The following is a 111,943-nucleotide window of genomic DNA, read 5'->3' on the forward strand; positions in this document are numbered from 1 at the left end:
CGGCCAACTCGCCGCAGTACAACAACCCCAACGGGCTGGTCACCAAGGGCGTGGTGCAGGTCAGCGTCAACCACCGCCTCGGGCCATTCGGCTACATCGCCCATCCGCTGCTGAGCGCAGAGAGTGGGTACGGTGGCTCCGGCAATTATGGCCAGATGGATCTGGTCATGGCGCTGGAATGGATTCGCGACAATATCGCTGCGTTTGGCGGAGACCCAGGCAATGTCACCATCTTCGGCCAGTCCGGTGGTGGCGGTAAGGTCTACTCGCTGATGAACTCGCCGCAGGCGGTCGGGCTGTTCCATAAGGCGATTGTGCAGAGTGGCGTTGCGCCGCTGGAAACGGAAAGCTCGCCGGCCGATTCGCTGGGGGTGTCGGAGGCTATTGGTGAGGCACTGTTCGAGCGGGCCGGGGTCACCACTCTGGAACAGGCGCGGGCGCTGCCCTGGACGGCCTTTGCCCAGGCAGACCTGGACAACAACATCCGTCGGGAGACCTATCGGCCCAACTCGGACAATTACTACCTGCCCAACACCTATTACGGGAATGTGCAGCAGGGCATGCCCAGCGATGTGCCGCTGATGGCCGGGGTGACCAACGGCGACTACACCACGATTCGTGCCGCCTTGCCGATCTGGTTGCAGCAGCGCAGCGCCGAGTATCAGTCCAATCAGTACATCTATCGCTTCAGTCGGGTGCCGCCGGGTTGGGATGATCTGGGGCTGAGCAGTTGCCATGGCTGCGAGCTGCCGTACCTGTTCAATTATCCGGCCGGTATGGTGCAGAACTATCTGCTCGGGCTGGTACTGACCGACGCCTATACCCGGCCGCAGATTGGTGACCTGAACAACAACGGTGTGACCGGGACCCAGGGCGACACAGCGGATATCTATGCCTCCATGCGCTGGGGTATGCAGGACTCGGCAATGGCCGACTTGCTGATGACCCAGTGGAGCAACTTCGCCCGCACAGGCGATCCTAGCACCGAGTCGCTCGCGTGGACGCCCTACAGTCTGGAAAACGATGCCCTGATGGAGCATGGCAACAACGGTGTCGCGGCGATGACAACGGGGGTAGCCGAGGCACCCTGATCGACAGCTTTTTGGATCGTGCGTGGGCTGCGAGAGCAGCCCTTCTGGCCAGATGGCCTGAACCGGTACCCGCGTTGGTGGGTACCGGTTTTTTTTGTTCTGCCCATAAAATCGGGCAACGCTACAGAATATTCCGCCAATGCGGTCGGCCGAATGCTCCAGTGATTGAGTGTGCACTCGGGTTCGTCCCGTTTACGCGGGCGAGTAGCACAGGATTGGCAGGAAACAGAACGGCAGCCTGTTTGAGGCTCACAGAGCCGAGTTCTGCCGGCCCCTGCCAAGCCGAGCAACGCAGCGAACCCGCAGGGCCGCGTAGCCGGGTGCCCTTGGGGGGCCGGGCAAGCGGCCCCCTTTGGCTCGCCGTGAAGGCGAAATACTGACTCAACATCAGCGCAGGAAATGGTTCTGCCACCTGCGCCTGGCCAAGTCGGCGTTTTAACGCTGCCAGCCTTGGGGCAGCTCCCATGCTCACCCGAGATGAACCGTTTACCCAGCTGCCTTCAGTCGGTGCTCCCACAACCTGCGTGCCAGACGACGCATGTTGGGAATCTCGTCGGTTTCATCAAGGATCGGACGACCGATCAGCGTCTCGATGATGTCTTCCATGGTCACCAGACCGCACCAGCTGCCGAACTCGTCATAGACCAGACACAGGTGCTGTTGCTCCTTGAGCATCTGGGTCATCAGGGCCTCGATATTCTGGCTGTCCTGAACGACCTTGACCGGCTTCATCAGGCTGGACACCAGAGCCTCGCGGTTATCGGTTGCCAGCAGGTCTACGCGAAACAGCACACCCAGCGGGGTTTCGTTCTCGTCGAGCACCGGATAACGCGAGAACTGGCCGTGCTGGACGCGCTGGCGCGCCTGCGCAACCGTCAGCTCCGGACTCAGGGTTTCGCTTACCGTACGCGGGGTCATGACGTCGCGGGCGCGGATGGTATGCAGATCCAGCACGTTATGGATCATTCGCTGTTCTTCCTCGTCCAGCGACTCAAGCTCCTGGCCAAGGCTAGCCAGGGCCTTGATCTCGGCACGCAAGTCATGCTCCGGCGTCTTGCCACCGAGACTGCGAGTGACCAGATCGGATAGCAGAATGAACGGTTTCAGCAACAGGATCATGCTGTTCAGCACGCCGGGCATCAGCGGTGCCAGTGCCGGCCAGTAGCGGGCACCCAGCGTCTTGGGCAGGATTTCCGAGCCCAGCAGAATCAGCAGGGTCATGATCGCGGACGCGACGCCAAGGTAGCCATCACCGAACACGATTGTCACCTGTGCGCCAACGCCGGTGGCGCCAACGGTGTGAGCGACCGTGTTGAGGGTCAGAATGGCCGCCAGCGGCTGGTCGACGTTTTCTTTCAGCTGTTTCAGTCTGGGATAAAGTCTGGGGCGTTCGACCTTTTGCCGGGCAATGAAGCTGGGTGTCATGGACAGCAGTGCAGCTTCAAGGATGGAACAGATGAAGGAAACCAGAATGGAGAGGACAGCAAACGCTATCAGCAGGGACATGGGGATCTTGAGTGGCCAATGATGTGCCTAGTATACGATCGGTTGCTTGCGGCTCAATTGTCTGCCTGATTCAGGATGTTTCCAGTCTCTGGGTGCCGGTGCCATCGTCTGTGCCCGGTTCGGGAGATCAGGCCGGATGCTCATGGCCATCCGGCACCGGCGTTATGCTGCGTCGTTGTTGGCTGCGAACAAGGCTTCAAAGGTGTCCATGTCGAGCGCGGCGATGATGTTCTGTTGGTCATCGAGAATTTCGTACATCACACCTTCGGTACCGCGGATGCTGAACAGCACCAGGGTGCCGCCATCGCCGCCGCACTCGCGGTGGGGCGTGATGTCTGGCTGGCTGATGGTGTAGCTGCCGGTTGGGCGGCTTTCTTTCAGTTTGCCGTTGGCGTGGAACAGCTGATGCTCGCCGCGAATAACGAAGGTGTGGTTCACCGCGCAGTGGCGGTGCAGCACGATGGGATCGTGGGCGTGGAAGTGAAACAGTACGTCGACCAGTTGGTTGGGGCGGTCGATACTGAGAATGCAGTAGTCGAAGTTCTCGAAGCCCGGCAGCTGATTCCAGCGGATGTGGTTCAGATCAAGAGCGTGCATGGTTACGTCCTTTTGTTGTTGTGGTAGTGCAATAGCTCAGCGTTGGGGTGCCCAGTCGCTGACGATGATGTTGTTGTCGGCGCGCTGCGCACGTGCCGCCTGCTTGCGCGCGCTGATCTGCGCGACGCATTGATCTTCGTTGTTGAGTATCACGATGCATTCAAGGCACTGGATGCACTCATCGTAATCAATCGCGCCGCTGCGTTTGATCGCCCCGATCTCGCACTTGTTGTGGCAGTGCTGGCAAGGCTTGCCGCAGGCGTCGATGCGGGTGAGCCAGGAGAACAGCCGCAGCCGTCCGAGGATCGCCAACCCCGCGCCCAGCGGGCAGACGTAGCGGCAGTAGAACTTGTGCACGAACAGGCCGAGGCCGAGCAGCAGTACCGCGTAGAGCACAAATGGCCAGCTGCGCACGAAGAACAGGGTAATCGAGGTCTTGAACGGCTCGACTTCGGCCAGGCGCTCGGCCAGCGTCAGCGAGTAGAAAGCGGTCGGGATCAGCGCAACCAGAATGAGGTATTTCAGCCACTGCAGACGCAGGTGCCAGTGCTCGCTGATCTTCCACTGGCGAATGTGCAGTTTCTTCGCCAGCCAGCTGACCATCTCCTGTAGTGCACCAAAGGGGCAGAGCCAGCCGCAGAACAGGCCGCGCCCCCAAAGGAACAGGCTGATGAAGGTAAAGGTCCAGAGGATGAAAATCACCGGGTCCATCAGAAACACCGTGATCTCGAAGCCATGCCAGAGCGCGAGCAGCAGGGTGAAAATATTGACCACCGAGAGCTGGCCCTGGGCGTAGAACCCGATGAACAGCAGGGTGAACAGCAGGAAACCGGCGCGCAGCAAATGAAAGCCGCGGGCGTGCCGGCTGACCCGCTGCTGATAGATGAATAGCGCGGTGACCAGCGCCAGTGACAGCAGCAGAGCGCCGATTTGCCAGGCACGTTGCTGCCACATCTGCAGCCAGATCGGCGTGGGCGCTGCGGTTGCGCTGGCCTCTTGCAGCTCGAACAGTCCAGGCTCCAGCGTCAACGCCCTTTCGAAGTGACTTTGCTGCTCGCTCAGCGGGTTACGGCGCAGGGTAACGTTGAGTTGCAGCGCGGCAGGCTCTACCGGATTGAATGCCGCGTGGGTTTTGATGCGGAAGATATTGGCCTGCCAGTCGCCTGGCGGTGCTGCGAGCAACGGAAGCAGGATGCCGTTGTTGAAGTTCATGTCGTGCAGCTCGATCGCCTTGCCATGCTGCAGCAGGTTGATACGACTGGGCGCGGTGGCGGGAATAAAGTCTTCCGGCACGTGCGGGTACTGGCCGCGTGAGAGCACCAGCAACGCCTGCTCGCCCGGCAGCAGTTCGTCTTGCAAACGACTGAAGGCTGCCTCGCCGAGCAGATTGCGGCCGGTCATCGGGGTGTTCAGGTAGGCAAAGTACAGCTCGCTGAACGGCAGGTCGCTATCGTCTGAAAAGCCCGGGTACAGATTGAGGCTGTTGCCCAGTGCTGCTTCCACTGCGGGCGTATCCAGCTGCCACTGCTGCAACAATCCTCGAGTCAGCAACTGCTGCCAGTCCATTGGCTCGAACCGCTCGGGACGGGCGACGGCCTGTGGTCCCTGGGCAAACTCCGGCAGCAGCGCGCGAGCAACCGTCATCGCCGATTGCAGTACCGCTTCGTTGAGGATGACGACTGACACGGTGGCCTTGCTGACGCCGTCGATGTAACCCACCGCATCGCCATCGACACTGCCGCCGTGGGTACTGCCGACGACGATGGGCGTGGCGATATTGCGGCCGGTGTACTGGCCGGCGAAGTCGAACAGAGCCTGTTCTCCCAGACCATGCAGGAACACCGGTTCATGGTGCTCCAGCACGGTCACCCCGGTCAGATTGCCTTCTGGAGTCATGCCGATCAGCAGCCGAATCGGCTTACCGGAAAAGCCCTGCAGGCTGGAGTAGTCGGTTGACTCGAAGGCGTAGCCGAGCAGCTGATCCAGCTGGAATGCCTGATACACGGGCGGGCTGCCCTGCTTTTCGATCAACCGGGTGGCACTGGGAAACAGGTGCTGCACGGCCTGCTGCCAGCCGGGCGCCGGTGGGCTCTCGGCTCGCAGATTTGAGCTCAACAGGCAAAGCAGACAGCCCAGCAGAAGCTGACGGAGCGTTGGGTGACGCGCAGACATGGAGGCTCATCCTTGTTGTTGTGCTCCCATGCTGGCGAGCACAAGGGCAGGCGAGCCATCCAACTTAGGGGGCGAGCCGTTGCTACTTCAGTCTTAGTTCGCCGCCCTGGCGCTTATAAAAAACGCCTCGTTGGGGTAGTCTGCCGGGACCGCCTGCGGGGCCCCCTGGAGCACGCAGCATTACAACAACAACGCGGATGCCAGAGCATGTCCTACGATGTCAGCCAATTGCGCAAGTTTGTCACGCCCGAGATTATTTTTGGCGCAGGATCGCGCAAGACCGTCGCCAATTACGCCTCTACTTTCGGTGCCCGCAAGGTGCTGCTGGTATCTGACCCGGGAGTGCAGGCCGCCGGTTGGGTAGTCGATGTCGAGCAAAGCCTGATGGAGCAGGGTCTCGACTATGTCCTGTTCACCCAGGTCTCTGCCAATCCGCGCACCGAAGAGGTCATGCATGGTGCCGAGGTGTACCGGGCTGCAGGCTGCAACGTCATTGTCGCCATTGGTGGCGGCAGCCCGATCGACTGCGCCAAGGCCATCGGCATTGCCGTGGCGCATGATCGACATATTCTCGAATTTGAAGGCGTCGATACCATTCGTGCGCCGATTCCGCCGCTGATCTGCATTCCGACCACCGCCGGTACCTCGGCCGATGTGTCGCAGTTCGTGATCATTTCCGATCAGCAGGAGAAGGTGAAGTTCTCCATCATCAGCAAGGCGGTGGTGCCGGATGTGTCGCTGATCGACCCGGAAACCACGTCAACCATGGACACCTTCCTGTCTGCCTGTACCGGAATCGATGCCATGGTGCACGCCATTGAGGCCTTCGTCTCGACCGGCAGCGGGCCGATGACCGACGCTCATGCCCTGGAGGCGATGCGCCTGCTTAACGGTAATCTGGTACAGATGATCCAGAACCCGCAGGACATTGCCCTGCGCGAGCAGATCATGCTCGGCAGCCTGCAGGCGGGGCTGGCGTTTTCCAACGCCATTCTTGGCGCTGTACACGCCATGTCACACAGCCTCGGCGGCTTCCTTGATCTGCCGCACGGGCTGTGCAACGCGATCCTGGTCGAACATGTGGTGGCGTTCAATTTTGACGCCGCGCCGGAGCGCTTCAAGGTGATCGCCAATACTCTGGGCATTGATACCCGCGGAATGACTACTCCGCAGGTGCGCCAGCGGCTGGTTCAACATCTGATCGAGCTGAAACAGGCAATGGGCTTTCACCAGAGTCTGCGCATGCATGGCGTTGATACCAGCGACCTGCGCACCCTGTCGCTGCACGCGATGGATGACCCCTGCATCCTGACCAATCCGCGAGAATCCAGTCTGCAGGATGTCGAGGTGGTCTATGCCGAAGCCCTCTGATCCGCGCCGTGAGGTGCTGACGGGGCTGCTGGGGCTGGGGTCGCAGTCCTCGCGCAAGAGCTACTACCCGGAATTGCTGGCGCGGCTTGAGGAGCTGGAGGACGAGCGCAACCGCTACAAGTGGCTGTTCGAGAATGCGGTGCACGGGATTTTTCAGGCCAGCCTGACGGATGGCCTGCGGGCAGCCAACCAGTCGCTGGCGCGGATGCTTGGTTATGACTCGGTCGGTGCGCTGGTGCACGCCCGGCGCTCGCTGGCCGAGCAGTTTTTCATCGAGGGGGCAGAGGAATTCCAGCGCATTCGCAATCACCTGCTGCGCAAGGGCGAACTGACCGGCTATGAAACCCGGCTGCGTCGTGCCGACGGCAGCCTGATGGACGTACGCATGAACATTCTGCTGCGCCCTGACGCTTCCGACCATGTGATTGAAGCCTTTGTTGCCGACGTGACCGAGCGCAAGCAGGCGCAGCAGGCAATGCAGCAACTGAACGATGAACTGGAACAGCGGGTCCTGCAGCGCACCCGGGAGCTGGAGGCGCTGAACGAAAGCCTGCGTTTCGAGATTATCGAGCACGAGCGTACCCAGGGTGAGTTGCGCGAGGCGCGAGATGCTGCCGAGCAGGCCAATCGCAGCAAGGACCGCTATCTGGCAGCGGCCAGTCACGATCTGCTGCAGCCGCTCAATGCCGCGCGGTTGCTGATCTCTACCCTGCGTGAGACCCCCTTGGATGAAGCTGCGGGTCTGCTGGTCGAGCGTTCGCACACGGCGCTGGAAAGTGCTGAAGACATGCTCAGCGACTTGCTGGATATCTCGCGGCTGGACCAGCCGAATCTGCAGCCCGATTGCGGTGACTGCGCGGTAGCCGACATTCTGGAGCCGCTGTTGTGTGAGTTCGGCAGCGTGGCTGAGGCCGCCGGAGTGGGCCTGCGCGGGCGCTTTGGTGATCAGGTGGTGCGTACCGATTACCGCCTGCTCAGCCGGATCCTGCGCAACTTTATCAGCAACGCCATTCGCTACACCGAACGCGGTGGCGTGCTGGTTGGCTGCCGGACACGCGGCAGTGAGCTGTGTATTCAGGTTTGGGACACTGGTCGTGGTATCGCACGCAGCGACTTCAAGCGCATTTTTCAGGAGTTCAATCAACTGGACGTGGAGCGGTCCGGCCGGCGTCGCGGTGTCGGGCTGGGACTGGCGATTGTCGATCGTATTGCAAGGCTGCTGAATGCCCGCATCGAGGTGCAGTCACGCCTGGGTCGGGGCTCGATGTTCTCGGTCAGTATTCCGCTGGCGGTCGCTGCCCCTCAGCGAAGCAATGCTCAGGCCAGCCAACTGCTCAGTTCAATTGAGGTGCCGCTGCAGGGGCGCCGGTTGCTGGTATTGGATAACGAGCAGATCATTCTGCAGAGCATGCGCAGCCTGCTGGAGCAGTGGGGTGCCGAGGTGCTGACTGCCGTCGATCTGGAGCAGGCGCAGGCTCGGTTGGGGGCGCACCCGCCAGATGCGCTGCTGGTGGACTTTCATCTGGATGACAACCGCACCGGCGGTGAAGCGGTAGCGGCGCTCAGAGCGCGCTATGCCCGTGAACTGCCGGCCATCATGATTACCGCTGATCGCAGCGAAGCCTGTCGGCAGATTGCCCGAGAGATGGACATCATCGTGCTCAACAAGCCGCTGAAGGCCGGCAAACTCAGGGCTACTCTCGGCAAGCTGCTCAGTAAGGATGACTAGGCTATGCGCAGGTCCGGCAGTTGGGCAGGTTGTTGCCGCCCGGCAGGTATCACCCTGCCAGAGGGAGCCGGCACCAGCCGGTCGTGCGTACTTGCATACAGTCGCCGCATGCTGCCGGCAATGGAACTGTAATGGTTGTTTCTGCAGTGTTGCATTGTCATAAAAGAGACTTGGGCATGTCTTCGGAACGCCGCTGAAAGTTCATCGTTCATTGCCTGATCTGTCACGTTCGCTCGCCATCCTGTTCGGGTTTCCAAGCAAACCAAACCTGAGAGGAAGGAACCGATGTCCATCGAACAACGTGACCAGTTGGTTATCATCGATCACGGTGAGGGTGATGAACCCCTCAGCAACCGACAGATGAACCGTCTGTTCTCCAGCGTGCTGGAGGCCCGTCTTGCCCGCCGCCAGCTGCTCAAGGGTAGCGCCGGTGCGGCTGCCCTGGGCTTTTTCGGTCTGGGACTGGCTGGCTGCAAGAGCAGCTCCAGCGGCGACGACAATGGCGGCTCGCCATCACCCGCTCCGTTGCTGGGCTTTTCCGCCGTTGCTGTCAGCAGTGCCGACGAGATTGTCGTTCCGGAGGGCTACAGCTACCAGGTGATCATCCCCTGGGGTACGCCGATTCTGGGCAGCTTCCCGTCATTTTCGGTCAACAGCACCGGTGCCGATCAGGCCGAGCAGGTTGGCTCACACCACGACGGCATGCATTTTTACCCGATTGATGGCAGTTCCGATGACGGCCTGCTGGTGCTCAATCACGAGTATGTCGAACCCCGCCTGATGCACGCCGCAGCCCAAGGGCTTGCGCTCACCAGCAGTGCCTTGCCGCCGCTGGTTGATGGCGAGCGCCCGGCTGACCAGGTACGCAAGGAAGCCAACGCCCACGGCGTATCGGTGGTCCGCATCGTCAAGGGTGCCAACAACGAGTGGAGCGTTCAGCCGGATGCGCTGAACCGCCGTATCACCGCGCTGACGCCGATGGAGATCCATGGTCCGGTTCGCGGCAGTGATTTCGTCAAGACGCTCTACAGCCCGAACGGCACCATGACCCGCGGCACCCTGAACAACTGCGGTAATGGCTATACGCCCTGGGGCACCTACATGGCCGCCGAGGAGAACTGGGCCGGCTATTTCACCAACAAGGGTGATAACCCGCGCGAGCATTCCCGTTACGGTGTGCAGACCGGCGCGACCAGCCGTTATGCCTGGGAACTGGCTGACAACGGTCCGGACGAGTTTGTCCGCTTCGATGCCAGCATCAAGGGTGCAACCGCCGCGGATGACTATCGCAACGAGCCGGTCTGCTTCGGCTGGATGGTCGAGATCGATCCGTTCGACCCGACCAGCAACCCGAAGAAGCGCACCGCCATGGGCCGTTTCGGCCACGAGGGTGTGGTTTTTGCCCCGGCTGAAGAGGGCAAGCCGGTCGTCTGCTACTCGGGCGACGATTCCCGCTTCGAGTACATCTACAAGTTTGTGACTGCGGCGAACTACAACGCGGCGACCGCCAATGGCAGCCTGCTGGATGAAGGCACTCTGTATGTCGCCAGGTTCAATGATGACGGCACCGGCGAGTGGTTGCCGCTGGTCTACGGCCAGAACGGTCTGGACGAAGCCAACGGCTTCACCAGTCAGGCCGACGTGCTGGTCAACACCCGCCTGGCTGCCGACTTCATGGGCGCTACCCCGATGGATCGCCCGGAGTGGGGCGCGGTTGACCCGGCCAATGGCGATGTTTATTTCACCCTGACCAACAACACCAGCCGCAACGCCGGCAGCGTCAACGAAGCCAACCCGCGGGTTACCAACCGCCACGGTCATATCATCCGCTGGAAGGAAGACGGTGGTGAGCAGGCAGCGACGACCTTCAGCTGGGACATTTTCCTGTTTGGCGGCGACAGCGGCGAGAGCGGCGTCGACACCAATATCGGTTATGACCCGAACGGCGACGTGCTGACCGCAGACAATATCCTCAGCTCGCCGGATGGTCTGTGGATTGACCCCGACAGCCGCGTCTGGATTCAGATGGACAGCGGTTACACGGACCCCTTCGGCAACTGCGCCATGCTGGTTGCCGATCCGACTACCGGCGATCTCAAGCGCTTCCTGGTCGGACCGATTGATCAGGAGATCACCGGTATCACCATGACCCCGGACCAGCGGACGCTGTTCATCAATGTTCAGCATCCGGGTGAGGGCACCAGCGCCACCGACTTTGCTGCCGGCAACTACACCAGCAGCTGGCCGGACTTCATGCCGGCAACCCGTCCGCCGCGCTCGGCCACGGTCGTGGTGTGGAAGAACGATGGCGGTGTTGTCGGCAGCTGATACGTGATTCAGGCAGCGCTGCCGGCGCTGCCCGGATAGAAAAAATGCTGGATCATTGCGGGGTCGGCCGCTGCTGACCCCGGTTTTTATGGAGAAATTATCATGGGTGTAGGTGGAATCAGTATCGGCTCTCTGCTGATCGTGCTGGTAATTGTCATGCTGCTGTTTGGTACCAAGCGCCTGCGTAATATCGGCAGCGACCTGGGGGGCGCCTTGAGCGGCTTTCGCAAGGCGGTGCGCGATACCGACGAAGCTCGCGATGCACTGACCATGGATGTCCAGGAGCAGGTTGCCGAGCGCAGCGAAACGCGCTCGCGCGCCTGAGGCCGGTGCCGCATGTTCGGTAACGGCATGACGGAATGGCTGGTGGTCGGGGTAGTCGCGCTGATCGTACTCGGCCCCGAACGTCTGCCTTCGCTGGTGCGTATGGCGGGGCGGGCGACCGGCAAGGTACGCGGGCTGTGGGCTGACGTACAGCGGGAGCTGGACGGTAGCCTGCCAGCCGATGAGGTCAGGGAGTTGGCCGAAAACGTTCGTGAGCTGCGCGCTCAAACCAACGTCAAACAGTTTGTTCGGCGTCTGGCGGTAGATGAAGAACGCCGCCAGGGCTGAGCCCCGGCGGCGACAGGACTGTGTCGATCCGGTCAGTCAGGTGTGCAGGATGGCAGGAACGAGCGAGGGAAGTTGCCCGGAATCTCGCCGGTGTTGTTGGTATATGTGCATCCGAACAAGGGGTCAGCTACCGTTTCGGGGGTTAACCAGTCGTCCCCGCCCGGCTTAACGCTGGTTTGTTCCCAAGTCAGCAGCGCGTCAAGCGTCTCGGTCCATTCGGTCAATGTGAAGTCGCAGTGGCCTGGAGCGCGCATGGCGCGTTGAACCAACAGCTCGCCGTTGCCGTTATCCTCTGCGCGCTCGCGATAAATTTGCTCCATTGAAACCGGTACAAACAGGTCACCGATGGTGTGTGCCGTCAGCACCGGAACGTCGAACTCGCCATTGACCTTCGGCACCCAGCGCAGGCCATCCTTACGAAGGGCGTTCACAGCATCAACATTTGCATCTGCTTGCAGGATAGCGGCGTTGAAGTTGATTTCGTTGGTTGTCAGCGGCTCACCCAACTCACTCTCAAAGCGATACGTCAAACCGGTGGTGTTGATTACGCTCTTGAGGAAGATACCGTCAACGGTGCCGTCCGAGCCGGCAAAGCTTTGCAGCAAGTCCTGGAACAGGCCAAAGCTGAATTGGTAGGTTGGCCGCTCGCCGCCACTCAGGTTCTTGAGCGTTTGATAGACCGCAAGGCCCTCAGCGGTCAGGCCAGCTGCGCTTTTGTCGGCGTCGTAGTCATTCCAGAACAGCGCGCGGGCAGCCGCGAGCTTGGTGGCAGCGTCCGCTTCCGGAATCGGGAATTTTTCTGCACCGACGCCAGCCAGTTCAAACAGCGAGAGACTGTAGCCGGCAAAATAGTTGAACAGTTCGGTGTCCCCTAATACGCCGCAGAACGGTGCTGCTGCTGCGTAGTCGACTACGTTATTGGCGGTCTCTTTGGTTTCTCGCTCAACAGCTGCAGCGGTGATGTGGCCTCCCATTGACGCACCTGCGATGTAGTACTTCACAGGCGTTGCCAAGGTGCGGCCATTGTCAGCAGCAATGTCGGTAAAGGCCAAGGCCAGGGCGTTGGTGTCTTCCACGCCTGCCCGCACATCGTAGTAGTTGGTGCTGTAGCTGGATGCTGCCCAAGCGTAGCCGTTGTCAATCAGATACTGTCGCATCGGTGGGCTGTCTACCGTAAGCGAGCTGCCGGTGCCTCGATAGCCGTGGGCCCACATAACCAGCATGCCGTTCCAGTTCTCCGGTACTTCAATGCGATAGCCGGCGCCATCAAGGACTCCACTCCAGCGACTGGTCGTGTTGTAGGGGGCGATGTCAGCAAGTGCGTTAAAGGGTAGCTGCGCTTCGTCGACCACGAAGAAGTCATTATTGATACGTTTCTGCTGCTCACGTACCTGCTCGTCGCCACCGCCACCACCACTCAGACAACCTGTCAGCGTCAGGCTGCTGATCATCATGGTCAGCAACGCCGTCTTTTTCAGCCTTGTCATTCTTGTTGTTCTCCACGCGCAAGTTGATTGTTGTTTATTGGTTCTTGCGGTTTTGAGTAAAGGGTGACTGCTGGCAAAGGGCAAGTATCGGGTGTCTCTTTTTGAGACGTTCTCGCGCGTGTGGATACGCAGCTATCAGCGGATTGGATTGCTGTAACAGGGAGATCACCCATTGGGGTGATCTTTATCCCATGCTTTTTCGTGGATTAACCCAAATGGGTGATTTGGCTGGGTCGGGGGACTCGCTAGCGTCGTCGCTCCGGTGCGATCCGTCTGGATTAACCTGTTCAGGGGGGTTGCCGGGAGATTGCATTATCGTGACAATCGAAACGGCCTCGCAGACACATTGCAGGCGTATAACAATAATTTTGCAAAGAAAGGTCAGTACCTTATCCCCAACTGCCCCGTGCCCGATCAGAATCGGGTTTCTTTGCCATGGAGAGAGCATGCCCCAGGTTGCCCGTTTATCGCTGGAAAACCTTGTTACGCTGGTTTGCGGCGTGTTCGTACTGGTTGCGGCGTGGCTTCTCGGGCGTCTTGTCTGGGTTCTGATCGAGCCGCAAAGCGTGTTGCCGACCGTCGACCCTGTCCCTTACTCCGTCTCTGCTTCCGAACTCGCTGCCACCCGGCCCGGCTTCCGCGAGCTGGCCATGCTGTCCCCCTACGGTCAGGCCGACCGTGCGCCTGTTGTGGTAGACGCGCCCGACACCAAGCTCAGCTGGACGCTCAAGGGCGTGCTGGCCGACCCCGACCCGGCGCGCAGTGCCGCCATTCTGGTCACGCAGGGCCAACCCGAGAAACTCTATCGCGTCGGAGCGACGCTGCCCGGGCAGGTCCGTCTGGAGCAGGTGCTGGGCGACCGGGTGATGCTGATGCGAGATGGTCAGCTGGAGACCCTGCGACTCAAGCGCAATGAGCTGGCTGGTAACGGGCGTCCTTCCCGCAGTGCCGGTCGTGCCGCGGCGCTGCCCGAGGTTGATTCCAGCCAGACCCTGGCCCCCGATGGCGGTCTGGCCCGTATCGACCGCGAGGCGTGGCTCAATGATCCCCAGCGGTTTGCCGATGTCATCAGCGCCAATCCGGTGATGGTGGATGGTTCCCTGTACGGAATAGAAGTGTCCCCTGCACGCAACGCCCGCGAGTTTGAGGCGGCGGGTCTGCAGGCGGGTGATGTGATTACCGACGTCGATGGCACACCGGTTTCGCAGATCGAGGACTACCGCGAGATTCTCAGCCAGATGTCCGGCGCCAGCTCGGTGTCGGTCTCGCTTGAGCGCGATGGGCAGCCCATGAACATTACGATAACGATGGATTGATACTGATGCCGATGCAGTTTCGCAAACAACGGCTGGCGCTGGCGCTGGCGTTGAGTCTGGGAGTAGTGGGTAGTCCGGTGTTGGCACAGTCAGCGACGGAGACGGCGGAACGGGACCAGGACCTGGTGCTGAATCTGCGCGACGCGGACATCAATGGCCTGATCGAGATTGTCAGCCAGGAAACCGGCATCAACTTTATTGTCGATCCGCGGGTCCGTGGGCAGGTCAATGTCGTTTCCGGCCAGCCGATCCGGCGCGAGGAGCTGTACGACCTGTTTCTGGGGGTGCTCAAGTCGCAGGGCTTTGCGGCGGTGCGCGGCAGTGACGGCATGGTGCGCATCGTGCCGGAGGTGCAGGCCAAGGAGAACGAGGTCGCAGGCCTGACCGGGGACACGCCCGGCGACGAATACATCACCGAAGTGATTACGGTGAACAATATGGATGCCGGCCAGCTGGTGCGTATCCTCCGGCCGCTGGTACCCAAGGGCGGGCATCTGGCTGCCGCGGCTGCCTCCAACAGTCTGGTGATTGCCGATACGGCAGCCAATGTCCGCCGTATTCAGGCGTTAATTGCGCGCATGGACCGTGAGTCGACCGAAGACTTCGAAGTGCTGCCGCTGGAGTACGCCTCGGCACTGGACGTGGTGCGCATCGTTCAGGGGCTCGACAGCAACGCACCGGCGGAAGAGTTTACCCGCGGTCCCAAGCTGGTTGCGGATGAGCGCACCAACTCGGTGATTCTGCGTGGTGATCCCGAAGCACGGGCGACGCTGCGATCGGTCGTGCGCAGGCTGGACGTGGAAGGGGATCAGGGCAACACCCAGGTGCATTACCTGCGTTACGCCAAGGCCGAAGAAGTGGCCGAGGTGCTTCGCAGCATCGCCGAGGGGCGCGAGCGCAACCAGAGCGGCACCACCTCAACCAGCTCGGGCAATACCACTGCGAGCAACACGGCCGAGCAGAACCGTGTTCGCATCGAGGCCCATGAGAGTACCAATGCGGTCGTCATCTACGGGCCGGCGGAGCTGTCCCGCGAGTTGTCGTCCATCATTCGTCAGCTCGACATCCGTCGGGCCCAGGTTCTGGTGGAGGCAGTGATCGCCGAGGTGTCCTATGACCGCGCCAAGGAGCTGGGCGTGCAGTGGGGCTTCGGCAGTGAAGACTCCGGAGTCGGCATCATCAATTTCAATCGCAATGGCAACAGCATTGTGGATCTGGCGGCCGGTGTGAATGCCTTCCTCGAAGGGGACGTCAGCAGCCCGCCGTCGCTGGGTAGCGGCCTCAGTCTGGGCGGCATCGGCAGCATCGGCAGCACCCAGATTGCGCTGCTGGTCAATGCACTGCAGGGCGATACGGCCAGCAATATTCTCTCGACGCCAAGCCTGCTGACCCTCGACAACGAGGAAGCCGAAATCGTGGTCGGTCAGAACGTGCCTTTTATCGTCGGTCGCTCGGTTGAGGATTCGGGGCAGGCGTTCGATACCATCCAGCGTGAAGATGTGGGTATCAAACTGAAGATCCGCCCGCAGATCAACGAAGGCAACGCGGTGCGTCTGGAAATTGCCCAGGAGGTCTCGCAGATTGCACCGGGCACCAGCGGTGCGGCAGACATCATTACCAACAAGCGCAGCCTGACTACCCATGTCATGGTCGATGATAACCAGATGATCGTGCTCGGCGGCCTGATCGACGATCAAATGGTCGAGACCGCCGACAAGGTGCCGGGGCTGGGCGATATTCCGGGGCTTGGTCGGCTGTTCCGTTACGACACCGCCTCGCTGCAGAAGCGCAATCTGATGGTCTTCCTGCGCCCGGTGATCGTGCGTGACTCGGCGGTTGCCGAAAGCCTGACCCATGCCAAGTACAGCTATATTCGTGACCGCCAGGTGGCCGAGCAGAACCGCCATGGGCGGATGGATGTCGGCGAGGGTGTTCCGGTGTTGCCGGACTGGAACTACCTGCTGACGTTGCCGCCACCGTTCGAGAACGCCATGCAGGGTACCCCGGCGCCGGCGGCCATCAGTGCACCGCCCAGCGCTGGCCGGGAGTAGGCGATGAGTGAGCAGCAAAGCAGTGTCGCCGCGCCAACCGCCGAGACCGGTTATCGCTACGCCCGGCGGGTAGGGATACTGACAGGGGCCATGCGGGAGGACGGCCAGCTGGAAGTCTTTGTACGCGCCGATTGCGATCCGCAGGGTCTGCTTGAGTTGCGCCGCCGCCACGGTTGCCCGTTGTTGCCCATCGAGCTGGACGACGACGCTTTTGCAGCCCGGTTGCGTGACCGGTACGAACGCTCGGCCAATGATGCCATGCAGTTTGTCGAAGGGCTGGGTGAGGATGCCGACCTGCTGTCGGTGGCTCAGTCGCTGGCCGAGCCTGAGGATCTGCTCGAATCACAGGATGAAGCGCCGATCATCCGGTTGATCAACGCGCTGCTGTCCGAGGCGGTCAAGGAAAACGCGTCGGATATTCACATCGAACCCTTTGAAAATCGCCTGTCCATCCGTCTGCGGGTGGACGGTGTATTGCGCGAGGTGCTGGAGCCGCCGCGCGCACTGGCGCCAGTGATCGTCTCGCGAATCAAGGTCATGGCCAAGCTGGATATCGCTGAAAAACGCCTGCCCCAGGACGGTCGGATCGGCCTGCGGCTGGTCGGGCGGGCGGTGGACGTGCGGGTTTCGACCTTGCCGTCCGGCCACGGCGAGCGGGTGGTGCTGCGTCTGCTCGACAAGCAGGCCGGGCGCCTTGAGCTGCGTCAGCTGGGCATGTGCCCGGAGCATTATGCGGCCATGGAGCGGGTGATCAGCCGCCCGCATGGCATTGTGCTGGTGACCGGGCCGACCGGCTCGGGCAAGACCACCACGCTGTATTCGGCGCTGATGCGGCTCAATGATCGCAGCCGCAACATTCTTACCGTCGAAGATCCCATCGAGTATTACCTCGACGGTATCGGCCAGACCCAGATCAACAACAAGGTCGACATGACCTTTGCCCGTGGTTTGCGCGCAATCCTGCGTCAGGACCCTGACGTGGTGATGGTCGGTGAGATTCGCGATGTGGATACCGTTCAGATCGCCATTCAGGCCAGTCTGACCGGTCACCTGGTGTTTTCCACCCTGCACACCAATACGGCGATTGGTGCCATTACCCGTTTGCGTGACATGGGAATCGAGCCGTTTCTGCTGTCGTCCACGCTCAATGGTGTGCTCGCCCAGCGGCTGGTGCGCACCCTGTGCCCGGACTGCCGCGAGCCGCATCTGGCGAGCAGCAGCGAGTGCCGTCTGATGGGCGTGGATGAGCAGCAGCCTCCGACTTTGTATCGCGCCACCGGTTGCCCTGCCTGTAACGGCAGCGGTTATCGCGGCCGCACCGGGATATACGAATTGATCGAGGTCGACGACACCCTGCGTGGCATGATCCACGACGGTGCCAGTGAGCAGGCGATGGTACGCCATGCGCGGCTGTCGCAACCGGGTATCCGACAGGACGGAATGCGGCGAATACTGGCGGGTGATACCACGCTGGAAGAAGTTCTGCGCGTTACCCGGGAGGACTGACCGTGCCGGCCTTCGAATATACCGCGCTGGACGCCAGCGGCCGCACTCGCAAGGGCGTAGAGGAGGGGGATTCGCCCCGTCAGGTCCGCGGGCGGCTGCGTGAGCAGGGGCTGACGCCGATGAGTGTCAGCCAGGTGGCCGAGCGTGCAGCGGTCCTGCGCATGCCGGTGCTGCAGCAGCGCATCAAGCCGCTGGAGCTCGCCCTGGCAACCCGGCAGATGGCAACCCTGGCGCGCGCCGGTCTGCCGATTGAGGAAGTGCTGGCAACGGTGGCGCGCCAGAGTGAATCACCCAAGGTGCGCTCGGCGCTGACAGCGGTGCGTACGCGGGTGATGGAAGGTTTGCCACTGGCCCACGCGCTCGGCGAATTTCCCTCGGTGTTCCCGGTCATCTATCGCACCACGATCGCCGCCGGTGAACAGGCGGGGCGGCTGGATCTGGTGCTGGAGCGACTGGCTGATAACGTTGAAGCGCAGAACGCCATGCGCCAGAAAATCCAGCTGGCGATGTTCTATCCGGCCATCCTGACCTGCGTCGCGCTGCTGGTAACGGTGGCGTTGCTGACCTATGTAGTGCCGGAGGTGGTCAAGGTGTTTGACGGCATGAATCAGCAGTTACCGCTGCTGACCCGCATGCTGATCGCGGTCAGCGATACCCTGCGCGACTGGGGCCTGCTGATGCTGCTGATACTTGGAGGGTTGGGCTATGGCCTGCGCACCCTGTTGCAGCGGCCTGCCTATCAGCGGCGCTGGCATGATCTGCTGCTGCGGCTGCCGCTGATTGGCCGCCTGACCCGCGGTCTCAACACCGCGCGCTTTGCCCGCACCCTGAACATTTTGGCCGCCAGCGGTGTGCCGCTGCTTGATGCGTTGAACATGAGTGCCAGTGTGATCACCAACTTGCCGATGCGCGAGGCGGTCAGCGAGGCGGCCCAGCGTGTGCGCGAGGGGGCCGGAGTCGGGCTGGCGCTGGAGCGCAGTGGCTATTTCCCGGCGATGACACTGAGCCTGATCAAGAGCGGTGAAAGCAGCGGCACCCTCGACGACATGCTGGAGCGGGCGGCGGAAACCCAGGAGCGCGAGCTCGAGGCGCGTATCGCGATGGTGATGGGTGTTTTCGAGCCGCTGCTGATTCTGACCATGGGCGCGGTCGTGCTGGTGATTGTACTGGCGATTCTGCTGCCAATCTTTGAACTCAACCAACTGGTGAATTGATGATGAGCAATAACCACGTACGCCGTGCTGCGCAGCGCGGTTTTACCCTGATTGAAGTGATGGTTGTGGTGGTCATCCTCGGGATTTTGGCGGCGGTGGTGGTGCCGCGGGTCATGGACCGGCCGGACCAGGCACGTATCACCAAGGTGCAGAGTGACATTCGTGCCATCGAAAGTGCGCTGAATCTGTATCGACTGGATAACTTCAGCTATCCGACCACCGAACAGGGGCTGCGCGCCCTGGTGCAGGAGCCCACCGGCCAGAATGCGCCGCGCAACTGGCGCAAGGGCGGCTACCTGGATCGCCTGCAGCAGGATCCGTGGGGCAACGCCTACCAGTACCAGAACCCGGGTCGCGACGGTCGCCTGTTTGATCTCTACAGCTTCGGCTCCGACGGCCGCAGCGGTGGCACTGACAGCGCCGCCGATATCGGCAACTGGAATCTGGATCAAGAAAACGAGCGCTGACAGTCATGCGAGTTGGTCACCCATCTGCGCCTTCGCGCCAGACCGGCTTCACCCTGTTTGAGGTACTGATTGTTCTGGTGCTGATCGGGGTGATGGCGGGGCTGGCGACGCTGTCGCTGGGTGACGGGGCGGAGCGCGAACTGCGCCGCGAGGCTGATCGCCTGGCAACCGTGCTGCAGCTGGCCCGTGACGAGTTGCTGATCAGTGGCGGCAGCGAGCGGGCGCTGGGGATTCGGCGCGACAGCTACAGCATGCTTGATCTGGTCCTGCTTGATGACGCCACCCGTGAGTGGCAGCCGGTAAATGACGCGCAGCTGGGCCCGCATCGGGTGACCGAGGGCCTGATCGAGCTGGATTTTGAAGCCGCCGATCAGCCCCGCAGCCTGTCGTCCAGCCGGGTCTGGACCCCTCAGCTGCGGCTGAGCAACACCGGCGAGATGACGCCGGGCCTGATTGTCCTGCGGGCACGCGAGCATAGCCTGGAGCGCTTTATTCAGGTTGAGTTGACCGGCCATATCGAGGTGCTCAGTGAACGTCCATAGCAGTCGCGGTTTTACTCTGCTGGAAGTTCTGGTCGCGTTGACCGTGCTGGCGGTCGCGCTCGGGGCGCTGGTCAAGGCGGGCAGCGATCATGCCCGCAATACGGCGTATCTTCAGGAACGTACCCTGGCCCATTGGGCCGGCAGCAACCTGCTGGCCGAGTACGAATCAGGCATGCGTCCGGCGACCGACGGTGAGTTGAACGGGGAAACCGGGATGGGGCCTTACCGTTTTGGCTACCGTGCCAGGATCAGCGATTACACCGCGATCTCGCCGTTTCCGCTGCCGGCGGTCAAGCGAATTGATATTCGTCTATGGCTGTTGCCCGGCGATGAAAGCGATCAGCGTGCGCTGGTCAGCGGGTTTGTACTGCCATGAAGCCGGTCACCGCACAGCGCGGTTTTACCCTGCTTGAGCTGCTGGTGGCGATGCTGCTGTTTGCGGTCATGAGCGTGGTGGCCTATCAGGGCCTGCGTGCCGTGCTGGAGGCCAATGAGGTCAGTCGCGGGCATGCCGGTCAGCTGGCGGATCTGCAGGTCAGTCTGAGTGTGCTGGAGCGGGATCTGGCCCAGCTGGTAGACGTGCGTGTGCGTGACGAGTTCGGCGATCGCCTGCCGCCGCTGCGCCTGCTGGCCGGTAATGAGCAGCCGCTGCTGGAGCTCGTGCGGGCGGGCGCCGGCGGCGAGCAACGCCTGCGTCGCACCGCCTGGCGGTTGACCGAACGCGGGCTGGAGCGGGAGTTGTGGCCCGGTGTGGACGTAGCCGATGCCGACAGTGTGCGTCTGCAGCCCTTTGCCGATCTGGTGGCTGAAGACGAGCGTCTCGGGGTGGAAACCGGCTTCCGTTTCATCGTGCGGGGAGCCAGCGGATTGGAGCGGCTCGACAGCTGGCCGCCAGCGGATCTCGACCCCGAGTCCACCCAGTTGCCGCTGGCGGTCGAGGTCCAGCTGGACATCCCGCGCCTGGGAGTGATTCGTCGCCTGATTTCGGTGGGCCAATGAAACGCAGAGAGCAGGGTGTGGCGCTGATTACCGCGTTGCTGATTGTCGCCCTGGCGGTCACCGCGGCGGTCGGCATGGCAATGCGCGGTCAGGCGGATATTCGGCGCAGCAGCGCGGTGTTCGAGCGTGACCTGTCGCGGGAGATTGCGCTGGGTGCGGAGAAAATGGTGTTGCAGGTGCTGGAGCAGGTGGAAGATGCGGATGAGCTGATGTGGGATACCTGCCTGTCACCCGTGTTGCCGTTTGAGGTCGATCAGGTGCGCCTGCAGGCAACGCTGGACAACATGCGCTGCCGTTTCAATCTCAACGCGCTGGCGTCTGGTAATGAGGATATGCAGGCCGAGTTTGCCCGGCTGGTTGACCGGGTTGCTCAGGATTCAGGCGTTGTCATGCCCGCCGGCAGCCAGCTGGCGCTGGCCGTCACGGACTGGATGAATCCCGAAACCGATGATCCGATTTATCAATTGCAGGACCCGCCGCGCCTGTCGGCCAACCGCACCATGCTGGTCGCCTCCGAGCTGGCCTCGGTCAACGGTATGAGCGCCGAGGCCTGGCAGGCGCTGGCACCCTACGTTACCGCTTACCCGTCCGATCAGAGCCCGATTGACGTGGAGCGCAGCAGTGACCTGATCAAGGCGGTGTTCAGCGGCCGTGCGCAGCCCGGCGATGATGCGCCCTGGTTCATGCGGTTGCAGATTGTTGCGCACTTCGGTGAACGCAATTTCTATCAATGTACGCTGCTCGACGCGCCCAATGGCAAAGTCGTGTTGCGCGAACAGTCGGCTTGCGAGCCGTAATGACCACAGGAAGCGAGGCATGCTGATAGTGCTGTTGAGCAACCCCGACCAGCCGCTGCACTGGTGGCGTCTGGAACGGGATGGGCAGATTCGGGATCAGGGCTGCGATACGCTCGCCGTGCTGCAGGAGCGCTACCCGGGAGAGCGGGTCAGGGCGCTGCTGGCTGATGGCGTCAATCTGGTGCGCGCCAACCTGCCTGCGCAACGGGCGGCCGCACTCAGGGCGGCGTTGCCCTATGCCCTGGAAGACCAGCTAAGCCAGGATCTGGATGAACTGCACATTGTCATGGGGCCCCGCCGCAGCGACGGGCGTATCAGTGCGGCGGTGGTTGAACGGCAACTGCTCGATGACTGGCTGGTGCGCTTTGCCGACACCGGCCTGCGTCTGGAGGCCATTTCGCCGGTAACCGCTGTGCCGCCTGCTGCGGTGCCAGCCTCCGGGTTGCGGGTGCAGGCCTCCCCATTGCCGCAGGATACGCGCTGGCTGGTCAGTGACAGTGCCGCAGAGGCTGTGTTGCTGGAGACGGGCATGCTTGCCCTGTGGCTGCGCAAGCGCCTGCTTGAACTGCCCGAGGTCGAGCGCAGTGTCGAGCTGGCGGGTGCTCAGGCGACGGAGCTGGCATCGGTGTTGCCAACGGGGGTGATTGTTACCCGGAGCGAGACTACCTTGCCGCTGCGGTCGGTACTGATGACTGCCGACTTCAATCTGCTGTGCGGGCCCTATGCGGTCAGCATGGCTCCGCCCCCGTGGCGGGCCATGCGCCCGGCCCTGCTGGCGCTGGCGGCAGTGCTGGTGCTTGGTATCGGTGTGCTGGCAGCTGAGCGTATCGCGCTGGAGCAGCAGCGCACTCTGCTGCAGGCGCGTATCGATCGCAGTTTTTCCGACGCCTTGCCGGGCGAGCCCATGCTAGACCCGGTGATGCAGTTCCGTCAGCGGCTGGGGAATGTTGCGGGCGGCGACGATCAGTCCGGCGCTGGTCAGTTGCTGTATGCGCTTTACCATGCGGTGGCGCAGCAGCAGGGTGTTGAGGTGAAACAGGTGCGCGCGGGCAGTGATGAACTGGAGGTCGACCTGCAGGTCGCGACCTTTGCCGATCTCGAACAGTTGCGTGCGGCTCTGGCTGCGACCGAAGGCATGAGCGAAAGCCTGCTCGGAGCCGATTCGGACAGCGGCGCGGTGACCGCGCGGCTGCGTATTACCAGGAGCGGATCATGAAGGCATGGTGGGCAGGGCTGGCGCCGAGGGAGCGTCGTATTCTCGTGTTGGGCGCAGTGGCATTGGGCCTGATCCTCGCCTGGGTCGCGGTCTGGGAGCCGCTGCTGCAAGGTCGCAGTGCACTGCGCAGTGACGTCGCCAGATTGTCGGCAGAGGCGGTCTGGATGGAGCAGGTGGCGGATGACGTGCGTCGACGGGCACGTCTGGAGCAGCGTGCCCCGGCGCTGCCCGGAGCAGGTGGCTCGGTGCTGACACTGATCGAGGTCTCGGCCAATGCGGCGGGCCTGCGCTCCGCGCTCACCCGGGTACAACCCGAAGGCGATGGTGCCCGGCTGATCATGGACGCGGTCGGTTTTGATGCGCTCATGGGGTGGCTCGCGGAGCTGGAGCTGCGGCAGGGGCTGCGGGTCAGTGAACTGATGATCGAGGGCCAGCAGGCTGCCGGTCAGGTGTCTGCACGTCTATTGCTGGAGCGTCGCTGATGGGCTGGCTGAAAGGACGACGGCTCTGGTTGTTGGCAAGCCTGGTCCTGCTTGCGACGCTGATCAGCAATCTCCCGGCGCAGCTGGTCTGGCGGCAGGTACAACCCCACCTGCCGGTTAAGGTTGAGCTGGACGGGCTGACCGGTACGCTCTGGCGCGGCAGCCTGGCGCGCCTGCAGGTTGATGGCATTGATCAGGGTGCCCTGGAGTGGCGTTGGCAGCCTGCGGGGCTGTTGGCGGGTGAGCTTGAACTGGATCTGGATTGGCGGCCGCGTGACGGCAGGGTACAGGCGGTATTGCGTATGGCCGTCGACCGGCTGTCGCTGGAAGGCGTGCGTGGTCGCCTCAGCGCTGCCAGTATGGCGCAGGTGAACAAGGCGCCGTTTGTGTTGCAGGGAGACTGGCTGCTGGATATACCCCGGCTGACCTTGGCGGATCTGCGCAAGGTAACCGAGGCTAGCGGGCGGATCGCCTGGCAGGATGCCGGTGGCGGGCTACCAAGCCCCCTAGCGCTCGGGAACCTGGGTGCCGATCTGGCGGCGGAAAACGGCTGGCTGGTGATGAGTCTCGCAGATAATGGCGGCCCGCTGGGGCTGGCCGGTACCGCCCGCTGGCAACCGGCCAAACCGCTGAAGCTCGATACCCGGCTACTTGCCCGGGCCGATGCTGATCGGGATCTGGCTGCGGGTCTGCAGCTGCTGGGCCGGGCTGATCCCGACGGCTGGGTGCGCTGGCGCGTGCAACTGCAATGACAGAGATGAAAACGATGAAGACAACTCGAATGGGCTGCTGGATTGTTCTGGCACTGAGCCTGACGGGCTGCGCCGGCAATCAGGTGCGCTCACAGGGCCAGGAGGCGGCGCTGGCCGATGTCCGGGCGCGACTGGCGATGGGGCAATGTGATACCGCACTCACGCAGCAGGTGCAGTCTCTTGGGGAACCGGCGGTCCTGCTTGAGGCGGCCTACCAGTGCCTGACCCTTGCCCGGCTCGATGTGGCGCAGGTTCTCGTGGACAGCTACCGGCAGCAAGGCGAGGCCGTCAGCGAGGCTGATTATGCCGCGTACCTGGCAGCGTTGATTCCCTATGCCCGCTTCGAACTCGCGCGCGGTGACAGTCAGCTGCAGCTGCAACTCGGTCGGGAGGCCCATGCCGCACTGACCGGGTTTGTCAGGGCCCATCCCCAGTCGGGATACCGGGCCGAGATGGTGCCTCGGGTACAGGCTGTCCTTGAGGGTATGGCCCGGGCTGAATACGATCTTGCCGTACTGGATCAGGAACGGGGGGATCTGGCTCGCGCCAAGGCTCGGATGCGCTATGTGCAGAGAGGTTATCCGCGCAGCGCAGCAGCGGCCGACGCAACCGCCTGGCTGCTTGACAATCAAGGCTGACATCTCTGTCTGCAGACGATCATTTGCCGCGGTTCGGGGCAGGGCCGATGCGTTGAAATGGCGCATCGGAGCTGGTCTGGAGGCGGGCTCCTGCCCTTTGATTGTGCACAGCCGGCGAGACTCCTGTCATCTCTTTGTCAAAAGCCGCTGTAAGTCACTGAAATCTCATGCCATATCGTAAGCTATTGATTTTAAAGGTAAAAAAATAGGTTAAAAAATAACCATTTTAAGTGGTGGCCCCGTTCCATATACCCTGAGGCGACTTTTCGGCAGGCTGTCCACACTGTTATCCACAGGTTTTGTGGATAGATTGATGTACGCCCCAAGGGCTGGGGGTGTCGCCCCGCACAGGGGGGGGCGACAAAGGGAGGGAGAGGGTTCAGATACCCTGCGGGATGTCCTCGCCACCCAGCGCATTGGTGAGTGCCGGCAGCAGCTCGCTGAGGGTACTGGCCATGATGGTGAAGCTGGCATCCAGCTGACTGGCCATGTCATCGCCGGCGTTGTCGTCCGCTTCCTCGCGCAGCAGGTCTTCGAACTTGACGCGCTTGAGCGTCAGTTTGTCATCAAGCACAAAGCTGAGCTTTTCCTGCCACTGCAGCGCCAGCTGGCTGACCTGCTTGCCAGTACTCAGATGCAGCTGGATTTCGTCGCTGGCCAGATCCTGACGCTTGCAGCGAACTACGCCGCCGTCCTCAGAGGTGTCGCGCAGTTCACACTCGTCGCCGATCTGCAGTTGTTCCGGCGCCTGGTTGTCTTTCACCCACTGGGTCATGCAGCTGGCAGGTGCGATCTTGACGTTTAGCGGCCGCACCGGCAGTGAACCTGTGCATTCGCGCAGCAGGCTGAGCAGGTCTTCGGCGCGCTTGTGACTGGAGCTGTCTACCGCAATCCAGCCTTCAGCCGCACAGATGCAAGCGAAGGTGGTCTGGGTGCGGGTGAAGGCCCGAGGCAGCAGGGACATCACGATCTCGTCCTTCAGTGTGTCGCGCTCTTTCTTGTACACCTTGCGCGCATCACGATTCTCGATTTCCTCGACCTTCTCTGCCAGCGCCTCCTTGACGACGCTGCCCGGGAGAATGCGTTCTTCCTTGCGCATTGCGATCAGCCAGTAGCCGTTGCTGACTTCTACACGGTTTTCCGAGTGACGTCCCCAGGGCGTGGTCCAGCCGAGGGTGTGGGTTTCCTGACTGGCGCAGGGGCGCGAGGGCTTCTGCTCAAGGGCCTCAATCAGCTGGGATTCGCTGAAGGGGACGGGTTGGCTGAAACGGTAGATAAGCAGATTGCGAAACCACATGGGTGCTGTCCTTCTGTTGCCGTGGGCAGGGCTGCCCGAGAAAACGGCCAATATTGCCCCAGCAGACCGCCGGCAGCCAGTGTTTCCGCGGCCTCCAAATAAGATATTGAAATAACCTGAATTTTTTTTAAAAAAGGTGTTGCCAGAACCGAAAAAGCTCCCTAGAATGCGCACCACTTCGAGAGCAAACGGGTGATTAGCTCAGCTGGGAGAGCATCTGCCTTACAAGCAGAGGGTCGGCGGTTCGATCCCGTCATCACCCACCACTCGAGAAGAATAGCGCAGCGGTAGTTCAGTTGGTTAGAATACCGGCCTGTCACGCCGGGGGTCGCGGGTTCGAGTCCCGTCCGCTGCGCCATTTCCCCCTCCTGCAGTATCTTCCCTCAGGTTTTATCCGGTACGTTCCGTACCTGTTCACATTCCCGTTTCTTCCGGTAGCCGGACGTTTAAAGCCCTGCTAAGCTGGCGCTTCTTTTCGCCCGTAAAGGGCTTGTCTACTGAGGTAAGCATGAAGCGTAATCTGCTGGCAGTCAGCATTGCAGTCGGGGCTCTGGCTCTGGCCGGTTGTAACAAGGATGAACCGGAACTCACTACTCCCATTCAACAAGCGTCTTACGGCATCGGCCTGAACATGGGTCAGAGTCTGCTGCAGGACGGTTTGGGTGATATCGACCCGCAAGCGCTGGCGCTGGGCCTGCAGGATGCCCTGGGCAGTCAGGAGCAGCGTGTTGGCGATGAAGAACTGACTAACGCTTTCAACGAGTTGCAGCAGCGCTCCCAGGAGCGCGCCGAGGCGCTGGCCCAGGAAGCGCTGGATGCCAACAAGAAGTATCTTGAAGAGAATGCCGCCAAAGACGGCGTGACCGAAACCGACTCCGGCCTGCAGTACGAGGTGGTGACATCCGGTGATGCGGACGGTCCGCAGCCGCAGGCTGATGACGTGGTTGTCGTTCACTACGAAGGTCGCCTGCTTGATGGCACCGTGTTCGACAGCTCCGTTCAGCGTGGTGAACCGGCCGAGCTGCCGGTGGCTGGTGTGATTCCGGGTTGGGTTGAAGTGCTGCAGATGATGCACGTTGGTGACAAGTGGACTGTTACCGTGCCGGCCGAGCTGGCCTATGGTCCGCGTAGCCCGAGTCCGGTCATCCCGCCGAACTCCATTCTGGTGTTCGACATGGAACTGATGTCGATCAAGCCGCGCGGCGAGTAAGCGCGCGGTAACACGTTGGAATGCCCGGTGCAAGGCCTCCGGGTGTTCCCGTGTTACCTTTATGCACATTCTTCGGTAACGTCCGCTGTTTACTTTCCGCTGTTTTTCTGATCCCGCTTCTTCTCGCTAACTCGCTGAAAAAACTGCATTTTTTGCTTTGGTTAAAATGTGCGCGGTTTGTCTGCAGGCGCATGTAAACGGGCGTTTGAGCGACTTTTCCTGATTTTCTTCACAGACTTATCCACAGAAGCTGTGGGTAACCTCGAGGTTACTGGTAGCGGTCTACCAGGTCGGTGATCTGCCCCTCATCCAGCAGGCGATGAATGGCATCAATCAACCGTCGGTGGTCCTCCGGTTGTCTCGGCGTGGCGCAGCGCAGGGCGAAGCGTTCGATTTCCCAGTCACTGATGCGGATGCCGGCCGGCTTGCCAAGCAGATAGTGCTGCAACGGCCGACGCAGTTCTACGGTCGCGTCTAGACGGCGGCGTTCCAGCATCTTGATGCGGGTATTGAGATCGCGGACGTCGTGGCGAGTCAGTTGGCCGCTCTCGAACGCGTCCGTGAGCTTGCTGCTGTAGTGGTAGCCCAGTGTGGTACCCACCATAGCCCCCCTGAGGTCATTTATGCTGGAGGGGGGCTGGCTGGTGCTTCGCGTGGCGATGACGTCAGCGTCCTCATACAGCACCTCACTCCAGAGCATCTGCTCGGGGTGAGTGTGCCAGGAGGGTTGGGTATTGCAGATAATGTCGATTTGCCGTCGGTTGAAGGCGTCGTCGATCCGGTTGTTGGGTACCGGGATAAACTGCACTGAGCGGTCAGTAGCATTGGCTACCAGCTGACCAAGGTCTTTGGTCAGGCTGGATTGCAGGCTGGCGCCGTCCATCACCACATACGGAGGCGGATCTGAAGGCGAGAAGCCCCATTTGATGGGGGCGGCAAGGCTGGAAGCCGACCACGGCAGCAACAGCGCCCCCAGATAGATTGGTATCAGCCTCACGATATGACCTGTATCTTGGACTTACCTAAGCATAGATCAACGCCGGTATTCAGCTACACAGATTGAGGTGTCGCTCGCTGCCGTCGAGACCGTCAATCGGTAGATCCTGAATGACCAGGCTGAAGCCCCGCTGCCGTTTTGCCTCGTGCTTTGCCCTGGACGCCAGTTCGGCCAGACGTGCCGGGTCGAACTGGCGAGCGCGGCTTCCAATCAGGGGCAGAATGCCGATCGACAGATTCAGCAGATCATGGCTGCGCCAGCGGCCTTCCCGGTCGGGTGCGGTGAAGCTCCGGCTTTGCAGGTGCTCGGCCCGGTAAAGGGTGCGGCATAGCTGCTGGAAACGGTTATCCAGGCTATGCAGGCGCTCCCGCCAGTCGTCACTTTGCATTACCAGGATGAAGTCGTCGCCGCCGATGTGGCCGACGAAGTCGCAACGCGGATCACAGAGCTCGCGCAGTAGCTGCGCGAGGCCAAGCAGGATTTCGTCACCCTTGCCATAGCCATACAGGTCGTTGAAGGGCTTGAAGTTGTCCAGGTCGATATAGCACAGCTGCGCATCGACTCCGCGCTCCAGCAGGCGTTGCAGGCACTGCTGGATCGGTATATTGCCAGGCAGCAGGGTCAGCGGATTGGCGTGTCTTGCCTGCTGCAGTTTCAGCTCGGTGATCTGACGGAGCACGTCGATCCCGCGTCCCAGTCCCTTGTAAATACCCTGATCGACAATGATGAAGTCATCCTCAAGGCGCTGGCGCGCGCGGCTCGTCAGCAGTCGGCTGACACGTTGCAGGCTCTGACGGATATCGACGATCAGGCAGTCGGGGTCCATCAACTGTCGAATCGGCTTGCGGCTGTGGATTTCCTGGGCAAAGGGCTTGAGCATGATATGGCTCAGGGTATGCCGTTGCACTGCGCCGACGGGGTGACCCTGCTCATTGATGATCGCCAGGGTGTTGAGGGTTGGCTGCTGCTGAAAGCTGTCGAGGACGGTCTGTACTTTGGTGTCGTCCGGTACGCCCGGTATGGGTAGCAGCAGGCTGTGAATCGGTGCGTCATCCACCACGCTGGATGGACTCTGGCCGATGCGCTCGCCTAGCTGGATTTCGTCGACGCGCGGGTGGCTGTCTGGGCGTCCGAGCAGGTAGCCCTGAACCCAGTCGATGCCTATGTCCTCCAGTACTGCCAGCTCTTCGGGCTGCTCGATACCCTCTGCGATAACGCAGGCACGGGACGCTTTGGCCATATGCAGGATGGAGGCGACAAACTCCCGTTTTACCGGGTCTCGGTGAATGCCATCGATAAAATGGCGGTCGATCTTCACAAACTCCGGTTGCAGCTCTGACCACAGGCGCAGGCTGGAATAGCCAGCCCCAAGGTCATCCAGTGCGATGGAGAATCCCATGTCGCGATAGTGGTGCAATGCGCTGCGCAGCAGTGACAGGTCCTCGATAGGTGCCTGCTCCGTCAGCTCAATGACGACCTGGTCAGGCTTGAGTCCATTGCGCTGCAGAATCTCCAGTGTCCGCCCCGGGTAGTGCTGATGCTCAAGCAGACTCTCCGGCGAGACATTGAGAAATAGCTTGCCCGGCAGGTTCAGGTTGCAGAAGCGGCTGACGGCGCGATCCCGGCAGAGCATCTCCAATTCGGTCAGGATGCCGTGGTGGCGGGCTGCGGCGAACAGGGTGACCGGGGAGTGCAGCGGGCTGTCGGACGGACCGCGGCTGAGCGCCTCAAAACCGACAATACGCTCTTCCAGCGTCGAGACGATCGGCTGAAACAGGCTGGTGACCGCGCCGCGGTTGAGTATGGAGATGAGGGCCTGACGTTGTTCGGACACGGTCATAGAGGTTCCCAGGCAAATGAAAGTGGCCGTACCTGGCCGCCCGGGCTCGCGCTAGAGGCGTGCGCGGGATTCGTCCTGACCACGCAAGTGTGTCACTGGGGTGTGACAGAAGGATGACAGTATGATGGCCATCCGACGGCATGGGCCATCGGATGGCGGCTGGAGGGGGTCAGTCGACGGTCGCGACCTGATGCTCGAGTTGCAGCAGGTCGAGCAGGATGTGACTGGTCTCGACCAGGAAGGCATCGTCCTGTGCCGGGTTTTCCTCTTCCTCGCTGTGGTCGGGCTCCAGCAGCGGGTCGCGGTTCTCCAGCGTACTTAGCGGCTCTTCGCCCCGCGCAGTCAGTCGCTGGTTTTCCAGTGCGAGCAGGCGGGCCTCATAGTCGTCCTGGCGCTGCTTGCGCTTGGCTTCATTCAGCGGCACGGTCTGTTGTGCGCGAATCTCGGCATCCAGGTTGATGCGGGCCAGGGTGTAGATGAAGTCCGGGTCCTTCGCTGCACGCGCCTCGTGCTGTTTCTGCAGCTGCGAGATAAACGGCTGCAACTGGCTGCTGGCGCGGAAGCGCGCCGGCGCGATGGTATCCCATGGCATCGCGTGGGGCAGGGCGCTTTCGCCAATTTCCTTGCTGTCGAGCAGCGACGGGTAGCTGATGTCCGGTACCACACCCCGGTGCTGGGTGCTCTGACCGGACACCCGGTAGAACTTGGCCAGGGTCAGCTTTAGTTCACCGTGGTTGAGCGGCTGGATTGATTGCACGGTGCCCTTGCCGAAGGTGGACTCGCCGATGACCAGTGCGCGGCCGTAGTCCTGCATCGCGCCGGCGAAAATTTCCGAGGCCGAGGCAGACAGGCGGTTGACCAGTACCGCCAGCGGGCCGTTGTAGGCGATACCGGCTTCCGGGTCGTCCAGTTGCTGAACCTGACCCTGGCTGTCGCGCACCTGCACGGTGGGGCCCTGGTCAATGAACAGGCCGGTCAGCTCGGTTGCCTCCTGCAGTGAGCCGCCACCGTTATCACGCAGATCCAGCACGACGCCGTCCACATTTTGGGTGCTCAGTTCGCCAAGCAGGCGGCGCACGTCACGGGTGGTGCTGCGGTAGTCGGGGTCACCCTGGCGGTAGGCCTTGAAGTCGATGTAAAAACCGGGCACCTCGATCACGCCGATGCGGTAATCGTGGCCTTGCTGGTTGATCGTGATGATTGACGATTTGGCAGCCTGATCCTCCAGCTTGACCGCTTCGCGGGTCAGCTGGATTACCTTGCTGGTCAGATCGCCCGGCGGGTTGCTGGCCGGGATGACTTCCAGGCGCACGGGCGAGCCTTTGGGGCCGCGGATCAGCTTGACGACTTCGTCCAGGCGCCAGCCAACCACATCGACCATGTCGTCGTTACCCTGGGCTACGCCGATGATCTTGTCGCTGGTTGCCAGCTGCTGGCTGCGCTGTGCAGGCCCCGCCGGTACCAGGCGCACGATCCTGGTGTATTCGTTGTCGCTTTGCAGTACCGCACCGATACCCTCGAGCGACAGGCTCATGTTGATGTCGAAGTTCTCGGCGTTCTCCGGCGAGAGATACTGGGTATGCGGATCGTAGACCTGGGCCATGGCATTTATATAGCTCTGGAACAGATCCTCGGAGCGGGTCTGGTTGATCCGGATCTGCTGGCCACGGTAACGCTTGCCCAGCAGCTCCCTGATTCCGGCCATGTCCTTGCCAGCCAGCTTCAGGCGCAGTACCTCGTCCTTGGCCTGTGCGCGCCAGAGTTGTTCAAGACCCTGATCGTCAGCGACCCAGGGCGCGTCTTCGCGATCAACCAGAATCTCCTGGTCGCTGCTGAAGTCAAGCGTGTCCAGCTTGTTGTCGATCAGGTCCAGGGTGAAGGCCAGACGCTGCTGGACGCGCTGCAGCTGGCGTTTGTGCATGGCGAAGCCAACGCTCAGATCGCCAGCCTTCAGCAGGTCGTCGAAGCGCAGACGATTGCCGGCGAAGGCATCGATATCCTGCTGGGTAAACAGGCTGCGCTGGGGGTCGAGCTGCTTGATATAGGTGTCATAGATCTGGGCAGACAGATCGTCGTCCAGACGAATGCGGTTGTAGTGGTGGCGGCGCAGTAATTCGACGGTATTCAGGCTGGCAATGACCTGATCCCGGGTCGGCTGCAGTGAATCGAGGTCGAGGGCTTGATTCTGCTCGGCCGAGAGCACACTGCCGCTGAAGCTCAGCAGGGCAATGAGACAGGACTGGCGCAGGAGAGGGAAACCTTTCATCTGGGGTATCGTGTCCGGAGAGAGTATGCTTTTGGAGTTCCGACGGGAGCGCAGAGTTCCCGCGTATGGCCACTATTGAATGAACTATGGAGGTAGCGTGAGAGGATTGCAAGCTGAGGGCGGAGAGCTGTCCTGGCAGGTCCAGCCTGCTGCAGAGCTGAAATCTGGCGAAGTTCGCGTTCGTGTGATGGCCGCCGGTTTGAACCGCGCCGACCTGCTGCAGAAAGCGGGTATGTATCCACCGCCACCCGGGGTAACCAGTGTGCTGGGCCTGGAGTGCGCCGGCGAGGTGATTGAGGTAACCGAAGGGGCGCGCTGGAAGATCGGTGATCGCGTGTGTGCGTTGCTGGCCGGCGGCGGTATGGCTGAAGAAGTGGTGGTTGACCAGCGCCATCTGCTGGCGGTGCCGGACAACCTGAACTGGGCCGAGGCGGCAGCCATTCCGGAGGTGTTCAGCACCGCCTGGTTGAATGTGTTTGTGTTGGGCAATGCGCGCCCGGGCGAGAAGGTGCTGATTCACGCCGGTGCCAGTGGCGTGGGCACTGCGGCAATTCAGCTGTGCAAGGCGCAGGGCAACCCCTGCTGGGTCAGTGTCGGCAGTCAGGACAAGCTGGATGCCTGTGTTGAACTGGGTGCCGAGGGTGGCGTGCTGCGTCAGGGCGGGATTGCTGCGCTGAAGGATTTTGGTCCGTTCAATGTTGCGCTTGATCCGGTCGGCGCTACCTACGCTGCTGATCATCTGGATCTCTTGGCGCTGGATGCGCGCTGGGTACTGATTGGTCTGATGGGCGGCCGCGACGCGACGCTGGATCTGGCCAAGGTGCTGGCCAAGCGCATCAGTCTGATCGGCTCAACCCTGCGCACCCGTGATGCCGAGTTCAAGGCCACCCTGCTGGCCGACATGGAGCAGCGCCTGATGCCCCAGTTTGCATCCGGTGAGCTCAAGCCGATGGTGGCAAAGACCTTCGGTTTTGCCGATGCGACTGCTGCGTTTGAAGAGCTCGCGCGTGATCAGGTGATCGGCAAGGTGATTCTGGTGCGCGAAGACTGATTGTCCGCGCTCCGAGCCACAACAAGCCCCAGGCGTTGCTGACGCTTGGGGCTTTTTTGTGGTGCTGTGCGGGAGTCTGCCAGCGCTTGTTGTGATGGGGCTTTCGCGGACACGCTGCGCTTAGTCCGCCCTACAGCGCAGCGTGTCCGCGAAGGGGCAGCGCTCAGATCAGCTGTGCGCTGTTGCAGAAGGCGGTCAGTACGGTAATCAGATAGCCCGGGTCGCGGCTGCCGGCCAGTTCCCGGATCGAGTGCATGGCAAAGGTCGGTGCGCCGATGTCGACAGTGCGCACGCCCAGACGGCTCGCGGTGATTGGGCCGATGGTGCTGCCGCAGCCCATGTCACTGCGCACGACGAAGGCCTGGACCGGGACGTCTGCACTGGCGCAAAGGTGGCGGAAGAACGCAGCGGTTTCGCTGTTGGTGGCGTAGCGCTGGTTGCTGTTGATCTTGATGACCGGGCCGGCGTTGAGTTTGGGGCCATGGTTTTCGTCATGCTTCATGGCAAAGTTCGGGTGCACGGCGTGGGCGTTGTCGGCCGAGACCAGCAGTGAGTGCTGGATCAGCTGAATGCGCTCGGCATCGTCCGGCACCAGGCGGCGCAGGACGTCTTCAAGGAAGGGACCGTCGGCGCCGCAGCAGGAGGAGGAGCCGATTTCCTCGTGGTCGGTGCAGACCAGCAGGCACGGCTGCTCGCCATCGCTGTTCAGTAGTGCCTGCAGGCCGGCGTGACAGGACAGCAGGTTGTCCAGCCGGGCGGCGCTGAAAAAGTCACCCTCAAGGCCGATCTGTGCCGGTGGCTGGGTGTCGTAGAAGCTCAGTTCGTAGTCCAGCACGGCAACGTTGGTGCAATCGGGGTGCTGTTGTTGCAGCTGGGCCGCGAGCAGGGCGCGCAGATCGCGGCCGCCATCCAGACTGTGCGCGAGTATCGGCGGCATGTCGGTCTGCGGGTTGATCGGCTGACCGTCGTTGACGCCACGGTTGAGGTGGATCGCCAGGTTCGGAATGACCGCGACAGGGCGCTTGAAGTCGATCAGGCGGCTTGTCAGCCTGCCATCGGCGGTGCGGAAGGTCACGCGGCCGGCCAGCGACAGGTCGCGGTCGAACCAGGGGGCGAGCAGGGCGCCGCCGTAGATCTCCACGCCCAGTTGCCAGAGGCCTTGCTGGTCCTTTTCCGGCTGCGGCTTGACCCGCAGGCAGGGGCTGTCGGTGTGGGCGCCGATCAGGCGCAGGCCGCGGCTGCGAAGGGCGCCGTCTGCGCCGAGCTGAAAGGCGATGATCGAGGAGTCGTTGCGGGTGACCAGATAGCGTCCCCCCGCTTTCAACTGCCAGTCTTCACGCTCGTTCAGGGCTTTAAAGCCGGCGGCAACCAGGCGTTCGCGCAGGGTGGCCGTGGCGTGAAAGGGGGTGGGTGAACTGGCGATAAAGTCAGCCAGGTCCTGAAGCTGTTGGTCCTGCATGAGGTTCTCCTGCAAGGTTGAATTCAGGCCCGTGATCAGAACGGGCAGGGGCTCTCGAATGCCATGCGTTCACCGGTTTCCGGATGGCTGATGGTCAGCCTCGCAGCGTGCAGTGCCAGGCGCGGGCAGGCTTCCAGAGCGGCACCCTCGGCGTACAGGCGATCACCCAACAGTGGATGCCCGATCGCCAGCATGTGCACGCGCAGCTGGTGCGAGCGGCCGGTAATGGGGGTCAACTCCACCCGGCAGTAGTCCTGATGGCGCTCGAGCACGCGCCAGAACGTCTGTGCGTGCTTGCCGAGTTCGTGGTCAACGATGTGCCGCGGTTTATTGGGTGGATCATAGCGCAGCGGCAGGTCGATATGTCCCGCGTCACCCTCGGGCTGACCCCAGCACAGGGCGATGTACGCCTTCTCGGTCTCGCGGTCGTGGAACTGGCGTGACAGCTCGCGATGGGCGTCGGGGTTGCGGGCGATTACCAGCAGGCCGGAGGTTTCCCAGTCCAGTCGATGCACAATGCGGGCTTCGGGGTAGCCGTTTTCCTGCAGGCGGGTGATCAGGCAGTCTTTGTTGTCCTCGGCGCGGCCGGGGACAGACAGCAATAGGGTCGGCTTGTCGACGATCAGGAAGGTCGGATCCTGATGAATGATGCCGATATGGGTCAGGGGCATGGGAAATCCGCGGCGCCGCCCGGACGGGCGGCACCGACTTGCTCAAGGGCGTTCGGGCAGGGTGATGTTGAGTTCAAGAATCGAGCAATCATCCTGATTGTCCAGCGCGACGTGTACCTGTTCGCGATCGATAGGAACGTACTTGCTGATGACATCGATGATTTCTTGCTGCAGCTGCGGCAGGTAGTCCGGCTGATTACGCTGGCCACGCTCGTGGGCAACGATGATCTGCAGGCGCTCCTTGGCAATCGACGCGGGCGTCGATTTCTTGCGATCGCGGAAATAATCGAAAATGCTCATTAACGCCCTCCGAACAGGCGCTGCAGCAGGCCCTTCTTCTGTGCTTCCAGGAACCGGTGCGGAATATCCTTGCCCAGCAGGCGCTCGACGGCGTCACTGTAGGCCTGACCGGCATCGCTTTTCTCGTCCATGATCACCGGAATACCCTGGTTCGAGGCCTTGAGAACGGCCTGTGACTCGGGAATCACGCCCAGCAGCGGGATGGAGAGGATGTCTTCTACGTCTGACACCGACAGCATTTCGCCGTTTTCAACGCGCTCGGGGTTGTAGCGGGTCAGCAGCAGGTTTTCCTTGATCTTCTCACCGTTCTCGGCGCGGCGGGATTTGCTCGAGAGCAGACCCAGCATGCGGTCGGAGTCGCGCACGGAGGAGACTTCAGGGTTGGTGACCACAACCGCTTCATCGGCGAAATACATCGCCAGATGAGCACCTTTCTCGATGCCGGCCGGGGAGTCGCAGACGATGTAGTCGAAGGTTTCCTTCAGCTCGTTCAGAACACGCTCAACGCCTTCGACGGTCAGGGCGTCCTTGTCGCGGGTCTGGGACGCCGGCAGGATGAACAGGTTGTCGGAGCGCTTGTCCTTGATCAGGGTCTGATTCAGGTTGGAATCGCCGTTGATCAGATTGACGAAATCGTAGACCACGCGGCGTTCGCAGCCCATGATCAGATCCAGATTACGCAGGCCCACGTCGAAGTCGACGATAACGGTCTTGAAACCGCGCAGTGCCAGTCCGGTACCGATGGCGGCACTGGTGGTCGTTTTGCCCACCCCGCCTTTGCCTGATGTGACAACGATGACTTTTGCCAAAATGACCTTCCTGTCGAAATTGTCTGGATAGTGGAGCGCACCGGACTCAATTGGTTCCCGGTGCGGTGATAAGGAATATGGCTACGGCGGAACTCGGTCACAGACCAGAGAAAGAGGGCCCCCGATTGGCTCGACAGTATCGGTTAAAGCCCGCTGATCTTCAAGCTGTCACCCGCCAGGCTGATCTGCACGGCCTGCTTCCATTGTTGCTTGCGCAGATCTTCGGCCACCTTGTACTGCCCGGCAATGGAAACCAGCTCGGCTTCCAGGCTCTGACAGAAGATACGCGCCTCCTGGTTGCCCTGTACACCGGCAAGGGCGCGCCCGCGTAGCGGCCCGTAGACGTGGATATGGCCGTCGGCGAGCAGCTCGGCACCGGCACTGACCGGGGCCATGACGATCAGGTCGCCGCCGCGGGCGTAGACCTGCTGGCCGCCGCGAACCGGTTCGGTGATGATTTTGCCGGCGATGGCGGCGGGCGGCGCAGGTGGCGGGACTTCGACGGCGGGTGCCGGCGCCGGCTTGGGCGCCGGTTCCGGCAGATCCAGGCTGCGCTCACGCTGTCGACCGGGGGGCAGCAGCACCATATTGGCGCCCTGAGCCAGCTCGCGGAACGCCTCGCCGCCGCGCAGGGCAACCGGCTGCAGGCCGTGGTCACGGCAGAGGTTGAGCAGGTGGCGCAAGGTCAGGTCGGTGAGCGGTTCGTTCAGTTTGTCGAGGGCAATCACCACCGGGGTGTCGACGAAGAAATTGGGCGCCTGCTCGACCTTCTCGGCCAACTGCCGGGCGAACTGGTCCGGTGCCAGGCGAATCAGCTCGACCAGCGTCATCGTCAGCATGCCGCCCTTGAGGTGGAATACCGGGTCGTTGTCGAGCAGGTCGAGGGTAGTATCAGCAGTCATGATCAATCCAGTTTGCAAATTGGGGCGCGCCCCGGCGCTCGGAGCGGCCGCGGGCGTACCCGCTGTTCTGCGCTTCCTTATATAGATAGAGTGGGTTGATCGCAAGCCGGGTTCGGTCTGACTGGCGAGGCTTTGGCTTCGTTCGGGCATCGCGGCTGGCGATCAGGCGGCTACAAGCCATAGAATGTGCGTTTTCGCTGAATGGATCCGTTGATGGAAAGGCCGGGCTTCTCTGCAGCATTGCTGCATCCGCGTTACTGGTTACTCTGGCTTGGGCTGGGGCTGCTGTGGCTGGTGGTCCAGTTGCCGTACCGCTGGCTGCTGGCGCTGGGACGGGTTGTGGGGTGGGGCATGTTCCATCTGATGGGTGAGCGCCGTGAGGTTGCCCGCACCAATCTGGCGCTGTGCTTTCCCGAGATGTCGGAGATTGCGCGTGAGCGCCTGTTGCGCGAGAACTTTGCCTCCAACGGCATCGCCCTGTTTGAAATGGCCATGGCCTGGTGGTGGCCGCGCAAGCGGCTGGCTGGTCTGGCGCATATCGAGGGTCTTGAGCATTTGACCAATGCTGCAGCCCAGGGCAAGGGTGTGGTCCTGATGTCGCTGCACTTCACCACTCTGGAGATCGGTGCTGCCCTGCTGGGGCAGGCGGTAACCATCGATGGCATGTATCGTGAGCATCGCAACGCGGCCTTTGATTTCGTGCAGCGCCGGGGCCGCGAGCGTCACAATCTTGATGCCAAGGCGGTGGAGCGCGAGGACGTGCGCAGCATGATGCGTTCGCTGCGCACCGGCCGGGCAATCTGGTATGCGCCGGACCAGGACTACGGCCGTAAGGCCAGTGTCTTTGTGCCGTTATTCGGGGTTGAAGCGGCGACCGTTACCGCGACCAGTACCTTTGCCCGCTTGGGCAAGGCACTGGTGGTGCCCTTTACCCAGACCCGGCTGCCAAACGGACAGGGCTACCGGCTGACCGTGCATCCGCCGCTGACTGACTTTCCCGGCGAAAGCGAGACCGCGGACGCACTGCGCATCAATCAGTGGGTTGAACAGGCGGTGCGTGAGCAGCCTGAGCAATACATGTGGGTGCATCGCCGCTTCAAGACGCGGCCTGAAGGGCAAAGCCGGCCGTATGCCAAGCGGCGTCGGCGCAAGCGCCGGGCACGGCGCAGCTGATGAATCCGCGCATCGGCAGTGATTGCGCCGGGCTGATCCTGTCTGGAGGCGGTGCCCGTGCGGCCTATCAGGTCGGCGTACTGTCGGTCATCGCCGAGCTGTTGCCGGAGGGCGCGGCGAACCCCTTTCCGGTCATCTGCGGCACGTCTGCGGGCGCCATCAATGCGCTGGCGCTGGCGACCCATGCGCAGCACTTTGCCGAAGGGGTGAATCGTCTGGATGCGGTCTGGTCCGGTTTTCACTGTGACCAGGTGTACCGCACCGACTGGCCGGGGGTGACTGCTCAGGCCTGGCGCTGGACCAAGGCCAACCTGCTTGGTTTTCCGAGCAAGCAACCAACCGCCTTGTTGGACAATGCTCCGCTGCGCGCTCTGCTGCAGCAGACGCTGCATTTTGGACAGATAGATGAAGCGCTGCAGGCCGGCCTGCTGCAGGCCGTGTCGGTCAGCGCCTTTGGCTATCAGTCGGCCGAGTCGGTCAATTTCTATCAGGGGCGTGAGCGGATCGCGCCCTGGTCCCGGCACCGGCGTGTCGGGGTGCAGACGCGGCTGGGGCTGGAGCACCTGATGGCGTCGTCGGCCATTCCGCTGGTATTTCCCCCGGTTCTGCTCAACCGCGAGTGGTTCGGCGATGGGGCTGTGCGCCAGCAGGCGCCCATCAGCCCGGCGCTGCATCTGGGTGCCAACAAGGTTTTGGTGATCGGTGTGTCGGACAATCTGGCCGATCCTCCAGGGGGGCGACGCGGGCCGCGCCTGCGGGCTGCTGCGCCGCCAACGCTGGCGCAGATCGGCGGGCATCTGCTGAACAGTACCTTTGTCGATAATCTTGAAGCGGATGTCGAGCTGCTGGACCGGATGAATCGGCTTGCCGGTTACCTGCCAAGCGCTGCACGGCAGTCGGGCAGGGGGGTACGTCAGGTTGAGGTACAGATCATTTCGCCGAGCGAACCGCTGGATGTGATCGCGGCCAGGCATCGCAAGCTGCTGCCTCGCTCCCTGCGGGCCTTCCTGCGCGGCAGCGGTGCAACCCGGGCATCAGGCGGCAGCGTGGTCAGTTATCTGCTGTTTGAAGCGGATTACACCCGCGAGTTGATAGAGCTGGGCCGGCGTGATGCGATGGCCCAGCGCGATGCCCTGCAGCGCTTTTTGGGGCTGCTCTGTCTGGTGCCGAACGCCTCCTGAGCGGCTTCGGCGCCAGCCGGATCCGCCCTTAGCCAGCCACCAGAACGCGAATCGCATCGAGCCGCAGTTTGGCCTGTTGCAGCAGGTGGTCACCCTCACGCAGGCGTTGCTCCAGCGCCCCGATTTCTTCATCGCGGACCAGCGGGTTGACCTGTTGCAGGGCCTTCAGGCGCTCAATCTCTTCGCGCAGCTCGTTGCCCAGCTGCTGTCGTGCGGCTTCAACCAGCTGCTGGTGCTGCGCGGCCGCTGCCTGCTCCCCTTGGCCCAGCAGCTTCTCGATAGGCTCGCGCTGGGTTTTGGCGATCTTCACAGCCAGCTGCCGCGGCACCGATTCGACCTGCGAATCCAGCGTGTCAAAGCTGACCTTGGCTGCCAGGTTGTTACCGTTGATATCCAGCAGGCAGCGGATCGGCGTGGGTGGCAACACGCGCTGCAGTTGCAGTGCGCGCGGGGCGACCGCCTCGCACACGTAGATACACTCCAGCAGCATGGTGCCGGGTTTGAGGGCCTTGTTCTTCAGCAAGCCGACGGCACTGTTGCCCATGCTGCCGGACAGCACCAGATCCATGCCGCCCTGCAGCATCGGGTGTTCCCAGGTGAGGAACTGCATGTCTTCGCGTGACAGGGCCGTGTCGCGATCATAGGTGATGGTCACGCCTTCGTCGTTACCCAGCGGGAAGCCGGCATCGAGCATGCGTTCGCCCGGGCGCAGGATCAGTGCGTTGTCGGAATGATCCTCGCTGTCGACGCCGAATACATCGAACAGGCGTTCCATATAAATAGGCAGCTGGAAGTCACTGTCCTGACGGGCGATGGTCTCCAGCATCTGTTCGGAGTCCTTGTGACCGCGCGAATGCAGTTCCAGCAGCCGGTCACGGCCGTTGTGCATCTCCTCTTCCAGCGCCAGACGCTGCGTGCGGGCACGTTCGATCAGGCTTTCCCAGCCGTCCTGGTGCGGATGGTCCAGGTGCTGCAGCAGCTCGCTGCCAAACTGGTGCTGCAGGGCATTGCCGGTCGGGCAGGTGGCGCGGAAGGCGTTCAGCGCGCTGTCGTACCACTCGACCAGATGCGCCTGGGCGGTCCCTTCAAGATAGGGCACATGCAGCTGGATGGTGTGCTGCTGGCCGATACGGTCGAGACGGCCGATGCGCTGCTCGAGCAGGTCCGGATGGCTTGGCAGATCAAACATGACCAGGTGGTGGGCAAACTGGAAGTTGCGGCCCTCGCTGCCGATTTCCGAGCAGATCAGCACCTGTGCGCCAAACTCCTCGTCGGCGAAGAAGGCCGCCGCACGATCGCGCTCGATGATGCTCATGCCTTCATGGAAAACGGAGGCCGGAATCCCGCTGCGCACACGCAGGGCGTCCTCCAGATCGAGTGCTGTTTCAGCGTGGGCACAGATGACCAGAATCTTGGTGCGCTTGAGCAGCTTGAGGGTGTCGATCAGCCATTCGACCCGCGGGTCGGCCTGCCACCAGGGGGCGTCGGCGTCCCGATCGGCCTGCATCGTCTGCTCCGGATACAGGGCGGCCTGGCCCTCGAGATCCTGATATTGCTCGGGGCAGGGCAACGGGTAGGCGTGCAGCTGACGCTCCGGGAAACCGGAGATCGCAGCGCGGGTATTGCGATACAGCACGCGCCCGGTGCCATGGCGGTCCAGCAGCTGGCGGATCAGGCTCTCGCGGGCGGCGGTGGCGTCAGGGCCGCCCTTGCTCACGCTATCCAGCAGGCCGGTGGCGCTGTCGCCCAGCCAGCCGGAGATGGCGGCGTTGTCTTCGGCGCTCAGCTGGTCTTCCTCAAGCAGGTGCTGTACCGCCTCGGCAACGGGCTGGTACCGCTCGGTTTCCCTGATGAACTCTTCCAGGCTGTGGAAGCGGTCCGGGTCAAGCAGACGCAGACGGGCAAAGTGACTGGCCTGGCCCAGTTGTTCCGGGGTCGCTGTCAGCAACAGTACCGCCGGTGTGCGCCGGGCAAGGCCTTCAATCAGTGTGTACTCTTCGCTTGGCTGCTCTTCGTGCCAGACCAGGTGATGCGCTTCATCGACAATGAGCATGTCCCAGTCGGACTGGTCCAGGTAGTCCCGTGCCTTGTCGTTTTCCAGCAGGAACTCCAGCGCGACCAATGCCAGCTGGGCCTCCTCGAAGGGGTTGTTTTCGGCACCGTTGCAGCGGTCGGCATTGAATAGTGCGAACTCCAGATTGAAGCGACGGCGCATCTCGACCAGCCATTGATGCTGCAGGTTCTCCGGTACGACGATCAGCACGCGACGGATGCGGCCGGTCTGCAGCTGGCGATGCAGGATCAGGCCGGCTTCGATGGTTTTGCCCAGCCCCACTTCGTCAGCCAGCAGCACGCGTGGCGCCATGCGGTCGGCAACGTCGCGGGCGATATGCAGCTGATGGCCGATCGGTTGGGTGCGTACTCCAGCCAGGCCAAGCAGCGGCGAGCGCTGGATGCGGCAGAAATGGCGCAGGCTTTCAAAGCGCAGGCTGAACCAGGGCAGGGGGTCGATCTGGCTGGCGAAAAGACGATCGCTGGCCAGCCGGAACTGAATGAAATTGTCCAGCATGGTTTCGGCAAAGGCGGCCGGGGTGCCGTCGTCCCGCAGGCCGGCGTAGGCCAGCAGACCATCCTCTTCGACCACGTCGCTGACGATCATGCTCCAGCCTTCGTGGTGGGTAATGCTGTCGCCCGGACTGAAACGCACGCGGGTAAGCGGCGCATTGCGCAGCGCGTAGTGGCGGGTTTCGCCGCTGGCGGGGAAGAGCATGACTACCAGGCGGGCGTCCTGCGACAGTACCGTACCGAGACCCAGTTCCGATTCGCTGTCGCTGACCCAGCGTTGTCCGGGGGTAAAACCTGTCATGCCGCTCTCCTGGTGGTGCAAAAAAGGGCGCATATCTTACCCGATCGCCCGGGTACCCGAAACCGCGGTGTTGCGCCGATCCGGTCGGTCTGAATATCTTGCATTGATTAAAAATTGCTCAGTTTTGTGCGCAATGACACAGTACAGGGGTAAACCTATTGGTCTGACAGTCGATAACCATTGTAGACGTGGTGTGTGTTGACGCTGGAAATCCGGCGTCCGGGCGATGAGGTTCAACAATCATGCTGATTCCGGGTTTGCCGCCTGCAGGAGCGCAAAATGATGCGTTCAGGGCCAAAACAGAGGTCAAGCCGTCCGCGGCCACCGAGCCCGTGCACGACGCCACAACTGAGCAGGTTGAGCGTCGCCGTCAGGACAAGGGGCGCTGGCCGGACCGCCGCCGTCGTCGCCGTCGCGTGCATACCCTGCAGGAGCAGCCGCCGGAGGAACGCGAGCTGGATCTGCCAAAGAAGGGGTTGCTGGTTGACATCGAAGTCTGAGGCGATGCTAGTCTGATGGCTCTCAACATCGTCCGTGAAGGTCAAGCGATGACAGATAAACATGACACCCCTGCTGTAATCGACTTTGCCGAGGCGCGTCGTCAACGCATTCACGATATCCACGATGCTCGCCTGGAGGCTATGCGTGATGCGTTCTCTCGGGCGCTGCCGTTGCCGTCTGGCAAGGCCGGTGGCAAGAAGCGCAAGAAAGGAAAGAAGTCGCGTTAGTGTGGCAACACCTGCCATTGATCCGTGTCAATAACCCCGCATGTCGTAAGGCTTAACCTGCAGTCATTGAAAACGCAGGAGGTGCCTTATGTACGTTGATGAAGCGGTCATTGCTGGTGTGATTACTGTCGGTCTGATGGTTGCCTTTCTGGGCGGTGTTGGTCTGTTCATCTGGCGCGATGCGCACAAAAAGAAAAACCAGTGATCTGCCTGGTGTTGCTGACTGGGGCATAATGGCCTGCCGTGTAATGCTGGTAGCCCGTGATGCCCCAAGGTTCTCGTCCGCGCTGTAAGACCTGTGCGCGTCCGCTCAGCCACTGCCTGTGTCACCTGATTCCCAGGCTGTGGCCCGATACCCAGGTGCTGGTGATTCAGCATCCGGATGAAGCCTCCCACGCCCTCAATACCGCCCGCCTGCTGGTTGCAGGTCTGGTTAATGCGCACTTGCTGGTCACCGAGTCACTGGCGGATCATCCCGATTGGGTCAGGCGTCTGAGTGATTCCCGCTGGCGCAATGAGCTGCTGTTTCCCGGTCCGGATGCCCGTGAACTGAGTGTTGCTCGCGACACGCGCCCGCGGCGCCTGATCCTGCTCGACGGCACCTGGCGCAAGGCGCGCAAGTTGCTGTATCTCAATCCGATTCTGCAATCGCTGCCGCAGGTCCGGCTTGCTTCAGGTCTGAGCAGCCGATATCGCCTGCGCAAGGCACCCCGTGCCGATGCGCTGTCCACCATCGAGGCCGGCGCCGAGGCGTTGTCGCTGTTGCACACCGGATTTGAACGCGATCGGCTGCTCGCTCCGTTCGAGGCGCTGATCGACGGTCAGATCAGCGCAATGGGCGAACAACGCTACCAGCGCAATTACCGCGATCGCCAGTAAAGCCGGCGCGACGGATCAATGCTTCCCTAGAGCTGTCCATTCACGACTTTTATTATCCGTGTTATTTGCCGCGCTAGCCCCGTGCGCTCGCTAGACTGCGAACGACAGACTTACAGTCCGTAACAAAACAACAAGAACAGTCGTATCAGCACCGTCTGGTGACAGATAAGGGGAACACATGCAAACAACAGGACAGCGGGTCGTGATTACCGGTGCGGGCAGTGGCCTGGGTCGCGAACTGGCGCTGCGCTACGCGCGTGAGGGGGCTCGTCTGGCCCTCGCCGATATCAATGACGCCGGGCTGGAAGAAACGCGGCGAATGGCAACGGCTGCCGGCGGCTGGGCGTTCACCCAGCGCTGCGATGTGCGTGATTTCAGTCAGCTTGCTGCGCTGGAGCAAAGCTGCGAAGAGCGCATGCAGGGGGTTGATGTCCTGATCAACAACGCCGGCATTGCGTCCGGCGGCATGTTCTGGGACCTGTCGCTGGAGGACTGGGATTCGCAGATCTGCATCAATCTGATGGGCGTGGTCAAGGGCTGCAAGGCATTCATGCCGGTTTTCATGAAGCAGGGTCACGGTCGGATCATCAATATCGCCTCCATGGCAGCGCACATTCAGACCCCGGGTATGAGTAATTACAACGTCGCCAAGGCCGGCGTTGTGGCGCTGTCGGAGAGCCTGCTGGCCGAGTTGCACCCGCTGGGTATCAAGGTCAGCGTAGTGTGTCCGTCTTTCTTTCAGACCAATCTGCTGGAGTCCTATCACGGGCCTGACAGTAAAGCGCGCGACGATATGGCCAAGCTGCTGCAGAACTCGCCGATCAGCGCGGCCGAGGTGGCTGACATTACCTACCGTGAAAGTGAGGCTGATCAGTTCATGATCCTGCCGCATGAGCGTGGTCGTCTGGCGCTGGAGCAGAAACGCGCCAATCCGCAGGTGATCTACGACGAGATGTTCCGCCTCGCTGCCAAGCGCCTGCAAGCCGGCTGATTCGCGCCCTGCAATGCGGCATCTGTCAGCAGTATGGCGCCTGATCGCCGGCTGCTGACGGGTGTTCGCTGCCAAATAGCGTTTTATCACGCCTGCCTATTGTGTTTACCCTGCGTTGTGACGCCTTTATTCTTGTCGGCCTCCGGACGGCTGGGTCGTCCCAATCCATCGGCAAGAAATGAGGGTATCGCAATGCGTGAAGTCGTAATCGTCGACAGTGTACGAACTGGCCTGGCCAAGTCCTTCCGTGGCAAATTCAACATGACCCGCCCGGATGACATGGCTGCCCACTGCGTCAATGCCCTGCTGGAGCGCACTGGTGTTGATCCGAAGATGATCGACGACTGCATTGTTGGTGCAGGTTCCAACGAAGGTGCTCAGGGCCACAACATCGGTCGTAACGTTGCTGTTCTGTCCAAAATGGGTATCGACGTTGCCGGTATGACCCTGAACCGCTATTGCTCCTCCGGCCTGCAGGCTATCGCCATCGCGGCTAACCAGGTTGCATCCGGTTGTTCCGATGCCATCGTTGCCGGTGGTGTTGAGTCCATCACTCTGACCGCCAAGAGCCGCAATACCGATCACTTTGTGAACCCGATTCTGGAAAAAGACTTCCCGGGCATCTACTACCCGATGGGTCAGACCGCCGAAATCGTTGCGCGCCGCTACAACGTGACCCGCGAGCAGCAGGACGCCTACGCGCTGCAGAGCCAGCAGCGTACTGCCCGTGCCCAGGCTGAAGGTCTGTTCGATGACGAAATCGTACCTATGGCGGTCAAATATCAGGTTCAGGACAAGGCCACCGGTGAAATCAGCATCGTTGATGGCGTTGTTGATGCCGACGACTGCAATCGCCCGGACACGACCATCGAAGGCCTGAACAGCCTGAAGCCGGTCTTCGCCGAAGACGGTTCCGTGACTGCCGGTAATGCTTCGCAGCTGTCCGACGGTGCTTCCATGACGCTGGTCATGAGTCTGGACAAGGCGCTGGAACTGGGTCTGAAGCCGCTGGCTTACTTCCGTGGCTTCACCGTTGCCGGCTGCCAGCCTGACGAAATGGGCATCGGCCCGGTCTACTCGGTGCCGAAGCTGCTGAAAGCCCGTGGCCTGACTGTTGACGATATCGATCTGTGGGAGCTGAACGAAGCCTTTGCTTCCCAGTGCCTGTACGCCCGTGACTTCCTGAAGATCGATAACGAGAAGTACAACGTCAACGGCGGTTCCATCTCCATTGGTCACCCGTTCGGCATGACCGGCTCCCGTCAGGTCGGCCATCTGGTCCGCGAACTGCAGCGTCGCGGCAAGCGCTATGGCATCGTCACCATGTGTGTTGGCGGTGGCATGGGTGCAACCGGCCTGTTCGAAGCCTATCGCGGCTGATCTGCGGGGCCGCGCAAGCGGCCCTGCGGGGAAAGGCGCCTGCCCTTTGGGACAGGCGCCTTTTTTGTTGCAGATTTAACGCTACTGTTACGGTGTGCGGTACAAACCCTTGTGGCACAATACGGGTTTTAATGTTGAGACGGAATACGTCCGGTGACGCTTCTGAGCGAGCTGCTGCACGAGATGGGTAATCATGGCCACTGAGCTGCGCCGGGTTGTCTTCGTGCTCCTGCCCGGCACCCACCCCGGCTGTCTGATGCCGGCACTGTCGGTCCTGCTGTCGGCCAATCGTATGGCTGAGGAACTGTGCTACCAGATTGAATGCTGCACCCTGGATGAGCAGTCAATGCGCGCTGCAGATGGTCTGCTGCTCCAGCCCTCTCCCCTCGAGCAGTGTGCACCCGGCTTCGCCCAGCTGTGGCTGGTGGCTGAACATCTGTCGGCGTCCGATCAGTTGCCCGACTGGCTGGCGCCACGGCTGCAGCAATGGCAGTCCGAGGGTGTGCTGATCGGCGGTCTGGAGGGCGGTGTTGCGGCGCTGGCCGCCTCTGGATTGCTTGACGGTGGGCAATGCGCGGTTCATTGGCGAATGGTTGACGAGTTTCGTGAGCGTTTCCCCGCGGTTGAGGCAGTCACCCAGTTGTTTACGCGTGAAGCTCAGGTGTGCTCCAGCAGCGGCGGGCAGGCCGGCACCGATCTTCTGTTGGCCATTGTCGCGCAGGAGCAGGGGCAGGATCTGGCAGCGCTGGTTGCGGAGGACCTGGTAATCGAGCGGACGCGCGATGGCAGCGAGCGTCAGCGCATGCCGTTGCGCAATCGGCTGGGCAGCAGTCATCCGAAGCTGACGCAAGCCGTGATCCTCATGGAGTCGAATATTGAAGAGCCGCTGACGACTGACGAAATTGCGCGTCACGTCTGCGTATCACGGCGCCAGCTGGAGCGGATTTTCAAGCAGTATCTTAATAGCGTACCGTCGCAGTATTACCTTGAGCTGCGCCTGAAACGGGCGCGCCAGATGTTGCTGCAGACCAGCAAATCCATCATTCAGATAGGGTTGTCCTGCGGCTTTTCGTCCGGGCCGCATTTTTCCAGTGCCTATCGTAATTGTTTCGGCGTCACACCGCGGGAAGATCGTAACCAGCGGCGCGCGCAGCAGGCTGCCGAGGGGTCAGCCAAAGACAACTGAGTTCGCCGCCGGCGGATTCATATTTATGCGCACCCGGTTGGGGCGCCATTGAAGAGAAAGGAGATGACAGTGTCAGCAACGGTCGGTCGGTCCGATTTTGATCGGGTGATGGTTCCCAATTACGCACCGGTGAATATGGTTCCGGTTCGCGGCGCGGGCTCGCGCCTTTGGGATCAGCAGGACCGAGAATACGTCGACCTGGCCGGTGGCATCGCGGTCAACGCGCTGGGGCATGCGCATCCGGCGATGATCGAGGCTCTGACCGAGCAGGCGCACAAGCTGTGGCACGTCTCCAATATCATGACCAATGAGCCGGCGCTGCGCCTGGCTGACAAGCTGGTGCAGGCGACGTTTGCCGAGCGGGTGTTCTTCGCCAACTCCGGTGCCGAGGCCAACGAGGCCGCGTTCAAGCTGGCGCGTCGCTGGGGGCACAATACCGGCGGCGCGCAGAAGCATCAGATTATCGCCTGTACCAACAGCTTCCACGGGCGCTCGCTGTTTACCGTCAGCGTCGGTGGCCAGCCCAAGTACTCCGAAGGTTTCGGTCCGGCGATGGGTGGTATCAGCCATGTGCCGTACCAGGACATTGCGGCGCTGGAAGCCGCCATGTCTGATGCGACCTGCGCCGTGGTGCTTGAGCCGGTGCAGGGCGAGGGTGGTGTGATTCCGGCCAGTGCCGAGTATCTGCAGGCCGTGCGCGCGCTGTGTGACAAGCACAACGCGCTGCTGGTGTTTGACGAGGTGCAGAGCGGCATGGGGCGCACCGGCAAGCTGTTTGCCTACATGCACAGCGGCGTGGCGCCCGACATTCTGACCAGCGCCAAGAGTCTCGGCGGCGGCTTCCCGATTTCGGCGATGCTGACTACCTCGGCCATCGCCGAGCATTTTGCGGTCGGTACCCATGGCAGCACCTACGGCGGTAACCCGCTGGCCTGCGCGGTTGCTGAGCGGGTGCTCGATATCGTCAATACCCCTGAGGTGCTCGGTGGTGTCGAGCAGCGTCATGAGCGCCTGCGTGGCGAGCTTGAGGCAATGGGGCGTGAATTTGGCGTGTTTTCGTCGGTGCGCGGCAGCGGTCTGCTGCTGGGCGCGGTGATGAGCGACGGCTTCAAGGGCAGGGCCAAGGATGTTCAGGCGCTGGCGCAGGAAGAGGGTGTACTGGTGCTACAGGCTGGTCCGGATGTAGTGCGTCTGGCGCCGAGCCTGATTATCGACGAAGCGGATATGGCCGAAGGCATGGCACGCTTGCGTGCTGCTCTGCGGCGGATGGTCGGCTAGACCTCGGGAGGTAAGTGGATGCTGATGCTGCGCTTGGGCAGGGCTGCGGACCTGCCTCAGATTGAACGCCTGGCGGCGGCCAGCCCGGTTGGGGTGAGTGCGTTGCCCGCCAGTCGCGAGCGTCTGGCTGAAATCCTTGGCGCATCCGAAGCATCCATGGCTGAGGGCGTTGTTTTCAGCGGCGAGGAGCGCTACTTCTTCGTGCTTGAAGACACCGAAACCGGTGTGCTGGCCGGGTGCAGCGGCATTATCGCCGCGTCCGGCTTCCGCTCGCCGTTCTACACGTTCCGCAACGAAATGTTTGTGCATGCCTCGCGCGAGCTGGGGCTGCACAACCGCATCCATGTTTTGTCGCTCTGCCATGACCTGACCGGGCACAGTCTGCTGGTGGGGTATCACCTGTCTGACGAATACCATCAGCCCGACGTAATGGAACTCAATGCGCGCGGGCGCCTGCTGTTCATGGCCAGTCATCCGCAGCGGTTTGCCGAGTCGACCTCGGTAGAGGTGGTTGGCATCAGTGATGAGCAAGGTCACGCGCCGTTCTGGGACGCTGTCGGCCGCCACTTCTTTGCTGTCAGCTATGCCGAGGCCGAGCGCATCGGCAGCGAGCGCGGGCGGGGCTATCTGGCGGAGCTGATGCCGGGCTATCCGATCTATGTGCCCATGCTGTCGGACGAGGCGCAGGAAGTGATAGGGCAGGTGAATCCATCCGTTCAGGATGTGTTTGACATCCTCATGGACGAAGGTTTTGAGACCGACAACTACGTTGACATCTTCGATGGCGGCCCGGTCGTGCATGCAAAGACGGCGTTGCTCAAGACCGTGCGTCACAGCGAGTTGGCGGTCGTTGAGCTTGGTGAGCCGCAAGAGGGCGACACCTTGTGGCTGGTTGCCAATACCAGGGTAGGCGATTTTCGTGCCTGTGCCCTGCATATGGATTGGCAGCCGGGCGCGCCGGTTGTTCTGTCTGCATTGACGGCGCAGGCACTCAAGGTGGCCACTGGCGATCAGCTGCGCCTGGTCAGGGGAGGTTGAAATGCTGGTAAGAGCAGCCTGTCAGCAGGATCTTGAAGGGCTTGTGGCGCTGGCAACCAGTGCCGGAGGCGGCCTGACCTCTCTGCCTGCCAGCGAAGAAAGGCTGCATGAGCGGCTGCTTCAGATCGAGCGCAGTTTCGCCGGTGCCGCGATGCAGGCCGATGCCGATTATCTGCTGGTCATGGAAGGCCCGGACGGCCGTATTGTCGGGTCCAGTGGCATGCTGGGTGCGGCCGGTCTGCGCGAGCCCTGGTACAGCTACCGGATGGGGCTGACTGTCGCAGCCAGCAGCGAGTTGGGCGTGTATCGGCAGCATCCGACGCTGTTCCTGGTCAATGACCTGACCGGCGCGACGGCGCTGTGCTCCTACTTTCTGGTGCCGGAATTTCGCTGCGGTGACTTCCCGCGGCTGCTGTCCAAGGCGCGCTTCATGTTTATGGCAGATGCACCACAGGAGTTCTCCGAGCGCGTGGTAGTCGAGATGCGCGGCGTTTCCGACGCCGATGAGCGATCACCCTTCTGGGACAGCCTGGGGCAGCACTTCTTCCGGATGGATTTTGCCCGTGCCGACTACCTGACCGGTATCGGCAACAAGGCCTTTATTGCCGAAATGATGCCCAAATTTCCGCTCTACGCCTGCTTTCTCAGTCAGGCTGCCCGTGATGCGATTGGCCAGGTGCATCCTGATTCGGAGGCTGGTCGGCTGGTGCTGGAAGAAGAGGGCATGCGCTATCAGGGCTACATCGACATTTTTGACGGTGGCGCTACGCTGGAAGCGCAGCGCGGCCAGATTCGTGCGATACGCGACAGCCGCACTCTGCTGTTGGCGATCGGTACGCCGGGGGATGAGGCGCAACCCTATCTTGTTTCCAATCGGGGGCGGGAAAACTGCCGCATGATTTCCGCGCCAGCCAGGGTGGCAGCCGGAACGCTGGTGGTTGCTGCCGAGTCCGCCGAGCGACTCAAACTGCGTGCAGGCACGCTGGTCAGAGCGGTTTCGCTGACAGGCTGAGCTGGCGCCGGCTTGCCCATCACGCTCCGTTGTTGAACTGGCTGGCCCTGCGGCGGGTCGAAATCTATGGTTGCCATAGTGAATATCAACGGAGCAGTTAATGCATAGTGCGCTCTGATGCCTATATAATGCGGCTCTTTGCCAGATTGCGCGCTCTTTTCGGGGCAACCTCTCCACGCGGCGCAGATCGCGACATGCTCCCGACGTTCAGCTGGCCGACCCGTCTCTGGTAAGGGAATTATGAAAAGCGCAGACATCCGTGAATCCTTCCTCCGTTTCTTTGAAGAAAAGGGCCACACCCGCGTTGCCTCCAGCTCGCTGATCCCGGCAAACGATCCCACGCTGCTGTTCACTAACGCCGGCATGAACCAGTTCAAGGACTGCTTCCTCGGGCTTGAGAAGCGCGCCTACACCCGCGCCACGAGCAGCCAGAAGTGTGTGCGTGCAGGCGGCAAGCACAACGACCTGGAGAACGTCGGCTATACCGCGCGTCACCACACGTTCTTTGAGATGCTCGGTAACTTCAGCTTTGGCGATTACTTCAAGCGTGACGCCATACATTACGCCTGGGAGTTTCTGACCTCGGACAAGTGGCTGAACCTGCCGCAGGAAAAGCTCTGGGTCACGGTCTACGCCAGCGATGACGAAGCCTACGATATCTGGACAAAGGAAGTTGGTGTGCCGGCCGAGCGCATGGTGCGTATTGGCGACAACAAGGGCGCGCCCTACGCGTCCGACAACTTCTGGGCGATGGGGGATACCGGACCCTGCGGTCCCTGCACCGAGATTTTCTACGACCATGGCGCCGATATCTGGGGTGGCCCGCCGGGCTCGCCGGAAGAGGACGGTGATCGTTATATCGAAATCTGGAACAACGTCTTCATGCAGTTCAATCGCACCGCCGACGGTGAGTTGCACCCGCTACCGGCGCCGAGCGTTGACACCGGCATGGGGCTGGAGCGCATCAGCGCGGTCATGCAGCACGTGCATGCCAACTACGAGATTGATCTGTTCCAGAACCTGCTGGCTGCTGCGGCCGAAGCTATCGGCTGCCCGCAGGATAATGCCGCGTCACTGAAAGTAGTGGCAGACCATATTCGTTCCTGCAGCTTTTTGATTGCCGACGGCGTACTGCCGTCCAACGAAGGTCGTGGCTATGTGCTGCGCCGCATCATCCGTCGCGCCTGCCGTCACGGCAACAAGCTGGGCGCCAAGGGCGTGTTCTTCCACAAGATCGTTGCGGCGCTGGTTGCCGAGATGGGTGAGGCGTTCCCTGAACTCAAGACCCAGCAGGCGCATATCGAACGGGTGCTCAAGACCGAGGAGGAACAGTTCGCCAAGACTCTGGATCAGGGCCTGCGCATCCTCGAGCAGGATCTGGCCGAGCTGAAAGGCAGCGAGATCCCCGGCGATGTTGTGTTCAAGCTGTACGATACCTACGGCTTTCCGGTTGACCTGACCGGTGATATCGCCCGTGAGCGCGATCTGACCATCGATGAGGCCGGCTTTGAGGCAGCGATGGAAGCGCAGCGCGAGCGCGCGCGTTCCGCCAGTCAGTTCGGGCTGGATTACAACGCCCTGGTCAAGGTGGATATCGAAACCCGTTTCCAGGGCTACGAAGGTACCGAAGGGCAGGGCACTGTTGTGGCGCTGTTCCGCGACGGCGAGCCGGTCGAGGTGCTGAACGAAGGCGACAAGGGTGTGGTCGTGCTGAATCAGACCCCGTTCTACGCCGAATCCGGTGGCCAGGTTGGTGACACCGGTTATCTGTCGGCCCCCGGCCTGCGCGCCGAGGTGTCGGATACCACCAAGGCGGGTAATGCCCATCTGCACCATGTCATCGTTCAGCAAGGCACTCTGCGTGCCGGCGAAGAGGTGCAAGCCACGGTCGACGCCGGCGTGCGTCAGGCCACCGCGCTGAATCACTCGGCAACTCACCTGCTGCATGCTGCGCTGCGCGAGGTGCTGGGTGATCACGTTCAGCAGAAAGGGTCGCTGGTCGACAGTCAGCGCCTGCGCTTCGACTTCAGTCACTATGAAGCGATCAAGCCCGAGCAACTGCGTGCTCTGGAAGACCGGGTCAACGAGCAGATTCGCCTGAACTCCGTCGTTGGTGTGGAAGTCACTGATATCGAATCGGCCAAGAACAAGGGCGCGATGGCTCTGTTTGGCGAGAAGTATGGTGACCAGGTGCGCGTACTGACCATGGGCAACGGCTTCTCCGTCGAGCTGTGCGGTGGTACCCACGTATCGCGCACGGGTGATATCGGTCTGTTCAAGATCACCGCAGAAAGCGGTATTGCCTCTGGCGTGCGTCGCATCGAGGCGGTGACTGGCACCGGTGCGCTGGCCTGGATTGCCGATACCGAGGAGCGGTTGCGCGAAGCAGCTGCTACCGTGAAGGGCAGTCGCGACAATATGCTCGATAAGCTGGCGGCGCTGGTAGAGCGCAGTCGCCAGCTGGAAAAGGAAGTTGATCAGCTCAAGGCCAAGGCTGCCAGCGCAGCGGGCTCGGATCTGGCAGCAGCAGCGCAACAGATTGGCGGTCGCACGGTGCTGGTTCAGCGGGTTGACGGTCAGGACGGTAAGGGGCTTATGGCGCTGGTAGACCAGCTGAAGAACAAGCTCGGTTCGGCGGCGATCCTGCTGGGCGGCGAGAGCGACGGCAAGGTCGTACTGGTCGCCGGTGTAACCAAGGATCTGGCCAGCCAGCTCAAGGCGGGTGACTGGATTCGTACCACGGCGCAGGCAGTCGGCGGCAAGGGCGGTGGGCGCCCGGACATGGCGCAGGGCGGTGGCACTGATGTCGCGGCGCTGGATCAGGCCCTCGTCGACGCCGTCAGCTGGGTCGGGCAGCAATAAGGGCAGCGCTCGGCTGAGCGCTGGTGCAATGGTCGGGGAACCGGCCTCTGGGTGAGGATAGACGTAGCAAAATGGCGCTTATTGTCCAGAAGTTTGGTGGTACCTCGGTCGGCAGCGTGGAGCGAATCCAGCAGGTCGCCGAGAAAATCAAGGGCTTCAAGGAGCGTGGCGACGATCTGGTTGTGGTGGTATCCGCCATGAGTGGTGAAACCAATCGTTTGATCGATCTGGCCAAACAGATTCAGGCTGATCCGGATCCGCGCGAGATGGACGTGATCGTTTCCACCGGTGAGCAGGTCACCATTGGTCTGTTGGCCATGGCGCTGAAGGCGATCGGTGTGGAAGCGGTCTCAATGACTGGTCCGCAGGTGCGTATCCTGACAGACAGTGCACACGGCAAGGCGCGTATCCAGCAGATTGATGATGCACGCATGCGTGCCGAGCTGGCTGCAGGTCGCGTTGTCATCGTTGCCGGTTTCCAGGGTGCAGATGAGACCGGTGCGATTACCACATTGGGGCGTGGCGGGTCCGATACCACCGGGGTTGCCCTGGCGGCTGCGCTCAAGGCCGATGAGTGTCAGATCTATACTGATGTAGACGGTGTCTACACGACCGATCCGCGGGTCGTAGAGTGCGCCCGGCGTCTGGATCGCATTACCTTTGAAGAGATGCTGGAAATGGCCAGCCTCGGATCGAAGGTTTTGCAGATTCGTTCGGTCGAGTTCGCCGGCAAGTACGCAGTGCCGCTTCGAGTGCTGCACAGTTTTAAAGAAGGCCCTGGCACCCTTATTACCCTTGAGGACAACGTATCAATGGAACAACCCGTCATCTCCGGTATTGCGTTCAATCGTGACGAAGCCAAGCTGACCATTCGCGGCGTGCCGGACACCCCCGGCGTCGCCTTCAAGATCCTCGGTCCGGTTAGCGCAGCTAATATCGAAGTCGACATGATCGTGCAGAACGTGTCGATGGATAACACCACGGACTTTACTTTTACCGTACATCGCAATGAGTTCCGTAAGGCAGAAGCTATCCTTAAGCAGGTGGCGGCTGAGATCGGCGCACGCGAAGTGGCGGCGGATGACAAGATCGCCAAGGTTTCCATCGTGGGTGTCGGCATGCGCTCGCACGCAGGTGTCGCCAGCAGCATGTTTGAGGCGCTGGCCAGGGAAGGAATCAACATCCAGATGATTTCGACCTCCGAGATCAAGGTCTCGGTCGTTATTGATGAGAAGTATCTTGAGCTGGCAGTTCGTTCGCTGCATACCGCGTTCGGGCTGGATGCTCCTGCCTCCAGTGATGCCTGACAGGTATTGCCGAGGATAGGCGGGCTGCCTGATACGGCCCGCTGCAAGGGCACGGTCTCTGGCTGCCGTGTCCGCCTGCGTTGCCTGCTGTCCGGGTTGCGTCAGGCTTTTAGCCGGTTTTTTGCAGAGCTGTGTCCTGATCATTAGCAAGGAGAAATGGAATGCTGATTCTGACTCGACGGGTCGGTGAGACCCTGATGGTAGGGGATGAAGTGACCGTGACTGTTCTGGGTGTCAAAGGCAACCAGGTACGTATCGGCGTCAATGCGCCTAAAGAAGTCGCGGTTCACCGCGAGGAAATTTACCAGCGCATCCAGAAAGAAAAGGACGAAGAACCAAATAACTAATTTTATTGAGTTTTTCGTTGCAATAATAAAATCGCGCGGGTAATATTCCCCGCGTGTTCGGAGAGGTGGCCGAGAGGCCGAAGGCGCTCCCCTGCTAAGGGAGTATACCTCAAAAGGGTATCGCGGGTTCGAATCCCGCCCTCTCCGCCATTTTATGAATTGCAGGCTTTGTCAGACGTTAGCTTTTGAATTCAAAAGAAAATATTTGACGATGTAGGAAAAGAGCCTATAATTCGCCCCCACACGCACTCGTAGCTCAGCTGGATAGAGTACTCGGCTACGAACCGAGCGGTCGGAGGTTCGAATCCTCCCGAGTGCGCCATATAAAGAACCCGCTGATTTCAGTGGGTTTTTTTTCGTCTGTACATCGATGTTAGAGGTGACAAGGCGGAAAAAATGCGTATAATTCGCCCCCACAACGCACTCGTAGCTCAGCTGGATAGAGTACTCGGCTACGAACCGAGCGGTCGGAGGTTCGAATCCTCCCGAGTGCGCCATATAGAAGACCTGCTGCTTTCAGCGGGTTTTTTTATGTTAGCCGCCAACATGGCGGATGACATGCTAGAAAAAGCGCTTATAATGCGCCCCCTCAACGCACTCGTAGCTCAGCTGGATAGAGTACTCGGCTACGAACCGAGCGGTCGGAGGTTCGAATCCTCCCGAGTGCGCCATACAGAAAACCCACTGATTTCAGTGGGTTTTTTTTGCCGTCACGAAAGTAGGGCTGAGCTCGGGGACAAAGCCTGATAGGCTTTGTTTTCATATCGCTGTGGCCTCCTGCTGCCGGGAGGCGTCGATTGGTAAACGCCCGCTGCGGGCGGGTCAGGAAGCCTTGCCATGTCGGATATCAACAGAAAGTCGCCGGAAAGCCTGCAGGATCGCCTCGAGCAGGTGCAGGAGCTGTTGAGTCGTCATCGTCTGGTCGAGGATCTGGTGCACAAGCAGGAGGGGCAGCATCAGGAGTTGGTTGAGCATCTGGTTCACCAGCAGAACCTGGTCGAGCTGCAGCGCAAGCTTGATGAGCTGCACCCGGCAGACGTTGCCTATATTCTTGAGTCCTTGCCGCTGGATGAGCGTCTGGCCGTCTGGCAACTGGTCAAGGCCGAGCGCGATGGGGACATTCTGCTCGAGGTGTCCGACGCGGTTCGTGAAACCCTGATCGCCGACATGGATAGCCACGAGATCATCGCGGCTGCCAACACCCTTGATGCGGACGAATTGGCGGATCTGGCGCCTGACCTTCCGCGCGACGTTGTCCGTGAGCTGATGGACAGTCTGGATGCGCAGCAGCGCGATCGCCTGAAGTCGGCGCTGTCCTATGATGAGGATCAGGTCGGCGCGCTAATGGACTTCGACATGATCACCATCCGTGATGATGTCAGCCTGGAGGTGGTCAGCCGCTACCTGCGTCGGTTTGATGCGCTGCCAGACCATACCGACAAGTTGTTCGTAGTCGATACCGAAGGTCTGCTCAAGGGCGTGCTGCCGATCAAGAAGCTGCTGGTCAGTTCTCCGGATGCGCTGGTTGTCGACGTCATGTCTGATGATCCGGTGATCTTTGATCCGGCCGATGACGCCGGTGATGCGGCGCAGGCGTTCGAGCGCTATGATTTGGTCTCGGCGCCGGTGGTCGACAATCTCGGTCGGCTTTGTGGGCGTTTGACCATCGACGAGATGGTCGACTATATCCGGGAAGAGAGCGAAGCGGAGGTGCTCAATGCTGCCGGTCTGCGCGAAGAAGAAGATATCTTTGCATCGGTCTGGAAGTCGGTCCGTAACCGTTGGGCCTGGCTGGCGGTAAACCTCTGTACTGCGCTGATTGCCTCGCGTGTCATTGGTCTGTTCGAAAACGCCATTGAACAATTGGTTGCCCTCGCGGCGCTGATGCCTATTGTGGCGGGCATTGGCGGCAACTCGGGCAATCAGACCATCACCATGATTGTGCGCGGGATCGCCACCGGCCAGGTGCAGGTTGCGCATGGGCGTCGTCTTCTGCGCAAGGAGGCAGGCGTTGCCCTGATCAATGGCCTGTTCTGGGGTGTGGTGCTGGCTGCCATAGCTCTGCTGCTTTACGGCAGCGTGCCGCTGGCGGTTGTGCTGATGGCTGCGATGACGCTGAACATGCTGCTGGCGGCTTGTATGGGGGTATTCATTCCCCTTATAAGGCTGCGCCTGGGCGGAGATCCCGCGCTGGGCTCCAGCGTACTGATTACCGCAATTACAGACAGCGGCGGCTTCTTTATCTTCCTCGGCCTTGCCACGGTCTTTCTGCTTTAGTGCAATTGTCTTTCTCTCCAGGGTGTGTCGCTTTGATTGCCTAAAATGTCACATCAGGATACATTAGGCCGTTTTTTCGTGTGGGAGGACTGTCGTGAGACAGCCTGATCTGCCAAGCACCCACTGACGTTATGCCAGCTATATAAGCAGCATGGATTAACCATGCCCAGAGTTGCGGGAGAGAAAATGGATTCTAATAACCTGGTTCTTGAAGGCGTTGAGCTGATGCTCCTCGGGATGGGGGCCGTCTTCAGTTTCCTTATTCTGCTGGTTGCCTGTACCAGCATCATGTCGGTCATTCTGTCGCGTTATTTCCCTGAAGCCTTGCCCGCGCCGAAGCCGGTACGCAAGAAGGCGAGCGCTGCTCCAGCCAGTGTAGACCCCGATGTGGTTGCCGCCATTGGCGCTGCCATCAAGCAGCACCGTGCGCGTCAACGCTCCTGATTCATCCGTTTCGCGGTTTTCACCATTAAAAATCAAATAAAGGCCATGACACTATGACCGATACCAAAAAGCCTTTGGGCATTACTGATGTCATCCTGCGTGATGCACACCAATCCATCCTGGCGACCCGCATGCGCCTTGATGACATGCTGCCCATCGCTGGCAAGCTCGACCAGGTAGGCTTCTGGTCCGTTGAATCCTGGGGCGGCGCGACCTTCGATGCCTGTATCCGTTATCTGGGCGAAGATCCGTGGGAGCGTATTCGCGCCCTGAAAAAGGCTATGCCCAATACCCGTCAGCAAATGCTGCTGCGCGGTCAGAACCTGCTGGGCTACCGCCATTACGCTGACGACGTAGTCGAGAAGTTTGTTGAGCGCGCGGCCGTCAACGGCGTCGACGTGTTCCGTGTATTCGACGCGATGAACGATCCGCGTAACCTGGAGACGGCGCTCAAGGCCGTCAAGAAGCAGGGCAAGCACGCGCAAGGTACCATCTCCTACACCACCAGCCCGGTGCATACCCTGCAGATGTGGGTGGACCTGGCCAAGCAGATCGAAGATATGGGCGCCGACTCCATTGCCATCAAGGATATGGCCGGCATTCTGAACCCTTATGTTGCCTTTGACCTGGTCAGCCAGCTCAAGTCGACCCTGAGTATCCCGGTGCATATGCAGTGCCACGCCACTGCCGGTCTGTCGACTGCAGCGATCATGAAAGCAGCCGAGGCGGGTATTGATAACGTCGACTCTGCTATCTCCTCGATGTCCATGACCTACGGTCATTCGCCGACCGAGTCTGTGGTCGCAATTTTCCAGAATACCGAGCGTGATACCGGTCTGAACCTGGAGCTGCTGGAAGAAGTGGCCGCCTATTTCCGTGAAGTGCGGAAGAAGTACGCCAAGTTTGAAGGCAACCTGAAGGGCGTAGACTCCCGCATTCTGGTTGCTCAGGTGCCGGGCGGCATGCTGACCAACATGGAAAACCAGCTGAAGGAACAGGGCGCCAGCGACAAGTTTGACGCTGTTCTGGCCGAGATTCCGCGCGTGCGCGAAGACCTGGGCTTCATCCCGCTGGTAACACCGACCTCACAGATTGTTGGCACTCAGGCGGTCATCAACGTTCTGACCGGCGAGCGTTACAAGTCCATCACCAAGGAAACCGCAGGCGTGCTCAAGGGCGAGTACGGTGCAGCGCCGGCGCCGTTCAATGCCGAGCTGCAGGCTCGCGTTCTTGATGGTGCCGAAGCCATCACCTGCCGTCCGGCAGACCTGCTGGAAGCGGAAATGGACAAGCTGACTGCCGAGCTCAAGGGCCTGGCCAGCGAGAAGGGGATCAAGCTTGCCGAAAATGAAATCGACGACGTTCTGACCTACGCCCTGTTCCCGCAGATTGGTCTCAAGTTCCTGGAAAACCGCGGTAACCCGGATGCATTCGAGCCGGTACCGACCGGTAACGAGCTGCCGGCAGGCGCCAAGTCGGCGGGTCCTGAGGCCTACACCGTTAGCGTCAATGGCAAGGAATATGTTGTCCAGGTCACCGAGGGTGGCGATATTTCCGGTATCAAGCCGCTGGGCGATGCAGCTGCTCCTGCCGCTGCTACTGCACCCGCCGGCGACGGCGAGCCGCAGGGTGCGCCGCTGTCCGGAAACATCTTCAAGGTTCTGGTTGCTCCGGGCGATCAGATCGAAGAGGGTGACGTTGTGATGATCCTGGAAGCGATGAAGATGGAAACCGAAGTGCGCGCCGTTCGCGGCGGCAGTGTGGTCTCCGTTAACGTCAAGGTTGGCGACGCAGTAGCCGTCGGCGACACGCTGCTGACCATCGGTTAAGGGGGAGATTAATGGATAAGCTCCTCCAACTGTGGCAGACCACGGGTATCTATCACATGGCCTGGGGTCAGGCAGTGATGATCGTGGTGTGCTTTGGTCTGATCTATCTTGCCATCCGCAAGGGTTTTGAGCCGCTGCTGCTGATTCCGATCGGCTTTGGCGGCATCCTGGCCAACCTGCCGGTCGCCAACATGGCCGAAGGTTCGGGCATCTTGCACATGATCTATGAAGTCGGTCTGCCGACCAGCGTGTTCCCGCTGCTGATCTTCATGGGTGTAGGTGCAATGACCGACTTCGGTCCGATGCTGGCCAATCCGCGCACGCTGCTGCTCGGTGCCGCTGCGCAGTTCGGGATCTTCGGCACCTTGCTGGGTGCGCTGGCACTGACTGCTGCAGGGATTCCCGGCTTCGAGTTCACCATGAAGGAAGCCGCATCCATCGCTATCATCGGTGGTGCGGACGGTCCGACCTCGATCTTCGTGACCTCGAAGCTCGCGCCAGATCTCCTGGGCCCGATTGCGGTTGCTGCCTACTCTTACATGGCGCTGGTCCCGCTGCTGCAACCCCCGATCATGCGCGCGCTGACCAGCCAGAAAGAGCGTGGCATTGTGATGACCCAGCTGCGTGTGGTGAGCAAGGCCGAGAAGATCATCTTCCCGCTGTTGCTGCTGATGCTGGTTGCCCTGCTGCTGCCCGATGCAGCGCCGCTGGTAGGCATGCTGTGCTTTGGTAACCTGATGCGAGAGTGCGGTGTGGTCGAGCGCCTGGCGGATACCAGCCGTAATGCGCTGATCAACATCGTTACCATCGCCCTGGGTCTGGCCGTTGGCTCCAAGCTGTCTGCGGAGTCCTTCCTGCAGCTCAAGACCCTTGGCATTCTGGTGCTGGGTATGGTCGCGTTCTGTGCGGGCACTGCGGCTGGCGTGTTGATGGCCAAGCTGCTGAACCTGTTCAGCAAGAATCCGATCAACCCGCTGATCGGTTCTGCCGGTGTGTCTGCGGTGCCAATGGCTGCCCGTGTATCCAACAAGGTAGGTCTGGAGACCAATCCGCAGAACTTCCTGTTGATGCATGCGATGGGTCCGAACCTGGCGGGTGTAATCGGCTCTGCGGTTGCGGCAGGCATCCTGCTCAACTTTGTTGGCTGATCGCTGCTTTGGCTGGAAATAAAAAACCCGCTCATTGAGCGGGTTTTTTGTTGGCGCTTGCTGCGCTGAATCAGATGTGCGCAGAGGCCAGGACTGTAATCAGGCCTGTTCGTTGGCCAACAGCGCCAGCAAGGCGTTTTGCTGGCGTCGGCTCATGTCTCGGAAGTGCGTCAGCAGCTCGCGTTCGTGCTGGCTGAGGCCTTCCGTATCCTGTGCGTTGAGCATCTTGCGCGAGGGCTGGTTTTGTTCAGGGAGCGTCGGCAGATCCAGCAGGCTGTGTTCCAGTCGCGCAATGATCTCCGAGTTCATGCTGCGGTGATGTTGCTTGGCGACATCTGCAATGCGGTCACGCATTCCCTGGGGTAGACGAACCACGAACTTGTCGGCGGTTCGGCTGGTGTACTGTTGGGTAGCTGTTTTCATGGGGCAATGATAATCGCTTGGCTGAAAAAATCGATGCTGGCCAAGTGCCGCAGATCAATGCGGAAAAGCGCGGCCAGGGCCATGGGTTGTCCGAATACAATCGTTATAGACAACATTTTTTCTATTGGTGCCCTAGTAGACCTTTTTTTTGCGTTTCAGGCTATAGGGTGACAAAAAATGTCTATGAAATGTGACGGGTTTACGACGAATGGCACTATGCTATTGCTTCGGTTTTGCCAGCGTTGCGCTGGAAATGCCAGGTATGCTTCAGGTAATATCTCGAACTCTCGATTAAATTCAACAGGTTGTGACATCACCTGCGACGTATTTGCGCTTGTAGCTCAGCTGGATAGAGCAACCGCCTCCTAAGCGGTAGGTCCCCGGTTCGAATCCGGGCTCGCGCACCATCTTCCTTTCCCCTGATTGCTGCCTGGCCCGGTCCGCGATCCGGCGGCTCGGGAACCCTGCCTTTGCCGATGGGTCGACTATTCTGCGTTTAGCTGGCATTGTTGCCGGCTAGTTATCTTCAGGGATTGTAACGGGAGCCTGCATGCCTCGCGCACTGACCGCCTTTTCTTCACTGTATTTCGCCACCCTGCTGATGCTGCTTGGCAGCGGTTTGCTGAGCACTTACCTGGGCCTGACACTGGCAGCCAATGGCGTCAGCGAACTGTGGATCGGTTTGTTGATGACGGGCTATTACGGCGGCCTGGTGATGGGGGCTTCGGTTGGTCACCGTCTAATCGCCCGGGTTGGTCATATTCGCGCCTTTGTTGCCGGTGCCGGGCTGGTGACGGCGTCGGTACTGTGCCACGCGCTGTTTGACAATGTGATTGTGTGGCTTGGGCTGCGGGTGCTGGTGGGCATGGCCATGATGTGCCAGTTCATGGTGTTGGAAAGCTGGCTGAACGAGCAGTCCGAGTCGCATCAGCGGGGCATGGTATTCGCCAGCTATATGGTGGTGACTTACCTTGGTCTGGTGCTGGGGCAAGTGGTTTTCGCTATCAAGCCGGAGCTTTCGCTGGATCATCTGCTGTATGTCGCCATGTGCTTTTCGCTCTGCCTGGTGCCTGTCGCTACCACCCGGCAGATCCACCCTGCACCGCTGCGCCCTGCGCCGTTGAAGGCGAGGTTGTTTCTGCAGCGTATTCCTCAGGCGCTGACCACTATCGGTGTCGCGGGGCTGATGATGGGGGCGTTTTACGGTATGGCGCCTGTATACGCAAAGTCTATGGGGCTGCCGACATCGGAAATTGGTATGTTCATGGCGGTGACCATTTGTGCCGGGCTGGCGGCGCAATGGCCTGCCGGCTGGCTGTCCGATCGGATTGATCGCAGCCAGTTGATTCAGGTGAGTGCGATGGCGCTGACCGCAGTGTCGGTGGTCATGGCGATTGGTCTGATGCCGGCCGGCGGTCTGATTTTCATGACGGCGATATTCGGCCTGATGGTGTTTACCCTGTATCCCATGGCTGTGGCGCTGGCCAATGACCATGTTGAGCCGGATGATCGGGTGCCGCTGTCGGCGATGTTGCTGGTGACCTTTGGTCTGGGTGCGAGCGTGGGGCCGCTGGTCAGTTCAGGGCTTATGAAGTGGCTGGGCCCCGGTATGCTTTACGTATTTATGGCTGCCTGCAGTGCCATTCTGGTCTTCAGGGTGCGGTCTGCCGCAGTCACCGGCGATCATCTCGTGGAGGCCGCGCCGCTGCAGTTCATGCCGGCGGCCGGCAACCTGGCCAGCTCCCCATTGGCAGCCGCAATTGATCCCCGGGTGGAGGAGAGTGCGGTAATCGAGCAGATGCAGGACGAGGTGGTGGTCGAGGAGTCTGCGGCAGCAGACTCCGGGCTCGACGCTGATCAGGATGATCATCGACCTGGCTAGAACAGGTCTTCCTTCTCGAGACGGCGCGCTTCGCGCTGGAGATAGTTGACGAAGCGGTCGATGCTGCGCTGGGCCTGCGCGGATTGCAGCTTGAACATCAGGCCGGCGTGGGTTTCGTTGGCTTCCTCTCGGAATACGACGTGGCGAACTTCAACGGTGACACTGACACGGCCGACGTCAGGCAGATGGAGCACGCTGCTGCTGTACTCTTCTCCTGGCTTCAGTGATTTGCTCCGGTCGCCCTCCAGGCGCACCTTGCAGCCGGTGGCAGACAGGTCCATCAGGTAGCTTGTGAAGCGCCGATCCCGGTCGGGAGCGGCTATTTCAACGGCAATATCGGCAGTACGCCGCACGCTGGCACGGAAGGCGCCGCGTTTCTGGTGATAGATCAGCTCGTCCGGCAGCGCAAAGGCGTAAGCAGGAGCGTCGTCAAGCATGACCTTACTGGCGCCCGGGCAGCTCCAGCGCATGTGTATGCCTTCATGCCAGGCATCAATCCTGAAGGATTCGCCCTGACTGGCGTAGCGGTCGCCCTCGCGGGGGATCATTTCGTCAATCCACATCGTTCCCTTGTCGGCATCGACGTTGACGATAAAACTTTGAAATTTTTGTGCCCGGTCGGTGAAGCTGATGGTCAGCGCGTCTCGAGCCCGCATCAGGGTACGTAGCAGAGAAATTATCTCAACGGGGGCGCGCACCTCTCTGGGCGGCTGGGGGCCGGTTTCTTGTGAAAACAGGTTGGACACGTCGGCTTCTCGTTATGATTCGTAACAGCAGGCACAACTATACCGCGAGGTTGGCGGCAATGATATTCGTGATCAGGCCTTGCTCAGGTTTCGAGTAATGCCGGAGCGGCTGCGATTGCCGAGTTGATCATAGATGCCGCTACCCGGTTCGCCCTGATTGCGCAGCAGATCAAGCATGGTGCGAGTGCTGTGCTGGCTGTGGTGAACAAGGCGGGCGTTGCGATCATTGGCCTGCTTGCAATTGGCCAGCACCTCAAGGAACTGCTGGTAGCCCTGCTGGAGCTGGGGGTCGCCCGCCTGTTCGATGTGGGCGGCCAATTGATCTTGCGAAATGTTGTGGGTCTGACAGTAGTGCCTGATTGCCTGGTCGTGAACAACCAGCGCGTCTGCAAGGCTGCGCTTCTGGGCTAGCAGGGGCTCGAGCATGGCCATGTCCTGCCGGGTCAGGGCGTCGCGTTCCTGTTCAAGCAGGTCCAGATAGTGCTGGCAGTCCTGTTCCGCCGACTCGAAGCGTTCTTGCAGTGGGTGCATGGCTTATCTCCTGACCGAGGCTGCCCCTTGGCGGGGTTAGTCGAAGAGTACAGCCAGTGTCGATGTCTGACTACTGGCTATCAGCTTTCCAGATTCAGCAGTTTGTCTGCAATACGGCTGCTGTCAGCCTTGTAGCTGCCATCGGCAATGGCTTGCCGGATCTGGCTGACACGCTCGTTATCCACTTCGGGCAGCTCGCGCAGCTTCTCTTCGATGGCCTGCAGTTGCTGGGCCTGAGCGCTCAGGTTGACTGATGAAGTGCTCTCTGTCGACTTGGCCTGGCTAGCCGCAGCCTGAGTGCCAGACTCGCTGACCGAGCTTGCTTCACGCTTGCCTGCCGCACCGCCAGCCTGGCTGCTGCGACCGGCGCCATTCGGGCCGTTGGGCGAGTTGAAGTCGATGACCATGATGAATTCCTCAAACTGTAAAATCTTCTCTAGCCGCTGTAACGGCAGCCGGAAGGAAAACTTTAGGAAAAAATAGTGTGAAGACCGTCACGGCGTGAGAGGCAGCGCCCGGCAAGCGGAAAACGCTGTTGCCGTGCATGATCACATTCCTGCTTCTACCTGTCCAGGGCCGGTTACCCGGGCCCTTATGACCCGGTTGGAGCGCGTGTTACGCACGCGAATCTGGGCGCCGAGTGTACCATCTTCCAGCGCCTCTCCAGGCATCCGAACGTTGACACTGCTGTTGCCGGCGCTGATGACTACCTTGTCGCCACGCTGTATCAGCCGATTCTGCTCCAGCTGGGTATGACTCAGGACGGTATTGGCGCTGACGTTGCGCTTGAGCTGCATGCCTATAGCCTGGGCCGGGTCGAGCAGGTAATTGCTGTTCAGCAGGCCGGTATCACGCTCGGCCAGGCGAATGTCCTGCGCACCGATGACGCCGCCCCGTGATAACGGGCGGCTGCTTACCACTACCTGTTGGTAGAGGCTGACCTGGGCCTGCACAAACAGCCGCCAGGGGGAAGGACCGTCACAGGTTACCCTGACGGTGACCCGGCCGATCGGGATGTCCGGGCTCTCCAGGCGAGCCGAAAGGGCGTCCTCGGCGCATATCGGCAGGCGCAGGCGCTGATCGAGCCTGTTGATGCGAACCTCATGGCGCGGGTCGCCGCCCAGGGTCTGCGCATAATCGCTCACTTGCTGCTCAAGATATTGGCTGGTCACGCCGATAAGTTGGTCAATGAGCGGGTTTGCCTGTGTGGGGGCGGAAAAAAATATCGCCAATACCGCGCACCCGGTGATAAAACGCATACAATTACCTACAAACAGTTGGGTGATGTCCGTCAGATTAACGTCGTCTGCTGATGGACCTGCACGAAACATGCCGTTTCACCCGATGCAAACATGAGGAGCAGTCCATGGCTGGTGTGATGGATTCAGTCAATCAGCGAACCCAGCTGGTTGGCCAGAACCGACTCGAACTGCTGCTGTTCAGGCTGGCCGGCAATCAGCTGTATGGCATCAACGTTTTCAAGGTCAAGGAAGTGCTGCAATGCCCTCGGCTGACGGCGATGCCCAAGCTGCATCCAGTCGTTCGCGGCGTAGCTCACATCCGTGGCGGCACACTGCCGATCCTCGACCTCAATCGCGCCACCGGCGGCCCCGGGCTGGACAACCTTGATACAGCATTCGTGATCATTACCGAATACAACTACAAGGTGCAGGGCTTTCTGGTGCGTTCGGTCGAGCGCATCGTAAACATGAACTGGTCCGAGATTCATCCGCCGCCAAAGGGTACCGGTCGGGAGCACTATCTGACAGCAGTCACCCGGGTTGATAATCAGATGGTCGAGATTATCGATGTGGAGAAGGTGCTGGCAGAGGTAGTACCCACCAACGAGAAGATTTCCGATGGTGTCATTGATGCGGAGTCCCAGGCCGATGCAGTAGCCCGGACGGTTCTGATCGTGGACGACTCATCGATCGCGCGTAAACAGGTGGCGCGTTGCCTGCAGGAAATCGGTGTCGAGATCGTAGCGCTGAATGACGGTCGCCAGGCGCTGGATTGGCTGAAGGCGAGGGCTGATCAGGGTGAGGATGTCAGTCAGTCTCTGCTGATGATGATCTCCGATATCGAGATGCCGGAGATGGATGGCTACACTCTGACCGCTGAAGTGCGTAACGATTCGCGCATGAACAAGCTGCATATCATGCTGCATACGTCGTTGTCGGGGGTGTTTAACCAGGCAATGGTCAAAAAGGTCGGTGCGGACGATTTCCTTGCCAAATTCAAGCCGGATGATCTGGCGCAGCGGGTGATCGAGCGCTTGCGTTCGTTGCGCGGTGACGCTGATGGTCAGGCCTAGCAAGATGGTTTTAACTGAGACAAGGCAGGCTTCGTGACTTTGGCAAATCAGGATTTTCAGCTGTTCCGGGACTTTCTGGAGAAGGCCTGCGGTATTGTGCTGGGCGACAACAAGCAGTATCTGGTGTCCAGCAGGCTTAATCGGCTGCTTGAGCAGGAGGGTATTGCCAACCTCGGCGAGCTGATCAAGCGCATCCAGGCCCAGCCGCGTGGCGGCCTTCGTGAGGCGGTCATCGATGCCATGACCACCAACGAAACCCTCTGGTTTCGTGATGTCTATCCGTTCGAAGTGTTGAAAACCCGGTTGATTCCGGAGTTCATCAAGAGCTCTCCAGGCCAGCGTCTGCGTATCTGGTCCGCTGCCTGTTCCTCGGGTCAGGAGCCCTACTCGTTGAGCATGGCAATCGACGAGTTCGAGCGTAGTAATCTGGGCCAACTGCGTGGTGGTGCCCAGATCGTGGCAACCGATCTCTCCGGCGGCATTCTCAATGCCGCCAAAAAGGCCGAGTACGACAGCCTGTCTGTTGCGCGCGGCCTGTCGCAGGATCGCCTGGCCCGCTATTTCGACCAGCTCGGTCCGGGGCGCTGGGCGGTCAAGCCGGCTATCCGCAATCGTGTCGAGTTCCGAGCACTGAACCTGCTGGACAGCTACTCGATGCTGGGCAAGTTTGACCTTGTCTATTGCCGCAACGTGCTCATCTATTTCTCTGCCGACGTGAAGAAAGACATTCTGCGACGAATTCACGCCACACTTAAGCCGGGCGGATATCTCATGCTCGGGGCCTCCGAGGCGCTGAACGGACTGCCGGAGCTGTACCAGATGGTCCAGTGCAGCCCGGGGATTGTTTACAAGGCCCGTTGAGGGCGTTTCCTCCAGTTCGGCACCCGTGCGCACCATCCTCCCAAGCCGGCATATTTCTGCCGGCTTTTCTCTTGCCGCCAGCCTTCCGAAAACCGGTTTGTCTTGCCGTTTGCCGGTAAATCATTGCCGCTTTTCTGGCGCCCCATGCCTAAGTTACTGAAATAAAAAGAACTTAATATTTGGCACGCTGATTGCTTAGCTGTTTGCAGTGACGTTTTTTGGTCGACGGACCGAAACGAGGAAGGTAGCAATGAGCATCAGTTTCGATAATGCCCTCGGGCTACATGAGCAGGCACTGAAGTTTCGCTCCCAGCGTGCCGAGGTGCTGGCCAATAACATCGCCAACGCCGAGACCCCCAACTACAAGGCGCGGGACCTGGACTTCAATGCGGTCCTGGCTGCCCAGCAGGGCGCCGGTGTACCTGGCGACGGCCAAAGTGTGGCGGTTGAGCGGACCAATGCCGGGCACATGGCGCTGGAAAGCCTGGTTGATCAGGTGGCGGGTCTGCGCTATCGCAATCAGCTGCAGCCGTCGGTTGACGGCAATACCGTCGACTCCGAAGTCGAGAAGGCGGCCTATGCCCAGAATGCCATCGACTTTCAGGCCAGCTTTACCTTTCTCAACAGCAAGTTCAAGGGGCTGATGTCAGCCATCAGAGGAGACTGATCATGTCGCTCGATAAAGTGTTCGATATCGCCGGTTCCGGGATGAGCGCCCAGTCGCTGCGGCTGAACACGGTCGCAAGCAACATCGCCAACGCCGATACCGTCTCCAGCAGCATTGATCAAACCTACCGGGCCAGAAACCCGGTATTTGCCACCATTTTCAACAGTCAGCAGGCGACCGGTGGTTCGTTGTTCAGTCCGGATCAGCAGGCCGGTGACGGTGTGGCGGTGCTTGGCATCGTCGAATCCGATGCCAGTCTTGAGCCGCGTTATGAGCCGGATCATCCGATGGCCAATGAAGACGGCTATGTGTATTACCCGAATGTGAATGTAGTGGAGGAAATGGCCAACATGATGTCTGCCTCACGGTCCTACCAGACCAACGTGGAGGTCATGAATACCGCCAAGACCATGCTGCAGCGCGTTCTGACGCTGGGTCAGTGAACGGAGATAAGTAGACCATGAGCATCAGTAATGTTTCATCAGGTGCATCGGCGCTGGATCAGTACCAGCTCGATTCAGACCGCTTCGCGACCGGCAACGAGCTGGGCAAGGATCAGTTTCTTCAACTGCTGGTGGCGCAGATGAACAACCAGGATCCGCTTTCACCCCAGGAAAATGGCGAGTTTATTGCCCAGTTGGCGCAGTTCAGTACGGTCGAGGGGATCGATAACCTCAATGGCTCGATGGAGTCGCTGCTGAGTGGTTACCAGTCTTCGCAGGCGTTGCAGGCCTCGTCGATGGTCGGGCGGACGGTGATCGTGCCGACTGACCAGGCGGTAGTGGACACTTCTGCCGGTCTGGGAGGGCAGCTGGCGTTGAGCTCCAGCAGCAGCAACGTGTTCGTCAAGGTCTATGACGAATCCGGCAGCCTCGTGGATACCGTGAATCTGGGCGCACTGGAAGCCGGGATGCACGACTTTACCTGGGACGGCACCGACGGTGCCGGCAACCTGATGGAGCCGGGTGTTTACACCTTCGAGGCCATGGCCACCATCAACGGCACCAATACGCAGATGGCGACACTGCTGCCGGCCAATGTGGACAGCGTTTCTCTGGGGGCGGGTAGCGGTGGCGAGATGCTTCTTAATGTGGCCGGGCTGGGCAGTATCAGCCTGTCCAATGTGTACGCAATTCAATAAGTCGTCCGAACGAAAGTAGGCGAGGAGATAGAACCATGTCTTTCAACATTGGCTTGAGTGGTATCCGGGCGGCGGCCTCCGATCTGAACATTACCGGTAACAACATTGCCAACGCCGGTACCGTCGGTTTCAAGAGTTCGCGTGCCGAGTTCGCGGATGTCTATGCTGCATCGGTACTCGGTTCAGGCAGCTATGCCACCGGTAGTGGTGTAGCGCTGGCCAACGCGGCTCAGCTGTTCAACCAGGGCAACATCAGCTTCACCGAAAACAGTCTGGATCTGGCGATCAACGGCAACGGCTTCTTTGTGACCAGCAACAACGGTGCGCTCAGCTACACCCGTGCCGGCTACTTCGGTACCGATGCCAACGGCTTTATCGTCAACAACAACGGCGAGAACCTGCAGGGGTTCGGTGTCAACGCAGTGACGGGGCAGATCAACCAGGGCGTGCAGACCAATCTGCGGGTCGATACCCGCTCGGCAGATCCGAACGAGACCAGTGCTGTTGTCACTACGCTGAACCTGAATTCGACGCAAACCCGTCCTGAGGTCTACGTTCAGCAATACGATGCCGCCTACGCGGCGTCGATCGCGACCGCGGCTGATCCGGCCAACCCGACGCCGGCGGAGATCGCTACCGCTGAGGCAGCGGCCCTGGATGCTGCGCGCAGCACCTTTGATCCGACCAACTCGGCGACCTACAACAGCTCTACTTCGGTCAACATCTACGACAGCCTCGGCAATTCGCATGTGATGACCAAATACTTCGTCAAGAACGACGCCAACAGCTGGGATATGTACGTACTGATCGACGGGCGTGATATCCAGTCCGGTGTCGAGGCGTCCGATCCGGCATTCGACCCGCTGGCAACCACTCGATTTGACGTCGACTTCAACAGTGTCGGCGAATTGACTACCAATCAGCCCTATACCATCGCCGGCTGGGTTCCGCTTGACAGTGAGGGGCAACCCACTGGTGCTACTTCGCCGGTCGATGACCTGACCATTAACCTGACGGGCTCTACCCAGTACGCCTCCAGCTTTGCGGTAACCGCAGTGAGCCAGGACGGCTTCACCACCGGTGAACTGGCCGGGCTGGAAATTGACGACACCGGTCTGCTGGTCGCCCGTTATACCAACGGTCAGACTCGGGTGCAGGGGCAGGTGGTACTGGCTACCTTTGCCAACCAGCAAGGTCTGACGCCGCTTGGCAGCACCGCGTGGGCGCAGTCTTTCTCGTCGGGTGACCCGGTTGTGGGTGCGCCGACCACTGGCACCCTTGGCAGCATTCAGTCGGGCGCGTTGGAGGACTCCAATGTGGATATCTCCGAGCAACTGATCAACCTGATCGTTGCCCAGCGCAACTACCAGGCTAATGCCAAGACCATTCAGACCGAGGATGCGGTAACCCAGACGATCATCAACCTGCGTTAACGCTTCAGCCGCCAGTGGCGGCGTCGGAATGACAGCGGCAATACCGGCAAAAGGATCTGCCGGTATTGCCGCTTTTTTGTTTTATGTTTTTCTATATTTTTGAAAAATAACGATAAATCCTGATTTTTAAATCTTGGCATGATCCCTGCTTTATCCCTTGTAAGTGAGTAAAAGCGGCAATTACTTGTCGCCCACACGTAAGCGGAGAAGGGCATGGACAAATCGTTGTACATCTCCATGACAGGGGCAAGCCAGAACGCGATGGCGCAGCGTGCGCACGCGAACAATCTGGCCAACCTGACCACCACCGGCTTTCGCCGTGACTTTGAGCAGGCCCGGTCAATGCCGGTATTTGGCGATGGCTACGCCACGCGCGCCTATGCCATGACCGAACGCCCCGGTACCGACATGTCGGCAGGGGTGATGCAGGAAACCGGGCGCGAGCTTGATGTGGCCGTGCAGGGCGAAGGCTGGATTGCCGTGCAGGCAGCTGACGGCACCGAAGCCTATACCCGGGCGGGCAGCCTGAATATTGACGCCTTCGGTGTGCTGCGCACCAGCAGTGGTCTGCCGGTGCTGGGCAACGGCGGTCCGATTGCCATTCCCCCGGCGCAGAAGGTCGAGATCGGGTCGGACGGCACCATCAGTATCCGAGCTCTGGGTGAAGGCCCGGCGGTCATGGCGGAAGTGGATCGTCTGAAGCTGGTCAACCCCGATCCGGCGACGCTGGAGAAGGGCGCTGATGGTCTGATGCGAACCAAAGACGGCCAGCCTCAGGTGGCCGATGGCGTGGTTCAGGTGGCTACCGGCTTCCTGGAAGGCAGCAACGTCAATGCGGTCGAAGAGATGACCGCCATGCTGTCGCTGGCGCGCCAGTTTGAGCTGCACATCAAGATGATGCGGACAGCGGAAGAGAACGCGCAGGCGACCGATCGCATTCTGCAGATGAGTTAATGCAACGGCGTGTCAACTAACTGACACGCGAGGAGAAAGGTGATGCTCCACGCACTTTGGGTCAGCAAGACCGGTCTGTCCGCACAGGACACCATGTTGTCGACCATTTCCAACAACCTGGCCAACGTATCGACCACCGGCTTCAAGCGCGACCGGGCCGAGTTCGAGGATCTGCTTTATCAGATAAAGCGCCAGCCCGGTGGCCAGAGCACCCAGGATACCCAGCTGCCATCCGGCTTGCAGCTGGGTACCGGTGTGCGGGTGGTGGGCACCCAGAAGATCTTCACCGAGGGTACGCTGCAGACCACCGAGCAGCCGCTGGACATGGCTATCAACGGTCGCGGTTTCTTCCAGATTCTGATGCCCGACGGCAGCATCGGCTATACCCGTGACGGCAGCTTCCACCTGGATGCGGACGGTCAGATCGTGACTTCCAACGGCTTCCCGCTGGAGCCGGGGATCGTCCTGCCGGATGACGTGCAGACCTTTACCGTAGGTGAAGACGGCACGGTGAGCATCACGACCTTTGGTAACGCCGGATCACAGCAGATTGGCAATGTTCAGACCGCCGATTTCATCAATCCGGCCGGCCTGCAAGCCATTGGCAACAACCTGTTCCTGGAGACCGCCTCCAGTGGCGCTCCGCAGACCGGCAACCCCGGTCAGAACGGTCTGGGCACCGTGTTGCAGAACACCCTGGAGAACTCCAACGTCAGCGTGGTGGAGGAGTTGGTCAACATGATCACTACCCAGCGCGCTTACGAAATGAATTCCAAGGTCATTTCCACCGCAGACCAGATGCTGCAGTACATCAGTCAGAACCTCTGACGGGAGCTCGGAATCATGATCCGTTTGGCTAAGTTCTTGATGCTGTTGGTGCCGCTCAGCCTGATTGGTTGCATGCAGGCGCCGCCGATGCGTGACGATCCGGCCTATGCCCCGGTGCTGCCGCGCACGCCGTTGCCGCAGGAGCTCAACAACGGGGCGATCTATCAGCCCGGTTTCGAGATGAGTCTGTATAACGACCGCAAGGCGCACCGGGTCGGCGACATCATTACCATCACCCTGACCGAACGGACCGCGGCGCAGAAATCGGCTGAAAGCGAAATCGACAAGTCCAGTTCGACCACGATTGCCAACCCGACCCTGCTGGGCAATGCGGTCGGTTTCAAAGGCCTGGATCTGGGCGTGAACATGTCGGGTCAACGTGCCTTTGAAGGGAGCTCGGACGCCAACCAGAGCAACAGCCTGTCCGGCTCGATTACCGTTACCGTTGCCGAGGTGCTGCCCAATGGCATTTTGGCGGTTCGCGGCGAAAAGTGGATCACCCTCAATCAGGGCGACGAGCTGATCCGCATCAGCGGCCTGGTGCGCGCAGACGATGTGGGCCCCGACAACACCGTGCTCTCCACCCGCGTGGCGGATGCACGCATTACCTACTCCGGCAAGGGTGCCTTTGCCGATGCAAATCGCCCGGGCTGGCTGAGCCAGTTCTTCCTCAGCCCGCTGTGGCCGTTCTGACAGGAGCATTGTCATGCGCAGCCTGATTTTCGGTCTTGTTTTGCTGCTCGTCAGCCCGCTGTCGCTGGCCGATCGTCTCAAGGACATCGCCAGCATTGCCGGTGTGCGCAGCAACCAGTTGATCGGCTATGGTCTGGTGGTCGGTCTGGATGGCTCGGGTGACCAGACCAGCCAGACCCCGTTTACCGTGCAGACCTTCCAGAACATGCTCAGCCAGTTTGGTATTACCGTGCCGCCGGGCACGCGTATTCAAATGAAAAACGTCGCAGCCGTAGCGATTCATGCTGATCTGCCGCCGTTTTCTCGTCCGGGCCAGACCATTGACGTCACCGTCTCCTCGCTGGGCAACGCCAAGAGTCTGCGCGGCGGTTCCCTGCTGATGACTCCGCTGAAGGGGATCGACGGTCAGGTCTACGCCATTGCCCAGGGCAATCTGGTCGTCGGCGGCTTTGGTGCCGAGGGTGCAGACGGGTCGCGTATTACCGTCAATATTCCCAGCGCGGGCCGCATTCCCAACGGCGCAACCGTTGAGCGTGCTGTGGCCAGCCCGTTTACCTCCGGCGACCATCTGACGTTTAACCTGCACCGCCCAGACTTCACCACGGCCAAGCGCATTGTCGATCGCATCAATGAAACCTTTGGCCCCGATGTCGCGCAGGCGCTGGACGGCGGTTCAGTGCGGGTTCGCGCACCGATCGACCCCAATCAGCGCGTTGATTACATCTCCATGGTCGAGAACCTGACCGTGGAGCAGGGCAACGCGGCGGCCAAGGTCATCATCAACTCGCGCACCGGCACCATTGTTATCGGCCAGGATGTGCGGGTGCAGCCGGCTGCCGTCACCCATGGCGGCCTGACCGTGACCATCAGCGAGAACCCGCAGGTCAGTCAGCCGGACGGCATTCTGTCCGGCGGTCAGACCGTGGTCGCGCCCAGCTCGCAGATCAATATCGAGGAGGGCGACAGCCGCATGTTCGTCTTCCGCCCGGGTGTGTCGCTGGATGAAATCGTGCGTGCGGTCAATCAGGTCGGGGCTGCCCCCGGTGACCTGATGGCCATTCTCGAAGCCCTGAAGCAGGCCGGCGCGTTGAACGCCGATCTGGTCATCATCTGACGGGAGGCAGGCTCATGAACGTCAGCAGCAATATCAGCTACACCGACATCAATACCGTCAACCAGCTGAAATCCGGTGCCAATGCCAACAGCCCGGAGAATGTGCGCAAGGTGGCGCAGCAGTTTGAATCGCTGTTCACCAACATGATGATCAAGAGCATGCGTGACGCCAACGCGGCGTTTGCCGAGGGCAATCCGCTCAATACCCCTCAGACCAAGTTCTATCAGGAAATGTACGACAGCCAGCTATCGGTGCATCTGTCGGAAGGGCGCGGTCTGGGCCTCACCGATGCGCTGGTGCGCCAGCTGTCGCCACAGTCTGCTGCCGGCTCGGAGCGTGAGCAGGGCGCAGCACCCGGGGTCGACCAGTCCGCGATGCTGGCGCGTCGTCGCCTGCAGGTGTCGGCGGACTACAGCGCCTGGGCAGATCGTCTGGCCCAGGCCGAGCAGACGCAGCGCCCGACCAGCAGCGAGAGTGACAGCTGGCAACCGCTGCGCGGCATCGAGGCGCTGCGTAACGGCCGCTCGACGATGGCGGCAGTCAGCCCTGAAGCTGCCCAGCGCACTCGCTTCGCCAACAGTCAGGAATTTGTCGAGACCATGCTGCCGATGGCGGAGAAAGCCGCGGCGCGTCTTGGGGTCGATCCGCACTACCTGGTTGCCCAGGCGGCGCTGGAAACCGGCTGGGGAAAATCGGTCATTCGTCAGTCCGATGGCAGCTCCAGTCATAACCTGTTCGGCATCAAGGCCCATGGCGGCTGGCAGGGCGACAGCGCCAATGTGGCAACGACTGAATACCGTGATGGCGTGCGCACCCGGGAGCGGGCAGATTTTCGCAGCTACGCGTCCTGGGAGCAGAGCTTCGAGGACTATGTCAGCTTCCTCGAAAGTAATGGTCGCTACAGCAAGGCGCTGAGCAGCACTGCAAATCCCGACACCTTCTTCCGTGAGCTGCAGAATGCCGGATATGCCACCGACCCGCAGTACGCGCGCAAGGTGTCGCAGATTGCGCGCCAACTGATCAGCAACAGCGATGAGCGCGTTGCTGCCAGCACCCCATCCACTGACTCCGGCAGCAGGGCCTGATCATGGCAGATCTTTTCGGTATCGGACTGACGGGCCTCAGAGCCTCCCAGACCCAGCTGGCGGTGACCGGTCAAAACATTACCAACGTCAACACGCCCGGCTATTCCCGCCAGTCGGCGCTGCAGGCCACCCAGGTACCCAGTTATACCGGTGCCGGCTATATCGGCAACGGCACCAAGGTGGTCGATGTCTCGCGCATCTATAACCAGTTCCTGACCAATCAGGTGCGTACCTCCACCTCGACCAACTCCGAGGTACAGGCGTTCCAGTCCCAGCTTGAGCAGCTCAATACCCTGGTTTCAAGCAGCGCGACCGGTATTACCCCTGGTCTGCAAAGCTATTTCGATGCCCTGCAGACCGCGATTGAAGATCCGGCCAACCTGCCGGCGCGCCAGCTCGTTCTGTCCGAGGCAGAGGGCCTGGCGTCGCGCTTTAATACCGTCCACAGCAGCCTGAACAGCCAGAACCAGTTCATCAGCCAGCAGATGACCACGCTGGCGGATCAGACCAGTCGCCTGGCGACCTCCATCGCCCAGTACAACGACAGCATTGCCATAGCCTCGGCCAACGGTGCCCAGCCCAATGACCTGCTGGACGCCCGTGACGAGGCGGTGCGCCAGCTCAGCGAGCTGATCGGTATTTCCGTGGTGCAGCAGGACGACAATACCTTGAATATCTTTGTCGGGTCAGGTCAGCCGCTGGTTGTCGGCAAGGAAGCATCCACCCTGGCCGTGCGCAGCGGCAGTGCCGATCCCGGCAGGGTTGAGGTAGTACTCAAAAGTGGCAACTCGGTCCAGGACATTACCAGTCTGGTCAGCGGTGGCGAGCTGGGTGGCTTGCTCAAGTACCGCAACGATGTGCTGGACCCCGCGCTTAATGCCATCGGCCGGCTGGCGCTGTCGATCAGCAGTGAATTCAACAGTCAGCAGGGGCAGGGCCTGGATCTCAACGGCAATGCCGGTGCCGCCCTGTTCAATGACGTCAACAGCCCGGATTTAGTCGATGGGCGCAGCTATGCCCGTGCCACCAACAGCGACCCGGATGCCAAACTGAGCGTGCGCATCAGCGACACCTCGCAGCTGAGTACCTCCGAGTATGACGTTGTATTTACCAGTTCAACCCAGTTCACGGTACGCCGGACCTCTGACGACAGTGTGGTCGGCCCGTTTGATTTGACCAGTGTCCCGCCACCTGAGCTGGACGGCTTTACCATCGAGCTGGGTGGTGGCGGTATCGCCGCCGGCGACCGCTTCCTGCTGACACCCACCCGCTTCGCCGCCGCCGGCATGGAAGTGGTGATGGATCAGCCGCAGGAGCTGGCGTTTGCCGCGCCTGCCGTGGTGGACACCAATCTGGATAACCGCGGTACCGGCACCATGAGTCAGCCCACCCTGATCGACGGCCCGGCGCCGATTGATCCGGCTACGCTGCAGGGCTTGCTGCCGATCGAGCTCGGCTATGATGCGGCCAGCGGTGAGCTGCAGGTGAGCAGTGGTACGGCGACGCTCAATCCGTCGCCGCTGGTGATCACGCCCGGTCAGACCAACAGTGTTGAAGTGACGGTAGGCGCCTATACCTTCAGTATGAGCCTCACCGGTACGCCGAAGGATGGCGACAGCTTCAGCCTGAACTTCAATACCGGGGTGGCGGATAATCGCAATGCGCTGGTGATGTCCGAGTTGCAGAGCGCCAAGGTGCTCGGCCAGGCCAACGGCGCCGAGGGGTTTTCCTTTGTTGACGGCTATGGCGACCTGGTCCAGCGGGTGGCTACCTTCACCGCCCAGGCGCGTACGGATGCCGAATCCAGTCAGGCTGTGCTGGTGCAGGCCACCAACAACCGTGACTCGGTGTCGGCGGTCAACCTGGATGAGGAAGCGGCCAACCTGATCAAGTTCGAGCAGTACTACAATGCCTCGGCACAGGTCATTCAGGTTGCACGCACGATTTTTGACACCTTGATCAGCAGTATCAGATAACGGGTAGCCTCACATGCGCATCTCAACCATTCAGCAGTTCAACAGCGGCGTGCGTGGTATCTCTGACAATTACAGCAGCGTTACGCGCACCCAGGAACAGATCAGTTCCGGCAAGCGCCTGCTGACGCCGGCGGACGACCCGGTAGCGACCGTTCGGCTGCTGCAACTGAACCAGGAGTCCAACCGCCTGGAGCAATACAGCACCAACATGACGGCGGCGAACAACAGCCTGACCCAGGAGGAGAGCATCCTCAACTCGGTCAACAATGCCCTGCAGCGCGTGCGCGAGATTGCCATCGAAGCGGGCAACGGCTCGCGCAACGACGATGACCGCAAGGCGCTGGCAACCGAGCTGGAGCAGCGCGAGCAGGAACTGTTCAATCTGTTCAATACCCGCAATGCCCGTGGCGAGTACCTGTTTGGCGGCTTTCAGAGCAGCGAAGCACCGTTTGTCAAAAATCCCGACGGCACCTACACCTACCAGGGCGATGAGGGCCAGCGCTCGGTGCAGATCGCCGGGTCCAAGACCGTGCCAATCAACGACAACGGCAAGGATCTGTTCGTCAACATCGCCAACGTCAATCGGGTCAATACCGAGGCTGCGGCAACCAATACCGGCACCGCGCGCATCTCGCTGGGTACGGTAGAGAACAAGACCGAGTACGACAGCACCTTCTATCCGCAGGGCAGCGTCGGCATTGTGATTGGCGCGGCTGGCGACACCTACGAGATTGTCGACAGCGGTGGCCTGCCGCTGGTGCCGCCGGTGACCGGTGCGCTGGAGCTGGAAGACGACGGCAGTTACAACATCCGTTATGCGGGTGTCTCGGTGAAGCTCGACGGCGATCTGCAGCCCGGTGACAGCTTCACCATCAGCACCGGTGACAGCACTGCAACCAGCACCAATCGGGAGACCCGCGGTGTTCTGGAAACCGTCTCATTGCTGCGCCAGACCCTGGAGAACGGCACCGCGACCACCGACGACAAGTTGCAGCTGCGCGATGTGATTGCGGTCAGTCTGGATAACCTCGACAACGCGATGAACAACGTGCTGAGCGTGCAAACCACCATTGGTGCGCGCATGAACGTAATCGAATCGACCCAGACCGAAAACGAGGAAGTGGCACTGATCAACACCACGGTGACCTCGCAGCTGGAAGATCTGGATTATGCCGAGGCTCTGAGTCGTCTGAGTTTGCAATCGGTGGTGCTTGAGGCCTCACAGCAGAGCTTTGTGAAGGTCAGCAGCCTGAGCCTGTTCAATCTGCTGCGCTAGCCTTCAGCAGCTCGATAAAGGCGTCGGCCGCCGGTGACAGTGGCCCGTGGGCACGGGTCACCAGTCCGAAGCTGGTGCCTGGCATCAGGTCGGGCCAGTCCAGCAGGGTGAGGGTGCCGGCTGCCAGTTCATCCTGCAGGATGTCCAGGCTGCCTATACTCAGCGCATCGCAATGCTGCACCATGCGTTTGAGCACATCAAGGTTGTCGCATTCCAGGCTGATCTGCGGATCCTCACGGGGCAGGGTGCGGCGCAGGTCCTGCAGAATGATGTCGGGTACCCGGAAGCAGGCCAGCGGATACTGCGCAAGCAGTGCCGGGCTTAGGTCGCCGCGTCCAGCCAGTGGATGTCCGGCCCGGCAGAACAGGCGACTGGGCTGTTGCTGCAGCGGGGTTACCTGCAGTAGCGGGTCATCCTGCAGTTCGCGAATGTCGGCAACGAACAGCTCCAGCTCCTCGTCCAGCAACTGTTTGCGCAGTGCGACCCAGTGCTGAACCTCAAGGCGTACCTTGACGCCGGGATAGCGTCGATTGAACTCGCCCAGCACCCGCGGCAGCAGGCCTGCGGCAGGGAAGGGGCCACCGCCTACCAGCAGCTCGCCGGCTTCGAGATCGTTGAACTGACGCAGGGCATTGCGCATCGCGGTGCTGCCGGCGATCAGTCGACGGGCATGTTCCAGCACCAGCTCGCCCTGCGGGGTCAGCTCGACGCCCTTGCCAGAGCGGCTGACCAGCGTGCAGCCCAGGCGCAGTTCCAGGTTCTGAATGCTGCGGCTCAGCGCCGGCTGGCTCAGGCCGATGGCCTCACCGGCGCGGGCAAAACCCTGATATTCGACCAGGGCCACAAAGTGACGCAGCGATTTCAGCTCCATGGTGGCTCCTTGGTGTTCGGCTCAATCATCGGCCAGCGAGCGAATGATGGGGCAATCCGGGCGGTCATCGCCACTGCAGCAGTCTGCCAGCTCGGCCAAGGTATCATGCATGGCCTGCAGATCCCGTATCTTCTCTTCCAGCTCCCGCAGGTGTGCGGCGGTCAGTGCCTTGACCTCGGCGCTGGAGCGCGAACGGTCCTGCCACAGAGTAAGCAGATGGCCGATCTGCTCCATGCTGAAGCCCAGCCGGCGCGCGCGCTGAATAAAACCCAGCGTGTGCAGGTCGCGCTGGCTGTATTGGCGATAGCCGCCTTCGCTGCGCGGCGGTGCAGGCAGCAGTCCGATTTTCTCGTAATGCCGAATCATCCGCGGGCTGAGCCCGCAGGCCTCGGCGGCCTGGCTGATATTCATGCGTCCTCCGGCTTCCAGCGCTTCAGTAGCAGCGCATTGCTGACCACACAGACGCTGCTGGCGGCCATCATCGCACCGGCAATCATCGGATTCAGCAGACCCACCGCTGCCAGCGGAATGCCCAGGCAGTTGTAGACGAAGGCCCAGAACAGATTCTGGCGAATCTTGGCGCCGGTCCGGCGTGACAGCGCCAGCGCCATCGGTACCAGCGCCGGATCGCCGCGCATCAGGGTAATGCCGGCGCTGTGCATGGCCACGTCGGTGCCAGTGGACATGGCCATACCCACATCGGCACGGGTCAGTGCAGGGGCATCATTGATGCCGTCACCGATCATGGCGACGATCTTGCCCTGCTGTTGCAGGCGCTCGATTTCACCGACCTTGTCGGCCGGCAGCACATTGCCGCGGGTCTGATCAATGCCCAGCTGACGGCCGATGTGCTCGGCAGCATTCTGGCTGTCGCCACTGATCAGCAGGGTCTCGATGCCCTGGCGCTGGAGCCGGGCGACGGTCTCTGCGGCGTTGTCCTTGAGGCTGTCGGCGAAAGTCAGCATGCCCAGCACTCGGTCCCCCTGAGCCAGCCAGGACAGGCTGGCACCGTCTGCCTGCAGAGCCTGCGCCTTATCCATGTAGGCAGACAGATCCAGTCCCTGTTCCTCCATCAGGCGCGCATTACCCAGCCAGGTGGTCAGGCCATTAACCTCGCCGCGGGCACCGCGTCCGGCCAGCACCTGCAGGTCCTGTGCGGCCTCGGTGCTCACGCCATGTTCGGTGGCGTAGTCACAGACCGCTCGGGCCAGCGGATGTTCAGCCTGTTGCTGAATCGCCAGTGCTGCGCGCAGTACCTGATCGGCACTGGCTCGGTCCACAGCTTCAATGTGGGTCAGGCTGGGTTTGCCGCGGGTCAGGGTGCCGGTCTTGTCGAATACCACGGCAGTAACCTGGCGAGCCCGTTCGAGCGCTTCGGCGTCGCGGATCAGGATGCCGTGCCGCGCGGCTACCCCGGTACCGACCATGATCGCCGTGGGCGTAGCCAGGCCCAGTGCACAGGGGCAGGCAATGACCAGTACGGCGATGGCATTGAGCAGCGCGGCTTGCGGGCCGATCAGCAGGCTGCCGATGCCCCAGGTCAGCAGGGCAATGATGATCACGACTGGTACAAATACGGCGGCGACCCGGTCTACCAGGCGCTGGATCGGGGCCTTGGAGCTTTGCGCGCTTTCAACCATGCGCACGATCTGCGCGAGCAGGGTGTCCTTGCCGACTGCTTTAGTACGAATCACCAGCAGCCCGTCCTGATTCAGGCTGCCGGCGCGTACCGCATCGCCGGGGCTGCGGTCGACGGGCAGGCTTTCACCGGTCAGCATGGATTCGTCAACGTGGCTGCTGCCCTCGATTACCTCTGCATCGACAGGGATGCGCTCACCGGCCCGGACGACCAGTTGGTCACCCGGAATGATCTGGCTCAACGGCACTTCACGCTCGCCATCGGCATCGCGCAGCCGCGCCACATCGGGACGCAGTGAGGTCAGGGCGCGGATCGCCTCCAGCGTCTGCCCCTTTGCGCGGGTTTCCAGATAGCGCCCGAGCAGGATGAAGGTGACGATGGTCGCCGAGGCTTCGTAGTAGAGGTGAGGCGAGTGGCCGCCGCTGGCGAACAGGTTCCAGCTGCTGAGCAGCCAGCCGGCGCTGGTGCCGAGCACGACCAGCAGGTCCATATTGGCCGTGCGATTGCGCAGCGCATGCCAGGCGCCCTGATAGAAGCGGGCGCCAAAGACAAACTGCACCAGGCTGGCAAGAATCAGCTGCAACCAGCCGGGCAGCATCCAGTGACCGGCGCCAAGCAGGGCTGGGATCATGGCCAGCAGCATGGGCGCGGTCAGCAGCGCAGCGCCAATCAGCCAGCGGCGCTCGCTGGGCAGATTCGGGCCGCTGTCGGCGGCGGGTCGCGCGTCATCCAGCCACTGCCCGGGATAGCCTGCCTTGCGCAAGACGCGCAGGATCTCGTCGCTGTCGGTGCCGTCCAGCAGGGTTACTCGGGCCTGCTGACTGGCAAGATTGACCTGGGCCGAGAGCACGCCTTCAACCGCCTGAAGGGCCTGCTCGGCGCGGCGCACGCAGCCGGCACAGGTCAGTCCCTCCAGTTGCAGCTGGGCTTCCTGGGTCCGCGCCGGGTATCCGGCCTGACTCAGCGCCTTCTCGGCGTCGGTCAGGGTGGCAGGCGCATCCAGGCTGATGCGCGCCGTTTCGGCGGCAAGGTTGACGGCGACCTGATCAATGCCGTCAACATTGGCAAGAGCGGCCTCGACCTTGCCCACGCAGCTTGCGCAATGCATGCCGCTGATGTGGAGCGTGAATTCAGTCATGGGGTGACTCCATTACGGTTTGTATGCGGTCAGCTTGAACCCTGACATCATGTCAGAGTCAAGTGCCCTAACCGACTTCCGTCAAAAGCCGAATGGCGGGCTGCCACCGTCGCCCAGCTTCAGACCCACCTTGAGGATCCAGTCGTTGTCCATGGCGGCAACCACCCAGGTGTGACCCTCCCACTCGATCTGATCGCCCACCACCGGATGACCGCCGAACTGGCGGCTGAAAAACGCCGCCAGGCTGAGCTGGCGCATATCCTCCGGGACGGCGAAGCCATAGAACTTGCCAACGTCGCCCAGTGTGGCCTCGCCCTCGAGGATGAAGTCGCCGAAGAAGCTGCGGTTTTCCAGATAGCGAGGCGGTTGCGCCTTGCTGAACAGTTTTGACAGCGCCGGCAGATCGCGCGGCCGCCCCACAACGCAGAGCACATCGCCCAGAGCGAGCTGAGTACTGCCGGTCGGGTGCATCAGATGATTGCCGCGGAACAGTGCGGCAATGCGTGTCTCTCCGGGCATCTTCAGGTCCCGAAGGGCAACGCCCACGCACCAGTTGGCGTTGTCCAGCTGGTAGATCAGCAGTTCAAAGTCGCCGTCGATGGCGGTATCCAGACTCGTGCGCTGCAGCGGCTCGGGCTGCGGCGGAATCTCTACCTTGCACAGGCGTGCAGCCAGCGGCAGTGAAGACCCCTGCAGCAGCAATGAGACCAGCACCACCACAAAGGCCAGGTTGAACAGCAGCTGCGCCTGCTCGAGCCCCGCCAGCAGGGGGAAGATTGCGAGGATGATCGGCACCGCGCCGCGCAGGCCGACCCAGGCGATAAACAACCGCTCGCGCCAGGAAAACACAAACGGGATCAGGCAGATCATGACCGCAATCGGCCGGGCGATGAAAATCAGGAATAGCGCAATCAACACCGCCGGCAGGGCGATGATGACCATTTCACTGGGCGTTACCAGCAGACCCAGCATCAGGAACATGCCGATCTGGCTGAGCCAGGCCATACCGTCCTGCACCTGCAGGATATTCTGCAGGTTGCGTACCCGGTTGTTGCCCAGGATCAGCCCGGTCAGATAGATGGCGAGAAAGCCGCTGCCGCCAATCTTGTTGGTCGCGGCAAACACCATGATGGCGCCACTGGTGATCAGCAGCGGATACAGGCCGGCTGGCAGCGTCACCTTGTTGACCAGCCAGACCAGGCCGAAGCCGCCGGCCAGCCCGCAGAGTGCGCCGATGCCGAACTGTTCAATCAGCAGCAGGGCGAAGGACCAGCTGAAGCTGGTCTGGCCGCTGGCAAGCATTTCGACCAGGGTAATGGTCAGGAAAATCGCCATCGGATCGTTGGAACCCGACTCGATCTCCAGCGTTGCGCCAACCCGTTGTTTCAGGTTCAGCCCCTTGCCCTGCAGCAGCGAGAACACCGCAGCGGCGTCGGTGGAGCCGACGATGGCACCAAGCAGCAGGCCCTGCAGCCAGTGCAGCTCCAGCAGCCAGGCGGTAAGCGCACCCGTCAGCGCGGCGCTGATCAGCACCCCGAGGCTGGCCAGGGACACGGCGGGCCACAGCCCCACCCGGAAGTTTTCCACCCGTGTGCGCATGCCGCCATCAAGCAGAATGATCGCCAATGCCAGGCTGCCGATCAGAAAGGCGGTGTTGGCATCCTCGAACTGAATACGGCCAATACCGTCCACCCCGGCCAGCATGCCGATGATCAGGAAGATCAGCAGTAGCGGGATGCCCAGACGCGACGACAGCGAACTGGCGAGCACGCTGAAGCAGAGCAGCACGGCACCGATCAGAAAGAGGGTGTTGATATAGTCCATGGGAGCAGCTCGGAGCGGGTGGATGGAACGCGTTCACTATATCGTTTATGGCCCGGAGCGGTAAAAAAATTGCTGTATAGTCAACGCATTGCAACGTAGGGAGAAAGCAGGATGGATGCGGCATTCTGGCATGAGCGCTGGCAGCGCGGGGAAATCGGGTTTCACAAGGCGTCAACCAATCCGCTGCTGCAGCGCTGGTGGCCGCAGCTCGGAGTCGATGCAGAGGCTCCGGTTTGGGTACCTTTATGCGGTAAATCGCTTGATCTGATCTGGTTGCGCAGCCAGGGGCACCCGGTTCGGGGCGTTGAGTTGGCGCGCAGCGCGTTGGAGAGTTTCTCCGACGAGCATGGGCTGGATTTGCAATGGCAAACGGAGGGGGAGTTTGAGGTAGCCGAGGGCGCCGGTTTTACGCTGTATTGCGGCGATGTCTTCGCACTCCGGCCCGAGCATCTGCAGGGAATCGGTGCAATTTATGATCGCGCCGCGCTGATCGCGCTGCCGCCGGAAATGCGTGCGCGTTACGTTGCCCATCAACGCGCACTGCTGCCCGCGGGCTGGCGTCTGCTGCTGGTGACCCTGGATTATCCGCAGGAGCAGCGCCCCGGGCCGCCTTTCAGCGTGTCCGATACCGAAGTACGGCAACTGTACGCGGGCTGCAGTATCGAGGTGCTCGAAGAGAAGGATGTATTGGCCGATCACGCCGTGTTTGCCAGCCAGGGCATGCGTTCGCTGACCGAGCGGGTGTATCTGATCGCCGACTAAGCCGTGTCGGGGCTGCTAGACTGCGGCACCGACTGTTCGCTGCGGAGCCCTCATGCTGGCCGCCCTTGCCTTACTCTATAAACTGTTGCCGCTCTATGTGACGGTTGGTCTTGGCTGGCTAGCCGGCCGCTATCTGGATGCCAGCGGCAGGCACATTGCGGGCATCATGATGTATATCGTGACGCCGTCGGTGGTGTTTTCCGGGGTGATGCACGCGCCGCTGTCTGCTGAAGTCATCCTGCTGCCGTTTCTGACCTTCGCGCTGTGCAGTCTGACCGGCTGGGCGCATTTGCAGATTGCCAAACGCTGGTTTCCAGGGGCCGGCGCCAACATGATTCCGCTTGCGGTCGGAACCGGTAATACCGGTTACTTCGGTATTCCGGTTGCGCTGTTGCTGTTCGGTGAGCAGGGGCTGGCGATTTATATCGTCTGCATGCTCGGCACCACCCTGTTCGAAAATTCCGTCGGGTTTTATCTGGCCGCGCGCGGGCGCTACGGCATTCGGGACTGTCTGCTCAAGGTAGTGCGGCTGCCGTCGTTATACGCCTTCTTTCTGGCGGTTGGCCTCAACAGTGCCGGCCTGCAGATTCCGGATGCATTCGAGCCGCTGTTCGATAACCTGCGCGGTGCCTACAGCGTATTCGGCATGATGATTATCGGTATGAGCATTCTGAGTTTCCGCGGTCTGGCCGGAGACTTGCGCTTTACCGGGCTGGCGCTGCTGGGCAAGTTCGTCAGTTGGCCGTTGCTGGCGCTGGCATTCTGCGCGCTGGATGCCCGTCTGTTTCAGGTCTACGACGTCGCCGTCTATCAGGCGATCATGCTGATCTCCATCACCCCCATTGCCGCCAATACGGTTGTCATAGCCACGCTGCTCGACACCCATCCCGCGCAGGTTGCCGGCACCGCGCTGCTCAGCACGCTTGTCGCGCTGCTGTACATTCCGCTGATGAGCGCCTGGCTGTTTACAGGTGCCAACTGAGACCAGTCTAAGACTTCTTTGTAAGCGCCCTGTTTTTTATGAGAAAAACAACTAAAAAGCACTCATGCTTTAGCGCTCATGGTCGATACTCATTTCAGGAAGCAAAAAATTGACGTGTGCGTGACGGCGCGCGTTGGCTGTTGTCGGTGTGATGTTTAATGATCCAAGCCGAGCCTGCCTCCAGGGCGTTATCGCGGACTCGTCCTTTCGAGTCCTGCCTGCCGTGCTGACAAGAGTGAAAAAGAGCCATGCTTAGTGTCTTCCGTGATTTGAGTTTCCGCTGGAAATTGACCCTTCCCATTCTGATTCTGGCCGCATTGTTCGTCCTCCTTGGACTGTCCGCATTCTGGGCTGTCTCCAAGGTTGAGTCGCGCCTGGTACGTCTCTCGACCGACCTGCTGCCGCGCAGCTCGGTGGTGCTCGAAGCCGATCGAGACATGTATCAGGCGTTGGCGGCCGAGCGGGCCATTATTGAAGGCGTGGTCTCAAGCGGGCTGGATGCAGAGCACACTGACAACATGCAGCAGGCCAGTGATCGCATTGCGCGTTACGCGGCTGCTACCAAAACGCCGGAAGGGCGTGCGCTGGCGGATGAATTCGCCAGGGCGTTTGCTGTCTGGAAAGCCACCTCAATCGAGAACGTCCGGCTGGCACGTTCCGGCGACGCAGCCAGGGCGAGTGATAGCAGCTACGGTCAGGGTTATGAGCAGTTTTCGCGGGCGCGTGAGCTGATCAACAAGATGACCGAGCTGATCAACCAGCAGGCTGAAGCGGAAGCGGCTGAAGCTGAAGCGGATGTCGCTGCAAGCCATGCTCGGGTGACGGTGGTGCTGGCCATCGGTGCAGTTGTATGCTTTCTGATGATCGTATTTTTCCCCGGCCTGATTACCAACCCGTTGCGTGAGCTGCTGCAGCGCATTCGCGACATTGCAGACGGCGAGGGCGACCTGACCCGCCGTGTGGTGGTGCACTCCAACGACGAGTTGGGCCAGCTGAGCAAGGCATTCAACGCCTTTCTGGAGCAATTGCAGGGACTGATTCGCGACGTTGCCGAATCTACCTTGCAGGTCGCCTCGGCCGCAGAGCAGATGAGTGCAATTGCCGAGGGGCAGGAGAAACTGGTCAACGAGCAGTACATGGCGGTAGATCAGGTCAGTACCGCAGCGACGGAAATGAGCGCTGCCATCCACGAGGTTGCCGACAACGCGCATAGTACTGCTGATGCCGCCCGTGAGGCAGACCGTCAGGGGCACTCTGCGTCCGATGTGGTGTCAGCCACCATGAACGATCTGCGACGCCTGGCCGCCGATGTTGAAGAGGCTGCTGGTGTGATCAACAATCTGGAGCAGGACACCGACAAGATTGGCGGCGTGCTCAGTGTGATCGAGGGTATTGCCGAGCAGACCAACCTGCTGGCGCTCAACGCAGCCATCGAGGCCGCCCGCGCCGGAGAGCAGGGCCGCGGCTTTGCGGTGGTGGCCGACGAGGTCCGTGCACTGGCGGCGCGTACCCAGGACTCCACCCGTGATATCCAGCAAATGATCCAGAAGCTGCAGAGCGGCACCGGACAGGCTGTTGCCGTCATGCAGCGTGGTGCCCAGCTCGCAGCACAGAGCGTCGAGAAGGCCGGTACCACCGAATCTTCGCTGAACGAGACTTCCGCCTCCGTCATGCGCATCAACGACATGGCGGCGCAGATCGCCGCTGCGTGCGAGGAGCAGAGTCAGACCACCGAAGATATCGCCCGCAACATCAGTGGCATTCGTGATCTGTCCAACCAGTCTGCGCAGTCGTCTCGGGAGAGTCGTGATGCCAGTAACGTGCTCGCACGCCTGGCTGCCAACCTGCAGCAACAGGTTGGTCGCTTCAAAACCTGATATTCGGGTTGTAACTTGAGCATAAGCCGTTACAATAGCGCGGCCTGAGCAAGCTCAGGTCGCTATGGTGGCCCCACCGGTCCCCTCGCAATGATCAGCCGTGAACCCGGTCAGGCCCGGAAGGGAGCAGCCGCAGCGGTCATATCGTGTGCCGGGGTGTGGCTGGTGGGGTTGCCTCCAAATATTTGATTTATAAGGCTTTTCTGCTGTTTCTTGTGCAGGTGGTACAAGAGGTGGTACATGCAGGCCTTACCCTCATATCTCCAGCTTTCCCGTCACTCTGTCTTCTACTGCCGTGTTGCGGTGCCGCAATCGTTGCGTCCGGTCATTGGCAGACGCGAGATTCGTCGTTCGCTCAATACCCGCTGTCGTCATTAAGCCTTAGACGCAGTCATGCCCGTTATCCGTCAAGCGAAGGGTGTCGGCGGTTCTATGCTGAGGTTGCTCATTCAGGTGGGTTGCACAGGACAGCGCCGGACCTTGAGCGTCCGGCGTTGTCCTGATGCGGTAGATCAGACGCGGAAGCGTCCGATCAGCTGTTGCAGGTCGCTGGCCAGGCGTGCGAGCTCTTCGCTGGTAGCTGCGCTCTGCTCCGACGCCGTGCTGGTTTGCTGTGCAATATCGCTGACGTTGTTGATATTGCGATTGATCTCTTCTGCCACCGATGACTGCTCTTCCGCGGCCGACGCGATCTGCACGTTGAGATCATTGATGCGGGTCACGGCGTCGGTGATCGCCAGCAGGCGATCGCTTGCCAGGCCAACAGCGTCTACCCCTTGTTTGGCTTTGTCGCGGCTGATCTGCATCACGCTGACCGCTTCGCCAGTGCCTTCCTGCAGGCGGGTGATCATTTGCTGGATTTCGGATGCGGACTGCTGGGTACGCGAGGCCAGCGCTCGGACCTCGTCGGCCACCACCGCAAAGCCGCGCCCCTGTTCGCCGGCGCGAGCGGCCTCGATGGCCGCGTTGAGCGCCAGCAGATTGGTCTGCTCTGCGACGCCCTGAATCACCGTCAGCACCGAGCTGATGCTGTCGCTTTCCTGTTCCAGCCGCTGGATAACCTGGGCGGCGCGCTCCACTTCCTCTGCCAGGGATTGAATGGCATCGATGGTGCGGGTGGCCAGCTGGCGGCCCTGCTGGGCTTCCTGTTCGGCCTGATGTGACGCATCGGCGGCCTCGGCAGCATTGCGCGCCACGTCCTGCACTGTGGTGGTCATCTCGTGCATCGCGGCCGCTACCTGCTCGACTTCATGCTGCTGCTGGCGCACGCCGCTGCCGGTTTGCACGCTGATTGCCGAGGTTTCCTCGGCCGCAGCGGCAAGTTGGCCACTGGAGCCGGCCACCTGGTTGATGGTGTTCTGGAAGCGTTCTGCCATGCGGTCGAAGGCCTGGCTGATGCGTCCCAGCTCATCGGTTCTGCGGTCGTTGGCGCGGCTGGTCAGGTCGCCGTCGGCGAGCCGGGTGCTGGCCAGCTCCAGTCGGGTGACGGAAGCGCTGATACCGTGAATGATGCTCCAGGACATCAGCAGCAGTGCGGTGAGGGCGACCAGGGTAGTAATAGCCGCGATTATCAGCGTGTTCTGATAGCTGGTTTCGGCGTTCTGGTACTCCTGCTCGGCGATGGCGCTCTGCAGCTCGAGCAACTGCTCGAGTGTGCCGGTCAATGTGTTGGCCTCCGGCCGCAGCGTGGTCAGCAATATTTGGTTGGCTGCGGCAAAGTCCGCTTGCCGCAAGGCCGTAAGTGCAGGCATTACACCCTGGGTCAGCATGCGCCCAAGCTGCGCATCGACGGTGTCACTGAGCTGCTTTTCCTCTGCCGTGAGCTCGGTTGCGAGGTAGGCTCTCCAGTCGTTCTTGATCAGGCCTACCGCCCCGTCGACTTCATCCAAATGCTGGTCCAGCGGATGCTGGTGGCTGCTGCGCAGGGGATGGCTGGGGTTATGCTGAGCTGACAGCAGCAGTTCTACCTGAATGGTCTGTACGGCCAGTTCAATGCGCCCCAACTGGCCGGTGGGAATCAGTCGATCGTGGTAGACCGTTTTGAGGGATTTGGCGGCATTGCTGAGTGCGTTTACCGAAACGATGCTCAGTATGATCAGTAGAGTCAGGGCAAATGCGCTGAGGATGGTCAGGCGTAGCTTGATGGACAGATTACTCAGGGCCGACATGAGTTGGCTGGATCCTTTAAGTGGAATATTGAAGGAGCTCGCTGCAGCTGGCGAGACAGAATGGGCAGGCCCTCGCCCCGGCCGGATGCGCCCGGTCGTGATGCCTGATGCGGACTGTCATGGGTAACAATCGCCGGCATTGGCGTCTTGCGCTCGCATTGTAGCCGCTGCTTGGGTACATTACTCGCTCGCTTTAGATCAACGGATACCAACAGAGCCAATGAGTTATCAGGTACTAGCCCGCAAGTGGCGGCCCCGCCTGTTCCGCGAGATGGTCGGCCAGACCCATGTGCTGCAGGCCATGATCAATGCGCTTGATAACAACCGGCTGCACCACGCCTATCTGTTTACCGGTACCCGCGGGGTCGGCAAGACCACCATCGCCCGGATTCTTGCCAAGTGTCTTAACTGCGAAAGGGGCATCAGCTCTGAACCCTGCGGTCAGTGCTCGGCCTGTCTGGAGATCGATCAGGGCCGGTTTGTCGACCTGATCGAGGTGGATGCGGCGAGTCGCACCAAGGTCGAGGACACCCGCGAGCTGCTTGAGAATGTGCAGTACGCGCCGTCGCGCGGGCGCTTCAAGGTCTACCTGATCGACGAAGTGCACATGCTCTCCAGCCACAGCTTCAATGCGCTGCTGAAAACGCTGGAAGAGCCGCCGGAGCATGTCAAGTTTCTGCTGGCAACAACCGACCCGCAGAAGTTGCCTGTCACCATCCTGTCCCGTTGCCTGCAGTTCGCGCTGAAGAACATGCCACCGGAAAAAGTGGTGGAGCATCTTCGTCACGTGCTGGGTGAGGAACAGATCGGCTTTGACGAGGAGTCGCTCTGGCTGCTCGGGCGTGCGGCTGATGGCTCAATGCGCGATGCGCTCAGTCTGACCGACCAGGCGATTGCCTTTGGCAATGGCCAGCTGCGGGTTGAGCAGGTGCGCAGCATGCTGGGTACCATCGACCATGCTCAGGTATTTGGCGTGCTGGACGCGCTGGTTGCCGGTGATGCCCGTGGCCTGATGGCCGCCGCGGCGCAGTTGGCAGAGCAGGGCGTGGATTTTGCCGGTGTGCTGGCCGAGCTGATTTCAACCCTGCAGCGCGTAGCCATGGCGCAGGTGGTGCCCGAGGCAACGGACAACAGCCTGGGTGATCAGCAGCGTGTGCTGGCGTTGGCCGGCAAGGTCAGCGCCGAGGATGTGCAGCTGTTCTACCAGCTCGCCCTGCATGGCCGCCGTGATCTGCCTCTGGCACCGGAGCCGCGTGGCGGTTTCGAAATGGCGCTGCTGAGAATGCTGGCGTTTCGCCCGGGTACGCTTGCTGATGCCGCCTCCGGTGGTATTACGGTGACGCCCGGCGCGCTACCGGATCAGTCAGCGCCGCCAGAGCCGGAAAAGTCGATAGGACCCAGTTCAGCCAGCACTGAGTCCGCACACACCAAGGCGCCAACCGCTGAGTCGGTTGCCGCTCCTGCAGCTGTCGCTCAGACTCCTGCTGCACCTGCACCTGCACCTGCACCTGCACCTGCACCTGCACCTGCACCTGCACCTGCACCCGTGGTGTCGCCTGAAACAGTTGCTCCGGTGTCGCAGACAGAACCCGCGCCCGCGCCGGCAGCCCCGTCAGCCGAGGTGCCCGAGCATCCTGCGCCAGAAACACCACGTCCGCTGAACCCGAAGGCGCCGTATCGGCCACCGCAGGACGAGCCGCCAGCAGACTGGCTGGATGGCCCGCCGCCTGACGACAGCGGTGTGGATCGTGATGACGAGGACGATCTGGACGCCAGTCAGTACATCGCCGATTGGCAGCCTGAATCGACGGATGAGGCTGCTGTTGACGAACCCGGCGATGAACTCAGTGATTTGCCCCCGGCCAGCGGTTTGGCGGCCGAGTGGTTGGGGCTGTTTGATCAGCTGGGCCTGTCCGGTCTGACCCAGAGTATCGCCGCGCATTGCCAGTTGGTCGCGCGCGACGGGGGGCGCTGGACACTCCATCTGGACCCGGGCCATAGTGCGCTTTACAACGAAAACCACCGCAAGCGTCTTGAGCAGGCAATCGCTGCCGTTACGCAGGCGGATGTGGCGCTGACAGTTGATGTGTCTGCGCCCACCCAGGAAACGCCAGCGGTTGCCGCCGCCCGCCGCAAGGCGGCGCGTCAGAAGGCGGCCGAACTGAGCATTCATAATGACCCGATGGTCCAACGACTGTGCGCGGAGTTTTCCGCGGAAATTTGTGCGGATACGATTCGTCCGATTGACGAGCCCGCAAGCTGATACTGGAGGATAGCGTCATGATGAAAGGTGGCATGGCAGGCCTGATGAAGCAGGCCCAGCAAATGCAGGAAAAAATGGCCAAAATGCAGGAAGAGCTGGCCAATATGGAAGTCACCGGTCAGTCCGGTGCCGGTCTGGTCTCGGTTGTCATGACCGGTCGCCACGATGTGCGCCGCGTCAATCTGGATGACAGTCTGATGCAGGAAGACAAGGAAGTGCTGGAAGACCTGATCGCGGCCGCGGTGAACGATGCTGTGCGCAAGCTGGAGCAGGCAAACAAGGACAAAATGTCCGGCTTTACCGCGGGTATGAATCTGCCCGACGGCTTCAAGATGCCGTTCTGATCGATGAGCTTCAGTCCGCTGATTCGTCAGATGGTCGACGCCCTGCGTGGTTTGCCGGGCGTAGGGCCGAAAACTGCCCAGCGCATGGCCTTGCATCTGCTGGAACGTGATCGTGCTGCAGCGGCTCACCTTGCACATGCCCTGCAGGCGGCGGTTGAGGGTGTGGGATATTGCCAGCGCTGCCGCACCCTGAGCGAGACCGAGATTTGCTCGCTGTGCAGTGATCCCCGCCGGGACGACCGCCTGCTCTGTGTGCTGCAAAGCCCGGCTGATGTCTGGGCGGTCGAGCAGGCTGGCGGATTCAACGGACGCTACTTTGTGCTCAAGGGCCACCTGTCGCCGATTGACGGCATGGGCCCTGAGGAAATCGGCGTGCCGGCGCTGCTCGATTGTATCGAGGGGCGGCCGGTAGACGAGATCATTCTGGCGACCAACCCGACCGTGGAAGGCGAAGCCACCGCCCATTACATCGCGGAGTTGCTGCGCCCGCGCGGTATTCGGGTATCGCGTATTGCCCACGGCGTGCCGCTCGGCGGCGAGCTGGAGTATATCGACGGCGGCACCCTGGCCCACGCGCTGGCCGGTCGAACGCCGATCCTCTGAGGTCGGCGCCGGTGCCTAGTCGGTCAGTCGTCCGAGCTGGTAGTCACGTATGGCCTGATGGATTTCGGCCTCGCTGTTCATCACGAAGGGGCCGTATTGAACGATCGGCTCCCCCAGCGGACGACCTGCCAGCAGCAACAGCCGGGCCCCGGATGGGCCCGCCTGCAAACTGACCCTGTCGCCTTCACCGAAACGCCCAAGGCGGCCCTTTTCCAGCACGGCGGTGCGCTGCTCGCCTTGCACTGCGACACTTCCTTCATAGATGTAGGCAAGCAGCCGGTGGGTGGTCGGAATCGGCAAGCTGGCATGCTCGTTCGCGTTCAATTGCACATCGATGTACAAGGGGTCGGTCTTGCCGCCGCTGATCGGTGCTGTCACTGATTGACCGTTGTGCTCTATACGGCCGGCGATCAGCTTGAGTTGTCCGCCGCCAGCGAGTGCCTGCTCTGGCAGTGCCGACGCTGGCAGGTCGCGATAGTGCGCCGGTTGCATCTTGTCGGCTGCGGGCAGGTTCAGCCAGAGCTGAAAACCCCGCATGGTGCCCCGGTCCTGTTGCGGCATTTCAGAGTGAATGATGCCTCGGCCTGCGGTCATCCATTGCACGTCCCCGGGGCCGAGGAGCCCGCGGTTGCCGAGGTGGTCCTCGTGCAGCATGCGGCCTTCAAGCATATAGGTGACGGTTTCAAAGCCGCGGTGGGGGTGGGAAGGGAAGCCGCCGATGTAGTCGTCTGCGCTGTCGGAGTTGAATTCGTCGAGCATCAGGAAGGGGTCGAAACGCGCAGCATCGCGGCCGCCGAATACGCGGGTCAGGCGCACGCCGTCGCCGTCCGAGGCCGGTTGCCCGACAACGGCTTCGATCAGATCACGGTGCTGAGTCATGGCGCATCTCCCAAGGATAGGTTTTGCGCCATTGTATGACTGGTAAATTCGATTTGATAACGCAAAAAATACGTTAATCGTATCGAATTTACTGATTGCTTTCGGCGGGCGCCTCGGCAGGTGTGTCGGCTGGGGCGCGGCCTTCCAGCTCGTCGATGATACGCTGGTAGCCCTGGCAGGAGTCGTAGCGGCCGTTGGCCGGATCCTGCTCTTGCAGCGCCTTGAGGCGTGCATTGAGCTCATCTGCCATGCCCGGCTGGTCCTTGGTGCGATCGTAGATCATCTGGGCCAGGAGCTCGCCTTTGGCAATCGCCTCTTCCGGGGTACATGCCTGAGCAGTAAGGCTGCCCAGACCAAGCAGGCCGCTGAGGCCCAGCACAACTAACTGTTTCATCTCTACCTCGCATGCCTGCATGGGGAAGCCTATATGGTAGCCGCTCACCGGCCTGTCTCCAAGCGCTTGCGCATGCATCCGGGTATCGTCATCAGCTCGCCGCTTGGACCTGAAGGCCGCGAAATAGCTGGCTCGACGTGGTTTTGCCGATGCTTTCCGGCGGTTGCTCTGCGCTGATATGTCACACACTGCTCAACGCAGGTGTCCTGCTGCGGTTACTCGAGAAACGCCTCCAGCAGTTCGGGCGGCACGCTGTGGCGGTGGGCCAGGCTGGTATCACCGGTATCGGGGTGGAATACGATGACTACCTCCTTGCGTTCCAGCAGGCGTCTTACCTGGGCAACCCGCACCTCAAGGCTGCTGTCGTCGCCATTGTCGGTGCCATCGCGGGTGACAAAGTCTTCCAGCAGTGCATCAAGGGTTTCTGGTTCCAACAACTGATAGGGAATCAACATGCGCCGGTTTCTCTGCTGACGGTGGGGGCAATGTTACACTCGCGCCCTTTAAGAGGGTATTGACCGGACGATGATCGACGACCCGCTGTTCTATCTTTGTGCCGTGCCCGCGGTGCTGCTGTATGGCATCGCCAAGGGCGGTTTTGGCGGAAATATTGCCATTCTCTCTGTGCCCTTGATGGCCATGGTGGTGTCGCCACAGAAGGCGGCAGCGATCCTGCTGCCGATTCTCTGTGCAATGGATCTGGTTGCCATTCGTACGTTTCGCGGGCGCTGGGACAAGACCAACCTGCGTATCATTCTGCCTGCAGCAATGGTCGGCGTTGCGCTTGGTGCGCTCTCGTTCCGGGTGCTCAACGAGCAGCATATCCGCCTGCTTATTGGCACCATCGCCGTCCTTTTTGTGCTAAACGCCTGGTTGCGCCGTGATCAGACGCTGGCGCGTCCTGCCAGTGTCTGGCGGGGCCGGTTCTGGGGGCTTGTTTCCGGTTTTACCAGCTTTGGCATCCATGCCGGCGGGCCGCCGATCAATGTGTACATGCTGCCTCAGCGGCTGGAGAAAACGGTGTTGATGGGCACGCTGGCCGTGTTCTTTACCCTGGTCAACTGGGTAAAGGTTCCTGCCTATGTCTATCTCGGGCAGTTTTCCACTGAGAACCTTCTGACCTCACTGGCGCTGATGCCGTTGGCTCCGATCGGCGTCAAACTCGGGTTCTGGATGCTGCAACGCAGCAATGAGCAGCTGATCTATCGGTTGTGTTACCTGTTTCTGCTGTTGACCGGCGGCAAGCTGCTAGTCGAAGGCGTCATTGGATTGCTCGGCTCCTGATCAGCCGCTGCAGACTGGCATACAGCTGTTCGCTGTCGACGGGTTTGGGCAGGTAGTCGTCCATGCCGGCGGTCATGCCCTCCAGGCGATGAGTGTCGAGTACATGGGCGGTCAGGGCGACAATCGGCGTGCGTGGCAGATGTTCCCGCTGCTCATGGGCGCGTATCCGCCGGGTAGCCTCAAATCCGTCCATCTGGGGCATTTCGCAGTCCATCAGGATGAGATCGTAGCGTTCCGGGTCCTCCCGGTAGAGGCGCAGGGCATCTGCGCCATTTTCGGTCAGTTCCAGGCTGTAACCCGCTTTCTCCAGCAGCGTCTTTACCACCAGTTGATTGACCTGGTTGTCTTCGGCAATCAGCAGATGCCCGCGTCCACGCCACTGCTCGCTGACCGGGCGCTCGGTCAGTTGATCCTGCGGCGGGTTGCTATTGAGCAGCAGCGCCAGCGCCTTCTGCAATTGCCCCGGAAGCAGCGGCAGGCTCTGCTCCAGCACCTGGCCGTGCCAGGCTAGCTGACGATGATCGTCGGCTGCCCGCAGCAGCAGGATCGGAGTGTTCTCCTGTTCGTAGTGATGCAGCAGTTGCTGGAGGCGGTCGGTCGGTATGTCCTGGGCGTCGAGCAGCACCAGTGCAGTCTGTTGGCCGCAAGCCTCACCTTCGGGGGGCTCGACCTGGTAGCCCAGTCGTGCAAGCTGGGTCTGATAATGCGGGCGGGCTGCCGCATGACGGGTCACGATGGTGGCGATACCTGCGAGCGGCTTGTCCGGTGCTGCGCCAGTGCTCTGCATCGGCAGTGAAAGCGACATGCAGGTTCCCTGATCCTTGTCACTCTCCAGCGTGATGGTGCCCCCCATCAGGCGCACCAGCTCCTGGCTGATTGCCAGACCGAGGCCGGTTCCGCCATAGCGCCTTGTGGTACTGCTGTCGGCCTGGGTGAAGGAATCGAACAGGCCTGCCTGCGCGTCACGTGCTATGCCGATGCCGGTATCCCTGATGTCGAAGCGGATATCCCACTGCCCGTTCCCCCGATCGCTCGGTGCGCCGCTGACCTCGACGCTGACATGCCCCTTGCTGGTGAACTTGAATGCATTGCTGAGCAGGTTCATCAATACCTGCTTGAGTCGGGTGGGGTCGCCAATCAACTGCTCGGGCAGTGCCGGTGATACGCTGCAATACAGCCCAATGTGTTTCTCCAGTGTCTGTGCGGTGAACAGGCCTGCCGTTTCCGACACCAGGGCTTCCGGGTCGAAGGCGAGGGTTTCCAGTTTGACCTGCCCGGATTCCAGGCGCGCGAAGTCCAGGATGTCGTTGATGACCGTCAGCAGGGTTTGGCCGGACTTGCTGATGGTGTCCAGATAGAATCGCTGCTGGTTATCCAGACGGGTTTCCATCAATAGCTGCAGCATGCCGAGAACCCCATTCATCGGGGTGCGGATTTCATGGCTCATGCGCGCCAGAAAGCGGCTCTGCGCCAGGGTTTCCAGACGCGCCTGTCTGGCTTCCTCGTCTGCCCGGTAGCGTGCCTCTTTGAGGGCGTTGATGCGGTCGGCCAGTCCCAGCGAGAGAATGATCATCTCGGCGCACATGCCGAACTTCACCCAGTGTGTGCCGTAGCTGGCACCAAACAGCTCAAATCCCAGCGAGCCCGCAGTCGAGAGGATCAGCGAGCAGAGCAGAAAGCCCCAGGCCAACGTGTAGTGGGCACCGTAACGGAAGCCCTTGCGCCAGACATAAATGCCGGTGCCGAGCAGAATTATTGAGCTGACCAGTACAAACAGGCTGGCCATGTTGTTGTACAAAGTGGTGCTGAATACGGGTATCACGACCATCGCGGCCAGCACGATCAGAATCTTTACGCGCAGTATCCGATCCAGACGCGGGAATTGCTCGCGGGTGTGCAGATAGTGCCGGCTGAACTGGGTCGACACGGCGCAATGAATGAACATCAGCGTGTAGATGGCCAGAGTCTGTAACGTAATGCTGGCGTCAATCCATTTCCACAGCAGGCCATCAAAGGTGGCCATGAACAGCCAAATGCTCAGGATATGGGCCAGATACCAGGTGTAGGTTGCCTCGCGCAGCGACAGCTGCAGGAACAGGTTGTAGGCAAACAGCCCCAGCAGAATGCCGTAGAACAGCCCTGCACCCAGCATGCTGGTCTCCAGCTGCGCGCTGCTGGCTGGCCAACTGGAGAAGTAGAGCGGGACGAACACGGTACTGGCGGTATCAACGCGCAGGTAGAAGCGCGTTTCTCCCGGCGGCAGGGTGACCGGAAGCCAGTGGTTGCTGACGGCAACCGCGCGCGCACTGGGTGGCAGATGGTCGCCGCCCTGCTGTATCAGTGGGGCTGCCCCGGGGCGCAGTTGGTAGAGCGTCAGGTTGTCCAGTAGTGGATACTCGATTTCCACTACTCCTTCGATGGGGGTAGTCAGGGTGTTGCGCAGGGCAAATTGAACCCACCAGACTGATGAGTCCTTGCCTTCATTGATATGTTGGCTGCTGATCGGGCGCCAGGGCTGAACGCTGCCGCGCTGCAGTTGCTCGATAGTCAGGCTGCCCTGTGGGTCCTCCAGGAGCAGCAACTGCCGGCCGAGTGACAGGCGAGCATGCAAGTTGCTGATATCGACGCTTTCAGCCAGTTGGTGACTAACCTGGGCGAACGCCAAGCAGGACGAGAAGGCCATGCCCAGCGCAACCCAGCACAGTATAAGAACGCGGCACAAACGCATACAGAGTGCACTCGGCTAGACCACCAGCGTGTGATCTTTTGTTATTTGTTTTGATCTATCCGAATGCTAGCACAGGGTCATTATCGCCGCCGCTACAGCTTCGATTTCTGGCTGCTGGAGGCGTTGCCCCTGACCAACTGACGCAGCAGAAAACGGGAGGGGTGCACGGCTTCACTGAGGTCCCGCGGCAGCGGCAGCGGCTCGTCACCAAGCCAGGCAGCCAGCAACTCTCCGCTGAGTGGGGCACTGATCAGACCGCGTGATCCGTGTGCGGTGTTGACGTACAGACCAGGCTGCCAGGGCGCGGGGGCCGTTGGTTGCTGCGAAGCGTCCTTGCCCAGAACCGCGTACTGATCAAGGAATGCGTCGGGGTCCAGCACTGGCCCCAGCAGCGGCAGGTAGTCCGGGGCAGTGCAGCGCAAGCCGACACGTGCGCCCTGCGGCGCTGTCGCGCTGAAATGGCGGTGCAGTTCAGGCGACAGGCTTTGCAGTTGCTGCAGATTATGGCGGTTTTCCTCTTCGCTGGGCGTCAGGTCGAGGCGGTCAAAGCGAAAGCTTGCCCCGAGGTGATGCTCGCCTTGCCTTGCCGGCGATACATAGCCATCAGCGCAGAGAACCGTCTTCAGTCGGCTGCTGTGTGCGTCGGCCGGCAGATGGGTGATCTGGCCGCGGATCGGTTTCAGCGACAGATGGCGGGTCTGGGAGAAACGCGCTGTCTCGTGGGCGCCGCAGATGATCACGGTGCTGCTGGCAGCGAGGCAATCGCCCTGTTCGTTCAGTAACTGCCACTGACTGCCGTCATAGCGCAGATCGGCGACGGCAGTGGTGGTTCTGACCTCGATATTGGGGTGCTCAAGCAACTGCCGGCACAGGGTTGGCGGGCTGACCCAGCCGCCTGCGGGGAAGAACAGGCCGGGACTGCTGATCTCCACGCCGGCGAGCGCGCTGGCCTGGCGGGCATCGACTGCCTGCAGGAAACTGGCGGGATAGCCCTGGCTTGCCAGTCCCTGTTGTCGGCGCTGTTCCTTGTCGTCCGTGCCCAGCTGCAGGACACCGCAGGCATGCCAGAGCCCTTCGCCCTGTTTCAGTTCGCGCTGCAGCAGGCGCAGGCTGTACTGATAGGCGCTTTGAATAAACCGCGACAGCGGCGGATGGTGGGGTGATAGCTTGCAGTAGAGAATGCCTTGCGGATTGCCGGAGGCGGCACCTGCGACGTCGGGTAAACGCTCGATAACCTGTACCTGCCAGCCGCGGCGAGCGAGGGCGTGGGCCGTGCTGCAGCCAGCCAGACCAGCGCCGATGATGATCGCCGAGCGCTTGTCCGATCTTTCCGGTCGAGCATACCAGGGGGCTCGCCAGGGTTGCGCTGGCGGCTGCTGCAGCTGACCGCAGAGCATATCGCGTTTGCGACCAAAACCCTTGACCTTGCGCATCTCGAAGCCGGCAGCGATCAGTCCCCGGCGCACATCACCGACGCTGGTAAAGGTCGCGACCGTGGTGCCCGGCCGTGACAGTTCCGCCATGCGCTGATACAGCGCCGGCTGCCACATGTCCGGATTGCGTGCCGGGGCAAACCCGTCGAGAAACCAGGCGTCAACGGGAGCGTCCAACTCCGGCAGGGTATCGAACAGATCGCCAATCAGCAGGGTCAGAGTGACGCGTCCACCGGCAAAGGAAAAGTGCTGCCAGCCGGGCGTCAGATCCTGATATTGATCCAGCAGCTCGGTACTCAGTCTGGTCAGCTCTGACCAGATGGCCAGGGCGCGTTGCAGGTCCGTGCGCGCGAGCGGGTATTTTTCCGTGCTGACGAAGTGTAGATAGGTATCGTCGGGCGCGCTGGCCTGCCACAGCTGCCAGGCGGCGAGAAAGTTAAGTCCGGTGCCGAACCCGGTTTCCGCGATACAGAAATGCTCGCCAGCGGCCATCGCGCGCCAGCGCTCTGCCAGGCGGTTGTGGGTCAAAAAGACGTGCCGGGTCTCTTCCAGGCCGCTGTCGCGGGAAAAATAGACATCATCAAAGCGACTGGAGAAGGGCTGGTCGCCTTCCATCCAGACCAGGTCGGCAGACTTGACAGTAGGTGCGCTCACGCAGGCTCCGGGGATACGGGATTCCCGGTTATTGTACCGTGCTGACCGCCGTTACCCCATATTGGGCAGAATCAGCAGCAGCCAGGTAGCCAGGACAACCAGCGCAACGGTGGACCATTTGGGTTTGAGCAGCGATTTCATGGCATATGCCTTCTTGTTTTTATTAGCATGAATACCTTGTGGGTATCAGGCGGCGCATGGTCTGGTTGGACGTGAGGCCGCAAAACGGATCGCGGTAGCGATAAATAGTGCCTGTTTTTTTGTTATAGCACGCGATGCCCGGGTGTTCCGGCCCGGCGTGGAATTGTGTTAGACAAAATGGCTACAAGCGCACGCGCTGATGTCGCCAATCGCCCTCAGCGGGACTCACCGCTCTGGAATAGCCGCTCGGTGCGGGCAGCCATGATCAGGTCATTCATATGCACCCCGCCCAGCGAGTGACTCCACCAACTGGTGGTGACCCGCCCCCACTCGAGCAGCAGCGCCGGGTGATGATCCTGTTCCTCTGCCAGAGCGCCGATCCGGTTGGCGAACGCCAGGGCACTGGCGAAGTCGGCAAAGGGGTAGACCCGTTCAATGCGGTGAATGCCCTCGACACAATTCAGCTCCCAGTCGGGGAGGGCGGTCAGCAGGGCCAGAATCTGCTCCTGCACCAGTACGCTGGCGTTATCCGCCGATGTCAATTCTCGTTCGGCCAGGTCGTGCATGTTCGTGCTCCAGCAGAGGGTTTCTCAGGCAGCTTAGCAGTTCGCGGATGGGCGGAACGCGCTATCATCTTGCGCATGGTGACAAAATTGGGGGATTCGGACAGGTGATTCGTGTGCGGTGGTTGCGCCGGTGGCTCAGATTCCTCGGTTGGCGCCCGGACAGTACCACCCATCAGGAAAAGCTGATCTCGGCGCTGGGCACGACGCTGGCGCTGATTCTGCTGTACTGGATTACCCATCTGGTGATGAGCGCAGAGAGTGCGCTGTGGGTGACCGGCTCGATGGGCGCCAGCGCGGTGCTGGTGTTCGCCATGCCCCACGGCACCCTGTCGCAACCCTGGTCGGTCATTGGCGGCCATGTGCTGTCTGCGCTGTTCGGAGTGGCCTGTGTGCAGTGGTTGCCTTCCGGGTTCTGGCTCGCCGCCCTGGCTGTGGGGGGGAGCGTCATCATCATGATGTATGCCCGCTGCCTGCATCCGCCGGGCAGCGCAACCGCCATGATTGTGGTGCTGGGCGGGCCGCAGATTGTCGATGCGGGCTTCAGTTTCGTGCTCTATCCGATCTTGCTTGATGTACTGGTTATTGTGCTGTTTGCCGTGCTGTTCAACAGCCTGTTCACCAGCCGGCGCTACCCGTTGCCGTTGACTCGGCATGCCATAGGCCGGGCGCCGGGTATCGCGCCGGAAGATTTCGAGCATGCGCTCAAGCAAATGAACGCCTACATGGATATCGACTTCAACGATCTGCTGCGACTTGTCGAACTGGCCAACGCCAACGCGCAGAGCAAGGGCGTGACTGCGGCCGACCTGGAGCCGGGTGGCTTCTACAGCAACGGCTTGCCGGGTCGGAACTGGTCGGTGCGCGAGGTGCTGCAGGTCGTCAGCCGGCCGGGGCGCGCTGGCCGCGTGCGTTACCGCATCATCAAGGGTGCGGGCGAGGGTGGCAATGGCATCTGCCGGGTCAGCGAGTTTGTCCGCTGGGCGCGCTACAGGGTGGCGCCGGATGAGCAGGGGCGGCAGTGGCACCGGGTCACCGACGCGCAGCCTGCAACCGAGGCCTGACCGGTACAGTTAGGGGTGCAAGCCAGCTGAAACTGTCTCTGTTGCGATGCGAGGCGGCTTTCTAGAATAGCGTTCCCTCCCTTTGCTTTCCGAGTTTGCAGCATGCATGTTTCATCCGGCCGTTGGCTGTACGGATTCCTGTTGGCGTTAACCACCACTCTGCTCTGGGGTGTGCTGCCGATCATGCTCAAGGAAGTGCTCAAGGTCATGGACCCCTATACCGTGACCTGGTATCGCCTGCTGAGCGCCGGTCTGGTGCTTCTGATCTGGCTGGCCGCCAAACGCAAGCTGCCCTCGATTCGTGCGCTGTCGACGCGCAATCGGGGCTTGCTGGTTATCGCCGTGCTGGGTCTGGCGTTCAACTACGTGCTCTATCTGATGGCGCTCAACCGGCTGTCGGCCGGTACCATGCAGCTGATTATTCAGACCGCGCCGATCATGCTGATGATTGGCAGCATGTTGCTTTTCCGCGAGCGTTTCGGGGTCGGCCAGGTACTCGGGCTGGTCGTCCTGTTGCCGGGATTTGCGCTGTTCTTCAATCAGCGACTGGTTGAGTTGATGACGCAAATGAGCAGCTACACCCTGGGTATCCTGATCGCCATTGCCTCGGCTTTCAGTTGGGCGCTTTACGGCCTGGCCCAGAAGCAGCTGCTGACGGTCTGGTCGTCGGTATCGGTGATGATGGTCATCTACCTCTCGTGCGCTGCGCTGATCACCCCGCTTGCTACACCAACCCAGGTGCTCAGCCTCACTCCTCTGCAAGGCTGGCTGCTGCTGGGCTGCTGCCTCAATACGCTGGTTGCCTACGGTGCCTTTGCCGAAGCGCTGGCGCATTGGGAGGCGTCCCGGGTGAGCGCGACCGTGACTACTACGCCGCTGTTTACCTTCTCGCTGGTGGCCCTTGGCGCCATGCTCTGGCCGGGGGTGATCGAGCCGGAGATTCTCAACAGCCTCGCCTATCTGGGCGCACTGATGGTGGTTGCAGGCTCGGCATTGATTGCGCTGGCACCAAGCCTGATGAACAGCATTCGGCAGCGGCGTCTGCGCCGCCTTGCCGTTACACCACCGCCAGCCGGGTCCTGAGGCAATCGTCGGTCGATTGTTGCGTTAGAATGGTTGCCAAGCATCGATGGCGGACACGCTACGCTTAGTCCGCCCTACGCATTATCCCCGCCGTGGCCCGGCATCGTCATCGGCTGCTTTGCCAGGCCCTGCGACATATCGCCTGTAGGGTGGTCAACGCATAGCGTTGGCCACCGGGGCTGAAAATGTGGGAGCACTGCGGATACGCTGCGCTTAGTCCGCCCTGCGAATGCCAAGGCCGCCGCTATTACGAGAAAACTTTTTTCAGGAGATGACTATGGCTGTCGTCCAACAAGCACTTGAACAGGCCCTGCAGGCTCTGAATCCTGCGCATCTGGAGTTGATCAACGAAAGCCATATGCACAGCGTGCCGCCCGGCTCGGAGTCGCATTTCAAGGCGGTGGTGGTCAGTGAGCGCTTCAGCGCGCTCAATTCGGTCAAGCGGCACCAGCTGGTATATGCCACCTTGGGCGAGCTGATGCAGCGTATTCACGCGCTGGCCTTGCACACCTACACACCGGCCGAGTGGCAGCGGCGTCAGCAGGCGCCGGCTTCGCCCAACTGCCTGGGTGGCAGCAAGGCAGACCAGCACTGACCCTCCGTCTGCCGGTGGTTTGTCGCCGGCGGTCACTTTGCTAGAATGCGCCGCTTCAAAACGTACGCCCTTTACGCGGGCGCTCACTGAATACCGAGGTAAGCATGTCTGCAATCGTTGTTGTGGCACTCTACAAGTTCGTCCAGCTGGACGATTACGAAGCTCTTCGCCAACCCCTGCTTGATACCCTTGTCGCCAACGGCGTCAAAGGTACCCTGCTGCTGGCGCGAGAGGGCATCAATGGCACCATCGCCGGCCCCCGTGACGGCATGGACCGGGTGCTGGACTGGCTGCGTTCCGATACCCGTCTGGCAGACCTGGACTACAAGGAGTCCTACTGCGACGAGATGCCGTTCTACCGCACCAAGGTCAAGCTCAAGAAAGAAATCGTCACCCTCGGCGTGCCCGGCATTTCGCCGACCAGCAAGGTCGGCACCTATGTCGAGGCAAAGGACTGGAACGCACTGATCAGCGATCCCGAGGTGCTGCTGATCGACACCCGCAACGACTACGAAGTCTCGATCGGCACCTTCCAGGGGGCGATCGATCCGAAAACCAAGACCTTTCGCGAGTTTCCGGAATACGTGCGCGCGCACTTCGATCCAAAACGTCACAAAAAGGTGGCAATGTTCTGTACCGGGGGCATCCGCTGCGAAAAGGCCTCCAGCTATATGCTGGAGGAAGGCTTTGATGAGGTATTTCACCTCAAGGGCGGTATTCTCAAGTACTTTGAAGATGTGCCGGCCGAAGAGTCGATGTGGAACGGTGAGTGCTTCGTGTTCGACAACCGGGTAACCGTGCGCCATGATCTGGCCCCGGGGTCATTCGATCAGTGTCACGCCTGTCGTCACCCGGTCTCGGCCGAGGATATGGCATCGCCGCAATACGAAGAGGGCATCAGTTGCCCGCATTGCTACGACAGCCTGCCGGAGAAAACCCGGCAACGCGCCGAAGAGCGTCAGCGCCAGATTCAGCTGGCCAAGGCGCGCAACCTTCCGCATCCGATTGGCATGCCCCCGCAACTGGCCTCGCCCAACGCCAAGGCCGATAGCTGACCGACCCGGAGTACGCCATGCAGCAGCGCCTGATCTACGTGATGGACCCGATGTGTTCATGGTGCTGGGGTCTGGCGCCGCTGATTGATGCGATATTCCAGGCACATCCTGATGTGCCGGTCCACCTGGTGGCCGGCAGTTTGCGGCCGCACCTGCAGGCGCCGCTTGATAATGCCTCCCGCCAGGCGCTGGCCGCCCACTGGCAATCAGTCGCTGCGCTCAGTGGTCAGCCGTTTTCCGACCCGCAGGCATTGCCCGAACCCTTGATCTACAACGTGCGTCCCGCCAGTCAGGCACTGATTGTTGCGCGGGCCCTCGACGTCGAGCGGCTGTGGCCCTTTGTTCGGGCCATGCAGCAGGCGTTTTTCGCCGAATGCATGGATATTACCCGGCCAGCGGTCTTGCTTGAGATTGCCGCTGCCAACGGCTATGACCCGGTCGAATTTGCAGCACGCTTCGATCAGGCCGATACGCAGCAACTGCTCGATGAGGATTGGGGCTGGGCGGCTGATCGGGGGCTGGCCGAGCTGCCGATTCTGTTCGCCGAGCGCGACGGGCAGCTGGCGCTGCTGGGCAATGGCTATCGCTCGCCAAATGAGGTGCTGTCGCTGCTGCAGCGCTGGGTCGGCGCTGCAGCCTGAGCGCAATCAGCGCTCGCGCAGCGCCTCGGCCTGGGCGCGTAGTACCGGCTTGAGCAGGTAGCTGAGGATGCTCTTGCGGCCGGTAATGATGTCGACACTGGCGACCATCCCGGGGATGATCAGCAACGGATTCTCCTCGCTGCCCAGGTGGTTCTTGTCGGTACGCAGGCGGATCAGATAGAAGCTGTCGCCATTCTCGTCAGTGACCGTGTCGGCGCTGATATGCTCCAGTTCCCCCTTGAGCCCGCCATAAATGGTGTAGTCATAGGCGGTAATCTTGATCATGGCTTCCTGTCCTGGATGCAGGAAGGCAATGTCCTGCGGGCGGATGCGCGCCTCGAACAACAGGGTATCTTCCAGCGGAATGATTTCCACCAGATCACTGCCCGGCTGAATAACGCCGCCAATAGTGTTGACCAGTAGCTGCTGCACGATACCGTGCACGGGCGAGGTTACCAGCGTCCGACGCACCCGGTCTTCAAGTGCCAGCCCTGACGCAGACGATTTTTGCAGGTCAATGCGGGTCTGATTTAGCTCTTCAAAGGCTTCGCTGCGGAAGCGGTTACGTGCTTCCTCGGCTTTGCGTTCGACCTCGCGTAACGCCGACTCGGCGCGCGGTATGGCCAGGGTGGTGCCGTCCAGATTGCCGCGTGTTTCCACCTCGGCCCGGCGCAAGCGCAGCACTTCTACCTCGGAGATGGCACCGTCTTTCACCAGCGGTGCAGACATGCTGATCTCGCGCTGCAGCAGCCCCAGACTATTGCGGAACTGACGCTGCTTTGAGCGGAGCTCGTTCAACTCCTGTTCGCGTTGACGGCGCTGCTCATCGAGAATCGCCAGCTCATCCGCCAGCCGCCGTTGCCGCGACTGGTACAGGGCCACTTCCGCTTCGGCAAGCTCCGGAGCATCTCGCAGAACCTCGTCCGGCATCACCAGCTCGCCACCTTCGGCTTCGGCAGTCAGACGGGCCAGTGCAGCCTGTTTGCCCAGCTGTTCAGCACGGGTTTCCTGGACGTTGGAGGCGAACCGGGTGTCGTCCAGGCGCAATAGCGGGGCGCCTTTCTCGACGATCTGACCTTCGCGGACCAGGATCTCGGCAACGATGCCGCCTTCCAGGTTCTGCACCCGCTGCAACTTGCCGGGCGGAATGGCCTTGCCCAGCCCGCGCGTCAGCTCCTCCACCTTGGCAAAGTGCGCCCACAGCAGACCGGTCAGCAAAAACGCCACCAGCGCCCAGAGCATCAGGCGAGCTGATCGGGGGGAGTCTTCCAGTATCGCGTGGGCCAGATCCGGCAGTGGCGTATCTTTGGCAGAGTTGTCCCTGGGGGCAGGTTTATCACCCGGCGGCGGGGTGGGTTTAGCTCCGTGCGACATTCACGTGTCCTTTGCGCAAGGCTTCCAGTACCTGTTCCTTGGGGCCGTCGGCGACAATCTTGCCGCCGTCAATCACAATCAGCCGGTTCACCAGCGACAGCATTGAAGCCCGGTGGGTCACCAGCAACAGCGTACGGTTGTGCAAAATGGGTTGCAGCTGACGCTTGAGGCGTTCCTCACTGCTGTTGTCCATGGCGCTGGTGGGTTCATCCAGCACCAGTACCGGCGGGTCAAGCAGCAGCGCGCGGGCCACTGCCACGGCCTGCCGCTGGCCGCCCGAGAGGTTCATGCCGCGCTCGCCAACCTGCAGATTCAGCCCAAGTGGGTGCAGGCGGGCGAACTCGCTAACCCCGGCCATGTCGGCTACTTGCTGCAGGCGCTCGTCGTCTACGTAGCGCGCGCCCAGGGTCAGGTTGTCGCGCAGGGTGCCGTTGAACAGTTGAATATCCTGCGGTACGTAACCGATGTTGTGGCGCAGGTCGGCTACCTCCAGTTGCTGGATATCAACGCCATCAACCAGCAGATGTCCGCTGTCGGGCTGATACAGATTCAGCAGCAGCTTCTCCAGTGTGCTTTTGCCCGAACCACTGCGTCCGATGATGCCGATGTGCTCGCCGGGCAGGATGCGCAGGTTCAGGTGGTCGAGCGCGGGATACTGCTGACCGGGATAGGTAAAGCAGAGGTCTCGCGCCTCGATGGCCCCATGCAGCTGGCGGCGTTGAGTCGCAATGGCCTGAGGCTGGCGCTCCTGCGGCATGCTCATCATTTCGTCGGTAGTGCCGATGGTCAGGCGCGCCTGCTGGTAGCGCGTGAGCAGACTGGATACCTGTGACAGCGGTGCCAGGGCGCGGCTGTTGAGCAGGTAGCAGGCGATCAAACCGCCCATGCTGATGGCGCCATCGCCGATTAGATAGACCCCGCTGACAATCATCGCGATGCCGGCCAGCTGCTGTATGAACAGGGTGCCGTTGACCGCGAGGGTTGAGAGTTTTCGCGCTTTCATCTCCAGGCGCCCGAGCGCGCCCACGGTGGTTTCCCACTGGCGCTGCTTTTCGCTTTCGGCGCAGTTGACCTTCAGCAGGTCGATGCCGCCCAAGGTCTCGATCAGCATCGCCTGGCGTTCACTCGACAGGTGCAGGGTCTGATCTATGCAGCGCGACAGCGGCCCCTGAATAAGCCAGCCCAGCAATAACGTCAGAGGAAAGGCCAGCAGCGGAATGGCGACCAGTGGTCCGCCGATTATTCCGATTACCAGCAGGATCAGCAGTGAGAACGGCACATCAATCAGGCTGGTCAGGGTCAGCGAGGTCAAAAAGTCGCGCAGGCTCTGAAACTCGTGAATATTCTGCGCAAAACTGCCGACCCGCGTCGGGCGGGCCTTGAGGTTCATGCCGAGAATTCGCTCAAATAGCGTCGCCGACAGGATGATGTCGGTCTTTTTCCCGGCAAGATCGAGGAAGTAGCTGCGCAGTGTGCGCAGGATCAAATCAAACAACAGTGCCAGCGATATGCCGATAGCCAGTACCCACAGCGTGGTCGTGGCCTGGTTGGGTACCACCCGATCGTAGACGTTCATGACAAACAGCGGCGTCATCAACGCAATCAGGTTGATCAGAAAGCTGGCCACCATCGCATCGGAATACAGGCGACGCGAAAGCCGAAGGGTATCCTTGAACCAGTGTTTCGTGCGAGGCAGCGGGGAATCGAACTGCACCTCGAAGCGGTGTCTGGGCTGGGCAAAAAAGGCTTTGCCGCTATACAGCTCAGCCAGTGCCGACTTGTCCATCAGCTTGGCGCCGCCGGCGGATTCACTGGTCAGCAGGCGTGCCTTGCCGTCCTGCCAGGACTCAAGCACAACGTTGCGGCCATCCTTGAGAAACAGCAGTGCGGGCAGGGCAATGGCGTCAATCTGGTCCAGCGGACGATTGAGGATTCGACCTTGCAGATTGGCCCTTGCCGCCGCGCGAGGCAGCAACTCCGGCGTCAGGCGCTGGTCGCGCAGGGGTAAGCCTGCGGCAAGCACGCCACGACTGGTCCGCACCTGCAGGCAGGTGCAGAGAATCAGCAGCGCATCAAGCAGTGGATCGTCGAAGCGGCTGCGGGGGTCGTCCCCCGCGTTGCTGCTCGCCCCCTGTTCGGGGCCCAGGGGCCCCGTCAGTACATCAGGCGTTGTCAAAACGTTATTGACCTGTCGGCAAATCGGAGTTGGAAGAGCCGGAATCGCTCAGAGCCATGGATTCAGCCGGCGGGACCACCGACTGGCTGCGCAGCAGTTCACCGGCAACCGCCAGCAGGCGGTACTGCGCCAGGTACTCGGAGAACCGGGTTTCGGTCAGCCGGCGCTGGGCAGTAAACAGCTCGTTTTCGCTGTCCAGCAGGTCGAGCAGGGTGCGCTCGCCGATGTTGAACTGTGAGCGATAGGCTTCGCGAACGCGAACGGTGTGGTCCACGTACTGCTGGGCGATAGGCACCTGTTTGCGGGCGCTGTCCATCGCGTTCCACGCCAGCCGCAACTCTTCGCTCAACTGACGGTAGGCGTTATTGCGAATCTCGATTGCTTCGTTGATCTGATGCGCGCTGGACGCCATGCGAGCCTTGTCACGGCCGCCGCTGAACAGGTTGTAGCGCATGCGCACCATAGCCTGCCATTCGTTGTAGTGGCCGTCGGTGCCGTCCAGATCGTTGTCGAAGTTGCGTGACAGCTCCAGGTCAAAACGCGGGTAGAAGGGCGACTTGGCGGCCTCGTACTGGCGTTCGGCGGCGGTGCGATCGGCCTCGGCGGTCTTGATGTACGGGTTATTGGGGATGTCCTGCAGCGCGGCTTCCACCGACTCGGGCAGCATGCCGGTAATGGGCGCGGGCAGTGTCAGATCGCCCGGTGGCTGGCTGACGATGCTGTAATAGACTGCTTCGGCATCGGCCAGGTTGGCCTGTTCGGTAACCAGATTGTTGCGGGCCAGGGCCAGACGGGCTTCGGCCTGATCCAGGTCGGCATTGCGGCCGACGCCGCGCTCGCTGCGCAGGCGGATCTGATCATGAACACGTTCGTGGCTGCGCATGTTTTCCTCAGCCAGGCGTACCATCTCGCGGCGCATCAGTACCTGATGGTAGGCGTCGGCAGTGGCCAGGCCGATCTGCTCGGCGGTGCTCAGTACGCGGTAGGCGCGGGAGTTGACAGTCGCGACGTTGCGACCAACCTCGTTGGCGGTGGCAAAGCCGTCGAACAGCATTTGCCCGAGACGCAGTGCGCCCTCGCCGCGGTTCAGTTTTTCCCAGTGCTCACCCGCAGCGCGAGTGGCCGGACTGTCGGTGCCTTCCCTGCCGTAGCCGCCGGTCAGATCAACCGTCGGGTAATATCCTGCCCGTGCTCCCCTGAGGTCTTCTTCCGCTGAAAGTCGGCTGCTGGCAGAAGCGCGCAGCTCCGGGTGGTTGTCGATAGCGGTCTGGATGGCTTCGGGCAGCGACTGCGCCGAAACCGCCAGAGAGACGGACAGGGTCAGCGGCAGTACAAGAAACTGCCACGGGGTTAAGGATTTCATAGATCCTCCTTGATGGTGCGCCGGTAGTATTTGTGCGGTGGATGACAGGCTCCACGCATGCTCTCAAGTCTAGTCAGGCTTTTCGACGGGAGAGCTGTCTCTGTAATACTGTTTTGATACTAAATTGGAGCAGCTTCCTGCGGCTATATTGCCAAAGCATCTAAAACAGTAAGAGCGTGTTCCCTGAAGGTTTAGTATATTTACACATAGTCATCAAATTGACGAATGAATATTTATGTTATTTCATCGTCAATTGGTTGGCTTTGAATCTCGCGCGTCGTAGGGTGGCTGTCTCGTCAGGGGAAGTCTAGCGGAGCCGGCGTTGAGGGTAGTGAAGGGAAGCCGAGGGTTCCCGGGTGATGTCAGGAATTGACAGTCCCGGGGCTGTTGTCCACATGAAATGAAAGGAGTCATGAAAATGGCTACCAGCGCAAAAGTTACTCAGGTTGTCGGTCAGGTCTTTGCAGTCGCGCCCAGCGGGGAGAAGCGCCTGCTGGTTGAAGGCGACCGCTTGATGGCC

The 111,943-nt window shown here is 61.0% G+C and carries 101 protein-coding genes, 7 tRNA genes and 1 other RNA gene (2 of these 109 only partly in view); 76 read left to right on the forward strand and 33 right to left on the reverse strand.

Annotation, left to right across the window (positions count from 1 at the left end):
• Positions 1–1,091, forward strand: the 3' portion of a protein-coding gene (locus tag ACZ5WQ_RS01080; RefSeq protein WP_464382952.1) for a carboxylesterase/lipase family protein. It extends 799 nt beyond the left edge of the window; 1,091 of the gene's 1,890 nt are visible here — the last part of the coding sequence; its start codon lies beyond the left edge, outside the window; its stop codon occupies positions 1,089–1,091.
• A 486-nt stretch (positions 1,092–1,577) separates the two neighbouring features.
• Here ACZ5WQ_RS01080 and ACZ5WQ_RS01085 read toward each other — a convergent pair whose 3' ends face one another.
• The 3 genes from ACZ5WQ_RS01085 to ACZ5WQ_RS01095 form a co-directional block, all read right to left on the reverse strand.
• Complete coding sequence (locus ACZ5WQ_RS01085) at positions 1,578–2,597, reverse strand: CNNM domain-containing protein (protein WP_285677864.1); 1,020 nt, start codon at positions 2,595–2,597, stop codon at positions 1,578–1,580.
• A 162-nt stretch (positions 2,598–2,759) separates the two neighbouring features.
• Positions 2,760–3,194: a hypothetical protein gene (locus ACZ5WQ_RS01090; protein WP_464382953.1), complete on the reverse strand. Its 435-nt coding sequence runs from the start codon at positions 3,192–3,194 to the stop codon at positions 2,760–2,762.
• 36 nt (positions 3,195–3,230) lie between these two features.
• The gene (locus ACZ5WQ_RS01095; RefSeq protein ID WP_464382954.1) at positions 3,231–5,366 is read right to left on the reverse strand and encodes a 4Fe-4S binding protein; all 2,136 of its coding nucleotides are present in this window, start codon (positions 5,364–5,366) and stop codon (positions 3,231–3,233) included.
• Between the two features lie 207 nt (positions 5,367–5,573).
• Here ACZ5WQ_RS01095 and ercA point away from each other — a divergent pair, with 207 nt between their 5' ends.
• From ercA to tatB, 5 genes are all read left to right on the forward strand, one after another.
• Positions 5,574–6,737, forward strand: a complete 1,164-nt coding sequence (ercA, locus tag ACZ5WQ_RS01100) for an alcohol dehydrogenase-like regulatory protein ErcA (protein ID WP_088276808.1) — start codon at positions 5,574–5,576, stop codon at positions 6,735–6,737.
• A complete protein-coding gene (locus ACZ5WQ_RS01105; protein WP_464382955.1) occupies positions 6,721–8,466 on the forward strand; it encodes a PAS domain-containing hybrid sensor histidine kinase/response regulator in 1,746 nt (581 codons plus the stop codon). The genes ercA and ACZ5WQ_RS01105 overlap by 17 nt, the downstream gene beginning before the upstream one ends.
• A gap of 285 nt (positions 8,467–8,751) precedes the next feature.
• Positions 8,752–10,794 carry a PhoX family protein gene (locus tag ACZ5WQ_RS01110; RefSeq protein WP_464382956.1) on the forward strand — a complete coding sequence of 681 codons (2,043 nt, stop codon included), beginning with the start codon at positions 8,752–8,754 and terminating at the stop codon, positions 10,792–10,794.
• Between the two features lie 102 nt (positions 10,795–10,896).
• Positions 10,897–11,118, forward strand: a complete 222-nt coding sequence (locus ACZ5WQ_RS01115; protein ID WP_228246294.1) for a Sec-independent protein translocase subunit TatA — start codon at positions 10,897–10,899, stop codon at positions 11,116–11,118.
• Positions 11,119–11,145: 27 nt separating this feature from the next.
• Positions 11,146–11,406, forward strand: a complete 261-nt coding sequence (tatB, locus tag ACZ5WQ_RS01120; RefSeq protein ID WP_266101809.1) for a Sec-independent protein translocase protein TatB — start codon at positions 11,146–11,148, stop codon at positions 11,404–11,406.
• 32 nt (positions 11,407–11,438) lie between these two features.
• Here the strand turns inward: tatB and ACZ5WQ_RS01125 are convergent, their stop codons facing one another.
• Positions 11,439–12,893: an alpha/beta hydrolase gene (locus tag ACZ5WQ_RS01125; RefSeq protein ID WP_464382957.1), complete on the reverse strand. Its 1,455-nt coding sequence runs from the start codon at positions 12,891–12,893 to the stop codon at positions 11,439–11,441.
• Positions 12,894–13,339: 446 nt separating this feature from the next.
• Between ACZ5WQ_RS01125 and gspC the strand changes: the two genes are divergently transcribed.
• From gspC to bamD, 13 genes are read left to right on the forward strand one after another with little or no spacing between them, the layout of a single operon-like run.
• Complete coding sequence (gspC, locus tag ACZ5WQ_RS01130; protein WP_285677861.1) at positions 13,340–14,209, forward strand: type II secretion system protein GspC; 870 nt, start codon at positions 13,340–13,342, stop codon at positions 14,207–14,209.
• Between the two features lie 5 nt (positions 14,210–14,214).
• Positions 14,215–16,260: a type II secretion system secretin GspD gene (gspD, locus tag ACZ5WQ_RS01135; RefSeq protein ID WP_464382958.1), complete on the forward strand. Its 2,046-nt coding sequence runs from the start codon at positions 14,215–14,217 to the stop codon at positions 16,258–16,260.
• A gap of 3 nt (positions 16,261–16,263) precedes the next feature.
• A complete protein-coding gene (gspE, locus tag ACZ5WQ_RS01140; protein ID WP_269687733.1) occupies positions 16,264–17,766 on the forward strand; it encodes a type II secretion system ATPase GspE in 1,503 nt (500 codons plus the stop codon).
• A 2-nt stretch (positions 17,767–17,768) separates the two neighbouring features.
• Positions 17,769–18,980: a type II secretion system inner membrane protein GspF gene (gspF, locus tag ACZ5WQ_RS01145; RefSeq protein ID WP_088276794.1), complete on the forward strand. Its 1,212-nt coding sequence runs from the start codon at positions 17,769–17,771 to the stop codon at positions 18,978–18,980.
• Positions 18,980–19,447 (forward strand): type II secretion system major pseudopilin GspG, encoded by a 468-nt coding sequence (gene gspG, locus ACZ5WQ_RS01150; RefSeq protein ID WP_464382959.1) that lies wholly within the window; start codon positions 18,980–18,982, stop codon positions 19,445–19,447. Before gspF ends, gspG begins: the two co-directional genes overlap by 1 nt.
• Before the next feature lie 5 nt (positions 19,448–19,452).
• Complete coding sequence (gene gspH / locus ACZ5WQ_RS01155; RefSeq protein ID WP_228246290.1) at positions 19,453–19,989, forward strand: type II secretion system minor pseudopilin GspH; 537 nt, start codon at positions 19,453–19,455, stop codon at positions 19,987–19,989.
• On the forward strand, positions 19,976–20,365 hold the full coding sequence (gene gspI, locus ACZ5WQ_RS01160) for a type II secretion system minor pseudopilin GspI (RefSeq protein ID WP_088276788.1): 390 nt from the start codon (positions 19,976–19,978) through the stop codon (positions 20,363–20,365). The genes gspH and gspI overlap by 14 nt, the downstream gene beginning before the upstream one ends.
• Positions 20,362–20,988, forward strand: coding sequence for a type II secretion system minor pseudopilin GspJ (gspJ, locus tag ACZ5WQ_RS01165; protein WP_464382960.1), 627 nt, complete (start codon positions 20,362–20,364; stop codon positions 20,986–20,988). The genes gspI and gspJ overlap by 4 nt, the downstream gene beginning before the upstream one ends.
• Complete coding sequence (locus tag ACZ5WQ_RS01170; RefSeq protein ID WP_464382961.1) at positions 20,985–21,785, forward strand: type II secretion system minor pseudopilin; 801 nt, start codon at positions 20,985–20,987, stop codon at positions 21,783–21,785. Before gspJ ends, ACZ5WQ_RS01170 begins: the two co-directional genes overlap by 4 nt.
• 19 nt (positions 21,786–21,804) lie before the next feature.
• Complete coding sequence (gene gspL / locus ACZ5WQ_RS01175; protein WP_464382962.1) at positions 21,805–23,001, forward strand: type II secretion system protein GspL; 1,197 nt, start codon at positions 21,805–21,807, stop codon at positions 22,999–23,001.
• Positions 22,998–23,483 carry a type II secretion system protein GspM gene (gene gspM, locus ACZ5WQ_RS01180; RefSeq protein ID WP_464382963.1) on the forward strand — a complete coding sequence of 162 codons (486 nt, stop codon included), beginning with the start codon at positions 22,998–23,000 and terminating at the stop codon, positions 23,481–23,483. The genes gspL and gspM overlap by 4 nt, the downstream gene beginning before the upstream one ends.
• Positions 23,483–24,235, forward strand: coding sequence for a type II secretion system protein N (locus ACZ5WQ_RS01185; RefSeq protein ID WP_335600620.1), 753 nt, complete (start codon positions 23,483–23,485; stop codon positions 24,233–24,235). Before gspM ends, ACZ5WQ_RS01185 begins: the two co-directional genes overlap by 1 nt.
• Positions 24,236–24,249: 14 nt before the next feature.
• Entirely contained in the window at positions 24,250–24,873 is a 624-nt protein-coding gene (gene bamD / locus ACZ5WQ_RS01190; RefSeq protein ID WP_233049288.1) for an outer membrane protein assembly factor BamD, read from the forward strand.
• A 379-nt stretch (positions 24,874–25,252) separates the two neighbouring features.
• Here bamD and rdgC read toward each other — a convergent pair whose 3' ends face one another.
• Entirely contained in the window at positions 25,253–26,170 is a 918-nt protein-coding gene (gene rdgC, locus ACZ5WQ_RS01195; RefSeq protein ID WP_464382964.1) for a recombination-associated protein RdgC, read from the reverse strand.
• A gap of 190 nt (positions 26,171–26,360) precedes the next feature.
• Between rdgC and ACZ5WQ_RS01200 the strand changes: the two genes are divergently transcribed.
• The 3 genes from ACZ5WQ_RS01200 (at position 26,361) to ACZ5WQ_RS01210 (ending at position 27,380) form a co-directional block, all read left to right on the forward strand.
• Positions 26,361–26,436, forward strand: a tRNA-Val gene (locus ACZ5WQ_RS01200).
• A 15-nt stretch (positions 26,437–26,451) separates the two neighbouring features.
• Positions 26,452–26,528, forward strand: a tRNA-Asp gene (locus ACZ5WQ_RS01205).
• 150 nt (positions 26,529–26,678) lie between these two features.
• Positions 26,679–27,380: an FKBP-type peptidyl-prolyl cis-trans isomerase gene (locus ACZ5WQ_RS01210; protein WP_088276772.1), complete on the forward strand. Its 702-nt coding sequence runs from the start codon at positions 26,679–26,681 to the stop codon at positions 27,378–27,380.
• A gap of 268 nt (positions 27,381–27,648) precedes the next feature.
• Here ACZ5WQ_RS01210 and ACZ5WQ_RS01215 read toward each other — a convergent pair whose 3' ends face one another.
• The 3 genes from ACZ5WQ_RS01215 to ACZ5WQ_RS01225 form a co-directional block, all read right to left on the reverse strand.
• Entirely contained in the window at positions 27,649–28,377 is a 729-nt protein-coding gene (locus tag ACZ5WQ_RS01215) for a substrate-binding periplasmic protein (protein WP_338213008.1), read from the reverse strand.
• 49 nt (positions 28,378–28,426) lie between these two features.
• Positions 28,427–30,217: an EAL domain-containing protein gene (locus ACZ5WQ_RS01220; protein WP_464382965.1), complete on the reverse strand. Its 1,791-nt coding sequence runs from the start codon at positions 30,215–30,217 to the stop codon at positions 28,427–28,429.
• Between the two features lie 169 nt (positions 30,218–30,386).
• The gene (locus tag ACZ5WQ_RS01225) at positions 30,387–32,483 is read right to left on the reverse strand and encodes a carboxy terminal-processing peptidase (RefSeq protein WP_464382966.1); all 2,097 of its coding nucleotides are present in this window, start codon (positions 32,481–32,483) and stop codon (positions 30,387–30,389) included.
• Positions 32,484–32,580: 97 nt separating this feature from the next.
• Between ACZ5WQ_RS01225 and ACZ5WQ_RS01230 the strand changes: the two genes are divergently transcribed.
• On the forward strand, positions 32,581–33,534 hold the full coding sequence (locus ACZ5WQ_RS01230; protein ID WP_464382967.1) for an NAD(P)H-quinone oxidoreductase: 954 nt from the start codon (positions 32,581–32,583) through the stop codon (positions 33,532–33,534).
• Between the two features lie 163 nt (positions 33,535–33,697).
• Here the strand turns inward: ACZ5WQ_RS01230 and ACZ5WQ_RS01235 are convergent, their stop codons facing one another.
• From ACZ5WQ_RS01235 to minC, 5 genes are all read right to left on the reverse strand, one after another.
• The gene (locus ACZ5WQ_RS01235) at positions 33,698–34,993 is read right to left on the reverse strand and encodes a M18 family aminopeptidase (protein WP_464382968.1); all 1,296 of its coding nucleotides are present in this window, start codon (positions 34,991–34,993) and stop codon (positions 33,698–33,700) included.
• A 35-nt stretch (positions 34,994–35,028) separates the two neighbouring features.
• A complete protein-coding gene (locus ACZ5WQ_RS01240; protein WP_233049294.1) occupies positions 35,029–35,664 on the reverse strand; it encodes an RluA family pseudouridine synthase in 636 nt (211 codons plus the stop codon).
• Between the two features lie 42 nt (positions 35,665–35,706).
• On the reverse strand, positions 35,707–35,964 hold the full coding sequence (minE, locus tag ACZ5WQ_RS01245) for a cell division topological specificity factor MinE (RefSeq protein ID WP_088276757.1): 258 nt from the start codon (positions 35,962–35,964) through the stop codon (positions 35,707–35,709).
• The gene (gene minD / locus ACZ5WQ_RS01250) at positions 35,964–36,773 is read right to left on the reverse strand and encodes a septum site-determining protein MinD (RefSeq protein ID WP_088276755.1); all 810 of its coding nucleotides are present in this window, start codon (positions 36,771–36,773) and stop codon (positions 35,964–35,966) included. Before minD ends, minE begins: the two co-directional genes overlap by 1 nt.
• 143 nt (positions 36,774–36,916) lie before the next feature.
• Positions 36,917–37,675, reverse strand: coding sequence for a septum site-determining protein MinC (gene minC / locus ACZ5WQ_RS01255; RefSeq protein WP_464382969.1), 759 nt, complete (start codon positions 37,673–37,675; stop codon positions 36,917–36,919).
• A 213-nt stretch (positions 37,676–37,888) separates the two neighbouring features.
• Between minC and ACZ5WQ_RS01260 the strand changes: the two genes are divergently transcribed.
• Both ACZ5WQ_RS01260 and ACZ5WQ_RS01265 read left to right on the forward strand, forming a co-directional pair.
• A complete protein-coding gene (locus tag ACZ5WQ_RS01260) occupies positions 37,889–38,848 on the forward strand; it encodes a lipid A biosynthesis lauroyl acyltransferase (RefSeq protein ID WP_464382970.1) in 960 nt (319 codons plus the stop codon).
• Positions 38,848–40,029, forward strand: coding sequence for a patatin-like phospholipase family protein (locus tag ACZ5WQ_RS01265; RefSeq protein WP_464382971.1), 1,182 nt, complete (start codon positions 38,848–38,850; stop codon positions 40,027–40,029). The genes ACZ5WQ_RS01260 and ACZ5WQ_RS01265 overlap by 1 nt, the downstream gene beginning before the upstream one ends.
• Before the next feature lie 28 nt (positions 40,030–40,057).
• On the opposite strand, the gene rapA is transcribed toward ACZ5WQ_RS01265, so the two are convergent.
• Complete coding sequence (rapA, locus tag ACZ5WQ_RS01270; protein ID WP_285677847.1) at positions 40,058–42,895, reverse strand: RNA polymerase-associated protein RapA; 2,838 nt, start codon at positions 42,893–42,895, stop codon at positions 40,058–40,060.
• Between the two features lie 242 nt (positions 42,896–43,137).
• Here rapA and ACZ5WQ_RS01275 point away from each other — a divergent pair, with 242 nt between their 5' ends.
• From ACZ5WQ_RS01275 to ACZ5WQ_RS01375, 21 genes are all read left to right on the forward strand, one after another.
• Positions 43,138–43,395, forward strand: a complete 258-nt coding sequence (locus ACZ5WQ_RS01275) for a hypothetical protein (protein WP_088276745.1) — start codon at positions 43,138–43,140, stop codon at positions 43,393–43,395.
• Positions 43,396–43,443: 48 nt separating this feature from the next.
• Positions 43,444–43,623 carry a hypothetical protein gene (locus tag ACZ5WQ_RS01280; protein ID WP_088276834.1) on the forward strand — a complete coding sequence of 60 codons (180 nt, stop codon included), beginning with the start codon at positions 43,444–43,446 and terminating at the stop codon, positions 43,621–43,623.
• 88 nt (positions 43,624–43,711) lie between these two features.
• Entirely contained in the window at positions 43,712–43,828 is a 117-nt protein-coding gene (gene ccoM, locus ACZ5WQ_RS01285) for a cytochrome c oxidase subunit CcoM (RefSeq protein WP_276530406.1), read from the forward strand.
• Between the two features lie 59 nt (positions 43,829–43,887).
• Positions 43,888–44,502 (forward strand): tRNA-uridine aminocarboxypropyltransferase, encoded by a 615-nt coding sequence (locus ACZ5WQ_RS01290; RefSeq protein ID WP_464382972.1) that lies wholly within the window; start codon positions 43,888–43,890, stop codon positions 44,500–44,502.
• A gap of 178 nt (positions 44,503–44,680) precedes the next feature.
• Positions 44,681–45,493 (forward strand): SDR family oxidoreductase, encoded by an 813-nt coding sequence (locus ACZ5WQ_RS01295; protein ID WP_228247594.1) that lies wholly within the window; start codon positions 44,681–44,683, stop codon positions 45,491–45,493.
• A 192-nt stretch (positions 45,494–45,685) separates the two neighbouring features.
• A complete protein-coding gene (locus ACZ5WQ_RS01300; protein WP_228247593.1) occupies positions 45,686–46,873 on the forward strand; it encodes a thiolase family protein in 1,188 nt (395 codons plus the stop codon).
• A gap of 193 nt (positions 46,874–47,066) precedes the next feature.
• Positions 47,067–48,059: a GlxA family transcriptional regulator gene (locus ACZ5WQ_RS01305; protein WP_464382973.1), complete on the forward strand. Its 993-nt coding sequence runs from the start codon at positions 47,067–47,069 to the stop codon at positions 48,057–48,059.
• A 108-nt stretch (positions 48,060–48,167) separates the two neighbouring features.
• Complete coding sequence (locus ACZ5WQ_RS01310; RefSeq protein WP_464383681.1) at positions 48,168–49,337, forward strand: aspartate aminotransferase family protein; 1,170 nt, start codon at positions 48,168–48,170, stop codon at positions 49,335–49,337.
• Between the two features lie 18 nt (positions 49,338–49,355).
• Positions 49,356–50,375, forward strand: coding sequence for an arginine N-succinyltransferase (locus ACZ5WQ_RS01315; protein WP_228247590.1), 1,020 nt, complete (start codon positions 49,356–49,358; stop codon positions 50,373–50,375).
• A gap of 1 nt (position 50,376) precedes the next feature.
• Entirely contained in the window at positions 50,377–51,387 is a 1,011-nt protein-coding gene (gene astA, locus ACZ5WQ_RS01320; protein WP_338213015.1) for an arginine N-succinyltransferase, read from the forward strand.
• A 240-nt stretch (positions 51,388–51,627) separates the two neighbouring features.
• Positions 51,628–54,249 carry an alanine--tRNA ligase gene (gene alaS / locus ACZ5WQ_RS01325; RefSeq protein WP_464382974.1) on the forward strand — a complete coding sequence of 874 codons (2,622 nt, stop codon included), beginning with the start codon at positions 51,628–51,630 and terminating at the stop codon, positions 54,247–54,249.
• Positions 54,250–54,320: 71 nt separating this feature from the next.
• Positions 54,321–55,556 (forward strand): aspartate kinase, encoded by a 1,236-nt coding sequence (locus tag ACZ5WQ_RS01330; protein ID WP_228247588.1) that lies wholly within the window; start codon positions 54,321–54,323, stop codon positions 55,554–55,556.
• Between the two features lie 161 nt (positions 55,557–55,717).
• Entirely contained in the window at positions 55,718–55,903 is a 186-nt protein-coding gene (gene csrA, locus ACZ5WQ_RS01335) for a carbon storage regulator CsrA (protein WP_083724804.1), read from the forward strand.
• 59 nt (positions 55,904–55,962) lie between these two features.
• Positions 55,963–56,053: transfer RNA gene (locus tag ACZ5WQ_RS01340), tRNA-Ser, on the forward strand.
• Positions 56,054–56,148: 95 nt separating this feature from the next.
• Positions 56,149–56,225: transfer RNA gene (locus ACZ5WQ_RS01345), tRNA-Arg, on the forward strand.
• Between the two features lie 98 nt (positions 56,226–56,323).
• Positions 56,324–56,400, forward strand: a tRNA-Arg gene (locus ACZ5WQ_RS01350).
• 97 nt (positions 56,401–56,497) lie between these two features.
• Positions 56,498–56,574: transfer RNA gene (locus tag ACZ5WQ_RS01355), tRNA-Arg, on the forward strand.
• 166 nt (positions 56,575–56,740) lie between these two features.
• Complete coding sequence (gene mgtE / locus ACZ5WQ_RS01360; protein ID WP_228247283.1) at positions 56,741–58,180, forward strand: magnesium transporter; 1,440 nt, start codon at positions 56,741–56,743, stop codon at positions 58,178–58,180.
• A gap of 186 nt (positions 58,181–58,366) precedes the next feature.
• A complete protein-coding gene (locus ACZ5WQ_RS01365; RefSeq protein ID WP_088276722.1) occupies positions 58,367–58,624 on the forward strand; it encodes an OadG family protein in 258 nt (85 codons plus the stop codon).
• 53 nt (positions 58,625–58,677) lie between these two features.
• Positions 58,678–60,453, forward strand: a complete 1,776-nt coding sequence (oadA, locus tag ACZ5WQ_RS01370) for a sodium-extruding oxaloacetate decarboxylase subunit alpha (protein ID WP_464382975.1) — start codon at positions 58,678–58,680, stop codon at positions 60,451–60,453.
• Between the two features lie 11 nt (positions 60,454–60,464).
• On the forward strand, positions 60,465–61,601 hold the full coding sequence (locus ACZ5WQ_RS01375) for a sodium ion-translocating decarboxylase subunit beta (RefSeq protein WP_228247281.1): 1,137 nt from the start codon (positions 60,465–60,467) through the stop codon (positions 61,599–61,601).
• Between the two features lie 99 nt (positions 61,602–61,700).
• Here the strand turns inward: ACZ5WQ_RS01375 and ACZ5WQ_RS01380 are convergent, their stop codons facing one another.
• The gene (locus ACZ5WQ_RS01380) at positions 61,701–62,024 is read right to left on the reverse strand and encodes an Arc family DNA-binding protein (RefSeq protein WP_233049306.1); all 324 of its coding nucleotides are present in this window, start codon (positions 62,022–62,024) and stop codon (positions 61,701–61,703) included.
• 330 nt (positions 62,025–62,354) lie between these two features.
• On the opposite strand from ACZ5WQ_RS01380, the gene ACZ5WQ_RS01385 reads away from it, so the two are divergent.
• Together ACZ5WQ_RS01385 and ACZ5WQ_RS01390 are read left to right on the forward strand one after the other, a co-directional pair.
• Positions 62,355–62,431, forward strand: a tRNA-Arg gene (locus tag ACZ5WQ_RS01385).
• A 143-nt stretch (positions 62,432–62,574) separates the two neighbouring features.
• Positions 62,575–63,906, forward strand: coding sequence for an MFS transporter (locus ACZ5WQ_RS01390; protein WP_464382976.1), 1,332 nt, complete (start codon positions 62,575–62,577; stop codon positions 63,904–63,906).
• Here the strand turns inward: ACZ5WQ_RS01390 and ACZ5WQ_RS01395 are convergent.
• The 4 genes from ACZ5WQ_RS01395 to flgA all read right to left on the reverse strand — a co-directional run bounded on the left by ACZ5WQ_RS01395 (position 63,903) and on the right by flgA (position 66,328).
• The gene (locus tag ACZ5WQ_RS01395; RefSeq protein WP_464382977.1) at positions 63,903–64,562 is read right to left on the reverse strand and encodes a flagellar brake protein; all 660 of its coding nucleotides are present in this window, start codon (positions 64,560–64,562) and stop codon (positions 63,903–63,905) included. The genes ACZ5WQ_RS01390 and ACZ5WQ_RS01395 overlap by 4 nt on opposite strands.
• 162 nt (positions 64,563–64,724) lie before the next feature.
• Positions 64,725–65,183: a flagella synthesis protein FlgN gene (locus tag ACZ5WQ_RS01400; protein ID WP_464382978.1), complete on the reverse strand. Its 459-nt coding sequence runs from the start codon at positions 65,181–65,183 to the stop codon at positions 64,725–64,727.
• An 80-nt stretch (positions 65,184–65,263) separates the two neighbouring features.
• Positions 65,264–65,590 carry a flagellar biosynthesis anti-sigma factor FlgM gene (flgM, locus tag ACZ5WQ_RS01405; protein WP_228247276.1) on the reverse strand — a complete coding sequence of 109 codons (327 nt, stop codon included), beginning with the start codon at positions 65,588–65,590 and terminating at the stop codon, positions 65,264–65,266.
• A gap of 141 nt (positions 65,591–65,731) precedes the next feature.
• Entirely contained in the window at positions 65,732–66,328 is a 597-nt protein-coding gene (gene flgA / locus ACZ5WQ_RS01410) for a flagellar basal body P-ring formation chaperone FlgA (protein ID WP_464382979.1), read from the reverse strand.
• A 221-nt stretch (positions 66,329–66,549) separates the two neighbouring features.
• Here flgA and ACZ5WQ_RS01415 point away from each other — a divergent pair, with 221 nt between their 5' ends.
• From ACZ5WQ_RS01415 to flgL, 13 genes are all read left to right on the forward strand, one after another.
• A complete protein-coding gene (locus tag ACZ5WQ_RS01415; protein ID WP_269687708.1) occupies positions 66,550–67,497 on the forward strand; it encodes a chemotaxis protein CheV in 948 nt (315 codons plus the stop codon).
• 33 nt (positions 67,498–67,530) lie between these two features.
• Complete coding sequence (locus ACZ5WQ_RS01420; RefSeq protein ID WP_088276702.1) at positions 67,531–68,358, forward strand: CheR family methyltransferase; 828 nt, start codon at positions 67,531–67,533, stop codon at positions 68,356–68,358.
• 250 nt (positions 68,359–68,608) lie between these two features.
• The gene (gene flgB / locus ACZ5WQ_RS01425; protein ID WP_464382980.1) at positions 68,609–69,025 is read left to right on the forward strand and encodes a flagellar basal body rod protein FlgB; all 417 of its coding nucleotides are present in this window, start codon (positions 68,609–68,611) and stop codon (positions 69,023–69,025) included.
• A 2-nt stretch (positions 69,026–69,027) separates the two neighbouring features.
• Positions 69,028–69,468: a flagellar basal body rod protein FlgC gene (gene flgC / locus ACZ5WQ_RS01430; RefSeq protein WP_088276698.1), complete on the forward strand. Its 441-nt coding sequence runs from the start codon at positions 69,028–69,030 to the stop codon at positions 69,466–69,468.
• A gap of 17 nt (positions 69,469–69,485) precedes the next feature.
• The gene (gene flgD / locus ACZ5WQ_RS01435; RefSeq protein ID WP_464382981.1) at positions 69,486–70,166 is read left to right on the forward strand and encodes a flagellar hook assembly protein FlgD; all 681 of its coding nucleotides are present in this window, start codon (positions 69,486–69,488) and stop codon (positions 70,164–70,166) included.
• A 35-nt stretch (positions 70,167–70,201) separates the two neighbouring features.
• Entirely contained in the window at positions 70,202–71,599 is a 1,398-nt protein-coding gene (locus tag ACZ5WQ_RS01440) for a flagellar hook protein FlgE (RefSeq protein ID WP_269687706.1), read from the forward strand.
• A gap of 213 nt (positions 71,600–71,812) precedes the next feature.
• Entirely contained in the window at positions 71,813–72,553 is a 741-nt protein-coding gene (flgF, locus tag ACZ5WQ_RS01445) for a flagellar basal-body rod protein FlgF (protein WP_228247270.1), read from the forward strand.
• A gap of 42 nt (positions 72,554–72,595) precedes the next feature.
• The gene (flgG, locus tag ACZ5WQ_RS01450; protein WP_088276690.1) at positions 72,596–73,381 is read left to right on the forward strand and encodes a flagellar basal-body rod protein FlgG; all 786 of its coding nucleotides are present in this window, start codon (positions 72,596–72,598) and stop codon (positions 73,379–73,381) included.
• Positions 73,382–73,396: 15 nt separating this feature from the next.
• Positions 73,397–74,074 (forward strand): flagellar basal body L-ring protein FlgH, encoded by a 678-nt coding sequence (gene flgH, locus ACZ5WQ_RS01455; protein ID WP_228247269.1) that lies wholly within the window; start codon positions 73,397–73,399, stop codon positions 74,072–74,074.
• Positions 74,075–74,087: 13 nt separating this feature from the next.
• Complete coding sequence (locus tag ACZ5WQ_RS01460) at positions 74,088–75,188, forward strand: flagellar basal body P-ring protein FlgI (RefSeq protein WP_088276686.1); 1,101 nt, start codon at positions 74,088–74,090, stop codon at positions 75,186–75,188.
• A 14-nt stretch (positions 75,189–75,202) separates the two neighbouring features.
• Complete coding sequence (gene flgJ, locus ACZ5WQ_RS01465; RefSeq protein ID WP_464382982.1) at positions 75,203–76,273, forward strand: flagellar assembly peptidoglycan hydrolase FlgJ; 1,071 nt, start codon at positions 75,203–75,205, stop codon at positions 76,271–76,273.
• A 2-nt stretch (positions 76,274–76,275) separates the two neighbouring features.
• Positions 76,276–78,249 carry a flagellar hook-associated protein FlgK gene (gene flgK / locus ACZ5WQ_RS01470; protein ID WP_335599578.1) on the forward strand — a complete coding sequence of 658 codons (1,974 nt, stop codon included), beginning with the start codon at positions 76,276–76,278 and terminating at the stop codon, positions 78,247–78,249.
• A gap of 13 nt (positions 78,250–78,262) precedes the next feature.
• Positions 78,263–79,525, forward strand: coding sequence for a flagellar hook-associated protein FlgL (gene flgL, locus ACZ5WQ_RS01475; RefSeq protein WP_088276680.1), 1,263 nt, complete (start codon positions 78,263–78,265; stop codon positions 79,523–79,525).
• On the opposite strand, the gene ACZ5WQ_RS01480 is transcribed toward flgL, so the two are convergent.
• From ACZ5WQ_RS01480 to ACZ5WQ_RS01495, 4 genes are all read right to left on the reverse strand, one after another.
• Positions 79,509–80,396 (reverse strand): LysR family transcriptional regulator, encoded by an 888-nt coding sequence (locus ACZ5WQ_RS01480; protein ID WP_335600682.1) that lies wholly within the window; start codon positions 80,394–80,396, stop codon positions 79,509–79,511. The genes flgL and ACZ5WQ_RS01480 overlap by 17 nt on opposite strands.
• Positions 80,397–80,417: 21 nt before the next feature.
• A complete protein-coding gene (cueR, locus tag ACZ5WQ_RS01485) occupies positions 80,418–80,807 on the reverse strand; it encodes a Cu(I)-responsive transcriptional regulator (RefSeq protein ID WP_088276676.1) in 390 nt (129 codons plus the stop codon).
• Positions 80,804–83,173 (reverse strand): heavy metal translocating P-type ATPase, encoded by a 2,370-nt coding sequence (locus tag ACZ5WQ_RS01490; protein ID WP_464382983.1) that lies wholly within the window; start codon positions 83,171–83,173, stop codon positions 80,804–80,806. Before ACZ5WQ_RS01490 ends, cueR begins: the two co-directional genes overlap by 4 nt.
• Positions 83,174–83,254: 81 nt before the next feature.
• The gene (locus ACZ5WQ_RS01495) at positions 83,255–84,997 is read right to left on the reverse strand and encodes a potassium/proton antiporter (protein WP_464382984.1); all 1,743 of its coding nucleotides are present in this window, start codon (positions 84,995–84,997) and stop codon (positions 83,255–83,257) included.
• 111 nt (positions 84,998–85,108) lie between these two features.
• Between ACZ5WQ_RS01495 and ACZ5WQ_RS01500 the strand changes: the two genes are divergently transcribed.
• The 5 genes from ACZ5WQ_RS01500 (at position 85,109) to ACZ5WQ_RS01520 (ending at position 88,996) form a co-directional block, all read left to right on the forward strand.
• Positions 85,109–85,759 (forward strand): thiopurine S-methyltransferase, encoded by a 651-nt coding sequence (locus ACZ5WQ_RS01500; RefSeq protein ID WP_464382985.1) that lies wholly within the window; start codon positions 85,109–85,111, stop codon positions 85,757–85,759.
• 52 nt (positions 85,760–85,811) lie between these two features.
• Positions 85,812–86,741, forward strand: coding sequence for an AEC family transporter (locus ACZ5WQ_RS01505; protein WP_233049323.1), 930 nt, complete (start codon positions 85,812–85,814; stop codon positions 86,739–86,741).
• 248 nt (positions 86,742–86,989) lie between these two features.
• Positions 86,990–88,618 carry a methyl-accepting chemotaxis protein gene (locus tag ACZ5WQ_RS01510; RefSeq protein ID WP_464382986.1) on the forward strand — a complete coding sequence of 543 codons (1,629 nt, stop codon included), beginning with the start codon at positions 86,990–86,992 and terminating at the stop codon, positions 88,616–88,618.
• A gap of 74 nt (positions 88,619–88,692) precedes the next feature.
• Positions 88,693–88,789, forward strand: an RNA gene (gene ffs, locus ACZ5WQ_RS01515) — signal recognition particle sRNA small type.
• Positions 88,790–88,858: 69 nt separating this feature from the next.
• Positions 88,859–88,996: a DUF6538 domain-containing protein gene (locus ACZ5WQ_RS01520; protein WP_308444264.1), complete on the forward strand. Its 138-nt coding sequence runs from the start codon at positions 88,859–88,861 to the stop codon at positions 88,994–88,996.
• A 134-nt stretch (positions 88,997–89,130) separates the two neighbouring features.
• Here the strand turns inward: ACZ5WQ_RS01520 and ACZ5WQ_RS01525 are convergent, their stop codons facing one another.
• Positions 89,131–90,786: a methyl-accepting chemotaxis protein gene (locus tag ACZ5WQ_RS01525; RefSeq protein ID WP_285677945.1), complete on the reverse strand. Its 1,656-nt coding sequence runs from the start codon at positions 90,784–90,786 to the stop codon at positions 89,131–89,133.
• 220 nt (positions 90,787–91,006) lie between these two features.
• On the opposite strand from ACZ5WQ_RS01525, the gene dnaX reads away from it, so the two are divergent.
• Genes dnaX through recR form a run of 3 tightly spaced genes read left to right on the forward strand, consistent with a single transcriptional unit; the run spans position 91,007 to position 93,996 of the window.
• Positions 91,007–93,049: a DNA polymerase III subunit gamma/tau gene (dnaX, locus tag ACZ5WQ_RS01530; protein WP_464382987.1), complete on the forward strand. Its 2,043-nt coding sequence runs from the start codon at positions 91,007–91,009 to the stop codon at positions 93,047–93,049.
• Between the two features lie 17 nt (positions 93,050–93,066).
• Positions 93,067–93,393 carry a YbaB/EbfC family nucleoid-associated protein gene (locus ACZ5WQ_RS01535; protein ID WP_088276660.1) on the forward strand — a complete coding sequence of 109 codons (327 nt, stop codon included), beginning with the start codon at positions 93,067–93,069 and terminating at the stop codon, positions 93,391–93,393.
• Positions 93,394–93,396: 3 nt separating this feature from the next.
• A complete protein-coding gene (recR, locus tag ACZ5WQ_RS01540; protein WP_228247256.1) occupies positions 93,397–93,996 on the forward strand; it encodes a recombination mediator RecR in 600 nt (199 codons plus the stop codon).
• Positions 93,997–94,011: 15 nt separating this feature from the next.
• Here recR and ACZ5WQ_RS01545 read toward each other — a convergent pair whose 3' ends face one another.
• The 3 genes from ACZ5WQ_RS01545 to ACZ5WQ_RS01555 form a co-directional block, all read right to left on the reverse strand.
• Complete coding sequence (locus tag ACZ5WQ_RS01545; RefSeq protein WP_464382988.1) at positions 94,012–94,875, reverse strand: pirin family protein; 864 nt, start codon at positions 94,873–94,875, stop codon at positions 94,012–94,014.
• Positions 94,876–94,963: 88 nt separating this feature from the next.
• Positions 94,964–95,269 carry a hypothetical protein gene (locus ACZ5WQ_RS01550; protein ID WP_233049330.1) on the reverse strand — a complete coding sequence of 102 codons (306 nt, stop codon included), beginning with the start codon at positions 95,267–95,269 and terminating at the stop codon, positions 94,964–94,966.
• Between the two features lie 215 nt (positions 95,270–95,484).
• The gene (locus tag ACZ5WQ_RS01555) at positions 95,485–95,724 is read right to left on the reverse strand and encodes a YheU family protein (RefSeq protein ID WP_088276652.1); all 240 of its coding nucleotides are present in this window, start codon (positions 95,722–95,724) and stop codon (positions 95,485–95,487) included.
• 70 nt (positions 95,725–95,794) lie between these two features.
• On the opposite strand from ACZ5WQ_RS01555, the gene ACZ5WQ_RS01560 reads away from it, so the two are divergent.
• Complete coding sequence (locus ACZ5WQ_RS01560; protein ID WP_228247254.1) at positions 95,795–96,553, forward strand: sulfite exporter TauE/SafE family protein; 759 nt, start codon at positions 95,795–95,797, stop codon at positions 96,551–96,553.
• Here ACZ5WQ_RS01560 and ACZ5WQ_RS01565 read toward each other — a convergent pair.
• The 3 genes from ACZ5WQ_RS01565 to ACZ5WQ_RS01575 all read right to left on the reverse strand — a co-directional run bounded on the left by ACZ5WQ_RS01565 (position 96,531) and on the right by ACZ5WQ_RS01575 (position 102,075).
• Complete coding sequence (locus ACZ5WQ_RS01565; protein WP_464382989.1) at positions 96,531–99,236, reverse strand: hybrid sensor histidine kinase/response regulator; 2,706 nt, start codon at positions 99,234–99,236, stop codon at positions 96,531–96,533. The genes ACZ5WQ_RS01560 and ACZ5WQ_RS01565 overlap by 23 nt on opposite strands.
• 137 nt (positions 99,237–99,373) lie before the next feature.
• Positions 99,374–101,329, reverse strand: a complete 1,956-nt coding sequence (gene mnmC, locus ACZ5WQ_RS01570; protein WP_464383607.1) for a bifunctional tRNA (5-methylaminomethyl-2-thiouridine)(34)-methyltransferase MnmC2/FAD-dependent 5-carboxymethylaminomethyl-2-thiouridine(34) oxidoreductase MnmC1 — start codon at positions 101,327–101,329, stop codon at positions 99,374–99,376.
• 395 nt (positions 101,330–101,724) lie between these two features.
• Entirely contained in the window at positions 101,725–102,075 is a 351-nt protein-coding gene (locus tag ACZ5WQ_RS01575; RefSeq protein WP_269687696.1) for a 4a-hydroxytetrahydrobiopterin dehydratase, read from the reverse strand.
• Positions 102,076–102,188: 113 nt separating this feature from the next.
• Between ACZ5WQ_RS01575 and ACZ5WQ_RS01580 the strand changes: the two genes are divergently transcribed.
• From ACZ5WQ_RS01580 to ACZ5WQ_RS01600, 5 genes are all read left to right on the forward strand, one after another.
• The gene (locus ACZ5WQ_RS01580) at positions 102,189–103,136 is read left to right on the forward strand and encodes an HPP family protein (protein ID WP_269687695.1); all 948 of its coding nucleotides are present in this window, start codon (positions 102,189–102,191) and stop codon (positions 103,134–103,136) included.
• Between the two features lie 102 nt (positions 103,137–103,238).
• On the forward strand, positions 103,239–104,219 hold the full coding sequence (locus ACZ5WQ_RS01585; RefSeq protein WP_228247248.1) for a DMT family transporter: 981 nt from the start codon (positions 103,239–103,241) through the stop codon (positions 104,217–104,219).
• A gap of 277 nt (positions 104,220–104,496) precedes the next feature.
• Entirely contained in the window at positions 104,497–104,814 is a 318-nt protein-coding gene (locus tag ACZ5WQ_RS01590) for a BolA family protein (RefSeq protein WP_464382990.1), read from the forward strand.
• Positions 104,815–104,918: 104 nt separating this feature from the next.
• Positions 104,919–105,869 carry an oxygen-dependent tRNA uridine(34) hydroxylase TrhO gene (gene trhO / locus ACZ5WQ_RS01595; RefSeq protein ID WP_233049337.1) on the forward strand — a complete coding sequence of 317 codons (951 nt, stop codon included), beginning with the start codon at positions 104,919–104,921 and terminating at the stop codon, positions 105,867–105,869.
• A gap of 17 nt (positions 105,870–105,886) precedes the next feature.
• Positions 105,887–106,510, forward strand: a complete 624-nt coding sequence (locus ACZ5WQ_RS01600) for a DsbA family protein (protein WP_088276636.1) — start codon at positions 105,887–105,889, stop codon at positions 106,508–106,510.
• Between the two features lie 6 nt (positions 106,511–106,516).
• Here the strand turns inward: ACZ5WQ_RS01600 and ACZ5WQ_RS01605 are convergent, their stop codons facing one another.
• From ACZ5WQ_RS01605 to ACZ5WQ_RS01615, 3 genes are read right to left on the reverse strand one after another with little or no spacing between them, the layout of a single operon-like run.
• Positions 106,517–107,884: an HlyD family type I secretion periplasmic adaptor subunit gene (locus ACZ5WQ_RS01605; protein ID WP_464382991.1), complete on the reverse strand. Its 1,368-nt coding sequence runs from the start codon at positions 107,882–107,884 to the stop codon at positions 106,517–106,519.
• Positions 107,868–110,030: a type I secretion system permease/ATPase gene (locus ACZ5WQ_RS01610; RefSeq protein WP_464383608.1), complete on the reverse strand. Its 2,163-nt coding sequence runs from the start codon at positions 110,028–110,030 to the stop codon at positions 107,868–107,870. The genes ACZ5WQ_RS01605 and ACZ5WQ_RS01610 overlap by 17 nt, the downstream gene beginning before the upstream one ends.
• Before the next feature lie 34 nt (positions 110,031–110,064).
• Positions 110,065–111,423: a TolC family outer membrane protein gene (locus tag ACZ5WQ_RS01615; protein WP_228247244.1), complete on the reverse strand. Its 1,359-nt coding sequence runs from the start codon at positions 111,421–111,423 to the stop codon at positions 110,065–110,067.
• 418 nt (positions 111,424–111,841) lie between these two features.
• Here ACZ5WQ_RS01615 and ACZ5WQ_RS01620 point away from each other — a divergent pair, with 418 nt between their 5' ends.
• Positions 111,842–111,943 carry the start of a retention module-containing protein gene (locus tag ACZ5WQ_RS01620; protein ID WP_464382992.1) on the forward strand. 9,375 nt of this gene lie beyond the right edge of the window, so the window shows 102 of its 9,477 coding nt (coding positions 1–102); its start codon is at positions 111,842–111,844; the stop codon falls past the right edge of the window.

It is taken from the genome of Halopseudomonas sp. T1L2, assembly GCF_055397385.1.

What these genes read in the sequence shown, in the direction of transcription:
- ACZ5WQ_RS01085 (WP_285677864.1), bottom strand. Translation starts at nt 2,597, where the DNA reads ATGTCCCTGCTGATAGCGTTTGCTGTCCTCTCCATTCTGGTTTCCTTC.
- ACZ5WQ_RS01090 (WP_464382953.1), bottom strand. Translation starts at nt 3,194, where the DNA reads ATGCACGCTCTTGATCTGAACCACATCCGCTGGAATCAGCTGCCGGGC.
- ACZ5WQ_RS01095 (WP_464382954.1), bottom strand. Translation starts at nt 5,366, where the DNA reads ATGTCTGCGCGTCACCCAACGCTCCGTCAGCTTCTGCTGGGCTGTCTG.
- ercA (WP_088276808.1), top strand. Translation starts at nt 5,574, where the DNA reads ATGTCCTACGATGTCAGCCAATTGCGCAAGTTTGTCACGCCCGAGATT.
- ACZ5WQ_RS01105 (WP_464382955.1), top strand. Translation starts at nt 6,721, where the DNA reads ATGCCGAAGCCCTCTGATCCGCGCCGTGAGGTGCTGACGGGGCTGCTG.
- ACZ5WQ_RS01110 (WP_464382956.1), top strand. Translation starts at nt 8,752, where the DNA reads ATGTCCATCGAACAACGTGACCAGTTGGTTATCATCGATCACGGTGAG.
- ACZ5WQ_RS01115 (WP_228246294.1), top strand. Translation starts at nt 10,897, where the DNA reads ATGGGTGTAGGTGGAATCAGTATCGGCTCTCTGCTGATCGTGCTGGTA.
- tatB (WP_266101809.1), top strand. Translation starts at nt 11,146, where the DNA reads ATGACGGAATGGCTGGTGGTCGGGGTAGTCGCGCTGATCGTACTCGGC.
- ACZ5WQ_RS01125 (WP_464382957.1), bottom strand. Translation starts at nt 12,893, where the DNA reads ATGACAAGGCTGAAAAAGACGGCGTTGCTGACCATGATGATCAGCAGC.
- gspC (WP_285677861.1), top strand. Translation starts at nt 13,340, where the DNA reads ATGCCCCAGGTTGCCCGTTTATCGCTGGAAAACCTTGTTACGCTGGTT.
- gspD (WP_464382958.1), top strand. Translation starts at nt 14,215, where the DNA reads ATGCCGATGCAGTTTCGCAAACAACGGCTGGCGCTGGCGCTGGCGTTG.
- gspE (WP_269687733.1), top strand. Translation starts at nt 16,264, where the DNA reads ATGAGTGAGCAGCAAAGCAGTGTCGCCGCGCCAACCGCCGAGACCGGT.
- gspG (WP_464382959.1), top strand. Translation starts at nt 18,980, where the DNA reads ATGATGAGCAATAACCACGTACGCCGTGCTGCGCAGCGCGGTTTTACC.
- gspH (WP_228246290.1), top strand. Translation starts at nt 19,453, where the DNA reads ATGCGAGTTGGTCACCCATCTGCGCCTTCGCGCCAGACCGGCTTCACC.
- gspJ (WP_464382960.1), top strand. Translation starts at nt 20,362, where the DNA reads ATGAAGCCGGTCACCGCACAGCGCGGTTTTACCCTGCTTGAGCTGCTG.
- ACZ5WQ_RS01170 (WP_464382961.1), top strand. Translation starts at nt 20,985, where the DNA reads ATGAAACGCAGAGAGCAGGGTGTGGCGCTGATTACCGCGTTGCTGATT.
- gspL (WP_464382962.1), top strand. Translation starts at nt 21,805, where the DNA reads ATGCTGATAGTGCTGTTGAGCAACCCCGACCAGCCGCTGCACTGGTGG.
- gspM (WP_464382963.1), top strand. Translation starts at nt 22,998, where the DNA reads ATGAAGGCATGGTGGGCAGGGCTGGCGCCGAGGGAGCGTCGTATTCTC.
- ACZ5WQ_RS01185 (WP_335600620.1), top strand. Translation starts at nt 23,483, where the DNA reads ATGGGCTGGCTGAAAGGACGACGGCTCTGGTTGTTGGCAAGCCTGGTC.
- bamD (WP_233049288.1), top strand. Translation starts at nt 24,250, where the DNA reads ATGAAGACAACTCGAATGGGCTGCTGGATTGTTCTGGCACTGAGCCTG.
- rdgC (WP_464382964.1), bottom strand. Translation starts at nt 26,170, where the DNA reads ATGTGGTTTCGCAATCTGCTTATCTACCGTTTCAGCCAACCCGTCCCC.
- ACZ5WQ_RS01210 (WP_088276772.1), top strand. Translation starts at nt 26,679, where the DNA reads ATGAAGCGTAATCTGCTGGCAGTCAGCATTGCAGTCGGGGCTCTGGCT.
- ACZ5WQ_RS01220 (WP_464382965.1), bottom strand. Translation starts at nt 30,217, where the DNA reads ATGACCGTGTCCGAACAACGTCAGGCCCTCATCTCCATACTCAACCGC.
- ACZ5WQ_RS01225 (WP_464382966.1), bottom strand. Translation starts at nt 32,483, where the DNA reads ATGAAAGGTTTCCCTCTCCTGCGCCAGTCCTGTCTCATTGCCCTGCTG.
- ACZ5WQ_RS01235 (WP_464382968.1), bottom strand. Translation starts at nt 34,993, where the DNA reads ATGCAGGACCAACAGCTTCAGGACCTGGCTGACTTTATCGCCAGTTCA.
- ACZ5WQ_RS01240 (WP_233049294.1), bottom strand. Translation starts at nt 35,664, where the DNA reads ATGCCCCTGACCCATATCGGCATCATTCATCAGGATCCGACCTTCCTG.
- minE (WP_088276757.1), bottom strand. Translation starts at nt 35,964, where the DNA reads ATGAGCATTTTCGATTATTTCCGCGATCGCAAGAAATCGACGCCCGCG.
- minC (WP_464382969.1), bottom strand. Translation starts at nt 37,675, where the DNA reads ATGACTGCTGATACTACCCTCGACCTGCTCGACAACGACCCGGTATTC.
- ACZ5WQ_RS01260 (WP_464382970.1), top strand. Translation starts at nt 37,889, where the DNA reads ATGGAAAGGCCGGGCTTCTCTGCAGCATTGCTGCATCCGCGTTACTGG.
- ACZ5WQ_RS01265 (WP_464382971.1), top strand. Translation starts at nt 38,848, where the DNA reads ATGAATCCGCGCATCGGCAGTGATTGCGCCGGGCTGATCCTGTCTGGA.
- rapA (WP_285677847.1), bottom strand. Translation starts at nt 42,895, where the DNA reads ATGACAGGTTTTACCCCCGGACAACGCTGGGTCAGCGACAGCGAATCG.
- ACZ5WQ_RS01275 (WP_088276745.1), top strand. Translation starts at nt 43,138, where the DNA reads ATGCTGATTCCGGGTTTGCCGCCTGCAGGAGCGCAAAATGATGCGTTC.
- ACZ5WQ_RS01280 (WP_088276834.1), top strand. Translation starts at nt 43,444, where the DNA reads ATGACAGATAAACATGACACCCCTGCTGTAATCGACTTTGCCGAGGCG.
- ccoM (WP_276530406.1), top strand. Translation starts at nt 43,712, where the DNA reads ATGTACGTTGATGAAGCGGTCATTGCTGGTGTGATTACTGTCGGTCTG.
- ACZ5WQ_RS01290 (WP_464382972.1), top strand. Translation starts at nt 43,888, where the DNA reads ATGCCCCAAGGTTCTCGTCCGCGCTGTAAGACCTGTGCGCGTCCGCTC.
- ACZ5WQ_RS01295 (WP_228247594.1), top strand. Translation starts at nt 44,681, where the DNA reads ATGCAAACAACAGGACAGCGGGTCGTGATTACCGGTGCGGGCAGTGGC.
- ACZ5WQ_RS01300 (WP_228247593.1), top strand. Translation starts at nt 45,686, where the DNA reads ATGCGTGAAGTCGTAATCGTCGACAGTGTACGAACTGGCCTGGCCAAG.
- ACZ5WQ_RS01305 (WP_464382973.1), top strand. Translation starts at nt 47,067, where the DNA reads ATGGCCACTGAGCTGCGCCGGGTTGTCTTCGTGCTCCTGCCCGGCACC.
- ACZ5WQ_RS01310 (WP_464383681.1), top strand. Translation starts at nt 48,168, where the DNA reads ATGGTTCCCAATTACGCACCGGTGAATATGGTTCCGGTTCGCGGCGCG.
- ACZ5WQ_RS01315 (WP_228247590.1), top strand. Translation starts at nt 49,356, where the DNA reads ATGCTGATGCTGCGCTTGGGCAGGGCTGCGGACCTGCCTCAGATTGAA.
- astA (WP_338213015.1), top strand. Translation starts at nt 50,377, where the DNA reads ATGCTGGTAAGAGCAGCCTGTCAGCAGGATCTTGAAGGGCTTGTGGCG.
- alaS (WP_464382974.1), top strand. Translation starts at nt 51,628, where the DNA reads ATGAAAAGCGCAGACATCCGTGAATCCTTCCTCCGTTTCTTTGAAGAA.
- ACZ5WQ_RS01330 (WP_228247588.1), top strand. Translation starts at nt 54,321, where the DNA reads ATGGCGCTTATTGTCCAGAAGTTTGGTGGTACCTCGGTCGGCAGCGTG.
- csrA (WP_083724804.1), top strand. Translation starts at nt 55,718, where the DNA reads ATGCTGATTCTGACTCGACGGGTCGGTGAGACCCTGATGGTAGGGGAT.
- mgtE (WP_228247283.1), top strand. Translation starts at nt 56,741, where the DNA reads ATGTCGGATATCAACAGAAAGTCGCCGGAAAGCCTGCAGGATCGCCTC.
- ACZ5WQ_RS01365 (WP_088276722.1), top strand. Translation starts at nt 58,367, where the DNA reads ATGGATTCTAATAACCTGGTTCTTGAAGGCGTTGAGCTGATGCTCCTC.
- oadA (WP_464382975.1), top strand. Translation starts at nt 58,678, where the DNA reads ATGACCGATACCAAAAAGCCTTTGGGCATTACTGATGTCATCCTGCGT.
- ACZ5WQ_RS01375 (WP_228247281.1), top strand. Translation starts at nt 60,465, where the DNA reads ATGGATAAGCTCCTCCAACTGTGGCAGACCACGGGTATCTATCACATG.
- ACZ5WQ_RS01380 (WP_233049306.1), bottom strand. Translation starts at nt 62,024, where the DNA reads ATGAAAACAGCTACCCAACAGTACACCAGCCGAACCGCCGACAAGTTC.
- ACZ5WQ_RS01390 (WP_464382976.1), top strand. Translation starts at nt 62,575, where the DNA reads ATGCCTCGCGCACTGACCGCCTTTTCTTCACTGTATTTCGCCACCCTG.
- ACZ5WQ_RS01395 (WP_464382977.1), bottom strand. Translation starts at nt 64,562, where the DNA reads ATGCGGGCTCGAGACGCGCTGACCATCAGCTTCACCGACCGGGCACAA.
- ACZ5WQ_RS01400 (WP_464382978.1), bottom strand. Translation starts at nt 65,183, where the DNA reads ATGCACCCACTGCAAGAACGCTTCGAGTCGGCGGAACAGGACTGCCAG.
- flgM (WP_228247276.1), bottom strand. Translation starts at nt 65,590, where the DNA reads ATGGTCATCGACTTCAACTCGCCCAACGGCCCGAATGGCGCCGGTCGC.
- ACZ5WQ_RS01415 (WP_269687708.1), top strand. Translation starts at nt 66,550, where the DNA reads ATGGCTGGTGTGATGGATTCAGTCAATCAGCGAACCCAGCTGGTTGGC.
- flgB (WP_464382980.1), top strand. Translation starts at nt 68,609, where the DNA reads ATGAGCATCAGTTTCGATAATGCCCTCGGGCTACATGAGCAGGCACTG.
- flgC (WP_088276698.1), top strand. Translation starts at nt 69,028, where the DNA reads ATGTCGCTCGATAAAGTGTTCGATATCGCCGGTTCCGGGATGAGCGCC.
- flgD (WP_464382981.1), top strand. Translation starts at nt 69,486, where the DNA reads ATGAGCATCAGTAATGTTTCATCAGGTGCATCGGCGCTGGATCAGTAC.
- ACZ5WQ_RS01440 (WP_269687706.1), top strand. Translation starts at nt 70,202, where the DNA reads ATGTCTTTCAACATTGGCTTGAGTGGTATCCGGGCGGCGGCCTCCGAT.
- flgF (WP_228247270.1), top strand. Translation starts at nt 71,813, where the DNA reads ATGGACAAATCGTTGTACATCTCCATGACAGGGGCAAGCCAGAACGCG.
- flgG (WP_088276690.1), top strand. Translation starts at nt 72,596, where the DNA reads ATGCTCCACGCACTTTGGGTCAGCAAGACCGGTCTGTCCGCACAGGAC.
- flgH (WP_228247269.1), top strand. Translation starts at nt 73,397, where the DNA reads ATGATCCGTTTGGCTAAGTTCTTGATGCTGTTGGTGCCGCTCAGCCTG.
- ACZ5WQ_RS01460 (WP_088276686.1), top strand. Translation starts at nt 74,088, where the DNA reads ATGCGCAGCCTGATTTTCGGTCTTGTTTTGCTGCTCGTCAGCCCGCTG.
- flgJ (WP_464382982.1), top strand. Translation starts at nt 75,203, where the DNA reads ATGAACGTCAGCAGCAATATCAGCTACACCGACATCAATACCGTCAAC.
- flgK (WP_335599578.1), top strand. Translation starts at nt 76,276, where the DNA reads ATGGCAGATCTTTTCGGTATCGGACTGACGGGCCTCAGAGCCTCCCAG.
- flgL (WP_088276680.1), top strand. Translation starts at nt 78,263, where the DNA reads ATGCGCATCTCAACCATTCAGCAGTTCAACAGCGGCGTGCGTGGTATC.
- ACZ5WQ_RS01480 (WP_335600682.1), bottom strand. Translation starts at nt 80,396, where the DNA reads ATGGAGCTGAAATCGCTGCGTCACTTTGTGGCCCTGGTCGAATATCAG.
- cueR (WP_088276676.1), bottom strand. Translation starts at nt 80,807, where the DNA reads ATGAATATCAGCCAGGCCGCCGAGGCCTGCGGGCTCAGCCCGCGGATG.
- ACZ5WQ_RS01490 (WP_464382983.1), bottom strand. Translation starts at nt 83,173, where the DNA reads ATGACTGAATTCACGCTCCACATCAGCGGCATGCATTGCGCAAGCTGC.
- ACZ5WQ_RS01495 (WP_464382984.1), bottom strand. Translation starts at nt 84,997, where the DNA reads ATGGACTATATCAACACCCTCTTTCTGATCGGTGCCGTGCTGCTCTGC.
- ACZ5WQ_RS01500 (WP_464382985.1), top strand. Translation starts at nt 85,109, where the DNA reads ATGGATGCGGCATTCTGGCATGAGCGCTGGCAGCGCGGGGAAATCGGG.
- ACZ5WQ_RS01505 (WP_233049323.1), top strand. Translation starts at nt 85,812, where the DNA reads ATGCTGGCCGCCCTTGCCTTACTCTATAAACTGTTGCCGCTCTATGTG.
- ACZ5WQ_RS01510 (WP_464382986.1), top strand. Translation starts at nt 86,990, where the DNA reads ATGCTTAGTGTCTTCCGTGATTTGAGTTTCCGCTGGAAATTGACCCTT.
- ACZ5WQ_RS01520 (WP_308444264.1), top strand. Translation starts at nt 88,859, where the DNA reads ATGCAGGCCTTACCCTCATATCTCCAGCTTTCCCGTCACTCTGTCTTC.
- ACZ5WQ_RS01525 (WP_285677945.1), bottom strand. Translation starts at nt 90,786, where the DNA reads ATGTCGGCCCTGAGTAATCTGTCCATCAAGCTACGCCTGACCATCCTC.
- dnaX (WP_464382987.1), top strand. Translation starts at nt 91,007, where the DNA reads ATGAGTTATCAGGTACTAGCCCGCAAGTGGCGGCCCCGCCTGTTCCGC.
- ACZ5WQ_RS01535 (WP_088276660.1), top strand. Translation starts at nt 93,067, where the DNA reads ATGATGAAAGGTGGCATGGCAGGCCTGATGAAGCAGGCCCAGCAAATG.
- recR (WP_228247256.1), top strand. Translation starts at nt 93,397, where the DNA reads ATGAGCTTCAGTCCGCTGATTCGTCAGATGGTCGACGCCCTGCGTGGT.
- ACZ5WQ_RS01545 (WP_464382988.1), bottom strand. Translation starts at nt 94,875, where the DNA reads ATGACTCAGCACCGTGATCTGATCGAAGCCGTTGTCGGGCAACCGGCC.
- ACZ5WQ_RS01550 (WP_233049330.1), bottom strand. Translation starts at nt 95,269, where the DNA reads ATGAAACAGTTAGTTGTGCTGGGCCTCAGCGGCCTGCTTGGTCTGGGC.
- ACZ5WQ_RS01555 (WP_088276652.1), bottom strand. Translation starts at nt 95,724, where the DNA reads ATGTTGATTCCCTATCAGTTGTTGGAACCAGAAACCCTTGATGCACTG.
- ACZ5WQ_RS01560 (WP_228247254.1), top strand. Translation starts at nt 95,795, where the DNA reads ATGATCGACGACCCGCTGTTCTATCTTTGTGCCGTGCCCGCGGTGCTG.
- ACZ5WQ_RS01565 (WP_464382989.1), bottom strand. Translation starts at nt 99,236, where the DNA reads ATGGCCTTCTCGTCCTGCTTGGCGTTCGCCCAGGTTAGTCACCAACTG.
- mnmC (WP_464383607.1), bottom strand. Translation starts at nt 101,329, where the DNA reads ATGGAAGGCGACCAGCCCTTCTCCAGTCGCTTTGATGATGTCTATTTT.
- ACZ5WQ_RS01575 (WP_269687696.1), bottom strand. Translation starts at nt 102,075, where the DNA reads ATGCACGACCTGGCCGAACGAGAATTGACATCGGCGGATAACGCCAGC.
- ACZ5WQ_RS01585 (WP_228247248.1), top strand. Translation starts at nt 103,239, where the DNA reads ATGCATGTTTCATCCGGCCGTTGGCTGTACGGATTCCTGTTGGCGTTA.
- ACZ5WQ_RS01590 (WP_464382990.1), top strand. Translation starts at nt 104,497, where the DNA reads ATGGCTGTCGTCCAACAAGCACTTGAACAGGCCCTGCAGGCTCTGAAT.
- trhO (WP_233049337.1), top strand. Translation starts at nt 104,919, where the DNA reads ATGTCTGCAATCGTTGTTGTGGCACTCTACAAGTTCGTCCAGCTGGAC.
- ACZ5WQ_RS01600 (WP_088276636.1), top strand. Translation starts at nt 105,887, where the DNA reads ATGCAGCAGCGCCTGATCTACGTGATGGACCCGATGTGTTCATGGTGC.
- ACZ5WQ_RS01605 (WP_464382991.1), bottom strand. Translation starts at nt 107,884, where the DNA reads ATGTCGCACGGAGCTAAACCCACCCCGCCGCCGGGTGATAAACCTGCC.
- ACZ5WQ_RS01615 (WP_228247244.1), bottom strand. Translation starts at nt 111,423, where the DNA reads ATGAAATCCTTAACCCCGTGGCAGTTTCTTGTACTGCCGCTGACCCTG.